Source organism: Clostridium sp. AF36-4, assembly GCF_003435975.1.
In the GTDB taxonomy this organism is placed as follows: Bacteria; Bacillota; Clostridia; order Lachnospirales; family Lachnospiraceae; genus Eubacterium_F.
The window spans coordinates 1-86,003 of the sequence record NZ_QTVH01000011.1 but is presented as its reverse complement, the minus strand read 5'-3'; the positions used below and the strand labels follow the sequence as shown (position 1 = coordinate 86,003).

78 protein-coding genes and 1 other RNA gene are annotated in these 86,003 nt (G+C 42.4%); 68 read left to right on the top strand and 11 right to left on the bottom strand.

Going from position 1 to position 86,003, the window contains the following annotated elements; genetic code table 11:
- The first annotated feature begins 529 nt into the window (after window positions 1–529).
- Window positions 530–1,165, top strand: a complete 636-nt coding sequence (locus tag DW005_RS07820) for an HD-GYP domain-containing protein (protein WP_117478828.1) — start codon at window positions 530–532, stop codon at window positions 1,163–1,165.
- On the opposite strand, the gene DW005_RS07815 is transcribed toward DW005_RS07820, so the two are convergent.
- Window positions 1,116–1,949, bottom strand: coding sequence for a MerR family transcriptional regulator (locus tag DW005_RS07815; protein WP_181974985.1), 834 nt, complete (start codon window positions 1,947–1,949; stop codon window positions 1,116–1,118). The genes DW005_RS07820 and DW005_RS07815 overlap by 50 nt on opposite strands.
- A gap of 230 nt (window positions 1,950–2,179) precedes the next feature.
- On the opposite strand from DW005_RS07815, the gene DW005_RS07810 reads away from it, so the two are divergent.
- The 34 genes from DW005_RS07810 (at window position 2,180) to malQ (ending at window position 38,266) form a co-directional block, all read left to right on the top strand.
- A complete protein-coding gene (locus DW005_RS07810) occupies window positions 2,180–2,500 on the top strand; it encodes a (2Fe-2S)-binding protein (protein ID WP_022377510.1) in 321 nt (106 codons plus the stop codon).
- Complete coding sequence (locus DW005_RS07805; protein WP_117478826.1) at window positions 2,501–4,072, top strand: FAD-dependent oxidoreductase; 1,572 nt, start codon at window positions 2,501–2,503, stop codon at window positions 4,070–4,072. It begins immediately after the preceding gene.
- Between the two features lie 48 nt (window positions 4,073–4,120).
- Window positions 4,121–4,450, top strand: a complete 330-nt coding sequence (locus DW005_RS07800; protein WP_022377512.1) for a (2Fe-2S)-binding protein — start codon at window positions 4,121–4,123, stop codon at window positions 4,448–4,450.
- Window positions 4,447–5,583 (top strand): FAD-binding oxidoreductase, encoded by a 1,137-nt coding sequence (locus tag DW005_RS07795; RefSeq protein ID WP_117478825.1) that lies wholly within the window; start codon window positions 4,447–4,449, stop codon window positions 5,581–5,583. The genes DW005_RS07800 and DW005_RS07795 overlap by 4 nt, the downstream gene beginning before the upstream one ends.
- A 30-nt stretch (window positions 5,584–5,613) precedes the next feature.
- Window positions 5,614–6,804 carry a tyramine oxidase subunit B gene (locus tag DW005_RS07790; RefSeq protein WP_242989388.1) on the top strand — a complete coding sequence of 397 codons (1,191 nt, stop codon included), beginning with the start codon at window positions 5,614–5,616 and terminating at the stop codon, window positions 6,802–6,804.
- A 30-nt stretch (window positions 6,805–6,834) separates the two neighbouring features.
- Window positions 6,835–8,355 (top strand): Na+/H+ antiporter NhaC family protein, encoded by a 1,521-nt coding sequence (locus DW005_RS07785; RefSeq protein WP_117478823.1) that lies wholly within the window; start codon window positions 6,835–6,837, stop codon window positions 8,353–8,355.
- Between the two features lie 23 nt (window positions 8,356–8,378).
- The gene (locus tag DW005_RS07780; protein ID WP_117478822.1) at window positions 8,379–9,545 is read left to right on the top strand and encodes an iron-containing alcohol dehydrogenase; all 1,167 of its coding nucleotides are present in this window, start codon (window positions 8,379–8,381) and stop codon (window positions 9,543–9,545) included.
- 168 nt (window positions 9,546–9,713) lie between these two features.
- Window positions 9,714–10,817, top strand: coding sequence for a spermidine/putrescine ABC transporter substrate-binding protein (locus DW005_RS07775; protein WP_181974984.1), 1,104 nt, complete (start codon window positions 9,714–9,716; stop codon window positions 10,815–10,817).
- Between the two features lie 12 nt (window positions 10,818–10,829).
- Window positions 10,830–11,171, top strand: coding sequence for a P-II family nitrogen regulator (locus DW005_RS07770; protein WP_022377518.1), 342 nt, complete (start codon window positions 10,830–10,832; stop codon window positions 11,169–11,171).
- A gap of 34 nt (window positions 11,172–11,205) precedes the next feature.
- Window positions 11,206–12,339 (top strand): ABC transporter ATP-binding protein, encoded by a 1,134-nt coding sequence (locus DW005_RS07765; RefSeq protein ID WP_117478820.1) that lies wholly within the window; start codon window positions 11,206–11,208, stop codon window positions 12,337–12,339.
- Window positions 12,326–13,228: an ABC transporter permease gene (locus DW005_RS07760; protein WP_181974983.1), complete on the top strand. Its 903-nt coding sequence runs from the start codon at window positions 12,326–12,328 to the stop codon at window positions 13,226–13,228. The genes DW005_RS07765 and DW005_RS07760 overlap by 14 nt, the downstream gene beginning before the upstream one ends.
- A 3-nt stretch (window positions 13,229–13,231) precedes the next feature.
- The gene (locus tag DW005_RS07755) at window positions 13,232–14,062 is read left to right on the top strand and encodes an ABC transporter permease (protein ID WP_022377521.1); all 831 of its coding nucleotides are present in this window, start codon (window positions 13,232–13,234) and stop codon (window positions 14,060–14,062) included.
- 26 nt (window positions 14,063–14,088) lie between these two features.
- A complete protein-coding gene (locus DW005_RS07750; RefSeq protein ID WP_117478818.1) occupies window positions 14,089–15,240 on the top strand; it encodes a tyramine oxidase subunit B in 1,152 nt (383 codons plus the stop codon).
- Between the two features lie 17 nt (window positions 15,241–15,257).
- Window positions 15,258–16,475 carry an MFS transporter gene (locus DW005_RS07745; RefSeq protein WP_181974982.1) on the top strand — a complete coding sequence of 406 codons (1,218 nt, stop codon included), beginning with the start codon at window positions 15,258–15,260 and terminating at the stop codon, window positions 16,473–16,475.
- A 101-nt stretch (window positions 16,476–16,576) separates the two neighbouring features.
- Window positions 16,577–18,463: a fructose-1,6-bisphosphatase gene (locus DW005_RS07740; protein ID WP_347461544.1), complete on the top strand. Its 1,887-nt coding sequence runs from the start codon at window positions 16,577–16,579 to the stop codon at window positions 18,461–18,463.
- A gap of 57 nt (window positions 18,464–18,520) precedes the next feature.
- A complete protein-coding gene (locus tag DW005_RS07735; protein ID WP_181974981.1) occupies window positions 18,521–18,910 on the top strand; it encodes an energy-coupled thiamine transporter ThiT in 390 nt (129 codons plus the stop codon).
- Window positions 18,911–18,936: 26 nt separating this feature from the next.
- Window positions 18,937–20,619, top strand: a complete 1,683-nt coding sequence (locus DW005_RS07730; protein WP_117478815.1) for an HD domain-containing phosphohydrolase — start codon at window positions 18,937–18,939, stop codon at window positions 20,617–20,619.
- 24 nt (window positions 20,620–20,643) lie between these two features.
- Window positions 20,644–21,621, top strand: a complete 978-nt coding sequence (locus tag DW005_RS07725; RefSeq protein WP_117478814.1) for a GGDEF domain-containing protein — start codon at window positions 20,644–20,646, stop codon at window positions 21,619–21,621.
- Window positions 21,622–21,635: 14 nt separating this feature from the next.
- Window positions 21,636–22,040, top strand: a complete 405-nt coding sequence (locus DW005_RS07720; RefSeq protein ID WP_117478813.1) for a DUF2752 domain-containing protein — start codon at window positions 21,636–21,638, stop codon at window positions 22,038–22,040.
- 12 nt (window positions 22,041–22,052) lie between these two features.
- On the top strand, window positions 22,053–22,658 hold the full coding sequence (locus DW005_RS07715; protein ID WP_117478812.1) for a DUF4234 domain-containing protein: 606 nt from the start codon (window positions 22,053–22,055) through the stop codon (window positions 22,656–22,658).
- A gap of 92 nt (window positions 22,659–22,750) precedes the next feature.
- Window positions 22,751–23,350 carry a hypothetical protein gene (locus DW005_RS07710; protein WP_117478811.1) on the top strand — a complete coding sequence of 200 codons (600 nt, stop codon included), beginning with the start codon at window positions 22,751–22,753 and terminating at the stop codon, window positions 23,348–23,350.
- A 72-nt stretch (window positions 23,351–23,422) separates the two neighbouring features.
- The gene (locus DW005_RS07705) at window positions 23,423–23,983 is read left to right on the top strand and encodes a flavin reductase (protein WP_117478810.1); all 561 of its coding nucleotides are present in this window, start codon (window positions 23,423–23,425) and stop codon (window positions 23,981–23,983) included.
- 258 nt (window positions 23,984–24,241) lie between these two features.
- On the top strand, window positions 24,242–26,872 hold the full coding sequence (locus tag DW005_RS07700) for a cation-translocating P-type ATPase (protein ID WP_117478809.1): 2,631 nt from the start codon (window positions 24,242–24,244) through the stop codon (window positions 26,870–26,872).
- Between the two features lie 50 nt (window positions 26,873–26,922).
- A complete protein-coding gene (locus tag DW005_RS07695; RefSeq protein ID WP_117478808.1) occupies window positions 26,923–27,804 on the top strand; it encodes a YitT family protein in 882 nt (293 codons plus the stop codon).
- Between the two features lie 146 nt (window positions 27,805–27,950).
- Entirely contained in the window at window positions 27,951–28,250 is a 300-nt protein-coding gene (locus tag DW005_RS07690; protein ID WP_117478807.1) for a PadR family transcriptional regulator, read from the top strand.
- Entirely contained in the window at window positions 28,247–28,900 is a 654-nt protein-coding gene (locus DW005_RS07685) for a DUF3887 domain-containing protein (protein WP_117478806.1), read from the top strand. Before DW005_RS07690 ends, DW005_RS07685 begins: the two co-directional genes overlap by 4 nt.
- A gap of 13 nt (window positions 28,901–28,913) precedes the next feature.
- Window positions 28,914–29,228 carry a hypothetical protein gene (locus DW005_RS07680; RefSeq protein WP_117478805.1) on the top strand — a complete coding sequence of 105 codons (315 nt, stop codon included), beginning with the start codon at window positions 28,914–28,916 and terminating at the stop codon, window positions 29,226–29,228.
- A gap of 77 nt (window positions 29,229–29,305) precedes the next feature.
- On the top strand, window positions 29,306–29,845 hold the full coding sequence (locus tag DW005_RS07675; RefSeq protein ID WP_181974980.1) for a sigma-70 family RNA polymerase sigma factor: 540 nt from the start codon (window positions 29,306–29,308) through the stop codon (window positions 29,843–29,845).
- Between the two features lie 2 nt (window positions 29,846–29,847).
- On the top strand, window positions 29,848–30,885 hold the full coding sequence (locus DW005_RS07670; RefSeq protein ID WP_117478803.1) for a hypothetical protein: 1,038 nt from the start codon (window positions 29,848–29,850) through the stop codon (window positions 30,883–30,885).
- Window positions 30,886–31,048: 163 nt separating this feature from the next.
- The gene (locus DW005_RS07665; protein WP_117478802.1) at window positions 31,049–31,537 is read left to right on the top strand and encodes a zinc-ribbon domain-containing protein; all 489 of its coding nucleotides are present in this window, start codon (window positions 31,049–31,051) and stop codon (window positions 31,535–31,537) included.
- A gap of 97 nt (window positions 31,538–31,634) precedes the next feature.
- Entirely contained in the window at window positions 31,635–32,210 is a 576-nt protein-coding gene (pth, locus tag DW005_RS07660) for an aminoacyl-tRNA hydrolase (protein ID WP_117478801.1), read from the top strand.
- A 3-nt stretch (window positions 32,211–32,213) separates the two neighbouring features.
- Window positions 32,214–35,729 (top strand): transcription-repair coupling factor, encoded by a 3,516-nt coding sequence (mfd, locus tag DW005_RS07655; RefSeq protein WP_347461537.1) that lies wholly within the window; start codon window positions 32,214–32,216, stop codon window positions 35,727–35,729.
- A gap of 11 nt (window positions 35,730–35,740) precedes the next feature.
- Window positions 35,741–36,718, top strand: coding sequence for a peptidylprolyl isomerase (locus DW005_RS07650; RefSeq protein ID WP_181974979.1), 978 nt, complete (start codon window positions 35,741–35,743; stop codon window positions 36,716–36,718).
- A gap of 30 nt (window positions 36,719–36,748) precedes the next feature.
- Entirely contained in the window at window positions 36,749–38,266 is a 1,518-nt protein-coding gene (gene malQ / locus DW005_RS07645; protein WP_117478799.1) for a 4-alpha-glucanotransferase, read from the top strand.
- Here malQ and DW005_RS07640 read toward each other — a convergent pair.
- The 5 genes from DW005_RS07640 to DW005_RS13690 all read right to left on the bottom strand — a co-directional run bounded on the left by DW005_RS07640 (window position 38,232) and on the right by DW005_RS13690 (window position 43,250).
- The gene (locus DW005_RS07640; protein WP_117478798.1) at window positions 38,232–39,368 is read right to left on the bottom strand and encodes a nucleotidyltransferase family protein; all 1,137 of its coding nucleotides are present in this window, start codon (window positions 39,366–39,368) and stop codon (window positions 38,232–38,234) included. The genes malQ and DW005_RS07640 overlap by 35 nt on opposite strands.
- Before the next feature lie 13 nt (window positions 39,369–39,381).
- The gene (locus DW005_RS07635) at window positions 39,382–39,999 is read right to left on the bottom strand and encodes a GDSL-type esterase/lipase family protein (protein WP_117478797.1); all 618 of its coding nucleotides are present in this window, start codon (window positions 39,997–39,999) and stop codon (window positions 39,382–39,384) included.
- A gap of 635 nt (window positions 40,000–40,634) precedes the next feature.
- Entirely contained in the window at window positions 40,635–41,597 is a 963-nt protein-coding gene (locus DW005_RS07630) for a hypothetical protein (protein WP_117478796.1), read from the bottom strand.
- 390 nt (window positions 41,598–41,987) lie between these two features.
- Complete coding sequence (locus DW005_RS07625; protein WP_117478795.1) at window positions 41,988–42,653, bottom strand: hypothetical protein; 666 nt, start codon at window positions 42,651–42,653, stop codon at window positions 41,988–41,990.
- 108 nt (window positions 42,654–42,761) lie between these two features.
- Window positions 42,762–43,250 carry a hypothetical protein gene (locus tag DW005_RS13690; protein ID WP_147324424.1) on the bottom strand — a complete coding sequence of 163 codons (489 nt, stop codon included), beginning with the start codon at window positions 43,248–43,250 and terminating at the stop codon, window positions 42,762–42,764.
- Window positions 43,251–44,303: 1,053 nt separating this feature from the next.
- Between DW005_RS13690 and DW005_RS07610 the strand changes: the two genes are divergently transcribed.
- The 7 genes from DW005_RS07610 (at window position 44,304) to DW005_RS07580 (ending at window position 49,320) form a co-directional block, all read left to right on the top strand.
- Window positions 44,304–45,329 carry a branched-chain amino acid aminotransferase gene (locus tag DW005_RS07610; protein ID WP_117478792.1) on the top strand — a complete coding sequence of 342 codons (1,026 nt, stop codon included), beginning with the start codon at window positions 44,304–44,306 and terminating at the stop codon, window positions 45,327–45,329.
- 155 nt (window positions 45,330–45,484) lie between these two features.
- Entirely contained in the window at window positions 45,485–46,147 is a 663-nt protein-coding gene (locus tag DW005_RS07605) for a metallophosphoesterase family protein (RefSeq protein ID WP_117478791.1), read from the top strand.
- A gap of 167 nt (window positions 46,148–46,314) precedes the next feature.
- On the top strand, window positions 46,315–47,850 hold the full coding sequence (locus DW005_RS07600) for a glycosyl hydrolase (RefSeq protein WP_117478790.1): 1,536 nt from the start codon (window positions 46,315–46,317) through the stop codon (window positions 47,848–47,850).
- A gap of 57 nt (window positions 47,851–47,907) precedes the next feature.
- Entirely contained in the window at window positions 47,908–48,189 is a 282-nt protein-coding gene (locus DW005_RS07595) for a DUF4190 domain-containing protein (protein WP_117478789.1), read from the top strand.
- A gap of 28 nt (window positions 48,190–48,217) precedes the next feature.
- On the top strand, window positions 48,218–48,571 hold the full coding sequence (locus DW005_RS07590; RefSeq protein WP_117478788.1) for a DUF4190 domain-containing protein: 354 nt from the start codon (window positions 48,218–48,220) through the stop codon (window positions 48,569–48,571).
- 199 nt (window positions 48,572–48,770) lie between these two features.
- A complete protein-coding gene (locus DW005_RS07585) occupies window positions 48,771–49,019 on the top strand; it encodes a type II toxin-antitoxin system Phd/YefM family antitoxin (protein ID WP_117478787.1) in 249 nt (82 codons plus the stop codon).
- A 4-nt stretch (window positions 49,020–49,023) separates the two neighbouring features.
- Window positions 49,024–49,320: a Txe/YoeB family addiction module toxin gene (locus DW005_RS07580; RefSeq protein ID WP_117478786.1), complete on the top strand. Its 297-nt coding sequence runs from the start codon at window positions 49,024–49,026 to the stop codon at window positions 49,318–49,320.
- Here the strand turns inward: DW005_RS07580 and DW005_RS07575 are convergent.
- Entirely contained in the window at window positions 49,302–49,790 is a 489-nt protein-coding gene (locus tag DW005_RS07575) for a DUF2752 domain-containing protein (RefSeq protein WP_242989387.1), read from the bottom strand. The genes DW005_RS07580 and DW005_RS07575 overlap by 19 nt on opposite strands.
- Before the next feature lie 177 nt (window positions 49,791–49,967).
- Here DW005_RS07575 and DW005_RS07570 point away from each other — a divergent pair, with 177 nt between their 5' ends.
- Together DW005_RS07570 and DW005_RS07565 are read left to right on the top strand one after the other, a co-directional pair.
- On the top strand, window positions 49,968–50,333 hold the full coding sequence (locus DW005_RS07570) for a BlaI/MecI/CopY family transcriptional regulator (protein ID WP_117478785.1): 366 nt from the start codon (window positions 49,968–49,970) through the stop codon (window positions 50,331–50,333).
- Between the two features lie 14 nt (window positions 50,334–50,347).
- A complete protein-coding gene (locus DW005_RS07565; protein WP_117478784.1) occupies window positions 50,348–51,895 on the top strand; it encodes a M56 family metallopeptidase in 1,548 nt (515 codons plus the stop codon).
- Between the two features lie 12 nt (window positions 51,896–51,907).
- On the opposite strand, the gene DW005_RS13805 is transcribed toward DW005_RS07565, so the two are convergent.
- Window positions 51,908–52,060 (bottom strand): hypothetical protein, encoded by a 153-nt coding sequence (locus DW005_RS13805; protein ID WP_181974978.1) that lies wholly within the window; start codon window positions 52,058–52,060, stop codon window positions 51,908–51,910.
- Between the two features lie 72 nt (window positions 52,061–52,132).
- Window positions 52,133–52,309 (bottom strand): hypothetical protein, encoded by a 177-nt coding sequence (locus DW005_RS13800; protein WP_022377556.1) that lies wholly within the window; start codon window positions 52,307–52,309, stop codon window positions 52,133–52,135.
- Window positions 52,310–52,521: 212 nt separating this feature from the next.
- Here DW005_RS13800 and DW005_RS07560 point away from each other — a divergent pair, with 212 nt between their 5' ends.
- From DW005_RS07560 to rnfB, 10 genes are all read left to right on the top strand, one after another.
- Window positions 52,522–53,484 carry an L-lactate dehydrogenase gene (locus DW005_RS07560; protein WP_117478783.1) on the top strand — a complete coding sequence of 321 codons (963 nt, stop codon included), beginning with the start codon at window positions 52,522–52,524 and terminating at the stop codon, window positions 53,482–53,484.
- 181 nt (window positions 53,485–53,665) lie between these two features.
- The gene (locus DW005_RS07555; RefSeq protein ID WP_117478782.1) at window positions 53,666–55,315 is read left to right on the top strand and encodes a Na/Pi cotransporter family protein; all 1,650 of its coding nucleotides are present in this window, start codon (window positions 53,666–53,668) and stop codon (window positions 55,313–55,315) included.
- Window positions 55,316–55,424: 109 nt separating this feature from the next.
- Window positions 55,425–58,079, top strand: coding sequence for an endo-1,4-beta-xylanase (locus tag DW005_RS07550; protein ID WP_117478781.1), 2,655 nt, complete (start codon window positions 55,425–55,427; stop codon window positions 58,077–58,079).
- Between the two features lie 79 nt (window positions 58,080–58,158).
- Window positions 58,159–58,464, top strand: a complete 306-nt coding sequence (spoIIID, locus tag DW005_RS07545; RefSeq protein WP_022377560.1) for a sporulation transcriptional regulator SpoIIID — start codon at window positions 58,159–58,161, stop codon at window positions 58,462–58,464.
- A gap of 174 nt (window positions 58,465–58,638) precedes the next feature.
- Window positions 58,639–59,961, top strand: a complete 1,323-nt coding sequence (gene rsxC, locus DW005_RS07540) for an electron transport complex subunit RsxC (RefSeq protein WP_022377561.1) — start codon at window positions 58,639–58,641, stop codon at window positions 59,959–59,961.
- A 51-nt stretch (window positions 59,962–60,012) separates the two neighbouring features.
- Window positions 60,013–61,002 (top strand): RnfABCDGE type electron transport complex subunit D, encoded by a 990-nt coding sequence (locus DW005_RS07535; RefSeq protein WP_117478780.1) that lies wholly within the window; start codon window positions 60,013–60,015, stop codon window positions 61,000–61,002.
- The gene (locus DW005_RS07530; protein ID WP_117478779.1) at window positions 60,995–61,648 is read left to right on the top strand and encodes an FMN-binding protein; all 654 of its coding nucleotides are present in this window, start codon (window positions 60,995–60,997) and stop codon (window positions 61,646–61,648) included. The genes DW005_RS07535 and DW005_RS07530 overlap by 8 nt, the downstream gene beginning before the upstream one ends.
- Window positions 61,641–62,288 carry an electron transport complex subunit E gene (locus tag DW005_RS07525; protein WP_117478778.1) on the top strand — a complete coding sequence of 216 codons (648 nt, stop codon included), beginning with the start codon at window positions 61,641–61,643 and terminating at the stop codon, window positions 62,286–62,288. Before DW005_RS07530 ends, DW005_RS07525 begins: the two co-directional genes overlap by 8 nt.
- Window positions 62,285–62,860: an RnfABCDGE type electron transport complex subunit A gene (locus tag DW005_RS07520; RefSeq protein WP_117478777.1), complete on the top strand. Its 576-nt coding sequence runs from the start codon at window positions 62,285–62,287 to the stop codon at window positions 62,858–62,860. Before DW005_RS07525 ends, DW005_RS07520 begins: the two co-directional genes overlap by 4 nt.
- A gap of 17 nt (window positions 62,861–62,877) precedes the next feature.
- Window positions 62,878–63,672 (top strand): RnfABCDGE type electron transport complex subunit B, encoded by a 795-nt coding sequence (gene rnfB, locus DW005_RS07515; RefSeq protein WP_117478776.1) that lies wholly within the window; start codon window positions 62,878–62,880, stop codon window positions 63,670–63,672.
- Window positions 63,673–63,693: 21 nt separating this feature from the next.
- Here the strand turns inward: rnfB and DW005_RS07510 are convergent, their stop codons facing one another.
- Window positions 63,694–64,374, bottom strand: a complete 681-nt coding sequence (locus tag DW005_RS07510; RefSeq protein ID WP_181974977.1) for an Ig-like domain-containing protein — start codon at window positions 64,372–64,374, stop codon at window positions 63,694–63,696.
- A 157-nt stretch (window positions 64,375–64,531) separates the two neighbouring features.
- Here DW005_RS07510 and DW005_RS07505 point away from each other — a divergent pair, with 157 nt between their 5' ends.
- From DW005_RS07505 to DW005_RS07490, 4 genes are all read left to right on the top strand, one after another.
- Entirely contained in the window at window positions 64,532–65,221 is a 690-nt protein-coding gene (locus tag DW005_RS07505; RefSeq protein WP_022377568.1) for a response regulator transcription factor, read from the top strand.
- 9 nt (window positions 65,222–65,230) lie between these two features.
- Window positions 65,231–66,688, top strand: coding sequence for a HAMP domain-containing sensor histidine kinase (locus tag DW005_RS07500; protein ID WP_117478774.1), 1,458 nt, complete (start codon window positions 65,231–65,233; stop codon window positions 66,686–66,688).
- A 44-nt stretch (window positions 66,689–66,732) separates the two neighbouring features.
- A non-coding RNA gene (gene ssrS / locus DW005_RS07495) (6S RNA) lies at window positions 66,733–66,937 on the top strand.
- A gap of 68 nt (window positions 66,938–67,005) precedes the next feature.
- Window positions 67,006–68,943, top strand: a complete 1,938-nt coding sequence (locus tag DW005_RS07490) for an NAD(+) synthase (protein ID WP_117478830.1) — start codon at window positions 67,006–67,008, stop codon at window positions 68,941–68,943.
- Here DW005_RS07490 and DW005_RS07485 read toward each other — a convergent pair.
- A complete protein-coding gene (locus DW005_RS07485; protein WP_022377571.1) occupies window positions 68,914–69,357 on the bottom strand; it encodes a hypothetical protein in 444 nt (147 codons plus the stop codon). The genes DW005_RS07490 and DW005_RS07485 overlap by 30 nt on opposite strands.
- A 101-nt stretch (window positions 69,358–69,458) precedes the next feature.
- Here DW005_RS07485 and DW005_RS07480 point away from each other — a divergent pair, with 101 nt between their 5' ends.
- From DW005_RS07480 to DW005_RS07435, 10 genes are all read left to right on the top strand, one after another.
- On the top strand, window positions 69,459–72,857 hold the full coding sequence (locus DW005_RS07480) for a PD-(D/E)XK nuclease family protein (protein ID WP_181974976.1): 3,399 nt from the start codon (window positions 69,459–69,461) through the stop codon (window positions 72,855–72,857).
- The gene (gene addA, locus DW005_RS07475; protein ID WP_181974975.1) at window positions 72,844–76,395 is read left to right on the top strand and encodes a helicase-exonuclease AddAB subunit AddA; all 3,552 of its coding nucleotides are present in this window, start codon (window positions 72,844–72,846) and stop codon (window positions 76,393–76,395) included. Before DW005_RS07480 ends, addA begins: the two co-directional genes overlap by 14 nt.
- 12 nt (window positions 76,396–76,407) lie before the next feature.
- The gene (locus tag DW005_RS07470) at window positions 76,408–77,151 is read left to right on the top strand and encodes a class I SAM-dependent methyltransferase (protein WP_117478771.1); all 744 of its coding nucleotides are present in this window, start codon (window positions 76,408–76,410) and stop codon (window positions 77,149–77,151) included.
- A 14-nt stretch (window positions 77,152–77,165) separates the two neighbouring features.
- Entirely contained in the window at window positions 77,166–79,055 is a 1,890-nt protein-coding gene (locus DW005_RS07465; RefSeq protein ID WP_181974974.1) for an SH3 domain-containing protein, read from the top strand.
- Between the two features lie 29 nt (window positions 79,056–79,084).
- Window positions 79,085–80,368, top strand: a complete 1,284-nt coding sequence (locus tag DW005_RS07460; RefSeq protein WP_117478769.1) for a cadherin-like beta sandwich domain-containing protein — start codon at window positions 79,085–79,087, stop codon at window positions 80,366–80,368.
- A gap of 46 nt (window positions 80,369–80,414) precedes the next feature.
- Window positions 80,415–80,807 carry a GntR family transcriptional regulator gene (locus tag DW005_RS07455; RefSeq protein WP_022377577.1) on the top strand — a complete coding sequence of 131 codons (393 nt, stop codon included), beginning with the start codon at window positions 80,415–80,417 and terminating at the stop codon, window positions 80,805–80,807.
- A complete protein-coding gene (locus DW005_RS07450) occupies window positions 80,804–83,284 on the top strand; it encodes an ATP-dependent Clp protease ATP-binding subunit (protein WP_117478768.1) in 2,481 nt (826 codons plus the stop codon). Before DW005_RS07455 ends, DW005_RS07450 begins: the two co-directional genes overlap by 4 nt.
- 115 nt (window positions 83,285–83,399) lie before the next feature.
- The gene (locus DW005_RS07445) at window positions 83,400–83,813 is read left to right on the top strand and encodes a hypothetical protein (RefSeq protein WP_022377579.1); all 414 of its coding nucleotides are present in this window, start codon (window positions 83,400–83,402) and stop codon (window positions 83,811–83,813) included.
- A gap of 97 nt (window positions 83,814–83,910) precedes the next feature.
- Entirely contained in the window at window positions 83,911–85,302 is a 1,392-nt protein-coding gene (radA, locus tag DW005_RS07440) for a DNA repair protein RadA (RefSeq protein ID WP_117478829.1), read from the top strand.
- A gap of 54 nt (window positions 85,303–85,356) precedes the next feature.
- Entirely contained in the window at window positions 85,357–85,836 is a 480-nt protein-coding gene (locus DW005_RS07435; protein ID WP_022377581.1) for a hypothetical protein, read from the top strand.
- The last annotated feature ends 167 nt before the right edge of the window (window positions 85,837–86,003 follow it).

Below are 86,003 nucleotides of genomic sequence, written 5' to 3'. Positions count from 1 at the left end.
ATATCGACCTCCAATCGTTAGATTTTTGGTCTAACATTTGGGGGTCGGTACAAATTGACATAAAGAGTTGTAATTTTTCCTCGTTTTCCGCTTTCAACAAGTCGTTTCGCGACAAATCACATTGAAAAAACAACGTTTAAGGCACAATTTGCCATAGAGCGTTGCATTGAAGCAAGAATGATTTCGTTATGTTGCAACTCTTTTGGGCGTTGGAGCAAAATAACGTTGCATTATGCAAGTTGCCATCCCTAAAATCCATTGTCCAGCATTTGCGATAAAAGTGGCGACACAACTTTTCAGCTTTCCAGCAGCTACAAGACTCCCTTAGTGGTGAGGGCACTACAAACCTCGCAGAGGTTTGTCAAGCGGCAGCGGTGCACGAACCACTAAGGGAGGCTTGTAACTGCGGAAACTAAAAACGGTGTCTCCCCTACTTGAAATAAATTCTCCATTCCCAATTCTTGTCCTCTCCCTCTATTCGTTGTATAATAAAAGTTAGCGAACAAAGGAAAGAAGATGTGTAATTTACATGATACAGGAACTTGACAGGTTAAATATTGATGCCTACCATGAAATTGTGGAGTGCATAACAAGTGCATTAGATGCCAGAGACCCTTACACGGCAGGACACTCGGAGCGGGTCAGTGACTTGGCTCAGATGATATGCGGCGAGATGGGGATTACCGGGGAATGCCAAAACGATATTCATGTGGCGGCGCATTTACATGATATAGGAAAAATTGGAATCCCGGATGCCGTGTTAAATAAACCGGAGCGGCTGACGGATGAAGAATGGGAGATTATGAAAGAGCATCCGGCGATTGGAGCCGAGATTTTGAGTAAATCCAGTATGCTTTCAGGGCTGATTGATATTGTGCTTCATCACCATGAGCGGTTTGATGGAAAAGGATACCCGGATGGATTGAAAGGGGCAGAAATTTCGGTGGGAGCACGAATTATTGCGATTTGTGATTCCATTGATGCGATGACTTCAACAAGACGTTACCGCAAGGCGCTTGGATTTGATATCTGTTATCAGGAAATAGAAAAGAATTTAGGAAAAATGTATGATCCGGTAATTGGCAGATTTGTACTGGACAATTGGGATAAAGTGATTACTGTTTTGCAAAAGGATGAGAACTCACCGGAAGTTCTAATTCAATGACATATTCGCTTTCGCGGTTCGTCTCATAACTGTCGATGTGGCAAAGTTCCATCGGGTGGCCGGTGACGGTTAAGTGATGTTCTTTCGCATAGGCATAGAGAGAAGGCATCAACTGTTTGGTCTGCTTCAAGGAGCCGTGGTAGTACAGACACAGATACTCGCCGGCAGGGAGAAACGTGTCCGTCTTCGTTTTTGTGCTGTCAGTCAAAAAGAAAACATTTTCCGTGCGGTAGTAATCGGAGTCTGGATTTGATTTTTCTAAATCCAGCGTGTAACAGTCGCAGAAACCGATGGTATCTAATTTAATCCGGTTCTTTTTCATATATTGAACCATTGTGTAGTCGACATAAGCGTCCGGCAGATTTTCCGTGGAAATCATGGCAATCGGGCGTTTTTTGAATGTCTTTAATTGAATGGAAGTGTCCGATGACTCATTCTGCACGGCTTGCAAAGACTGAATCCGGCTGACAATCTGCTCCTTTTTCTTTTGAAGAACTTCCATCTTTTCCTTTATAATAGAAAGCTCCGTATCTAACATTTCCATTGTGGTGGAAATATTTCTATTCTTTAAGAACTCGCTAATCTGCTCTTTGTGAAAATCAAGTCCCAGCAGTTCACGAATCATCACCAAGGTCTGGAAATCATCCAGAGAATATTCCCGGTATCCGTTATTTTCATTTCGTGTCGGGCAGATTAATCCCTTTTTTTCATAATAACGAATCGAATCGACACTGATATTAAATAAATTTGATAATTCTCCGATGTGAAATGTGCTGTTTGCCATGATCATTCCTCCTAAAAAAGGCACTATTTCCGAGGAAACAGCGCCATTGCTTACTCACATATTTTAGCAAAGATGAAAAAAAATGTCAAATTTTCAAAAAAAGCCCTTGACCCTAGTATGGTTCTAGGGTTTATACTTCCCGTAAAGAGTCAATGGTGACCGCGTTTGGTACCAGTGGCTCTTTTGTTGTTTCTAAATCAATTTGAATTTTGGAAAGTGAGGATTACGGTATGGAAAAGAGAATTGAAAATCATCCGATTTTAGGGGAATCTCCAAAAGGAAAATTAGTGAAATTCTCATATGACGGAACAACGTTGGAAGGGTATGAGGGAGAGCCGATTGCAGCAGCTCTTCGTGTAGCAGGTGTGATGGCACATCGTTATACAGCAAAACGCCATGAACCACGAGGTGTCTTTTGTGCGATTGGACGCTGCACCGACTGTGTTATGGTGGTCGATGGAAAGCCAAATGTGAGAACCTGCATCACCCCGTTGAAAGAGGGAATGGTAGTAGAAACCCAGTATGGAGCAAGTGCAAAGGAGGAAGCGTAAATGAAACGATATGATTTGATTGTAATTGGAGCAGGACCGGCCGGATTGTCCGCAGCAACCGAAGCAGCAAAACATGGATTGCATCCTCTGGTACTTGATGAAAATGAAAAACCGGGCGGACAGTTATTTAAGCAGATTCATAAGTTCTTTGGCTCAAAGGAGCACAAAGCAAAAATCCGCGGATTTAAAATAGGAGAGGAACTTCTCGCTGAGGCAGAAAAGTATGGCGTTGAAGTTATGTTAAATGCAACGGTAATCGGTTTGTATCCGGAGAAAGAAATCACGGTGCGAATCGGAGATGAAGTAAAACATATGAAAGGGGATGCCATCTTAGTGGCAACCGGAGCCAGTGAAAACATGGTAACGTTCCCCGGCTGGACACTTCCTGGTGTAATCGGAGCAGGTGCAGCGCAGACGATGATGAACCTTCATCACATCAAGGCCGGAGAAAAGATTCTGATGCTTGGAACCGGTAACGTAGGATTGGTTGTCAGCTTCCAGTTAATGCAGGCTGGATGCGAAGTGGTTGCCCTCGTTGATGCGGCACCGAGAGTTGGCGGATACGGGGTACACGCTGCGAAAGTAGCAAGACTCGGGGTGCCATTTTATCTGTCACATACCATCGTAAAAGCAGAAGGCGAAGACCGGGTAACGGGTGTTACGATTGCAGAGGTCGATAAAAACTTCCAGTTCATCGAAGGAACGGAAAAACATTTCGATGTAGACACCATTTGTATGGCAGTTGGTTTGTCACCGATGTCACAGTTACTCAAACAGGCAGGCTGCGAAATGAACGACACACCGGGTGGTTATGTACCGGTTTGTGACATCCTTGGTGCAACCAGTGTACCGGGTATTTACGCAGCAGGTGATGTATCCGGAATTGAGGAAGCAAGTTCAGCAATGATTGAAGGACGAATTTCCGGAGCTGTCATTTCTGAGTATCTGGGTTACATGACAAAAGAAGAAAGAGAAGCCCGCGTAAGCGAATTGGAATCCGCACTGGAAGCCCTTCGTCAGGGAATGTTTGCTCCGAAAAACCGAGGCAAAAAAATTGAGAAAACCGAAGAGGGCATAGACATTTCCGAAAACCTTCTTGCAAAAGGTTATGTGGCAGACGATGAGATTGAGCGGTATCCGGGCGTTACCCATGCAGTCGGTGTTCATCCGGTTATGGAGTGTACGCAGAACATTCCGTGTAACCCATGTCAGGATGCCTGTGCGAAAGGATGTATTTCCATCGGCGATAACATTACATCGCTGCCGGTTGTTGTGCCGGGTTCCAAATGTATCGGATGTGGTATGTGTGTAGCTTCCTGTTCCGGTCAGGCAATCTTCTTAGTCGATGAGGAAACGGAGCCCGGATTTGGTACCGTCACTCTTCCTTACGAATTTCTTCCGCTGCCGGAGGCAGGCGAGAAAGGAATTGCGCTCGGACGAGACGGACAGAAAGTGTGCGACTGCGAAGTGGTATCCTGCAAAACTGCCAAAGCATTTGACCACACCAATCTGTTGACGATTAAGGTGCCAAGTGATATGACAATGAAGGCACGCTTCTATAAGAGAGCATAGAAAACGCGAAAATAACGCGCGAGACAGCGCAGAAAAGAGGAAAACGATATGATGGATATTCAGGAAAAATTAAAAGAAATCGGTCCCTTTGTACCTGGCGCAGATGATGATATGCTGATATGCCGATGCGAGGAAGTGACCAAAGGCGAAATTCGAAAAGCCATTCACGAGGGCATTGTGACAATGGAGGAAATGAGACGATATCTGAGAAATGGCATGGGACTCTGTCAGGGACAGACCTGTGGAAAATTAGTAAAAGGAATTATGGCAAGAGAGCTTCATGTAAGACCGACGGATATTGAACCGGCGGTATCAAGAGCTCCGATGAGACCAATAGAGATGAAAGTTTTAGCAAGGGATGGAGGTGACTGCAAATGAAAAAAACAGCAGACGTAATTATTATCGGTGGCGGTATTAACGGTTGTGCAACCGCATATTACCTTACCAAAAGAGGAATCAAAGATGTTTTAGTATTAGAAGCAGATGACAGTATCGGACACGGTGGTTCATCAAGAAACGGTGGTGGTGTCCGTCAGTCCGGACGTGATGTCAGAGAACTTCCGTATGCGATGTATGCGGTCAACAATATGTGGCCGACACTTTCCGAAGAACTTGGTGTAGACGTTGAGTATTACCAGAGAGGAAACTTGCGTCTTGGTAAAACAGAAGCACATTTGAAAAAACTTGAAACCCTAGCTTCCAATGCCAGAAGCGTAGGACTGGATATGCATGTAATTGACGGCAAAGAAGTCAAAGAAATCTGTCCGCATCTTTCGGATGAAGTCATTGGTGCAAGCTGGTGTCCAACCGACGGTCACGCAAACCCAATGAAAACAACCCTTGCCTTTTATACCCGTTCACTGGAACTCGGTGCACGTTACATAACCGGAGCAAAGGTAAAAGCCATTGAAAAAGTAAAGGGAAAAGCAAGAAAAGTAATTCTTACAACCGGGGAAGTATTTGAGGGCGAAACCATTATTCTGGCTGCCGGCTACGAGAGCCGTTTTATCGCCCGCACGGTAGGAATTGATGTGCCGATGACAAAATTCTTTGAAGAATGTCTGGTAACGGAAATGCAGCCACATATGTTTGATATCATGTTAGGAACCGCAGATGCCGATTTCTATGGACATCAGTCACAGCATGGTTCATTTGTATTCGGTTCGGATTCCGGTTTGGAAGAATCGATTGATAAATCGTTTGATGATTTGCGCACAACATCAATTACTGCTTCGGCAGGATGCCGCGCAATTATGGGCTACATTCCGAAACTGGCAGATGCCAAAATTGTCCGCACATGGGGCGGCTGGTGTGATTTGTGCTTTGACGGCGTACCGGTTATCGACCGTGTAGATGAAGTCCCTGGACTGATTCTTGCCTGTGGATTTACCGGTCATGGGTTTGGCACCGCACCGGCAGTTGGACTGATGTTGTCCCAGATGGTAGCAGGAGAAGACACAATAGTTGATATTTCTTCCTTAAGCTATGACCGATTTAAGAGTTTGAAATAAACTGAGTGAAAGTCAAAGGAGATGAAAGGCATGAGTGAATTAGAGGCTGTAATTGCAGAAGAAAAAGCAAAATTAGTAGAATCGAAAAAACTCCGTATGCTTTATTTAGATGAAGAGGATATGATTGAGGCAGGAGTTATGGATGCTGCCAAATGTGTTGATGTGATGGAAGAGACAATGGGACTTTTGGAAGACGGCGACTTCATCATGGGTGGTCCGGAGCATAACTCTCACGGAATTATGCTGGAATTTCCGAAAAAATCCGATATTGACGGATTCCCAATTAATGACGGCGCGGACCGGCGGTTTATCGCCATGCCGGCGTACTTAGGGGGCAAATTCCATGTCGCAGGATGTAAATGGTACGGCTCAAACGGAAATAACCGCCCGATGGGAATTCCGCGCTCCAATTTGATGTTTGCCCTAAATGATGTGGAGACCGGAGCACCGCTTGCCTATATGTCAGCGAACTTGTTAAGTTCAATGCGTACCGGGGCAATGCCGGGACTGGCAACCAAACTTTTGGCAAGAGAAGATTCAAAAGTTCTTACGATGTTGGGTGCAGGACCGATTGCGAAAGCTTGCTTCCGTGCCATTATGACAAATGCAAAAAATATTGATACCGTTAAAATCAAGGCAGGTTCTTTAAAATCCAAAACGGCGGCTGCGCTTAAGGAGTTTATTGAAACCCATTATAAACAGGTGAAGGAAGTAATCATCTGTGAGACGTTAGAGGAAGCAGTCCGCGGCTCCGATATTATCAGCGAGTCGGTTTCTGTGAAACCGGGACAGTATCCGACCTACAAAAAAGAATGGTTAAAACCGGGTGTTACCCTGATTGCGACGAGCTTTTTCAACATGGATAAAAAAGAACTTGTTGGCATCCGCAAAGTTGTCGATAACTGGAAGATGTATGAGGAGTACGGCATCGAGGATGAAGAGGGTTACGATGAAAATGGAATGCGTAAGGCGACCGGCTGCATGGGTGAGGAGTTCTATTACATGGTAGAGGATGGGCTGATTACGAGAGATTCCATTGACCATTTGGGAGAAATTATTCGCGGCAAAAAACCGGGAAGAAAGTCCGACGATGAAATTATTTTTGTTGCCATTGAAGGAATGCCGATTGAGGACGTTGCATGGGGTTCTGAAATTTACCGTAACGCCGTCGACCATGGTATTGGTACGCAGTTAAAAATCTGGGATCATTCATCCAGGTAGTAAGTTTTTTGTGTGATTGGAGTGATTGATATGGACAGTAAAAACATTTTTAAACGAATTTTATATTACATGAATCCGAAGCATATCGAGCCGAAAATGGTAAAACTTTGGGCATTTTGGATTGTGTTCTGGGTTGTCTTGTTTTTGGTGCCAACAAAAATGGTGACAGGAAGTTTCTGGATTCTTGTTCCACTGGCAGGGCTGTTTGTATATGCTCTGGTCACAAAAGATGTTATGCAGTCGCTGGTTTTAGGTACATTTTCATGTTACATATTGTGGTATAAGGGTGCTTGTTTTGGCGGCTTTATCAATGATTTATATACCGTGCTTGGTGACCCGGAAAATATCGAGATGTATATGTCGTTTTTCCTTTGCGGCGGTTTGATTATAGCTATGAAGCGAACTGGAAGCACAAAGGCATTTACCGAGTTTGTGACAAGCAAGGAAAAGGGAAAAGCAGCTGCCGTTATGGTGACAGCGGGTGTGTACGCCGGTGCGACATCGGTGGATGACTATGTGTCGGCGTTGACTGCCGGTGCGGCGTTTTCTCCATTGATTGACGCGCTGAAGAAGCCGAGGTTGGCACTTGCCTATATCATTCGTACAATTAGTATCTGTGCGTCGGCGATGCTTCCGTTTGGTGCGTGGGGATATTTTATCATTTACCAGATTGTAGAAGCGGATAATGTCGCGGATAAAGCACAGGCAACCGATATTTTCATCCAGTCGATTCCGTTTATGTTTTATGCGATTGTTGCGATTGTTCTCGCTCTCTTATTTGCTGCCGGTAAAATTCCGATTATCGGACCGATGAAAAAAGCGTACCGGATGATGAAAGAAAAAGGAATCCAGATGGGAGACATCAAAGGGAGTGATGAAGAGGCTGATGCAGACGAAGAAGAGGATTTTGATGAAAATAATGAGAGGACAAAACACGTCAGTGTGTTAAACCTCATTTTGCCGCTTGTCTGTATTGTAATTGCTTTGTTAGCAACGGGGCTTAACTGCTTTACGGCGTTTGCCATTGCGGTTATTTTTACCGGATTTTTATATGTCATGCAGGGCTTACAGACGATTTCCGAGTATGTGCAGTGTATCGTGGATGGCTTTATCGACATGGTTGACATGGTAATTATTCTGATGCTTGGTTATGCGATGCAGGAATGTATGTATGCGATGGGAATGGAAGATTTTGTATCCGCTGTCTGCGGGGCAATTCCGGTTGCCAGTCTTCTGCCATTTATTTTCTTCGTATTCTTTAGCTGCTCGGAATACCTGTTCAGCTTAAATTATACGTTGTATCAGATTGCAATTCCGGTTATGATGGTAGTATTACCGGGCGTTGGTGCAAATGTTCCGTTGTGCCTTGGTGCGATTATTTCTGCCGGATTATTCGGAGCAAATGCGTGTGTTGTTTCTGACTTAGGCGTTGTTTCGGCGCGAGCATGCCGGGTAACGATATATGACCAGTATCGGACGAGCCAGCCGTATGTGCTGATTGCCGGTGCGATTTCTGCGGCACTTTATTTGGCGGCAGGATTCATTTTCTAACGTTTTGAAAAGGAGTGGATACGATGCAGAATTTTTATTATGATATTCCAACGAAAGTATTTTTTGGTGAGGGACAGATTCAAAATCTGCCGGAGCTTGTCAGTGAATTTGGACAACGTGCCCTTTTGGTGTACGGTGGCGGCAGTGTAAAGCGCAGTGGTTTGTATGATACGATTGTGTCGCTGCTAAAAAAGGCAGGAATTACAACGTGGGACCTTGCGGGCGTGGAGCCAAATCCACGGCTTAGTACCGTGTGCCGCGGTGTGCAAATCTGCCGTGAAAATCAAATTGATGTGGTGATTCCGATTGGCGGCGGCAGTACGATTGACTGTGCGAAGGCGGTTGCAGCGGGATTTTACCATGAGGGAAGTCCGTGGGATTTGGTGCTGGATAACAGTTTGATAACAAAAGCACTCCCGATTATTACGGTGCTTACGCTGGCGGCAACCGGTTCTGAAATGGACGGATTTGCGGTAATCAACAACGAAGAAACTTCGGATAAGCAGGAGATGTGCAGTATTTTACTGTATCCGAAATATTCTATCATGGACCCGGTTAATACATTTACTGTGCCAAAATACCAGACGGCAGCAGGTACGGCAGATATTATGAGCCATATTTTTGAATTGTATTTTGATGGAACACCGGGAAAATATATGCAGGATCGTGTGATGGAAGGTCTTTTGAAAACGTGTATTCATTTTGGACCGATTGCGTGTGAGAAGCCGGATGATTATGAGGCAAGAGCCAACTTGATGTGGACGTCAAGCTGGGCAATTAATGGATTTTTAGCGTGTGGTCTTACGTCTTTGTGGCCGGTGCATGCGATGGAACACCAGCTTTCGGCGGTGTATGATGTTACACATGGACACGGGCTTGCTGTGCTCACTCCGGTGTGGATGCGCTATATTTTAAATGACGATAATGTGGATCGTTTTGTGAATTACGGAGTGAATGTATTTGGTATTTCGTCGGACAAAAAGCCGTATGAAATTGCGGAACTTGCCATTCAAAAGACAGAAGAAGTTTTTGAAAAAATGGGGCTGAAACTGTCGATGCAGGACCTTGGAATTACGGACGAAAGCCACTTTGAGAGTATGGCAGAGCGTGCCGCGGATGGACTTGATGAGTGCCAGGTTCCGCTCGATAAAGACAAGATTGTAGAAATTTACCGTAAATGTATGAAATGATGAAAATGAAATCGTTACATTTTCACAAAAAATAAAAATTAGCATTGACAGAAAAATAATTTGGTGCTAGTATCGCTTTAAAGTCAACGGAGACTCGTGGAGTTTCCGCTGGCTTTCTTTTTTTTGTAACAAGTAAAACTTATCAATCAACGTAAGGAGGGCATGATTATGAAAAAGAAAATGAAACATTTAATAGCAGTTACGATGTGTCTTGTACTGAGCATAAGCGTTCTTTCGGGATGCGGCAGCAGTTCAGAGAGTACCGGTTCAAAAGAAAAAGCAGACAGCTTAAACATTATGGTCTGGGAAGGAACCTGGTCGGAGGAGATGTTTCAAGACTTCACCAAAGAGACCGGAATTAAAGTCAATATCAGTTACATCGACAATACGGATACTTTGTTAGCGAAGATGATTGAAGGAAGCGCCGATTACGATTTGATTGACTTAGAGGGTGCTTATGTAAAATCCTTTTTGGATGGTGAATTGTTAGCCCCAATTGATAAGAGTAAGGTCAAAAATGTGAAAAATATTCAGGAGAGTTTTTTGAAAGAGGGCCCAATTGGAGATACCGAAGAAAAATATACAATTCCAAATATGGGATGCAGTTATACAACGATTGTTTATAACAAAGAGACCTGTCCAATCAAAATTACCTCGTTTAAGGATTTGGCTAATCCAAAACTGAAAGGAAAAATTGCGATGGTCAATTCAACGATTTCCCTTTACGGTGAAGCGTTAGCAGCCTGTGGATTTAAGCCGGATTCGACAAACGAAGAAGAGATGAAAAAAGCCAATGAACTTTTGACACAGATTAAGGCAAATGTAAAAGCGTTTGTTGGTGAGAGTGCCGTATCGCAGCTTGAAAATGGTGAGTGTCCGGTAGCGTTCTGCTGGGATTATACAACACTTTGTGTAGACTCCAAAGATAACTGGGATAAATTCGATGCGGTTGCCTTGAAAGAAGGATGCGAGCGGTTCCAGCAGTATTGGGCGATTCCGGCAGCGTCAGAAAAACAGAGTGAAGCAACCGAATTAATTGATTTTTTACTTCGACCGGAAGAAAATGCAAAGAGCAATGCCGAGTATGGCGGTGTGCCAAACTTAAAACAGGACTTGTTAGCACCTCATCTTGACAAAGATTTTTATGAAAGTCCGGCATTGAAAAAAGAGGAAGAGTTATTCCCGATTTCCTGGAGCATTGCCGTAAGTGATGAACAGATTAACTTAATGGATACTTACTACACGGAATTGATGGGAAATGCAGCAGAATAGGAGGATGATACCATGAAAAAGATTGAAGTAATTACAAGACCGGAAAAATTGGTCGGTTTGAAAGAAATATTTGCCACTCACAATTGTCAGGGTATGACGTGTTTATCCGTTATGGGATGTGGACGTCAGAAAGGATATCTGCCGGAGATGAATTTCACCGGCGATGATATCAACCTGCTTCCGAAAATCATGGTTTTCGTCGTTGTGGAGGATGACCAGATTGAGGAAATTTTAGCGGATATTGCTACAGCGATTGGAACCGGTAAAAATGGTGATGGTAAAGTATTCGTTACGGAAGTTTTAGATGCGATGCGTATTCGTACCAATGAACGAGGCGATGACGCACTGATGTAGACCGTTCTTAGAAACAGTCGGAATGGAGGGAACTATGAGTAAACCTATTGTATCTCTTGTAAATGTAGAAAAATGGTATGGAACCAATCATGTGGTAAAGAACATGAATATCAATATTGCCGAAGGGGAATTTCTGACACTGTTAGGACCATCCGGATGTGGAAAGACAACGACACTGCGTATGATTTCCGGTTTTGAACTGCCGACTTCCGGTGTGATTAAAGTCCAGGGGGAGAGCGTAGAGAAAAAAGAGCCGTATCAGCGCGATGTCAACACGGTATTTCAGAATTATGCGTTATTTCCGAATATGAATGTTTTTGACAATGTAGCGTATGGACTTAAGGTGAAAAAAGTTCCGAAAGCTGAAATTAAAGAGAGGGTAACGGAAATGCTTAAGCTTGTCCAGCTTGAAGGTTTTGGCAAGCGGCGCATCACTCAGATGTCCGGTGGACAGAAGCAGCGTGTGGCAATTGCAAGGGCACTGATTAACCGCCCGAAAGTATTGCTTTTGGATGAGCCGCTTGGCGCACTTGATTTGAAATTGAGAAAGCAGATGCAGATTGAGTTAAAGCGTTTGCAGAGAAAGCTTGGTATTACCTTTGTTTATGTAACGCATGATCAGGAAGAGGCGCTTACGATGAGTGACCGCATTGCGATTATCAATCAGGGTGTTTTGGAACAGGTGGATACAGCATTTGATATTTATGAACATCCAAAGACAAGGTTTGTTGCCGGATTTATCGGCGAATCCAATATCTTTGATGCTGTTGTAATCAGTCAGGATGGCGATACCGTAACCGTAGGTACGGAAGTCGGAAAGGCGCAGGCATCCGGTTTTACCGGTGAACTGGCAGCAGGAACTGCCGTTTCGGTATCGGTTCGTCCGGAAAATATGCTGTATTCGAGAGAGCGGGTAGAAGGATTTCATATCAAAGGGGTGGTGAAAGAACATATTTATGTCGGAAACCTGATTAAAACCATTGTTTTACTTAATGATGGAACGGAAGTAAAAATTAATCGATTTTCGATGGATGACCTTCCAAAAGAGGGAGAGATGATTTATCTGTACTGGCATCTGGAAAAGGGAATTGTACTGCCGGAGAAAAATCTGGTAGATACGGATGCTTCCCGTGATATTGAAGGAGGCGATGAGGATGAAGAAGAATAAAGAAGGAACGCAGGTTGCAAAACACAAAGACAAAAAATCGTTTAAGGCGAGACTATCTTCTATTATAATGTGTGCGCCTGTTACAATTTGGTCGGTTCTGTTTGTGCTTGTGCCGGTCGGAATGCTTTTGTTCATGAGTTTTATGACGAAGGGACCGCTTGGAAAAATCGTGTATAAATTTACACTGGATAACTACGCAGAAATTTTTAAACCGGTTTATGTAACGGTTGTGAAACAGTCGCTTTTGATTGCCGTGTGGACGACCGTTCTTACGATTTTACTTGGGTATCCACTAGCTACCGTGATTGCCCACGTGAAGAAAAAGACTTCCGGTGTTCTGACGGTGCTTCTGATGCTTCCTTTGTGGGTCAGCGGTCTGGTTATTTTGTATAGTTTTGTTGTTATGTTAAATAATTCCGGTATCATCAATACGGTACTTATGTCACTTGGTATTATCAAAAAGCCGATTGACCTTTTGTATAACAATTTTGCGGTTATCGTCGGTATGATTTATATGTTTCTGCCATTTGCGGTACTGCCTATGTATTCCTCGATTGAAAAACTTGACCCGGGTCTGATTGAGGCATCAAAGGACTTGGGAGCGGGACCGATTAAGACCTTTTGCAAAGTGACTCTGCCGCTTACGGCACCGGGAATCTTTGCTGCAGTAATTCTTACATTTATCCCTTGTATCGGATATTATATGGTAACGGATATGCTCGGTGGCGGTACCTCGATGATGGTTGGTAACTTGATTTACCGTCAGTTTACCATTGCGAGAAACTGGCCGTTTGGTGCCGCATTATCGATAATTCTGGCAGCGATAATTTTGCTCATGGTATTAATCTACACGAAACTTGGTGGAGATTTGGATGATTTGGGGGCTTAGTCTATGGAAAAGAGAAAGAAGAAAAAACGAGTGATGTCAATCCTCGGAAAAGTATATGTCGTCCTATTGTTTTTGTTTATCTACGCACCGGTTTTTGTCATGATTGCTTTTTCGTTTAACGATAGTCATGCCAATGTGGTGTGGTCGGGATTTACAACAAAATATTATGTGAAACTGTTTAGTGATTCTGGGATTTGGGAAGTACTTGGTACGACACTTTTGATTGCCGTAATTTCCACTTTGATTGGTCTGGTTGTCGGAACAACCGGAGCGGTCGGATTGCGCAATGCAAAGTTTAAAGGAAAGAAATTGATTATGAATACCATTTATTTTCCGATTGTAATTCCGGAAATCGTGCTTGCGGTTGCACTGTTGCTTGTCTTTAACCTGTCAAATATCGGATTAAGTATCGGTACTATCATTATTGGTAATACAACGTTAGTTCTTCCGTATGTTTACATTACGGTAAAGGCAAGACTTGTCGGCATGGACCCAAGTATTGAAGAGGCGTCCATGGACCTTGGTGCAGACCGTGTGTACACCTTCCTTCATGTGACACTGCCGGCGATTATGCCGGGTGTTATGTCCGGCGCATTTATGGCATTTTCTCTGGTACTGGATGAACTGATTGTAACGAGTTTCCTCGCCAATGCCGAGACAACGACACTGCCGATGAAGGTGTACTCAATGATTAAGAAAGGTATTTCGCCGGAAATCAATGCACTGACAACGATTATTTTTGGCGTTTGCCTGCTTGGGCTTTTGGCTTATCTCATTCACTGGATGCTGCATGCACATAAGGTGAAAAAGGTTCGTGCTAATGCGATGATGTAACTGTTTTCTGGAAAAGGAGGGTGTTTATGTCAGATACAAGAATTGATTTTTTATATTTAAATGAAAAAGATATGATAGATGCCGGTGTTTTGGATGCCGGACATTGTGTGGAGACGATGGAAGAAGTACTTTGTCTTTTGGCAAAAGGCGACGTTTTGATGGGCGGAAAAAATCGGAGAGAGCATGGCATCCAATTGATTTTTCCAAAAGAATCAGAAATCCCAGGCTTCCCTCTAGAGGATTCGCGTGACCGAAGATTTATGTCGATGCCGGCGTATCTCGGTGGACGATTTCATTTAGCCGGTGAAAAATTTTATGGCTCAAATGGGCGGAATGTGAGGAAAGGACTGCCGCGTTCCATTTTGATGGCGACACTAAATGATGTGGAGACCGGACAGCCGCTTGCCTATATGTCAGCCAATTTGCTGTCTGCCATGCGCACCGGTGCGGTGCCGGGGGTGGTTGCCAAGCATTTGTCGGTAAAGAATCCAAAAGTGCTGACACTTTTGGGACCCGGCGTTGTGAACAAAACATGCCTGATGGCATATATGTCCCAGTTTGATTCCATTGATACCATTAAGATTAAAGGAAGTTCTGCGGCATCCGCAACGGCGAAAGAAATGGAGCGTTTTATTAAGGAAAAGTATCCGCAGGTTTCTCATATTGTTTTGTGCGGTACGGATGAAGAAGCGGTAAAGGATGCAGATATCATCAGCGAGGCAACTTCGGTCGAAAAACGCCGGTGGCCGGTGCTGAAGCCCGAATGGATTAAGCCCGGCTGTTTGATTATTTCCTCCGGCACAATGGATTTTAGCGATTATGATTTTATGGTGAAAGATATCCGCAAAATTGTGGATAACTACCCGATGTATGAGGAGTACATAGAAATTTATGAGGAGTGGGATGAAAATGGAAAGCGTCTCTCATCAGGAATCCCCGGCATGTATTATGTCAACATGGTGGACGATGGAAAAATTGAGCGTTCAGAAGTGACAGAGCTTGGTGAGATTTTGCTTGGTGAAAAAAAAGGACGCAAATCGGATGATGAAATTATTATGGTCAGTGTCGGCGGTATGCCGATTTTAGATGTCGGCTGGGGGTATGAGTGTTACTGCAAGGCGAAAGAAAAGGGCATTGGAACGACATTGAATTTATGGGAAAAACCGTATCTTTATTAACAAAGGGGGCGGTTGGTATGAATCGAAGAATTACGGTGAAATACTGTTTTTTGCAGGGAGGATACTGGACGCTCGCAGCTGTAGCGATGGCGTTTACAACACCGCTTTTAGAGGCAAAAGATTTTTCCGGAACAGAAATCGGAATTTTGAGTGCTGTCAAATATCTGGCAGTGCTCATTTTTCAAATGGTATTAGGAAGTTTTGCGGATAAACACGCCGAAAAAGTTCCCTTGCAGCGCATGTTGATTCTCATGACTTTTGTAAATATTATTTTTTCTTTTTTATTTTATTTAACCGGACATACGATGTGGATGGCAATGCTCACGCTAATTGTTTTTGGCATGACAATCCACTGCGCTTCGCCGCTTGTGGATTCGCTGTCCATCCAGTACATGAACCACGGCGTGAAAATGAACTACGCCATATCGCGTGCCTGCGGTTCTTTGTGCTGGGCCGTTTTCTGCGTTGTGGTCGGTTTGATTGCCGATGCGTTTGGGGCAAACCGGATTTTGATTTTCCAGATTGTCGTAAGTTTTTTGTTTGCTTTTTTTGCGTTTAATATGGATGCTGTCGATTTTTCAAAGGGAAGAAAAAAGGAAGAAAAAACGGAAGACTTAGCCTCCGAAAATTCAGACACGAAATGCGAAACAGGAGAAGTCCATTCGTGTTTTTATCTGCTGAAACATTTTCCTAAATATTCATTATTTTTGCTTGGACTTGTGTTTGTCTTTGCTGCTTATAATATGAACAGTACATTTCTTATTGACTGGATTGAGGGTATGGGAGGAAATCATGCGGACTATGGGATGGCTCAGTTCGTGCTTGCAATGGCGGAAATTCCGGTGGCACTTGTCTTTTATCGGATTCGCGGTCGAGTTTCGATTGATAAACTGATGGTAGTCTGTGCATTCTTTTGCTTCCTTCGCGCCACGGCAACGACATTTTCCGGCAGCGTAACACTTGTCATTTTGTCGCAGGCACTGGAACTGTTAGGGCTCAGTATTTATTATGTCGGCACGGTGTATTTTGTCATGGACTATCTGCCGCAGGCGGATGCCGTAAAAGGTGCTTCCCTCATTAACCTCGCCGGGATGGGGCTTGGGGAGATGGCAGGAAGTATCTCGTGTGGTTTGATTAAAGATGCGCTTGGCTTGAGAAATCTTATGCTTTTGAGTAGTGGTGTTGGGTTTGTGGGCGTTGTGGTTATGGTGTGGATGTGGCGGAGGTTGGAATGATGGGGTTGTGACAAACGTTCTTTTTCCTTGCATAAAAATAACATCTTCTGTTATGATATAATCAATTGGGGAATTTATTTGAAAGACGAGGAAATAGATTGATGGAGCATGTGTATAACGGAAAGGAAAACACAAAATATTTAAAACTATTAAAACAAAACTATTCATCAAGTCAGGCGGTAATCCGGGAAATCGTAAATTTAACGGCCATTACAAACCTGCCGAAAGGGACGGAGTTTTTCTTAAGTGATATTCATGGTGAATATGAAGCATTTTTGCATATTATGAATAACTGTTCCGGAGTAATCAAAGAAAAAGTGGACTTGATTTTTAAAGATACCTTATCGGAGTTTGACAGACAGGAACTGTGTACGCTGATTTATTATCCGAGAGAAAAAATGACGCTGCTCGGGGAAACGAACAGAATTGATGGCAACTGGTATGCCATGACATTGAATCATTTAATTATGGTTGCCAAGTTATTGTCGTCGAAGTATACAAGGTCAAAAGTGAGGAAGGCACTGCCGGAGGACTATGCTTATATTATTGACGAGCTGCTGCATGCGCAGGAAGATGAAGATGCAAACCAGATTCGGTATCATAAGCAGATATTACAGACGATTATTGAGCTGGAGGATGCAGATGAATTTATTATTGCACTGTCGCAGTTGATTAAGCGACTGGCTGTTGACCACCTTCACATTGTCGGAGATATTTTTGACCGAGGCGGGAGTGCGGACAAAATACTGGATTTATTGTATGATTATCATTCACTGGATATTGAGTGGGGAAATCATGATATCTTATGGATGGGTGCTGCCTGCGGAAATGATGCGTGCATATGCAGTGTGATTCGTAATAACCTCAAATATGATAATGTCGAAATTTTAGAAAATGCCTATGGGATCAGCTTAAGGCAGCTGATTCTTTTTGGTATGAAAACGTATGGAATTGAGGATGGCATAAAGGCAGCATTAGCAGCGGTTACCGTTATCCTTTTTAAGCTGGAAGGGCAGTTAATAAAGGCACATCCGGAATATGAGATGAGTGACAGGCTGTTATTGGGGCAAATGGATGATACAAAAAATAAGGTTATGATTGAGGGCGAATGGGTCACTATGAATACCAATGCGTTTCCAACCGTAGATTTAGAAAATCCTTATGAATTAACAGAGGAAGAAACGGAAATTTTGCGGAAGCTGCACCGGAATTTTGTGTCGAGCCAGCGTCTGCAAAAACATATTCGTTTTCTGTATGAAAAAGGAAGTATGTACAATGTATACAACGGAAATTTAATTTATCACGGGTGTGTTCCGGTTGATAAAAACGGAGCTTTTGATAAATTGTGCATTGATGGAAAATATTATCATGGAAAAGCGTTGTTGGATAAGTGCGAGGAAAAAGCAAGAGCCGCTTATTTGGACAACCCGGACAAAGATGATATTGATTTCATGTGGTTTTTGTGGGGCGGAGAAAAGTCGCCTTTGTGTGGAAGAAAACTTAAGACTTTTGAGCGTGAATACGTGGACAAAGAAAGTTTGTGGACGGAGGAGTCAAATCCTTATTACAGCAAGTATTATGATGAAAGTTTTTGCTGCCAGATTCTTCATGAATTTGGGCTTTATGATGACGATTCCCATATCATCAATGGACATACACCGGTCCATGCCATTGAAGGGGAAAATCCGGTCAGGGCAAAAGGAAGGCTGTTTGTAATTGATGGCGGTTTCTGCCGCTCCATGAATAAAGCGACAGGGATTGCCGGCTATACCTTGATTTTTAATTCGCATGGGTTAAGGCTGAAAGCGCATACCCCATTTACTTCAGTGGAAGACGCCTTGATGAATAATACGGATATTGAATCCTCTTCTGAGATTATCGAAAAAGATTTGCAGCGTATGTTTGTAAAGGATACGGATATCGGGAAACACTTATTGGAAGAAATCAGTGATTTGCGTAAACTTCTTGAAAATTACCGCAGACTATAGAAAAGGCAAAACTTGCCATTTTTTCTCATGCTTGTTAGAATAAAGTTATTAAGTTGCGTGTACGCGGAAAAGAGGAATTATTATGAATATAATGTAATGTACTGCGCTACGATTCCTGCGATGATTGGATGTGTACTGTTAGATTATCTTTTTGCCTTTACGGTACTTGGACTGGCAGGGCTTTTTCTTCCGCTATTTAAGAATAAGCTTATAGGTGCGGCAGTTGGAACGGCGATATGCGGAGCACTGCGCTTTCTGTGCAGCTTTTTATCCGGATGGCTTTTGTGGGGAAGTTATGCACCGGAGGGCTGGAGCGTTGCTTACTATAGTTTTATCTACAATGGTTCTTACATGCTGCCAAACATTATCATCGGAGTAATTGTTATTTTGATAATTGGAAAAACAGCACCGGGATTTCTATTTCAAAAGAGGGAAAACGATAGATAAAACTGGTGCAGGAAAGAGGGGGTTTTATGTATTGGATTTTACTGGTAATTCAGTATGTGGGAATGGCAGCACTGTTTTTTGAAATTTTATATGTAAGCAGACAGCACAGTTCGCGGATTCAGACGCTTCTTGTGATGCTTTTATATGCGACGGTATTTAATATTGCCGGGTATACGCTGGAAATGCAGGCGGCGACCAAAGAACTGGCAATGCAGTCTTTGAAATTTACATATTTAGGAAAACCGTTCATTATATTTATTATGTACCTCTTTGTAATGGAGTATTGCGGGGTAAAACTTAGTAAAAAAAAGGTAAATTTATTTTTTGGCATAAGCGTGTTTGTGGCGGCATTGGTATTTACCAATGAACATCATTCGCTTTTTTATTCATCCATTTCTTATACAAAAGAGGGACTTTTTCCGCATTTGGTACTGGGACATGGATTGTTTTACAACTTGTATATTATTCTTGTACTATATTTCGTTTTTTCTACCTTTTACGTGTGCGTTCAGAAATATCGGAAAGACAAATCAGAAATTATGCGCAAGCAGGTAACGGTACTGCTTGTTATGGTGCTGCTTACGTTCCTTTGTCTGGTATTGTTTTTGTTTAAACTGACAGACGGATATGATTCGACAACATTGGCGTATCTGGTGGCAGTGTTTTTGTTTCAGCGGCTCATTCGCAAGTATAAGTTATTTGACACGCTGCGTCTGGCACAACAGGAAGCGGTGGAGTATATGTCCAATGGCTTAATTGTTCTCAATATTTATGGCGGGTTGGTTTACACGAACCCGGAGGCAGAAAAGATATTGGAAAAGCTGCAGAAAGAGCGGAGTGAGGGGTTACAATATTTAGAAGATCTTGCTGCGAAGTCAGAAAATTTATTTTTAGATGAATGTTCACTTCTAGAACACAAAAATAGTGAAAAATGTGTATATGAAGTATCCAAGCATGGTATTTACCGCGATGATAAATATTATGGGCGAATGATTGTCATTACAGAAATTACGGACAGCTATTATTATACGGAGCGTTTGCAGCATGACTTGGATGTTAAGACCAAAGAGGTAGTCAAAATTCAGCGTGATATCATTGCTAGTTTTGCAGCGATGATTGAGGCGAGGGATGGAATTACCGGACTTCATATTAAAAATACTGGAAATTTAGTGACGGTACTTGTCAATGTGATGAAAAAAGATGCGAGATTTGCCGATAAAATTACGGATGAATATGCAGAGATGACGGCGGCAGCCGCACGTCTGCACGATATTGGAAAGATTGCGATTCCGGACCGTATTTTGCAGAAGGAAGGAAAACTTACGGATGAAGAATTTGCTATTATGAAGACGCATCCGGCGGAAGGAGCCAAAATATTAGAAAATACAATTCAGGGAATGGAATCCGATGCTTATTATCAGATTGCACATGATATGGCACTGTACCACCATGAGAAATATGATGGCAGCGGCTATCCGTGTGGAATTCGCGGTGAGGAGATACCGCTTTCTGCACGAATTATGGCGGTGGCAGATGTATATGATGCGCTGCGTTCCAAACGCCACTATAAAGATGGATTTTCCAAGGAAAAAGCGATGGCGATTATGAAGGAAAGCCGGGGAACACATTTTGATGCGGAAATTGATGATTTGTTCTTGGAGCATATTGATGAAATGGAGGCCGTTTTAGATACGGGAACTGATTTATAAATACAAAAGATAGGAAGTGCTGGAATGAAAAGGAATTACGAAAAATTTATCACAGATATGATACGATATGCATCATCGGCGGAGTCACCGGATTATATTATACAGCAGATTTTAAAGTATATTTGTGAAAATCTGGATTCTGACCGGGCATATATTTTTGAAGATAATTTAGATGGTACATTTCGAAATACCTACGAGTGGTGTAGAGAAGGTGTATCCGAGCAAATTGATAATTTACAGCGGGTGCCTTATGAGGGAATGCTGGATGCGTGGTTTTTAGAGTATGAAAAATCACACAACATTATGATACATGATATAGAGGAGTATCGGAAAGTGAGTGAGTCACTGTATCATATTTTGAAACCACAGGGAATTCGGACTTTGGTGACAGGGCCAATTGAAGTTAATGGTAAATACATTGGTTTTTATGGAGTGGATAATCCGCCGGTGGAATTGATGGACAATATTTCTACTATGATAAATATGATGGAGTTTGTCATTTCCATGATGATTCGTATCCGAAATTATGCCAGAGAAGTTGAGGAAAATGCGCTGCGTGACCAGCTTACCGGCTGCCGGAGCCGAAAAGCACTGTCGTTTGCCTATGATGGAGACTTTGCCAAAAATCAGTCGATTGCCCTCATTATGTGTGATTTGAATGGACTGAAAAAGAAAAATGACACGAAAGGGCACGAGGCAGGAGATAAATATTTGTGTGATGCGGCAGAAGTTTTGTTTGCCTGCTTTGGCAATGAGAATGTGTACCGCGTGGGCGGTGATGAGTTTGTGATTGTGCTGTTTGATGTGGATTTAAATGCAGTGAATGAAAAAATTGATAAAATGCTTGTATATCTTGAATTGAAGGAAGTTAGTATGGCGTATGGATTTGCTTACCGGAAGAATGCGAAAGAGCCATTTGAAAATCTGCTGCGAGAAGCGGATAAAAGGATGTATGAAGACAAACGCAGATATTATGACAAAATATCAGGAGGAAAGCATTAGGAAGGAGTTGCGAGTTGGAGAAGAAAGGAAACCGGTTTCAGATTATTTCAGCAATTGCGGCGGTTGTGTTGTTATACTTAGTTTTAGAGGGCTTTGGCATCACGTGCCCGATTAAATTTCTGACCGGGATTTCGTGTGCAGGGTGTGGCATGTCCAGAGCATGGATAGCAGTTTTTCATCTGGAGTTTGCACGGGCATTTTATTTTCATCCCTTATTTTTTACGCCACCGGTTATATTACTTGTCATTTTATTGAAAAAGCGCATAAAACCAGTGTTTTACAAAGGTTTTATATTTACAATGATAGCGTTATATGTTATTGTTTATTTGTATAGAATGATATGGGGGGACCATCAGGTGGTTGTGTTTGAACCGGCAAAGGGATGTATGGTTTTACTCATTCAAAAAATTTTAAGCTAAAGGAGGAGACATATGTTTTGTGCAAATTGCGGTGCACAAGTCCCGGATGGAACAAAATTCTGTCCGTCTTGTGGTAAACCGTGTTCAACAGGAGAAAAGGTAAAACAGGCAGCAGAGGATGTGTTTAACAAAAGTGAACAGGAATTAGGAAATGCTTTTGAAGATGTGAAGCAGAATTTCCAAGGGGGAACGGGAAGTACACCTCCACCATATTCCGGCGGCAGATTAAAAGAAGACCGCTCGCTTGTTACATACATTTTACTTTCACTGGTTACCTGTGGCATATACGGTTATTACTTCATTTACAAATTGGCTGAGGAAGTTAATATTGCCTGCGAGGGAGATGGTGAGCAGACTTCAGGACTTGTTGCATTTATTTTACTGTCATTCATTACCTGCGGTATTTATGCCTATTACTGGTACTACAAATTGGGAAATCGTTTAGCGGCAAACGCCGTTCGTTACAATTTAAATTTCCAGGAAAACGGTACGACCGTATTGATGTGGTGCATTTTTGGCGCTTTTCTGTGTGGTATCGGACAGTTTTTTGCAATGCACATTTTGATTAAAAACTCAAATATGATTTGTGCTGCATACAACCGTTCCAAAGGTTTATAAGAAATAAGATTGACACTTTCAAGGGGGAAAGACATTTGGTTTTTCTCCCTTTTTATGTGAGGTTATGAAAAAGTCTGGGAGGAGAAACTAAGATGAAAAAGAGAATTATTGCAATTGTGATACTTGTAATTGTGGTGGCTGCCGGTGCACTTTTGGCATGGCAGTATATGAAAAACAGAGGCGGTGTTGAGGTTCGCTGCGACAGTACCTATCCAGTGAATGAAAAATTGAAAGCATACCGTCAGGATGATGACCGGTGGAAAGACGATAAGTTAGGAGAGTCTAAGTTTGATATGGAATCGTCCGGCTGTATTATTACAAGTATTGCCACGGCGATATCAGCGAGCGACAATGCATTGACGCCCGGTGAATTGAATCAGTTATTATCAGATAATCAGGTATATGACGGCGAGGGAAATCTTCAATGGGGGCTGCTTGATGCCATCAATGGATTTCACACGAAGGTTTATTCGGATGTTTCGGCTGCTCATATAGATGAGTGCCTGAAGCAAAATCATTATCCGATTGTGAAGGTTCATAGGCAGACACTCACAAGCTATCACCATTTTATTTTAATTGTGGGGACAAAAGATGGAGAGTATATTTGTATGGACCCACTGGAGAATAAGCTTACAAAACTGTCAGATTATGGCAGTAAAGTATATGCTGTCCGCTGTGTGTGGTATGAATAAGAATGAGTTGTCATTCCATAAATTGCTATGGAATTTCAATCAATAAATATCTTAAGAAAGGAAGGAACTGTTATGAGAAAAAATTTTGGAGCAAAACCTTACACGTATCCACAGCCGGTATTTATTCTGGCAAGTTACGGAGAAGACGGTACACCGGATGCTATGAATGCTGCCTGGGGCGGTATTAGTGGTGGCTCTGAAGTAACCATGTGTATTAGTGCCCGTCACAAATCAACGGAAAATATTTTGAAAAAGAAGGCGTTTACCATCAGCATGGCAGATGCTGCACACGTGAAAGAATGTGATTATGTAGGACTTGCTTCTGCAAATGACACACTAGATAAACTGGCAAAGGCAGGCTTCACGGTAAGCAAGGCTGAGTTTGTTGATGCCCCTGTTATTAACGAACTGGCTGTTTGTGTAGAATGTAAGCTTGTCAGCTATGACGAGAAAAGCGGTCACATGGTAGGCGAGATTGTAAATGTCAGCGTGGATGAAAGTGCTCTTACACCGGACGGTGAGGTTGACGTTGCAAAAGTTGAGCCGATTTCATTTGACCCTTTTAATAATAAGTATGTGAAAGTTACAGAAATTGTAGGAAATGCTTTTGCGGATGGAAAAGAATTGATGTAGGGATTCATTGCAACTGTTTACAAGGAAAAGAATATGTGATAAGATAAGAACAACCCGCAAAGAGGGAGTAGTTCCGCGCCAAAAGGTGAGGTGTAGATTTCGTCAGTACGATTTGAAAGAATCCGGAATTTACGGAACAAATTAGATTTGTTGAACAAGACTTTTTGTGCATGTGTTTTGCATGCACAAAAAGTCTTTTTTTATTGAGGCGGGCTGCGAACTTTGAAATTGTTATTAATCAGAGAAAGGAAAGAAAAGATGAAAGAAATTTACCGGATGACCAGGGAAGAAATACTCCAAAACCAACATGTCTCGGAGAAAGGTCTGACAGAAAGCAGGGTGCAGGAGATAAGGCAGAAAATAGGGGAAAATCAGTTACAAGCAACAAAGAAAAAAAGTCCGGTGCGCATTTTTGCGGAGCAGTTTCAGGATTTGCTGGTTATTATTTTAATGATTGCCGCAGTTGTGTCGATGTTATCAGGAAATGTGGAGAGTACGGTTGTAATCTTTGTTGTTATTGTGATGAATGCTGTGCTTGGAACGGTTCAATATCTCAAGGCAGAAAAATCACTTGATTCTCTCAAGGCACTTTCATCACCACATGCAAAAGTACTTCGTGATGGTAAAAAAATGAAAATCTTTTCTAAAGAGATTGTACCAGGGGATATTCTTCTTTTGGAAGCAGGGGACATGATTGCAGCAGATGGACGCATTTTGGATAATTATTCGCTTCAGGTTAATGAAAGTTCTCTTACCGGGGAATCCACAAATGTGGATAAATCAGAAGATGCTATTGAGGAAGAGGCGGCATTGGCAGACCGAATCAACATGGTATATTCCGGTACATTGGTTGCGCAGGGACGTGCGGTGGTGTTAGTAACGGCGACAGGAATGAAGACGGAGATGGGAAAGATTGCGGAACTCATGAATGCCACGCAAGAGAGGAAAACACCTTTGCAGGAAAGTTTAGATGATTTTGGGAAAAAGCTTGCTATTGTAATCATGATTATTTCCACAATAGTGTTTGTGCTGAGAATTTGTCAGAAACAGCCAATACTGGATTCATTAATGTTTGCTGTGGCTCTTGCTGTGGCGGCAATTCCGGAGGCGCTTAGTTCTATTGTTACGATTGTGCAAGCCATGGGAACAAGGAAAATGGCAGAGGAGAATGCCATTATTAAGGAATTAAAAGCGGTGGAAAGCCTCGGGTGTGTGTCGGTAATCTGTTCGGATAAGACAGGAACGCTGACACAAAACAAAATGACGGTAACAGATATATATATTAATCATACTGTTGTTAAGCCAGAGAGCCTTAAGCTAACGGAACCGCTTCACAGAATTTTTTTGTACAACGCGATTTTGAATAATGACGCCTCCGTTCAAATGAAAAAGGAAATTGGAGATCCCACAGAGAGCTGTCTTTTGACAATGGCACAAAAAGCCGGATTGACAAAGGCTGGAATTTCGGAAGAGGTCATTCGTGAAATGATACCAAGAATGGAAGAACTTGCTTTTGACTCAGAACGTAAGCTTATGAGCACCAAATACCGCCTGCATGGTATAACGATGATACTAACGAAAGGTGCAGTGGATGTTTTACTGGAACGATGCGTAAAATGTGCCGAGATTGGTGGAAATCGTGATATGACTGACAAGATGAAAGAGAAAATTTTGCAACAGAATCAGAAGTTTTCTGAAAATGGTCTCCGAGTACTTGCTTTTGCATATAAAGAGGTTAATGAGGGCAAGAAACTGACGTTGGAGGAGGAAAATGGATTTATCTTTGTCGGTTTGGCAGCAATGATTGATCCACCGAGAGAGGAAGCAGTGGATGCTGTACAGACAGCCAGACAGGCTGGAATTCGCACAGTTATGATTACCGGAGATCATAAAGTAACAGCAGAGGCAATTGCAAAAAAGCTGGGCATTTTCCAAAAAGATGATTTGGCGGTGACGGGACAGGAATTAGATGCTATGAGTGACGAAGAATTAGATGGGCTTTTGGAAGAAATTTCTGTTTATGCAAGGGTTTCACCGGAAAACAAAATACGAATTGTGAGAAACTGGCAAAAGAAAGGCCGCATTGTAGCTATGACAGGAGATGGAGTAAATGATGCACCGGCACTAAAGAAAGCAGATATTGGCGTGGCAATGGGAATTACAGGAACAGAAGTGTCAAAAGATGCCTCCTCTATGATTTTAGCAGATGATAATTTTGCTACCATCATTAAAGCTGTGCTGAATGGAAGAAACGTGTATCGCAATATAAAAAATGCAATACAGTTTCTGCTTTCCGGAAACATGGCTGCAATTATTGCGGTACTTGTTTGCTCGGTAGCGGCACTCCCATCACCCTTCAAACCGGTTCATCTTCTTTTTATAAATTTGTTGACAGATTCGCTGCCGGCACTTGCCATTGGAATGGAGCCATCGGATCCCGAACTATTAAAGCAAAAGCCGAGAAACCCGGAGGAAGGTATTCTTACAGGAAAATTTGTGAGCCATCTCTTTGGCTATGGTGCGCTTATTGCAGCAGCAACAATGGCAGCTTTTTGTATAGGGGTGAATAGGAGCGATGCAATGGGGGCTACAATGGCATTTGCTACCCTAACGTTGGCACGGTTATTTCACGGCTTTACCTGTCGGAGCGAGCGTTTGCTGGTAGATTTGAAATTTTCTACAAATCTATGGAGCATCGGTGCTTTTGCAGCGGGAACATTACTACTTGCTGCAGTGCTTTTTCTGCCGGGATTGCAGACACTTTTTGAGGTGACTCCATTAAGTGGAATAGAGTATGCAACTATTCTGGGATTGGCAATTACACCCACCATATTTATTCAAGGTTATAAGTTCATAACTAGCAAAAAAAGAAAGAATTTGTTAAAATAAGAGAAAGAAATGCGGCGCAAAACATACATTTTGAGAAAAGAGGCGATGATATGAATACAAAGCGGGAATTTTGGCAGCGAAATGTGGTTGCAGTGGTTGGTATGTTAGTTTTTTCAGCGGGTATTAATCTTTTTATCGTACCGGCAAATCTTTATAATGGTGGTGTTTTGGGAATTAGTCAGGTGATTCGTACGGTATTGGTGCGTTATTTTCATTTGGCATCCGGGACAACGGATATTGCGGGTATTATTAACATGCTTTTGAATATTCCATTGTTTGTACTTGCCTATGTATTTGTCGGTAAGAAATTTTTCTTTCGGACATTGGTTTGTGTGGTGAGTCAAACATTGTTTCTTAGTTTGATTCCGATACCGGCGATACCAATTGTAAGGGATTCCCTTACTGCAAGCATAATTGGTGGAATTTTTGGAGGAACAGGAATTGGGATAGCATTGCAATCCGGTGGATCAAGCGGTGGTTTGGATATTGTTGGTATGATTTTTACCAAACGGTTTAAAGGATTTAGTGTTGGCAAAGTGTCACTGTCGGTAAATGCAGTTATTTATATTGTTTGTGCAGTATTGTTCGGACTTCCTACGGCAGTATATAGCATTATATATTCGGCAGTAAGTATGTTGATGACGGATCGGGCTCATACGCAGAATATTAACACGGAAGTGGTTATATTTACCAAAAAGAAGCCTTTGAAGATTATTGATTACATTGTCAATGAGTATCACCGTGATGCGACTTGGTGGGAAGCAAAAGGCGGTTATACCGAAGAAAATACATACATGGTTATTGTTGTTTTGTCCAAATATGAATGTGCTCATTTAAAGCGGGAATTAAAAGAAGTGGATGAGCATGCATTTGTAATTGTAAAAGATGGGATGTCTGTGGTTGGAAAATATGAAAAGCATTTACAAGGGTAAAAGTTGTTGCATTCATACTGGAAGCTTATTTTCAAAGTTGACAGAACTAAACCTAAGCGATACAATGTATTTAGTAATACTAAATAGTTAAGAGGTGAGGGCATACGGCGAGTTTTGAACAACAGTTAAAAAAGGGTGTATTAGAGATGCTGGTTCTTGAACTTTTGGCAAAAAAGAGTATGTATGGGTATGAGATGATACAAACCTTGAAAGCGGCGAGCGAGGATTTTTTCGCTTTAAAAGAAGGAACGCTGTATCCCATTTTGTACCGCTTGGAGGACAATGATTTTGCAAAAAGCAGCTGGTCTGAGCCGAAAGATGGCAAGGCACCCAAGAAATATTATGAAATAACAAAGAAGGGGAGAGAGAGACTTTTGTTTCAAAAGGAGCATTGGACTTTGTTTGAAAAGAAAGTGGATGAATTATTAAGGGGGAACGGCAAATGACAGAACAACAATTTTTACGACAGATAAAGCGGCTCCTGCATTGTAAAGCGGACAAAAAACGAGAGATACTGCGACAGCTTGAGTCAGACATTGCGAGTGCGAAAGAAGGCGGAAAGAGCTGGGAGGAGATAAGGCAGGAGTGGGGAACACCGGAGCAGTTTGTTAGTGAATTTAATGAAGATGGACGGAGCATACAAAAAGGGAAAAGAATCCTGATTGGCAGCGTGGCAGTGCTTGTTTTATTTGCTTGTGTGGCGGCAGGTGTTTGGTTTGCACACTCGCACGAAAAAAACAGCGGGCAGCAGTTGACAAAGAATGTTGAAACTCAGAAAATCGAGAAAATTCCTGATGTTGTACGAGAGGTAATTACCGATTTTTCGGATGGCGCATATGAAAAATTTATCGCTCGGTGTGATGCGAAAATGCAGGCGGCATTTTCTAAGGAAAATTGGGAAGATGCACAAAAAATAGCTTCATCACAGATGATTGAAAAAGCAGAAAATGAGAAGTTATTAAGTGTGACACAAACCACTCAGGCAGGACAGGATTTGAAGGTTTATCAAGTGGCTGTAGACTATGGCAAGCGTCAGATTGTGTATACGATTTCTCTGGATACAGAAAATTTAATTGCCGGATTTTATTTTAAATAACGGGGGTGTTTGTATGGAATGGCATGGAGCAATAGCAATTTATGTGATTGGTACACTGGCACTTATTATAAGTGCAGTTCATACGGCGGTAACAAGTCAGGAAAAAGGAACCTTAATGAATGGTTTTGAACTGGAAAAAAATCTGGATGAGAAAAAATACAGGCAGGTAAAAACACTGCTTCTTGCGCTGCAGTGTTTCCTGTTAATTTTATATGTTGTTTTATTTATTTTCTTCCGTCACTATCTGGTGGCACTAATCGGTTTGTTTTTCTGCGCAATTCTGCCATTTGCGCTTACGCTTCTGGCGGTTCCGAAAAATCAGAATTAGTTTAAGCATAAAAAATAAGAAAAAAACTCGACGCAAATCCATTGCCAATTGTATATTAAGTGAAAGGAGGGATGAAAGTGGAACATTCTTTATACGACGTCGATAAGGAAGCGAGATTTCAAAAGGTATACGATTCTTATATGCAGGATGTGTACCGGCTTTGCTTTTCGTATATGAAAAATAAGATGGATACGGAGGATGCCGTGCAGGAAACTTTTTGCCGCTTTTATCAGGCAATGGAGCGCGTGAAAGAGGAAGAACATGTAAAAGGGTGGCTTCTTGTCACAGCAGGAAATGTCTGCAAAAATATTTTGAAACATTGGTGGCGGAAAAATCGAAGCTGGCAGGAAAATGAGGAGACAAAAGGGCGTTATGATGAATATGAAATTGAAATGCTTGAACTTGTGTTAAATCTCCCGGTGAAATACAAAACCGTTGTGTATCTTTATTATTACGAGGGCTGCAATAGTGTGCAGATTGCAAAATTATTGAAAAAGCCGGAATCTACGATACGAACGTATTTGCAGAAAGCAAAGAAATTATTGAAACAGGAATTGAATGAAGGAAATGCTGTCGGAGTTAATCGAGGCAGTGTATATCAGACCAGGGAGGAATAGAAATGGAGATTAAAGATATTTATCAGAAAATGGAGTGCTCGAAAGAAGATAAAGAGAAGATTTATCGAGCAATTTTACAGAAACGCCGGAGAAATTTTGCCGGCAGTCATTTTATGAAAGCAGCGGTCATTGCGTTGTGCCTGCTTGTTGGTGGAACGACGGCCTATGCAGCGGTTCATTTGCTCACGGCAAATGAGGCAGCAGAGCAGATGGGAAATGATAAACTGGCAAAGGAATTTGCCGGATTATCGGAGCAGGTCGTAACGAAAAAATCAAGTGACTACAAAATTAGTTATCTCGGAAAAGTGAGCGGAAAGAAATTGCTTGACGAGGAGATTAATTCCGGTGTGTCGAAGGAAAAATCGTATTATGTTGTGGCAGTAGAAAATACAAAGGAAAAGGATGAACGGATGATTGCATCGCCTTTTGTAAAGGGAAAGGCACCGTGGCAGTATAATCTTTTTGTCATGGGCGGAAGTTCGGAGAGCCAGTTAATTGATGGTATCCGCTATTATATTTATGAGTGTGATAATCTCGATATTTTTGCAAATTATGGTATTTATTTAGGTGTGAGTGACCAGACACCGGGTGCTGAAAATTTCTGTTACGATAAAAAGACAGGAGAGATTTCGGCAAATCCGAAGTACAAAGGTGTCAGTGTTTTATTTGAAGTGTCATTGGATAAGACAAAGGCAAATGAAGATAAAGCACAGGAAGCATTCAAAATGGCGCAGGGGGAAACGCAGAGCGGGGACACGCGTGATACGCAGGTTACACAAATGCATAAAATCATGAAAAAATGGAATGAACTGCCGGAGCAAAAACGGATTCAATTTGCCAAAGAAAACGGAGTGAAGACAAAAGAAGAAACCGTTTATAATGAAAATTATGCAGAAAAGATAGGCAAAGAATTTATACCGGGCAATTCCTATACGGAGAAGTATCTGGATATAAAGGTTGCTGTTCTTGTAAAGAAGAAAAGCGCAAAGATTACACATTATCAGGTTTCACTGGATGAATTAAAGCATTGTCTAAAGTAATAATTTCTAAATCATCTGGATTCTCGTAATGAGACATGTTCAGAGCATTGTATAAACTCAATAATTCTTTTTCCCTCAATGTTCTTTTCCGTGTTTGCAAAACAAGCCGGATATGTTACAATAAAAACCACAAGTAAGATGAAGGAAATAAGGAGGATAAACCATGTTTTGTGGAAATTGTGGGAAACCATTAAATGAGGGGGCTTTATTTTGTCCGGAATGTGGCACGCCTGTAAAGAAAATTGAAACTGAGAATGTGAATGTGGAGGAAACGACAGCATCACAGTCGCAATCGGACCCGACGCCGCAACCGAACAATCAGTTTGGACAGGCATATCAGACGCCACCGCAGCCAAATAACATTCCAATCCGGAATTACGACCCGCGGTTTGATTACACACCGCTTGGCGCATGGAGTTATTTCTTATATACGTTACTGTTCAGCATTCCGATTATTGGATTTATTTTTGCAATTGTATTTGCCGTTGGTGGTACAAATCGTATTAATTTGAGAAACTACGCAAGGTCCTATTTTTGCTGGCTTTTAATTACGGTAGTTCTTGTGATAATCCTTTTAATTGTCGGATTTGCGATAGCAGGAAGCGTGTATAATATTTTTGGACATTCGGGATATTATCACTATTACATGTAAGAAAATACAACCAGAATCTAAGAAAATAAAAATGACCCGGGGGTATCTTAAGATGCCGCCGGGCGTTACATGTTGGAAACGGAAAGGATGAAGAAAAATGTTTTTAATTGTTGGACTTGGAAATCCGGGAACGGAATATGCAGCGACGAGGCATAATATTGGGTTTGATATGGTGACCTATCTGAGTGATAAATATGGAATTGCACTTCGCAGTAAAGAAGGAAAAGCAATTGTTGGAAAAGGTGTGATTGAAGGGCAGAGGGTTATGCTTGTGCAGCCGCAGACGTATATGAATCTGAGTGGAGAGAGTGTGCGTGCGCTCATGGATTATTACAAGCTGACAACGGATGAAATCGTGATTATTTACGATGATATCAGCATGCCGGTCGGACAGGTGAGGATTCGCCCAAAAGGAAGTGCGGGCGGGCACAATGGAATCAAAAGTATTATTGCACATCTGGGAACGCAGGAATTTCCGAGAATTAAAATTGGCGTGGGGGCAAAACCGGAAAATGGAGATTTGGTAAAACATGTGTTGGGACGTTTTAGCAAAGAAGATGATGCAAAAATCCGCGATGTGTTTGCATTGGCAGAAGAGGGACTTCTGGCCATTTTGCAGGAAGATGTAAAGACGGCAATGAATGCGGTAAATGGAAAGAAAGTAGGAGAGTAAACGGTGGAGACATTATTAGCACCCCTCCGTGAAATGGAGGAATATACCCAATTAAGGCTTGCGGTTGATAAGGGGGAGACTCCGGTTACCGTAGTGGGCGGTATGGAAGCACAGAAGTGTCATATGATTTACGGCATGGAAGATTTGGCTGACGTCCGCCTAATTGTCACGTACAACGAAATCCGTGCCAGAGAGCTTTTAGAGGATTATCGTTTGTATGATAAAAATGTGATGTATTATCCGGCGAAGGATTTGATTTTCTATAGCGCAGACGTCCACGGAAGTGCTATTGTAGCAGAGCGGTTAAAGGCAATTCAGGCGCTTGCCGGAGACAAACCTGTGACTATTATCACGACGATTGATGCGGGTATGGATGCCTGTGTACCTTATGAAAAATATGAAAGCCAGCGGATTCGGATTGAACCGGGTGATTTGCTTGATTTAGAAGAGATGCAGCATAAACTTTCCGCAATGGGATATGCAAATGTTTCCCAGGTGGAAAGTGAAGGCGAATTTTCGGTAAGGGGCGGGATTATAGATATTTATCCGTTGACTGAGGAGTGCCCGTGCCGAATTGATTTGTGGGATGATGAAGTTGATACGATTCGCCGGATTGATGTGGAGAGCCAGCGTTCCGTGGAAGACCTTTCGGAAATCGAAATTTACCCGGCGGCAGAAGTGTTTATGACCGAAGATACCGCGGTGAGAGGCCTTAGGGAAATACGGCTTGATATGGAAAAGACCGTAAAAGAGTTAAAAGAGCAGGGGAAAAATGAAGAAGCAGCAAGACTTCGCCAGAACATCGAAAGTTTTGAGGAAACATTTCATGCTTATCACGGCATGGTAAATCTGGAAAGTTATATTTTGTATTTTGAAAAGCAGGTTGTTTCCTTTTTTGATTATTTTGCGCATCGAAAAACGATTGTTTTTCTTGATGAGCCGGCGCGTTTAATAGAGCGTGCGGAGACGGTGGAATATGAGTTTCGAGAGAGCATGAGTACGAGATTGGAAAAGGGATATATTCTGCCCCGACAGATGGACATTTTGTATTCTTTACCGGAAGTGATGAAACGGCTGCAGGACAATCCGCTTGTTTTGCTGACGACTCTTGATACGCCGATTTCCGATTTGACCGTGAAGCACAAGTTTTTCATTTCTGTGCAGGCGGCACCTTCCTATAACAATAATTTTTCGATGCTGGCAAAGGATTTACAGCGGTTTAAGAAAAACGGATACCGTGTGCTTTTGCTGTCCGGGTCGGAGACAAGAGGGCGCAGACTGTGTGAGGACTTGCAGGATTTTGATTTGACGGCATCTTATGAAGGAAATTTTGAGCGTGAAATCATGCCGGGAGAAATCATGGTGGCAAGAGGAAATCTGCGAAGAGGATTTGAGTATCCCACGCTTCGTTTTGTCGTTGTCACAGAAGGTGATATTTTCGGCGCAAAGAAAAAGAAAAAACGAAAAGTAAAGCAGTATAATGGTGCTGCGATTCACAGTTTTAACGACTTAAAAATCGGTGATTATGTAGTTCATGAAAATCATGGCCTTGGCATTTATCAGGGAATTGAAAAAATTGAAAAAGACCATGTGACAAAAGATTATCTCAAGGTGGCGTATGCGGCAGGAAGTAATTTGTATGTGCCTGCGACGTCGCTTGAAGTGCTGCAAAAATATGCGGGAAGTGATGCCAAAGTTCCAAAGCTGAACCGATTGAATTCGCCGGAATGGAAAAAGACGAAAACGAGGGTGAAAGGTGCGGTTAAGGAGATTGCCGGGGAACTTGTCGAATTGTATGCCAAGAGGCAGGCAAAAAAAGGTCATTGTTTTGAAAAAGATACGGTCTGGCAGAAAGAATTTGAAGAACTTTTCCCGTATGAGGAAACGGAAGACCAGTTAAAGGCAATTGAGGCGACAAAGGCAGATATGGAAAGCAGCCGCATTATGGACCGTTTGATTTGCGGCGATGTTGGCTATGGCAAGACAGAGATTGCGATTCGTGCCGCGTTTAAGGCGGTGATGGATGGCTGCCAGGTTGCCTTTTTAGTGCCGACAACGATTCTCGCGGCACAGCATTACAATACTTTTTCACAGCGCATGAGAGATTACGGAATTAACGTGGAATTATTATGCCGTCTGCGAACACCGTCGGAGCAGAAAAAAACGATTGAGGGTTTGAAAAAGGGCAGTGTTGATATTGTCATTGGAACTCACAGGCTTCTAAGCAAAAGTGTTTCTTATAAGAATCTGGGACTTTTGATGATTGACGAGGAACAGCGGTTTGGTGTGACGCACAAAGAAAAATTAAAGCAGATGAAAAATGATATTGATGTGCTGACGCTGACGGCGACACCAATTCCGAGGACCCTTCATATGAGTTTGGTTGGAATCCGCGATATGAGTGTTTTGGAGGAGCCGCCGGTAGACCGTATGCCGATTCAGACATTTGTTATGGAAAAAAGTGAGCCGATTGTAAGAGAAGCCATTTTACGAGAAATCGGAAGAGGCGGTCAGGTGTACTATGTATACAATCGTGTTGGCAATATGGATATTGTGGCAAATGAAATTGCGAAACTTGTGCCGGAAGCGGTGGTTGCCTTTGCCCATGGACAGATGAATGAACGTGAACTGGAGCGGACGATGTTTCGGTTTGTTGAGGGTGAGATTGATGTTTTGGTAGCGACTACGATTGTGGAAACCGGGCTTGATATTCCGAATGTAAATACGATTATTATTGAGGATGCAGACAGGCTTGGACTGTCCCAGCTTTACCAGTTACGCGGACGTGTGGGAAGAAGTAACCGTACGGCTTATGCATTTCTCCTTTATAAACGGGACAAATTGCTAAAAGAAGTGGCAGAAAAACGTCTGGCGGCGATTAAGGAGTTTACGGAACTTGGTTCGGGATTCCGCATTTCCATGAGGGATTTGGAAATACGAGGGGCAGGTAATCTTTTGGGTGCAAGCCAGCATGGACACATGGAAGCAGTCGGGTATGATTTGTATTGTAAAATGCTCAATGAAGCGGTGAAAAAGTGCAAAGGAGAAGAAGTGCCGGAGGAAGAATATGAAACGAGTGTCGAAATAAAGGTTGACGCATTTATTCCGGTCAGTTATATTAAAAATGAATTCCAAAAACTGGACATTTATAAAAGAATTGCGGAACTTGAGACGGAAGACGAAAAAACGGACATGATTGATGAGTTGGTTGACCGTTTTGGTGAGCCGCCAAAGAGTGTAATGAATCTTTTGAATATTGCCATTTTGAAAGCGAAGGCGCATGAAGCGTTTATTATGGAGGTGGCAAGTAAAAAAGAGCAGCTTCAGTTTGCGATGTATCCACAGGCGAAAATTGATGTGGAAGGAATTCCTAAACTCATCGCATCGATGGGGAGAAAACTTCGTTTTGTGCCGGGGGCAAAACCATATTTTGTTTATCAATATACGGGTAATGTGCTTTCGGAGGCGGAGAAAATAGTAGATGAAATTCGTGCACTTAGCATATCAAATAAAGAATGAGGAGGAACGATATGAAACAATTTATTTTGGCAATACTAGTATGTGTCAGCATGTGTATTGGTGTTGTTGGATGCGGAAGCGAGGCGGTGGAGGAAACAAGCTCTTCCGAGCGTGCGGCATCGGTATCAAATAGTAACTTAAAAGAGGATTCTTCCGTTATTGCAGTAGGAAAGACGACAGTTTCTTATAAGGAATACAAGACCTACTATTATTTTATGAAGAATCAGTATGAGAGTATTTTAGGAACCGATATTTGGAAGTACAATAAAGCGGTAAAGGATAAGTCTGTCGGACAGGAAGCAATTGAGTCGGTGCTTCGCCAGATTATTCAGGTAAAGGTAATTGGCAAAGAGGCTGCTATCGAGAAGGTGCAGCTTGCAACGGATGAAAAGGAAGAGGCAGATTACCGGGCAAAGACGGTGTTTGATTCGATTCCGGCGAAGGACAAGCAGACGCAGGGAATTGAATTAAAGGTACTTTCTAAAATTTTCGAGGAAAACAAACTGGCGCAGAAAATGTACAATGTACAGATGGGAAAACTCAAAATTGATTATGCGGCCAATACACTTTCGGCGGCAAAGGTGGAATTGATTTATCAGGCAGCGAACGCGAAAAATAAGGAAACTGTGAAAAATACGATGTCGCGGATTTTGAGTGAAGTGACAAGCTCACAGAATAGTTTTTACACGGTGGCAAAAAACAAAACACAGGCAGATGCGATTGAGTATGTAATTGGAAATCAGGACAGCCGTACTAATCTTGCAAAAGCTGTTGTCAGCCTGAAAAAGAATCAGACATCTGCTCTTATTGAGGAAAAAGACGGTTTTTATATTGCGCATTGTATTCAGACCAATTCAGCGGCGTTGCAGCAGCAGTACCGGAATCAGCTTGTGTCTGAAAAACAGACGGAAAGTTTTCAAAAGACATACAAAACGTGGTCAGATAAATTTGATGTGAAAGTAAGTAAAGCGTTATTAGCAGCAAATTAAGTGCTGCCACAGACAGAAGGAGCATAGGTTATGAAAAGAAGCAGTGGTGTTTTGCTTCCGGTTGCCAGCCTCCCTTCCAAGTATGGGATTGGCTGTTTTGACCGGTGTGCTTATGATTTTGTAGACCAGTTGGTGAAGGCGGGTCAAAGTTACTGGCAGATTCTGCCGATGGGACCGACCGGCTATGGAGATTCGCCATATCAGGCATTTTCTACTTTCGCCGGAAATCCGTATTTTATTTCACCGGATGACCTTGTGAAAAAAGGATACTTAACCGAGAATGACTGCATTCGCGCCGCCGAAGGAACGAGTGGTAAAGAAGTACACTATGATGTGTTGTTTCAGAAGCGGCTTGGTCTGTTACGGAAGGCATATGCAAACAGTAGTATTGAAGCGGATGTTTCTTATCAGGCGTTTGTGCAGAAAAATTCTGAGTGGCTTGCTGATTATGCCTTGTTTATGGCAATTAAAGATAATAAGTCCGGAAAAAGTTATTTGGAGTGGGAGGACGCTATTAGGCTTCGTTCGCCGGAGGCAATGGTGTCTTATCGAAACCGTTTGCTGGAAGATGTTAATTTTTACCAATTTGTTCAGTATGAATTTTATACTCAATGGGCGGCGTTGAAAAAATATGCCAATGACAAAGGGATTTCAATTATTGGGGATATTCCGATTTATGTTGCCTTAGACAGTGCGGATACCTGGGCACATCCGGAATTGTTCCAATTTGATGAAAATGGACTGCCGACGGCAGTTGCGGGATGTCCGCCGGATGCATTTTCTGCAACCGGGCAGCTATGGGGAAATCCATTGTACCGCTGGGATGTTCACAAGAATCAGGGGTATTCGTGGTGGATTTCAAGAATTAAAACGTGTTACGAGTTGTATGATATGCTCCGCATTGACCATTTTCGAGGCTTTGATGAATATTATGCGATTCCGTATGGAGATGCAACCGCAGAATTTGGTGAGTGGGAAAAAGGTCCGGGCATTGAGTTGTTTGAGACTTTGGAGAATCAAATGGGAAAACTTCCGATTCTTGCTGAGGATTTGGGATTTTTGACTGATTCGGTCCGCAAACTTTTGGCGGATTCCGGTTTCCCTGGGATGAAAGTGTTACAGTTTGCATTTGATTCCAGAGAGGACAGCGATTATCTGCCGTATCATTATGACAGAAATTCGGTCGTTTATACCGGAACGCATGATAATGCGACAACGTATAGTTTTTTTGATGAGTTAAAAAAAGAGGATAAGGATGTGGCACTTCGCTATATGAACCGCAGCCGGTTTACCTCGAAGAAAAAATTGACATGGGATTTGATTGCGCTGGCGATGGGAAGTGTTTCGGATCTTTGCATTATTCCTGCACAGGATTATCTGTGTCTGCCAAATTCGGCAAGAATAAATACACCATCGACACTTGGCGGCAACTGGAAATGGCGAATGGCCGGTGGCGTGTTTGATGATAAACTTTGTGAAAAAATCAGAAAAATGACGAAATTATATGGCAGACTCAAAGGACAATCGGCGAGTGCTGATATTCATTAGGCAGTGTCTGATTGTATTTGTGACAAAAGACTTGCCGGTATAAATCGGAAGCGAGTAAGTCCTTTGCGAAGAGTTTTTTTGCAGTATCGTCCATTTTTGGCACATCAAAGGCAAGTTTTGTGAGAATCTGACAAGAAGCATTTTCTTTTTGTGAAAGCAGGGAAGATGCTTCTTTTTTCATGCCTAAAACACGCAGATACGGCATAACCGGTTCTTCTTTTTCGATGTCAAACAGGCACTGAAAGAAGCTGCGCTTGATTCGTCCGGTTGTGAGGGACGGATTTTTAATTGTCTTTACGAATTCATTTATCTCCCGGTATTTTGGCAATTCATTCCGGATGCGGTCAGACAAATCCGGCGTAATATCTTTTATCCGGCACAAATCTTTTGCGGTTAAAAGAGAGTAGCCAATCAGGGATGAAAAATCGCTTAGCGAAAGGTTTTCCTTTTCCCCGGCTTTGCGAATTTGTTTGCGCAGAAAAGTAGCAGAAGGAAAATCGGAGAGTGCCGGTGTGTCATTGTCATGGTATCCCTGCCCCTCGCGCCGTATGGTAAAAGGTTTAATTTTAGAATGAAGCTTTTGCAGGGCGACGCAGTATTCTAAGCCAAGAATGTTGTTTGGCGAGTCCCAGGTTTCTGTCGGCAGTCCGGATTCAGCAGCCAAGGCAAGTGAGCGGGCTTTTGGATAGAGAATACCTTGTTTTACGAAATGTTTCACGCGCGTGCGGTAGGAATCGGGTTCATCGCAAAGAAAGGAGGCGGCCTGCAAAAGAGGGGTGAGGTCACCGGTTTCCGTGCCAAAACATAAATGCGTGACAAATGGAAGAGCGTTCAGCGCAAGAATGCCGCCCATGGCAAAATCACCGGCGCTTGATAGACCGAACCGAACCGGCAGCTCAAAAATGAGGTCGGCACCGCCCCAAAGTGCTTCTTTTGTGCGGGTGTATTTGTCAAAAATGGCAGGTTCGCCACGCTGGACAAAATCACCGTTCATTACGACAACGGCGAATTCTGCACCACATTGTTCCTTTGCTTTTTGAATCTGATAGGCATGTCCCTTATGAAAGGGATTGTATTCTGCTATAATTCCTACTACATTCATATGATTGCCTCGCTTATTCTAAGATTTCTTTTACTTTTTTGGCAAGTGCTTCGGCAAGTGCCAAATGTCCTTCTTTTGTTAAGTGAAGGCTGTCTTCTTTCGATGGCAGGGTGACTTTTGCGGCATCTAAAAATGGAATGTCCAGTTGTCTTGCAACTTCTTCAAGTGCACCGCCAAGTTCATGCGAAATCGCGATGGAAGATGGCGGAAAACTTGCTGCAAAGTCGGAATCTGCCATGTTATCGCCCAGATAAATCGGGCTTACTAACAGAACCGGTGCCTCGCTTACCATTAGGATTGTCTGGCATACTTTGGCGAGACTTCCTGCAATTTTTTCGACGGAAGGTGAGAAATAAACTTTCATGTCGTTGCTTCCTAACATAAGAATTGTTAAATCCAATGGCTTATGCGAGTCTAAGCAGGGAACCAGACAGTCCATTCCGTTTTTGTATGGCTCAAAAGGGTCATCAAAGGAGGAAGTTCTGCTGTTTAGTCCTTCCTCGATAATCCGGTAGTCGCTGCCGAGTAATTTGGCGAGAATACCGGTATAGCGTGTATCGTCATCATAGCGTCCGCCACCGGGAATGTATCCGTGTGTGTTTGAATCGCCATAGCATAAAATGTGTTTCATAACGGTCTCCTTTTTGTGTGGTTGAGTTTATTTTACAATGAAAGGGGGGATGGTTTCAAGCGGAGATTTTATATCTTTTTGGTATTCCTGCGCCGCTCCCGCTGATAAACGCGCAGGGGTATCGGCATGCAAGCATGCTAGATACCCGCGTGTTTATACGCAGGATACCAAAAAGATATAAAATCTCTGCTGTGTGAGGGAAGATGGGGTGGTTTAGCCGGGGGATTTTGGCTGGGGTGTCTAAAACAACGCTTTGGTCTTGATATGAGGTAAAGGGTTGCATATTTTTCTTGTTTTGCGACGTTTTTAGGCGTATTGCGACACAAAAGCAACTCTTTTTGGTTGGCTTGAGAGATAGCGTTGCATTGGGAATGGAAGTTTTTTGTGTGCATGCAACGTTTTTGGACTTTGGAGACAATTTGCGTTGCATGAAGCAAGTTGCCAGCTCGCTGGTGCGCCAAGGGATCTTCTAATCTGTCGCGTTATACTACACAAGCCATGCAACCTCGCAGGCAGAGCCTGCGAGGTCACGGGCTGTCGCCCTAAAAAAAACAATCTCCCACTGCTTCTTACGTGAGCGAGCTCTCGACGAAGCAGCGTGAGTTTGTTTTTTTGCATGGCTTCAATTATCGAAATTACTTGTTTACTATGTTAATATATTTCTTGCCTACCTGGACTTTTACTGCAAACTTATTTTTTAAGATAAGTTTTTTACCCTTTTTTTTAACAATACACTTTTTCTTCCCTTTAGGAGATAAGGTGTATACTTTACCTTTTTTAGTCAAAAAGACAAGGTTGCCACTTTTCTTTATGAATGCAGCTGACTTAATTCCAGAATATTTCTTACTCTTGCTGCTTCCTTTCCAAGTAAGTTTACCCTTTGCAAGTTTGTACTTGCTAGTTACTTTATTTCCAATAGAAAGACAGGAATAACCAGCTTTCTTTTTAACAACTTTCTTTGTTGTAACTGTTTTTGGTGTAACAACAGGATCAGTTGTGTTTTTTGGAGGAGTAGTAGGGGTAACTTTTGGAGTTGCAGAAGGAGTAGATACTGGTGCGGTCGGAGTAGGCGTTGGTGTAGGATCGTCAGGAATTTCCAGAAAAGCTTTCATTTCAGACATTGTTAATGTTGGATAAGTTTCTCCAGTGATAGTTTTGTAGCCGATGACAAATTCATTATTTTCATCAAATAGTAATTTTTCTATATCACCTATAGGATCTTTTGGATTACTCATGTTTTTAAAAACTGAATTTAAAGTAGGAGAATTAGTTAAATCATAATTCCACCAACCCAACAAATTTTCGGACGTTAATACATAAACTGTTCCATACATTTTGTCAAATCCAAAATTCATAACATCTAAGAATGCAAATTTTGGAGAACTTGTTTCGGTTGCTTGAAAGTATAAATCTCCATTTTTGAGTAAAGTTAAGGTCCGTTCTGACCCATTAACAGTACATTTTGAAACTTTTACTACATCTGAAGGCTCCCAAGAATTTTCAGTATCTGCTTTGGCTGTGTTTGTATAAAATAATGTGCAAACAATCACGGCTAATGTTGTTAATAAAGCTACATATTTTTTGTGTGTTTTCTTCATAGAAAACCCTCCTTTTTAAAATTGTTTTTTGAGACTGTTTGTTTTGTCGCCGATAAAATAAAACATTTATTCAATAAAGGGTGGCTATAATCATAAAGTTCGTATTGTATTCGGCAACAATACTCTTTCTTGTAAATTTTATCATGTAATATACCGTTTTGTTTTCCTATTTTTCAATGGAGCGTATAGATAGAATGACTGTGTAAAAGAAATATGAACTAAACTACGCATATACAGTTCTATAACCCAAATAGCTGTCGCCCTAAAAAAGCAAAGCCACGTTGCTTCCTATTGCGGGCAGTGCCCGACGAAGCAGTGTGGCTTTGCTAAAATATAAATATTTAATTTGCAAGAATTGTTTGCTGTCTGAAATCCAGCCGACAAAACTTGTTATGCTCTTGTTGCTTTCAGATATGCAAGATGAGGTATCCATGATTTTCTGGCATCCGGCAAATCTCCTGTGTACCCAATCTCTAAGGAATCCCCTTTCTGCAATGCTGTTTTATCGACAGTTTTTCCGTTTAACGTGATGGCAACATTTGCACCAATTGACTGATACGAAATGGAGTAGGTTACACCGGATGAATCTTTTGTGTTTACCAAAATCCATGTGTCGGTATTGTTTTGCAGTACATTTTTAATATACAGATTAGTCAGACTTTTGACCGCACTGTCATTTGTGTTGGTGTTTGTATTTGCTGAAGTGTCCGGTGTTGACTTGTTGCCGGAATTTGATTTATCTGTTTGCTTTTTTTTGACTTTTACTGTTACTTTGCAAATATATTTTTTCTTCTTGATTTTTGCAATTACTTTAGCCTTTCCTTTTTTCTTTGCTTTTACGATTCCCTTTTGGGAAACTGAGATTATCTGTGGTTTATTTACGGACCATTTACATTTTTTCTTAGTCCCTTTTAGTTTTAATTTTACTTTTGTTCCTGTGTACATGGTAATACTGGTTTTGTTCAACTTGCTCTTTGATTTTGCACTTGTTTTCCAAGGGGTAAGCATGGAAAATAACATGAGTAAACTTAAACAAGACAAAATAATACGCTTCATATTTTCAATTCTCCTTTCAGTCAAAATAGCCATTTTGGTTAAGCCAAGTCGTAATACCATTATCAAGTTGGACAGAAAACATAGACCGGTCGTTTGCATTTCCAGAAGTTATGCCAATGGCATATCCACCTGGGAGATATAATGGTGAGCCACTCTGTCCCGGCATGCAGTAGTTGTTGGAGTCAATAACACAGTCATCGATAGAGTTAATTGTGCTTGTTGATTTATACAAGTACCATTATTGTATCCAAACTCGGCTTTAATAGAGTTAAAGTATTTTCCGTTTGAGTTTAGCAAACAGTGACCTGCTGTTGCGCATAGTTTATTCCATAGTTCATAGCCTGTTCCTAAAGTGACATATCCGGGTGAATCTGGAAATGTCATTGTTAATTTACAGATTGAATAATATGGGAAAGAATTAATTTGTGATGAACTTACTTTAATTCTATTATCTGGTAAATAGGAATATAAACTTGTACCTGTAGTATTGACATCACTCGTGAAATTAGTATTTAGTAGTTTGGTCGGTGTATTAACGCTTTTTACCTTATAACGTTGTATCAGCTTTTCGTCTGGCTTTTGCGGTTTATAATTCATTTTTTTTGGAACTTTTTCGTAGGAATCTCATTCTTATCGTAATATGTAGTTTCCTTCTTCTGGAAGTCATAGTAAGCAATAAATTCACCCTTTAAACCAGCCGGTTTTTCATGCTCCTTAACTTTGTAGATTTTAGCGCTGCATACGGTGGACTGTGTAATGAACTGTGCGCATAAAAAATACGATAGAGCAAAACACATTAACGCCCTTAATAAAATACCTTTACTATTTTTCGTAATAAACCCTTACATGATAATGAGGCAATGAATTATCATGCTTTCCTTTTTTTGTATCAATGGTTAAATACGGTTCGCGAACCATTGCGTTTATTTGCATCTATACAAAATTTATTCGAAACACCCCCCTTTTTTATGACTGTTTTGAAAAATAAACATAGTGAAAAAAACACGTACAAGATTAACATAACTTAATATTACATCATTAGAGATTATATTGCAATGGGAAAATGTCAAGTTTTGTAAAAAATGTTGCGTTGTTACGCCATGCAATCTTTTTTATGTTTTTTTGGGGAAAGGGTTGCAATTTTTTCTTGTTTTGCGATGTTTTTAGGCGAATCACGACACAAAAACAACTCTTTTTTGCTGATTTGAGAGATTGCGTTGCATTGGGAATGGAAGTTTTTTGTGTGCATGCAACGTTTTTGGACTTTGGAGACAATTTGCGTTGCATGAAGCAAGTTGCCGGGCTCGCTGGTGCGCCAAGGAATCTTCCAATCTGTCGCGTTATACTATACAAGCCATGCAACCTCGCAGGCAGAGCCTGCTCGGTCACGGGCTGTCGCCTCGCAAGCTGCGCCATGCAACCTCGCAGGCAAAGCCTGCTCGGTCACGGGCTGTCGCCCTATAAAAAGACAATCTCCCACTGCTTCTTACGTGAGCGAGCTCCCGACGAAGCAGCGTGAGTTTGTTTTTTTGCATGGCTTGTAGCTTTCGTGAAAATTTAGCATTGCTGTCTTGACAGTGCCAGGTGGATGGAGTAAGATAGAACAAGGACAAAAGTCAGTGAAATGACAGAAGAAAGAAGGAATTCTAGATGGAAAAGAAAGATATCGATTGGTCCAATATTGGCTTTGGTTATTATCAGACCGATGAGCGTTATGTGTCAAATTTTAAGAATGGCGCTTGGGATGATGGCGTGATGACAAAGGACGCCAATGTCGTTATGAATGAATGTGCCGGTGTATTGCAGTATGCACAGACTTGTTTTGAAGGTTTGAAAGCATATACTACGGAGCATGGCAAGATTGTTACGTTCCGCCCGGATTTGAATGCTTCCCGTATGGCAAATACGGCAAAGCGTTTGGAAATGCCACCATTTCCGGAAGATAGATTTGTAGAAGCAGTTGAGAAAGTAGTAGCAGCCAATGCGGCTTATGTACCGCCTTATGGTTCTGGTGCTACCTTATATATTCGTCCGTACATGTTTGCGAGCAGTTCGGTAATTGGTGTAAAACCGGCAGAGGAATATCAGTTCCGTATGTTCTGTACACCGGTAGGTCCTTACTTTAAGGGCGGTGCAAAACCGATTACGATTCGTGTTAGTGATTTTGACCGTGCAGCACCTCATGGTACCGGTCATGTAAAAGCCGGTTTGAACTATGCGATGAGTCTTCATGCAATCGTAGATGCTCATAATCAGGGCTATGATGAGAATATGTATTTGGACGCTGCTACCCGTACAAAGGTAGAAGAGACCGGTGGTGCAAACTTCATCTTTGTTACCAAAGATAACAAGGTGGTAACACCGAAGTCGGATAGTATTCTTCCATCCATCACCAGACGTTCTTTGATGTATGTAGCGAAAGAGTATTTGGGATTAGAGGCAGAGGAGAGAGAAGTTAAATTCGATGAAGTAAAAGACTTCGCTGAGTGTGGTCTTTGCGGAACAGCTGCTGTTATTTCGCCGGTTGGTAAAATCGTTGACCATGGTAAAGAAATCTGTTTCCCAAGTGGTATGGATGAGATGGGACCGATTACAAAGAAACTTTATGATACATTGACAGGAATCCAGATGGGCCGTATCGAAGCTCCAAAAGGCTGGATTCATGAAATCTTGTAATTTTAAATTGCTTACAAGTGCTTGCTTTTCAATAAATCCCTTTTTATGTGAGAAAGTTTATCCGGATATCTGGGTAAACTTTTTCGTTATTTGCGGATTGATGAGAACGGTTTTGAAAACTTACAAATTACACTTTTTTAGGAAGGAAGGTGCTGATGCGCTACTATATTTCGGATTTACATTTTTACCATGAAAGCCTGCTTACGAAAATGGATTGCCGCGGGTTTGAAAACTGTGATAAAATGCATGAATATATGATTGAGCGTTGGAACAAAAAAGTCCGGGAAAATGACGAGGTCGTTATTCTTGGGGATGTTTCTATGGAACGTGGGAAAAAGACGAATGATATTTTGCAGCAGTTAAATGGCAGGCTGTTTCTTGTGAAAGGAAATCACGACAATTATCTCGAGGACCGCCGGTTTGATGCAACCCGTTTTGAGTGGATTAAGCCGTATGCGGAGCTGAACGATAATAAAAGAAAGATTATTTTATCGCACTATCCAATCTTTTGCTACAATGGGCAGTACCGCCGTAATAAGGAGGGAAATCCGAAAACGGTGATGATGTACGGACATGTACATGATACACACGATGAAGTTCTGGTAAATGAGTTCATCCGTATGACACGAAACACGAAGCACCAGAATCCGGGGCAGAATGAACCGATGCCGATTCCATGCCGGATGATTAATACATTCTGCATGTTTTCTGATTATACGCCGTTGTCTCTGGAAGAATGGCTTGTTTTAGATGAAAAGAGAAGGCAGGCAATATGGGAAAAGGATGGACTAAATTATTGTAAAAATGCAATAGAATGATTGGATAATCCATTTTCTAGGTGTGGGGCATATGATACAATGACGATGAAAAAGGTTTAGCAGGCACTTTTTTGAATGTGGGAATAGGCTGACGGTGTTCGTTTGTTATTTACAAATAAATGCTGCCAGCTTGTTTCATTATTTATGATTGTTTGAGGGAGGATACTATGGAAAAATATGAAGTTTATGAAAATGAACCGGTCATGTTTCACAACCGCGCATTTTCCTGTATCGGAACAGGACGCATGGATTTGGCACTTCACAAAGAATATTTAGACCAGTTAGCACTGGTCCAGAAAAAGATTGGATTTGACTATATCCGTGGTCATGGACTTTTCTGTAAGGACATGGCAATTTATCAGGAATTTATTACGCCGGATGGTTCCGTGAAAGAAGAATACAATTTTACTTATTTGGATATGGTGATGGATGCTTATCAGGATTTGAAAATCCGTCCATTTATTGAGCTTGGTTTTATGCCGGAACAAATGGCAAGCGGCGAAGAGACGGTATTTTACTGGAAGGGTAATATTACGCCCCCGGCGGATTATAATAAGTGGGCGCGCCTTGTGCAGAACACGCTTCGTCATCTTATGCAGCGTTATGGGGAAAATGAGGTTTTGCTGTGGCCGATTGAAGTCTGGAATGAGCCGAATCTGCCGGGGTTTTGGAAAGATGCTGACAGACAGGAATATTTTCATTTATATGAAGTTACGGCAAAGGCAGTGAAAGAAGTGGATGAAAGACTTCTGGTTGGCGGACCGGCGATTTGCGGTGTTGATGATGTATCGTGGCTGCAGGATTTTCTTGATTATGTAAAGGAGAAAAAACTGCCGCTTGACTTTGTGTCGCGGCATCATTATACAAGTTATGTGCCGGATCGGGTAGGACATTATGGCTATATTGATTTACATGATCCGGACGATGCATTTTCTGGATTGGAAAAATCGCGTGAAATTGTGGACAGTTATGAGGAGTTTGCCGGCAAAGATATTCATATCACAGAATATAACACGTCGTATATTCCGAATGCACCGGTACACGATACCTGTTATAACGCTGCGTATGTGGCGCATATGCTGTCGAGACTTGGGGATTGCCACACGTCGTATTCGTATTGGACATTTGGCGATGTGTTTGAGGAACTGGGGGTTCCGTTTACTCCGTTTCATGGTGGATTTGGACTGGTAGCAAATGGCTGTATTCCAAAGCCGACGTTTTGGACATTTGCTTTTTATAAAAGATTAACCGGTACCTGCATTCACCGCTCTGAGGATTCGCTTATTACAAAGCAGAAAGATGGCAGTTATTATGGTGTTATCTGGAATCCGGACAATGATGGAAAAGGCGAGAAGAAGGAAGTCACTTATACCATTCATCTGCCGGAAAATTATGAACGACAAGAATACTGCAATCTTGTAAAAATTGTAGATGAAGAGCATGGCAATCCACTGAAAGTCTGGCACGACCTTGGGGAGCCGGCAAATCCATCGAAAGATGAGGTGAGTTTGCTGCGTGAAGTGGCGAAGCCATGGATTACAACCCAGACGGTAAAAGCGGAGAATGACTGCTTGGAAATTTCATTCTGTTTGGAGAAAAATGCGGTTGCAGCATTTGAATTGAAACCGGTCGAGAGGCAGCAGGACACAGGGTATGATTATGAACGTGTGATTTCGCAGAAGGTTAAGAAAGATACTCCTTGACAAGGAAACGGAAATTCGGTTACACTTGAAATAAATAAACGATAAGGAGGAGAAAAAATGGATGAACAGATGAATAATAATGGCTACCAGAGTCAGCCGAATCCGATGCCAAATCAGAATAAGGACAATTATGCAGTTGCTATTTTGGTTCTTGGTATAGTATCAATTTGCTGTTGTGCTCCTTGTGGTATCGTGGCATTGGCACTGCGCGCATCAAGCATAAATGATATTTCACCGGAGAAGCAGGGCATGGTAACAGCTGGTTTTGTAACTAGTATTATCGGCATTTGCTTGTGGGGAATTGGACTGATTGCAAGAATTATTATGATAGTTCTTTAAGTACATCACAGTTTATAAGGAGGAAAAAATGGACGAACAGATGAATAATAATGGCTACCAGTATCAGCCGAATCCTAGTCCGATGCCAAATCCGAATAAAGATGGTATCGCTATTGCGGTTTTGGTGCTTGGTATTGTTTCGATTTGTTTTTGCTGCGTCGCTTGGGGAGTAATCAGTCTTGCGTGCGCCATTGTATCATTGGTATTGTATTCACGTAATAAGACGATGTTTTCGCCTCAGAAAAAGGGCATGGCAACAGCAGGATTTATTACATCGATTATTGGCTGTGTGCTTGGTGCGATTGTACTTGCAGTTTGTGTGGTTGCATTTTGTACAGCAGCATCCGCGTACTCTTACTCTACATATAAGATGTTTTTGTAGAATTGATAATATGTAGTAATTGAAACATCCCTTTTTGAGAAAAGAGGGGTGTTTCTTTGTTATAAGTTAAATCCATACTTGACGTACGCGAAAGCGTACGCTATAATATAAATGACATAAAAAATATAATGAATAATAAAAGTACAAATCGTTAAATATGATAACGTAGAACAAATGGATAATAACAAGGAGAATTATTATGTCAGCAATTAATATTACAAATGCAAGAAAGGAACTCTACAATCTGGTAGAAAATGTGAACCTTTATAGTGAACCAACTTTAATTGTGAGTAAAAAAGGAAATGCGGTTCTTGTTTCTGAGAGTGATTGGAATGCAATACAGGAAACAGTATATCTTAACTCAATTCCGGGGATGGTTGAATCCATAAGAACAGGGTTGGAAACATCGATAGAGGATTGTGTGCCAGAGGAAGATGTAGAATGGTAAACGCATGTACAAAATTGTATACACAAAACAGGCAGTAAAAGATATTAAAAATTTAAAAAGTGTACACCTTGATGAAAAGGCGAAAATTCTTATTGATGTTATAAGAGAAAACCCGTTTCAGAATCCGCCACCATTTGAGGCTCTTATGGGAAATTTACAGGGAGCTTATTCGAGACGGATTAATATTCAGCATAGACTAGTGTATGAAGTGTGTAAAAATCCAGTTTTGATTGATGAGGTTGAGTATGAGGGAACCATCAAGATTATCAGAATGTGGACGCATTATGATAAAATCAGATAAGCCTTAACCCACAATTCATAACCAAATCGCAGTACACCAAAACCAAGGAAAATCCAAACAAGTACATAAAGGATATTCGCGCTTAGGTGCATACCGCGAAAATGAGAAAAATGATGAAGAAAACATCCCTTTTTGAAAAGAGAGGGGTGTTTCTTTTTTATGCCATTTATGAGTAATGCCAGTGTATGAGAAAGGACAAAGGCGGTATAGATAAGGGCACAGTAAAAGATTGCCGGTTGAAGTTTTAAACTGGTGAGTAAGTCACCACGAAGCAGAGCGGAAACCGCACGTGTACTGCCACAGCCGGGACAGGAAAAACCGGTCAAAGCATGGAACATACAAGGTGGAAAAATCTTAGTAGGAATAAAAATCCCTGCCTGATACAAAAGGGAAAGACCAAGCATAATAGGAAGAAGTGCCAGACTAATGCGGTAGCATATTTGGGTTGATGATAATTTCCTTTTTGCCATGTCTGCTTCCTCCTTTTGTATTGTGTGGGGCTTTTGCTGCTCTGATAACACATTATTTTAGCACGTGAAAAAGAGAGTTGCAACAAATTCTATTGTTAAAAAAGAGTGTTGACAAAACAGGTCTATTGTTATAGACTAAACACAAGGTTTATAGTTGTAGACCAAAAGGAGGCTGTAATGGAACAATTAAAATTATGCGACAGTGATTACCGTTTTATGTCAATTGTATGGGACTATGCACCCATTCCCTCTGGCAAACTTGTGAAATTATGCAATGAAATACTTGGTTGGAAAAAGTCTACGACATATACAACGATTAAAAAAATGTCAGAAAAAGGTTACATTAAAAATGAAAATGCATTTGTGACGGTATTGATTTCTAAAGAGCGGGTGCAGAGAGATGAATCCGATTATTTTGTCGAGCGGACATTTGGAGGTTCTCTTCCAAATTTTCTTACTGCTTTTCTGGGTGGAAAGAAAATTTCTGCGGAGGAGGCACAAAAAATTAAAGATATTATTGACCGTTATAGTGATGAAAAATAGCAGAAAGGGAGGAAATGATGATAAGGGATATTTTTGAGAAAATTCTTTTCATGGGAAGTCAGGCAGTTCCTGTCATTGTGATTGTTTTTGCTTTGCGGATTTTACTATACCGCTTTCATAAAAAATATTTGTATTTTTTATGGCTTTTAGTGGCGGTACGTCTAGTGGTGCCGGTATCCATTACTTCGCCGATGAGTATGTTCCGTTTGTTTGAGTCGATTCCGATGCCGGGGCAGTCAACAGTTGTTACGGAGAAAGAGCAATTGTCGGAAGTACCAGCAGGCAGGACGACCATAAAAGAAAAGCCGACATCGGGAAATGAAAAACAAACGGAGCGGATAAAGTCAGATGCCACAGGTGACTTTTTTGTAACGAATGCCGGAAACAATTCTGACTGGGAAAATATTTGGCAGATTTTCTTATATGTATGGTTTGCGGGAATGGCAGTTTTTCTGGTGTGGAATTTTTTCTCGTTCATACAAATGCAAAGACGAACGAAAAAGGCGGTGCGGTTAGAAGATAACATATGGGAGTGTGAAAATATTTCTTCCCCTTTTGTTGTGGGGGTATTTCGACCGAAAATTTATCTTCCTTTCCGATTGCCGGAGGAAGAAAAAGATTTTATTTTGTGTCATGAAAAACATCACATTGCAAGAAAAGACAATTGGATTCAATTATTTGCCTTTTTCCTTGTGTGCATCTATTGGTTTCATCCGCTTGTCTGGCTTTCGTATTTTGCCATGATTCGAGATATGGAAATGAGCTGTGACGAGTATGTGATGAGTAAAAGTGGCAAAGATATTCGTGCCGTTTATGGAAGAGCACTTTTGGGATTTGCCATGAATAAAAGAATTTTAGCGGCAGGGTCACTTTGCTTTGGCGAGTCGGGTGTAAGAAGGAGGGTAAAGAATATTATGACATATCGAAAAAATAAAAAATGGATGGGCACAGTAGCAGTGGTTGTTTTTCTGCTGGCAGGCTGTTCGTGTCTGACCGATGCTGTGGGACAGCAGGATACAAAAGATGCAGCCCAAACGGAAAGTGTTAGTGAAAAGGAAAAATACACAAAGTCATTAGCAAAGGCAGAAATAAAGGGTGTAACGGTAGAGGTAATGTATGCTTCTCAGAAAAAAATCGAAAACAATCCGAAATCAATGTATTATGAGGATGGCGAGTTTTATATACAAACGAAAAAAGAAAATGATATTCTGGATACGATGAAATTAACGAAAGAACGGTTTGGGGTGGAAAATAAAATAGCATTCACACCGGAATTTTCATTGCAGATAAGTGATTATGATAAGGATGGAGAGAACAACGACTTTTCACTGGGACAGGGGCAGACACCGGTTACTGAACTTGGAAACTGGATGAATTATGCATTTTTTGGCATAGGGGAAAATGGCAGCATAAAACAGTATTTGCTGGGGAAAAATAAAACACCGTATATCGCTACCATTCCCGGTGGATATTCAAAGGTATTTGATAGGAAGAAAAAGAACATTTTATATTATTCCTTGGAAAAGGCTGAAGTCGCATCAACATATATTGCACTGTCCTAAATATAATAAGAATCATTCCTTCCTTTTGGGCACATCTCTTGGTGGCTCAAAATCAGAAATGTCGTCATAATCCGATTCGGTCTCGGCTATGTCGTCCTCGAAGAAATCGTCATAGTCGTCACAGGAATAATCCGTATTTTTTGATTTCATTTTATCTTTTTTCATAAGAATCCCTCCATGAGAAATACTATTTCCTATGGAGGGTATTATTATACTCATAATCTAAAATTTTGCTTTTTATAAGGTCAAATCTTCAACATTAATACCCATGGAAGATAATTTTGCCGTGGTTGTTTTGATTTGATAATCAAGCTCTTCGTTTGGGGTGTCATTGTTTGCTTTTTTAATGCGTTGTAAATCTGTGTACTTGTCAATGAGTATGGTAATTAATTCCTTATCTGTCATTTCATCCATCCTTTCACCGCCTTTCCTAATAAAAATAGTATAGCGGATTTGGTTTATATTTACAAGTCATAAGTATAACAGAATAACATAGATAAAATAAGTGTCGTCTGTCCGATAAAACCACATCGAAACGAATAAAAAAACAATTTATGGGCATAACACAGAATAGAAAATCAGTGGCAGATGGCTTATGGATTTATTATGTAAAAATGGAGGGTGTTATGTCAGAGAAGTGTGAATGTGTCAATGTCAGAAAAGTAGTAATTGTCGGCTGCGGTTTTGTTGGCTCGGCGTCAGCGTTTGCGCTTATGCAAAGCGGACTTTTTTCGGAAATGGTATTGATTGATGTGGATAAAGACCGTGCGGAAGGTGAGGCAATGGATATCAGCCATGGTGCCTCTTTTGCCGGTCCAATGAAAATATATGCGGGCGGATATGAAGATGTAGGTGATGCGGCAATTATCGTAATTACGGCGGGTGCCAATCAGAAGCCAAATGAAACAAGGCTTGATTTGGTTCAGAAAAATGCCAAAATAATGACAGATGTTGTGACACAGATAAAAGAACAGGAGTACAAGGGAATTTTACTCATTGTCTCAAACCCGGTTGACATTATGACGCAGGTTGCGATGGAAGTGAGCGGATTCCCGGAATACCGTGTGTTCGGTTCAGGAACCGTGTTAGATTCTGCGAGACTTCGGTATCATCTGGGGCAGCATTTAGGAGTTGACAGCCGGAGCGTGCATGCCTTTGTAATCGGCGAGCATGGTGACAGTGAAATTGCGGCGTGGAGCAGTGCCAATGTGTCGGGCGTTCCGTTAAATTCTTTTTGTGAAATGCGGGGGCATTATAATCACGAAGGAAATACCGAGAGCATTGAGGAACAGGTGAAAAACAGCGCCTATGAGATTATAGCCAAAAAAGACGCCACATATTATGGAATTGCGATGGTGGTAAAGCGGATTTGTCAGGCAATTGTGCGGGATGAAAAATCGATTTTCCCAATTTCACTCCGTATGCATGGCGAGTATGCCCTGGAGGATGTTGTACTGAGTATGCCGGCAATTGTCGGAGCAAGAGGAATTGAGACAACGATTCCGATTTCGCTGGATGAAAAAGAGGTTTCAAAACTTCATGAATCTGCAGAAATGCTGCGGGGAACAAGGAAAGAAATTCGGCGATGAATTCCTTTTGTTTGCAGGTACAAGAGATTTTGCTCCTTGAGTGCCCCGCCCGTGCAAGTATAAAAAAACAATAAAGTTATTGAGTTAAGCCTCTAACAATGATATATTAGTTGTTAGGGGCTTTACATGGATACACATAAATTTTACATGACTTTACAAATTGTAGAGAGAGGATAATGAAATGTCTATATGGAATGTGATTAATTTGGCGGGTGGCCTTGCAATGTTCATCTTTGGTATGAACCTGATGAGCGATGGTTTGAAGTTGGTAGCAGGCTCTTATTTAAAGAAAATTTTGGAAAAACTGACGCAGAATCGCATCATTGCTATGGTTGTAGGTGCTGGTTTGACTGCCTTGATTCAGAGTTCCAACGCCATGTGTGTCATGGTGGTTGGTTTTGTGAATGCCGGTATGATGCAGTTAGAGCGTTCGGTTGGAATATTGATGGGTGCAAAGATTGGTACAACGATTACCGGTCAGTTGATTGCCTTTAATATTTCTGAAATAGCACCGGTCATTGCTTTTATCGGTGTGGCGATTACGATGTTTTCTAAAAAACCAAAAGTGAAAAATGTAGGGCAGATTATCGCGAGTCTTGGTGTATTGTTCATTGGACTTGGTACAATGAGCGCAGCAATGAAGCCATTAGCAGGCGAGATTTGGTTCCAGAGTTTGCTGCAAAAGTTTTCTAATCCGATTTTGTGCGTTATTATCGGTGTTATTTTCACCGTTATTATTCAGAGTGCATCGGCATCGGTCGGTGTTTTGCAGATGTTGGCACTCAGTGGTGTTATGGCATTCCCGGGTGCCTTTCCACAGGCATTTTACATTATGCTCGGTATGAATATTGGTGCGAGTGTTGCACCGGCACTTGCTTCCCTTGGTGGACGCAAAGATGCTAAACGTGTGGCATTTATTGTTGTTTTGTTTGAAAGTATCGGTATGGTACTGTTTATGGTGCTTACGCAGATTTTCCCGGTTATCTTCGACTGGATTTTGAATACGGCACCGGGAAATCCGACCAGACAGATTGCCAATGCCAATACGATTTTCAACCTTGTGACAGTAGCAATTCTTTTGCCATGTGCGAAATATCTGGTTAAAATTTCTGAATTTGTCATTCGCGGTGAGGATGACAAAGAAGAAGCAGCACTTCATTATATTGATGAATCCGGTTATCAGTCCGGTACGGTTTTGATTGGACAGATTGACCAGGAAGTCGGAAGAATGCATTCTTTGGTTCGTGAAAATATGGAAGCTTCGACAAAAGTCTATTTTGGAAGTATGACGATTTCCAAAGAGCAGTTCGAGAGAAATGAGGAAGCAGTGGACTTTTTGAATAAAGAAATCGTGGCAGCGCTGATTCGTACAAACCAGCTTGGAGTTTCTGAGAAAGAAGCGACCCATGCCGGTAATCTGTATCATATTGTGACGGATTTGGAGCGTATCGGCGACCATGCGGAAAATGTTCTCGGATATGCACTGCAGATGAAAGAGGACAAGCGTAAGTTCTCTGATAAGGCGTTGAAGAACTTGAAGGAATTGTCACAAGCAGTTTATAAGATTTATGATTTGGCATGTGAGCATTTCTCAAATCCAAGCGAAGAATTGTACCGCGTTATTTATGATTTGGAAGCGGATATTGATAAGATGGTTGACAAGATGCGTGCATCCAACAGTAAGCGCTTGAGCAAAATGAAATGTGAAGCGGTTCAGGGCTTGTACTTTAATGAGATTTTAGTGGACTTGGAGCGTGTGGCGGATCACTCATTAAATATCGCGCAGGCAGCGAAAAAATATGAAATTTATGATGAAGATGAAGATTTATAAAGATGTCTAAAAATGTAGTCTTTTGCTAGGATAATACATTGCGTTATTGCCTCCTTGTTTCGTATAATATCCATAATGATGGATGTTATGAAACAAGGAGGTTTTTGTTATGAAGCAGATAACAAAAAGAGTTGTGGCGTTTTTTGCGGCGATGGGGCTGATGGTTTCCGGACTTTCACTGAATGAGCCTGCGTCAGCCGATGCAAAGGCAAAAGCAAAAGTAAAATCAGTAACAATTAAAAATGTAAAAAAGAAGCTGACATTGAAAAAAGGAGATTCTTTCAAACTGAAAGTATCCGTTAAAGTTAAGCCCAATAAGGCGAAGTATAAAAAGGTGACATACAAATCGTCAAAGAAAAAGGTAGTAAAAGTTTCGTCAAAGGGAAAACTTACTGCCTGTCAGGCGGGTACGGCCAAAATTACCGTGCGGTCAAAGACGAATAAAAAGAAAAAGGCTGTTCTCACGATTGTGGTAAAGAAAGCTCAGCCAGAGAAGAAAACACAGAATGTAACGGTGGCACCGACAGCAAATTCGACGGCGGGCGCGACAACAAAACCGACAAATGGCACAGAAGAAACGCCATCGCCGACCGACAAGGCGACAGCGGCTCCGACGGCAAAACCGACGGAAACTCCCGTACCGGATGGCACCAGCACATTGATGCGAAAGCCATTTGCGGCTCAGGCTGAAGTGGGACAGAAGCTTTCAGAGGTTGCGATTTCTAGTGGAGAGATTGCGGACAGCAATGGAGAAAAAATCTCTGGCTCCTACGAGTGGGAACAGCCGGATGCCGTATTAAAGCAAATGGGGAAAAGCCATGCGACAGCAAAGTTTGTTCCAAAAGACAGTTCTTTTGAGGAGATTAAAGGAATTTCACTTCCGGTTTATACGGTAAAGAAGGCGGTAGTTGTTAAGACAAAGCCAAAATATACGGGAGCCGTGACCGGGAAAAAATTGAGTGCGGTTACACTTTCCGGTGGAAAAGTAACCGATGCAGACGGTGTGACGGTGGCAGGAAAATTCTCATTTGCCAATCCGGAACTTATGCTTACAAGTCCGGGCAAAAAAGACTATATGGTAGTATTTACACCAAGTGATAAGGAAACATATAGAGAAGCATCTATTTATCTAAATATTTCCGTGACAGGGACAGCGGTTGCGAGCACAACAGCGGATAAAAAATTAGATTTGTCCGGTGGTATCTGGAAAAATGAAAATGCGTACAATGGTCTGTGGTCCGGCAGTATTTATAATTTGACATCCTATTTGTCGGGAATTGATATGACAAAGTATTCTACCGTTACGGTTACGGCAGAGGTATATGATAAAAATGGTGTCGAGATTTCGGATACTTCCGGAAATTTGGTTGGATTTAAGCTGGCCAATAAAGATGGTGACTGGGCCGGATTTTCGGATGCTTATGTAAATCGTACAGCGGAACTTTCACTTGCAGGATACGCAGGCGGTGATTTATATCTTGTGGTACAGAATGCGCAGGCATCAGTTGGTTATATTGAGATTTTGTCTGTAACTCTGGGAAATGGTGAAATTACAAACATTGTGGACGGAAGTTCTTTGAAACGAGCTTATGGTGATATGTTTGGCAAAGTGGGAAATGCGATTGGCAGTTATGAAATGAATAATTCCGGAAATATGAGTTTTGTTGCATCCCAGCACAATTCCATTACTATGGGAAATGAGATGAAACCGGATTACTTGCTTGGCAGTACAAAGGCTACGTTGTCGAACACAAATCCGGATGGATATGTAGACACCGCTAAATTTACCTACAAGTATAAGGATACAACCTATCCGATTATTAATATGGATTCCATTGATAACTGTTTAAACACCGCTTATAAAAACGGACTTAAAATGCGCTACCATGTGTTTGTGTGGCATAAGCAGACACCGCAGTGGTTCTTTAAGGAAAATTTCAGTAAGTCGGGTGCATACGTTTCGAAAGATGTTATGGATGGACGCTTGGAGTATTTAGTGCGTAATGTTATGACTCATATTTACACATATCAAAACGCGGATGGTGTTTATGTGGGACGAGAGGTAATTGATAACTGGGATATTGCCAATGAGTATTTGCACAATAACGATGGCGGCACAAAGAGTTACTGGGATGAAGTTTATTATCCGGAATATACGTATAATAAAAATAAGCATAGCGGCATTCTCACCCCTGTGTATATCAAGGAAGCATTTGCAATTGGACATTCGATTCTTGAAGATTTTGGACTTACGGATGATGTGAGTCTGCTTTGCAATGAGTATAATACCTATCAGGTGAGTGACAAAATGGTCAAGATGATTCAGTATTTTAATACGAAAGATGAGGTAAATAAAACCGGCGAAATCATCTGTGACGGTGTTGGCATGCAGACACATTTGGACATGGGATATCCGGCAATTGAGGATATTGGTACCAATGCGATTGATGTCTTTAAAGCGGCAGGTATTGAAATTCAGTTGACTGAGATGGACTTGACGGACAAGGTGCAGAGTGAAACCTCACAGATTAATCAAATTGCTAAATGGTATAATCTTATGATGCTTTTGATGACGGAAAAGGACAGTGGTGCGAAAATTACCGGCATTGTCTGGTGGGGAATGAGTGATAAGTATTCCTGGCGAAGTGAGGGAGTTCCTCTTTTGTTTAGTGATTACTGGAAAGCAAAAGAGCATTATTTTCAGGTGATTGAGGCCATTTCTTCCTATAATCAGGGAGATTCTGAATGGCAGATTTATGTATAGGAACGCCTTGCTCTAAATAGACGAATAATCCCCCTCTTTGGTGCATAGATTATACAAACACCAAATCAGGGGGATTTTTTTGAAAGGATATCATATTCAAAAAACACCGATTGAAGAGCGTGCGGTGGCGATTGCTGAATATATTGTAAAGAATAAGGCAACCGTACGGCAGGCGGCAGGCCAGTTTGGCGTGAGCAAGAGTACGGTACATAAAGATGTAACGGAGCGGTTACTTAGGATTAATCCTTCCCTTGCTGCAAAAGCAAGGAAAATACTTGATGTAAATAAATCCGAACGGCATATCCGCGGGGGGATGGCGACAAAGGAAAAATACAGCCATCTTCATGCAGAAAGACAGATGTTTCCGGGAAATCGAATGAGTTAATAAAACGGCGTTGGTCCGGTCTATCCGGGGTGGCGCTGTTTTTACATATTCAAACGGTAAAAAAAGGAAAAAATGTGTACAAACTTTGAAAATTGAGACGATAACTTGTCATTTTTGTCGAATGTGCTATAATGATAAATATGTATCAAAAACTCGGTAAAGGAGGAAGTTTCATTGGGACAGTCAACCTTTAAAGGGGGAGCACATCCTTATGAGGGCAAGGAACTCAGCATGGATTCTCCGATTCGTGAAATGGATGCGAAGGAGGAACTTGTATTTCCTATGAGCCAGCATATTGGAGCCCCGGCAACACCTGTCGTAGCTGTTGGTGATACAGTGAAGATGGGACAGATTATTGGCGAAGCAAGTGGTTTTATTTCCGCCAACATTGTAAGTTCTGTATCCGGTGAGGTCAAAGCCGTAGAGCCAAGACTTTTGTCATCGGGAGCAAAAGCAACCTGCGTTGTAATTGCAAATGATGGGGAATATCAGCCGGTTGAAGGACTTGGCGCAGACAGGGATTACACCCAGTTGACAAAGGAGGAAATCCGTCAGATTATCAAAGATGCCGGCATTGTCGGTATGGGAGGAGCCGGATTCCCGACAAACGTTAAAGTTACGCCGAAAAATGAAGAAGAAATTGATTATGTCATTGTAAACGGAGCAGAGTGTGAGCCGTATCTGACTTCGGATTACCGCTTGATGTTAGAGCGTCCGGAGGATTTGATTCAGGGACTTCACGTTGTATTATCTTTGTTTGACAATGCAAAAGGTGTCATTGCCATCGAGGATAACAAACCGGAGGCAATTGCAAAACTTCAGTATCTCACGGATTCCGATCCGGATATTGAGGTAAAGGTATTAAAAACAAAATATCCACAGGGAGCAGAGCGTCAGGTGATTTATGTAACGACCGGACGTAAGATTAACTCCAAAATGCTGCCGGCTGATGCAGGCTGTATCGTGGATAATGTACAGACGGTACTTGCTATTTATGATGCCGTATGTAAGACAACACCGTCGATGAGCCGCGTGGTAACACTGACCGGTGATGCGATGGCAGAACCACAGAACTATAAAGTCAAATTTGGTATGAGCCATGCCGAGCTGTTAGAAGAAGCAGGCGGACTCAAAGAAAATGCGAAGAAACTGATTTCCGGCGGCCCGATGATGGGTATGGCAATGTATGATTTGAACACGCCGATTACGAAAACAAGTTCTTCCATTTTGGCAATGAGCGAGGATGAAGTTGAAAAATTTGAGCCGACGAATTGTATTCGATGCGGCCGTTGCGCGACGGTATGTCCGAGCCACTTGGTGCCACAGATGATGGCACAGGCTGCTGAGCGCAATGATTTGGATTACTTCCAGAAGCTTAATGGTATGGAATGTTATGAATGTGGTACTTGTACATTTGTTTGTCCGGCGAAGAGACGCCTGACACAGATTTTCAAACAGGCAAGACGTGCGGTTATGGACCAGAACAGAAAAAAATAAGCATGTTTAGCCATGAAAATATGCTGCAAAAGCAGCAGAATGGAGGAAACAATGGAAGAGAAATTATGGAACGTTTCTTCATCTCCTCATGTACGTGACCATTCTTCTACGCAGTCCATCATGAGAGATGTCGTAATTGCCTTATTGCCGGCTACCATCATTGGTATTTATAATTTCCGGTTAAGTGCAGTATTAGTAATTTTAACCTGCTGTGTATCCTGTATGTTGGCAGAATACATCTGGCAGAGATTGATGAAACAGAAGGTAACAACAAATGACTTTAGTGCCCTTTTGACCGGCTTATTGTTAGCATTGAATCTGCCGGCTACGATGGGAAATCCAAAGTATCTGTGGATGTGTGTTCTTGGCAGTGTATTTGCCATTATCGTTGTGAAACAGTTATTCGGAGGACTGGGTCAGAACTTCATGAACCCGGCACTTGGCGGCCGCTGCTTTTTGATGTTGTCATTCAGTAGCGTCATGACAAGTTTTACGGTAAAAGAAGGAAGTAACTGGTTATACGGTATTTCCGTTGACGCAGCAAGTTCTGCCACACCGCTTATGGATGTTAAAGAAGGCGGTTACCCAAGTCTTTTGAAGATGTTTTTGGGAACAACGACAGGAACCATTGGTGAGACATCGACAGCAGCACTTTTGCTTGGTGCCATTTACCTTTTGCTCCGTCGTGTTATCGACTGGAAAATCCCGGTTATTTACATCGCAACATTTGCCGTATTTGACATTTTGTATATGGTTATTGCCGGTGCGGCTGCTTATCCGCTTTTGTATGAACTCTGCGGTGGCGGCTTGATGCTTGGTGCATTCTTTATGGCAACCGATTACGTGACGAGTCCGATTACTTCAAAGGGTAAAGTGATTTATGCAATTTTACTTGGTCTTTTGACCGGCTTGTTCCGATTCTTCGGTGAGTCCGCAGAAGGTGTATCCTTTGCCATCATTATCGGCAACTTGTTTGTACCATTGATTGAACGCTATACCGTTCCAAAGGCATTTGGAAAGGAGGGCAAAGCAAATGGATAAGAAAAGCAGTATGATGAAGGACGCCATTATCTTATGTGCGATTACCCTGATTCTCGGTGCCGTGTTGGCAGGTGTTTATATGCTGACAAAGGACCCGATTGACAATGCTCAGAAAAAAACAAATAACGAAGCCTGCGCTGTTGTTGTCGCACAGGGAGATTCCGTAAAGGATAACGATGCAGAAGCGGTATCCGGCGCGGCTGCTTATTTAAGTAAGCATGACCTTTCAAATGCAGAAGTAAAAGAAGGCGATTTGCTTTCTGAATATGTAGAGATTACCGAAGTACATCCAACGGCAAATGGCGGAAAAGTATATCTTGCCAACGCACTCAAAGGATATGGTGGTAAAATCAGTTTTGCTCTTGGTGTAGATGCACAGAGTGCGATTACCGGTATTCAGATTACCAGTGAGAGCGAGACCGCAGGTCTTGGTGCGAACTGTGAAAACGATGAGTTTAAGGCACGTTTCAAAGGAATCAAAGCACCGGAGAGCACATCGGAAGAAATGTATAATAAAAATGAGACAACAGATACCCAGGTACAGGCATTATCGGGCGCTACGGTTACTTCCCGTGCGATTACGAGAGCGGTAAAGGGAATCTTGTTCTATGATGCATCCGGAAAGGAGGCTGGTCAGTATGAGTAAAAATGTTTGTGGCGAGCGCCTTATTAACGGTATCGTTAAAGAAAACCCTACGTTTGTCATGATGCTTGGTATGTGTCCGACTTTGGCGGTTACATCCTCGGCCATGAATGGTCTGGGCATGGGATTATCGACAACGGTTGTATTGATTTTATCCAATATGCTGATTTCAGCATTGCGTAAGATTATACCGGATAAAGTTCGTATTCCGGCATTTATCGTAATTGTAGCATCGTTTGTAACGATTGTTCAGCTGCTTTTGCAGGCGTACATTCCATTTTTGTACTCGGCACTTGGTGTTTACATTCCGTTGATTGTAGTAAACTGTATCATCTTAGGACGTGCCGAAGCCTATGCTTCCAAAAATCCGGTTATTGCATCAGCATTTGACGGAATTGGTATGGGTCTTGGATTTACGATGGGATTAACGCTGATTGGTATTTTCAGAGAAATCCTTGGAAGTGGTTCCATTTTTGGATTCACAATCCTTCCAAGCGCAGTAAATATCTCAATTTTTGTTATGGCTCCCGGCGCATTCTTTGTTCTGGCAGGACTTACTGCCCTTCAGAATAAACTGAAAATGCCGAGCGCAACAAACAAAGAAGAAGAGGACGAGGAAGAAAAGGAGGTTGAAAACGCATGAGTATTTTTACCATTCTTTTTACGGCGGCACTTGTGAATAACTTCGTATTGAGTCAGTTCCTTGGCATTTGTCCGTTCCTTGGTGTATCCAAGAAAGTGGAAACCGCTGCCGGTATGGGCGGTGCAGTTGTATTCGTAATTACGATTGCCTCCTTTATTACCAGTTTATTGTATAACTTCCTGCTTTTGCCAAATGATTTGGTATATTTAAATACTATCGTATTTATTTTGGTAATTGCAGCTTTGGTTCAGTTCGTTGAGATGGTATTGAAAAAAATGATGCCGGCTCTGTATCGGTCACTTGGTGTATACCTTCCGCTGATTACGACAAACTGTGCGGTACTTGGTGTGGCACTGCTCAGCGTACAGAACAACTATGGCGTACTGGCTAGTACCGTAAATGGTATTGGTGCATCACTTGGTTTCCTCCTTGCGATTGTACTGATGGCTGGTATTCGCGAGAAACTTGAAAATTGTAACATTCCGAGCGTACTGAAAGGAACACCGATTGTGCTGGTAACGGCAGGTTTGATGGCGATTGCTTTCTGTGGTTTCGGCGGCGTTAGCTTTTAGGAAAGGAGGAACTTGAAATGACAGTATTTATTTTCTCAGTAGTTCTCCTTGCGGTGCTTGGTATCCTGATTGGTATTCTTCTTGGGGTAGCAGGTAAGGTATTTGCCGTAGAGACCGATGAAAGAGTTGAAAAAGTACGTGAGTGTCTGCCGGGAAATAACTGTGGTGGCTGTGGTTATCCGGGTTGTGATGGTTTGGCAGAGGCGATTGTAGCCGGGGATGCACCGGTAAATGGCTGTCCGGTCGGTGGAGCACCGGTAGCCGGCAAGATTGCAGAAATTCTTGGTGTGGAAGCCGGAAGTTCGGAAAAACAGGTAGCATTTGTAAAATGTGCCGGAACTTGTGATGTGGCAGCAAATAAATATCACTATGTTGGTGAGATGGACTGCCGCCGTGCGGCGATGGTACCGGGACGTGGTGAAAAGGCATGTTCATATGGCTGCCTTGGCCTTGGTTCTTGTGTGGAAGTCTGTCAGTTTGATGCATTATCCATTCAGAATGGAGTTGCTAAAGTAGACCGTGACAAATGCGTTGCCTGCGGTCAGTGTGTAGCAACTTGTCCAAATCATGTGATAGATTTGATTCCATATTCTTCTGCTTATGCGGTACAGTGTAGTTCGAAGGATAAAGGTAAAGCAGTTATGGAAGTCTGTCAGTCCGGCTGTATCGGTTGTGGACTTTGCGTAAGACAGTGTGAATTTGGCGCCGTAACATTGGAAGACAATATTGCCGTAATTGATGGCACAAAGTGTCAGGGCTGTGGAAAATGTGCGGAAAAATGTCCAAAGAAAATTATTCGTCCACAGAAATAAAAAGAAAAGATAGAAAAGAAGCTACAGAGCGTCAGCCGATTGATAGGCGGTGCTCTGCAGCTTCTTTTTTTCGTAGTACTTTTTTGGCTTTGTACTTGAAGTTGTGCTGTCCGGAAGTACGGTTACGATGCATGATGCCGTTAAATTACGTGAAAGTAAGGTGGTAGTGATTGTTACTGTACCGGGAGAAACTCCCATTACTACACCGCGGGAATTTACAATGGCAATACTTTCATCGGAACTTTCAAACACCGGTCTTTCGGCAGAAGTATTTGGTTTAATAATGGTTTCAAGTCTCGTTCTCTGGGAGAGAAGAACAGAAACCTGATTTTTCATAAATTTAATACTTACTGCATTTGGTGAAACACGAACCCGGCATTTGAGTGTGCGGACTACTTTTTTCCTTTTTTTGACAGTAACGGTAATGACCGAAGAACCAACGGCAAGGGCAGATACACTGGCATATCTGGCATTTTGCGTTTCGGTATTTACTGTTGCAATCGAAGGTTTTGAGGAAGTGAAAGTAATCTTATGCTTCTTTTTTGCGTTATAAACGCGAAGCGAAAAGGTGTTTCCAACAGTCATATTTAATTTTTTCATGTTCAGCTTTGGCTTTTTTCCTGCGGCGAAAGAAGTGCCAGCCGGTAAAACCATACTGACTAGAAGTACAAATACCAAAAGAGAGGTAAACTTTTTCTTCATGAAAAGGCTCCTTTCCATTGCATATTTACTTTGTACTGTAACTATATTATGTGCCTGTGGCACAAACTTGTCACTTTGTGAAGGGGTCTTGAAATTGGTTTTTGAAACTGTTATGATGGAAAAAAACAATAGGAAGAGATGGGAAAGGAGAAAGACCATGCAGAGAATTTTAATTGTAGATGATAATGAAGATATTCGAGAGGTTTTAGGTACTTATGTAGCAAAAGAAGGTTTTGAGCCGGTTGTGGCAAAGGACGGATTTGAGGCGCTTGACCTGTTTAAGAAAGCCAATCCGGCAGTCGTACTGCTTGACGTTATGATGCCGGGCATGGATGGTTACAAAGTTTGTGAAAAAATTCGAGAACAGTCGGATGTGCCGATTATCCTTGTTACAGCAAAAGGAGACGATTACGACCGTGTGATGGGACTGGATATCGGAGCCGATGATTATATCGTCAAACCATTTAATGGAGATGAGGTTATGGCACGTGTCCGTGCAGTGTTACGGCGTATGGGACGTTCGGAGTCCACAGAGGAAAAGAAAATCTTAAACATCAGTGATTTGACGGTAAATATTGAGACTTACACCGTTTATGTAGGAGCGGAAAAACTTCCGATGACGAAAAAAGAAGTGGAGACCATGTGGATTCTTGCCGGAAATCCAAGCAAGGTATTTACCAGGGATAACCTGTTGGACAGTTTGTGGGGGCAGGATTATTTTGGTGACAGCCGTACCGTGGATTCCCATATCAAGAGACTGCGTGCGAAATTAGATAAAGTACCACATCCAAATTGGGAGATTAAGACGATTTGGGGCTTAGGATATAAGTTTGAACTGACTGTATAAGGAGCCGCTATGAAGAAAATATTTTGGCGTGTGTTCGTTGCCTTTGGCGTTGTACTTTTGGTGTTTACAATTCTGATTGGACTTATGTTTACACGGTTTAACCGCACGAATATTGTCGGGGCGTACAAACAGCAGTTAGGGGATTTGGCAGATGGCGTTGTCACTCGGACAAGTCAGGCAGTAAAAGACCATGAAGCGGATGAATTTATGGATTATCTGCGCGCAATGGAAGATTTTGGAAAGATGCAGAATGTTGACATCTGGATTGTGGCAGACGAATCAAGTAAACATAAATTATCTGACGCATATACCAATGTGCAGATGGATGGATTGGATATTCCGAAGGAAACAGAGAATATTATCAAAACGGCATTTCGGGGGAAAAAGAAAAGTTACAGCGATTACGATGAAATTTACCAGACGGTTATGCTTCATGTGGCAGTGCCGGTCCGTGATAAGAGTGGTGACGTGTCGGGAGCAGTTGTCGTATCGGGACCGATGGAAATGCAGGAAAATACCGTGATTCAGTACGAAAAATACATGCTGATTTGCGTTATGGTAGGAGCATTTTTGGCACTCTTATTATCCTTTTTCTTCTCTAGGCAGCTTGTCCGTCCGATTATCCGGATTAAAGAGGCAGCACTTGTGCTGGCTGCCGGAAATTATGCTCATAAAACCGGAATCCGTCGAAAAGATGAACTGGGGGCGCTGGCAGAGAGTATGGATACTCTTTCGGATAAGTTGGTGGAAGCGGAAGAATTTCGCGAGGACTTAGAGCAGAGCCGCCGGGATTTCTTCTCGAATGTATCACATGAACTCCGTACACCGATTGCCGTCATGAAAGGGTATGCTGACACGTTGGTGGCTGGTTATGTAGCGGATGAAACCAAGCAGAAAGAATATTTGCAGAGGATTCAGAGCGAGTGTAACGGTATGGAACATCTGGTGTCTGATCTTTTGATTTTGTCGCGGATGCAAAATCCGGATTATGAATTAAATGTCGAAGTGTTAAATGTGATTGCCGTGGCACAGGATGCGATGCGCGGAATGCGTATTCTTATGCAGGAGAAAAAATTGACGGGCAGTGTTACCTATGACGACGAATGTTCCCTAATGAAGGGAGATTACGACAGAGTCCGCCAGTTGTTTACCGTTCTTTTGCAAAACGCCGTAAAATATTCGGACGAGGGAACAGAGATTACCATGCATGTTGCAAAAGAAGAAGGACTGATTGTGACAACGGTGCGCGATTTTGGGATTGTTATCCCTGAGAGTGAATGGGAAAATGTTTTTGAAAAATTTTACCGGGCAAGCAGCCACGGTGAAAAAGAAGGCTCCGGACTTGGACTTGTTGTGGCAAAGAATATTGTGAGCCGTCACGGCGGGCATATTTTTGTTCGAAGCGATGAAAAAAATGGAACTATTTTTACGATAGAATTTCCAGAAACTTCTGAAAATATTTCTTGATATATTTCGCTGTTTTCAGTATACTAATAGTATCAAGAAACGAACATCTCCTGGAGTGTTCGATACCTTCTGAATTTTTGAACCTACAATACTTTAAACGGGATTCTTATATCTGTAGTTGGATGTCGGGCCGTCACTGCCGCAAGGTACTATGGTGACATAGCAACGGAAGACAGAAGGCTGCATGCGGTTGCCCACCTAGCCGATAGCTAGGAGTCAAAAATCAGAAGCCGGCATTTCGGGTATTTACGAAAGAGTTGGGCAGCGATTGGTCGCTGCCCTTTTCTATATGTGGAAAAAGAAATGAGGAAAAAACGATGAAAAACGGATTTTTAAAAGTAGCGGTTACGACACCGGATTTGCGTGTGGCAGACTGCGAATATAATAAAAATCAAATGGTTGAAAAAGTGAAAAAAATGGCAGGCGAAAAAGTCTCTCTCGTTTGTTTTCCGGAATTTTCACTGACCGGATACACGTGCGGTGACTTATTTTTGCATGACACCTTAGTGGAGGGCGCAAAAGATGCTTTGGCTGCATACTGCGAGGAGACGAAATCATACGAAATCGTCAGTGTAGTCGGACTTCCGCTTGACCATAACGGAAAACTTTATAATGTGGCAGCGGTTATTTATGGCGGTAAAATTCTTGGGTTTGTGCCAAAAAGCTATCTGCCAAACTATAGTGAATTTTATGAAGCGCGTCAGTTTGTAGAAGCACCGGCAGAAAACGGAGAGCATCTCTGGAAAGAGGGTGAGAGCGTTCCGTTTGGTGCCAATCTGATATTCACGCACAAAAAATACCATCGTTTTTCCTTTGGGATTGAATTATGTGAGGATTTGTGGACACCAATACCGCCATCCGGTGAACTTGCTATGGCGGGAGCGCATATTATTTTGAATTTGTCGGCGAGCGATGAGTTGACCGGCAAGGCGGGATACCGCAGAGAACTTGTGAAAAACCAGTCAGCACGTACACTTTCGGCGTATTTATATGCGGATGCCGGTGAGGGAGAATCCACGATGGATATGGTGTTTGCCGGTCATAATCTGATTGTGGAAAATGGTGTTGTTTTGAAAGAGAGCAAACCATTTGCCGGGGAAAAGGATTTAATTACGGAAATTGATTTGGGCCGTCTTCACAATGAAAGACGGCGTATGACGACCTTTACGAAAGGGCAGAAAAAAGACAATTTTACGACAATCTGGTTTGATTCAAATGTGCCGGAAGAAACAAAACTTACAAGAAGTTTTGAAAAGACACCATTTGTTCCTTCGACTCGTATTCACAGAGAAGAACGATGCGAAGAAATTTTGGCAATTCAGTCGTATGGGCTTGCCAAACGTCTACGCCACACCGGCTGCAAACATGCCGTAATTGGGTTGTCCGGCGGTTTGGATTCGACCCTTGCGCTGCTTGTGACAGTCCGTGCTTTTGATACGTTAAATTTAGAAAGAGAAGGAATTGTCTGTGTCACAATGCCATGTTTTGGAACAACAAACCGAACTTATGACAATGCGGTTCAGTTAGCAAAGCAGTTAGGCACGTCATTACGTGAAATTCGGATTCAGGATGCGGTTATGCAGCACTTTAAGGATATTTCACATGATCCGGCGGTGCAGGATGTAACATATGAAAACGGACAGGCAAGAGAGCGCACGCAGATTTTGATGGATATTGCCAATCAGGTCTGCGGTATGGTAATTGGAACCGGCGATATGTCAGAACTTGCACTTGGCTGGGCGACATATAATGGAGATCATATGTCGATGTATGGCGTGAACTGTTCCGTGCCAAAGACGCTTGTCCGCTATCTGGTACAGTTTTTTGCCGACACCTGTGAAAATGACATTTTGAAAAAAGTTCTCTACGATGTGTTGGATACGCCGGTCAGTCCGGAACTGCTTCCTCCAAAAGAGGGCGAAATCGCACAGAAAACAGAGGATCTTGTGGGACCTTATGAACTTCACGACTTTTTCTTGTATTATACATTAAGGTTAGGTTACGGACCGGAAAAAATCTTCCGTCTGGCCTGCGTGACGTTTGAAGGAGCATATGACAAAAAAACGATTGCCAAATGGCTAAATACCTTCTTTCGCCGTTTCTTTGCACAGCAGTTCAAACGGTCGTGTCTGCCGGATGGTCCAAAAGTTGGTACGGTATCGGTATCGCCGCGCGGTGATCTGCGTATGCCAAGCGATGCCAGCAGGGCACTGTGGCAGACGGAGTTAGACCGGATTTGTGACCGCCTTGTTTAAGGCGGTGCGGATGCCTTCAATTAAGAGTGATTCGGTGTATTTACTTTTGTCCGAGAGAGGAACATCCTCCAATTTAGTGCCGGCAATCAACTCTTTTTCGATGGATTCCAGTGACGGCTTCACAAGTGGGTACATGGTTGTCACGGATTCTTCCAAGTTGACCAAAGCAACACTTTTTACCTGGTCGGCATCCACGGCAACTTCGAGGTTTAATGTGGTATCTCCAAGTTTAATCTGTGAAGTATAAACACCGGGCGTATAAATCTGCTTTGTGGAACCGGTCTTTTCTTTGTTTGATTTGTCCGGAAGAAACATAATAATAAGCAAAACGATGAGAAGTATACCAAGGCCGGCAAAAATTGCCGTATAAATTAATTCTTTCATTTGAATGACTACAATTTTAGTTTTTGCCATGGAAAAACCTCCTTATGGATTTTGTGCTTGCGTGTGCTTACTGTTAATATATGAGCGGCATGCTGCCGCTATGCATTCTATTTTTGAGAGGAGGAGTTTGTTTGTCATTGCACTTTATTTTAGGCGGGAGCGGCAGTGGAAAAAGCACCTGGCTGTTCAAAAAAATTCAAAAAGATGCGTCAGAAAATCCGAGTATCAATTATCTTGTCTTAGTACCGGATCAATTTACATTAGAAACCCAGAAAACATTAGTTTCCCTCAATGGAAATAAGGGGATTTTAAATATTGATGTGCTCAGTTTCCACCGTTTGGCATACCGTGCCTTTGAAGAGGTTCCGGCGCTGCGTCGAACGGTTTTGGAAGATATGGGAAAAATCATGATTTTGTATCAGGTATTTTCCAAAAAGAAAAAAGAAATGCTGTATTTTAAACGTGGGTTAAATGCAGCGGGATTTTTGGATGAATGTAAATCCCTTTTATGTGAATTGGCGCAGTATGATGTGTCGGAAGAAGCTTTGGAAGAACTTATGGAGAAAGTCGGAGAGGACTCACTGCTTGGCTTGAAACTGCATGATATCCGTCTGGTGTATCAGGCGTTTACAGAACGGATGGGCGATACGTATATGATGGCAGAGGAACTGGTGCCACAGCTTACACGGGTAGTTTCCTCACTTGAGATGATGAAACACTGTGTGGTCTGTTTAGATGGTTTTACCGGCTTTACACCGACACAGTATGAACTTTTGCGCGAAATGTTAGGGGTATGTGAGGATATGTACATAACGGTAACAACAGACCGCACCGGATACAGAGACCGTGTGTTTTCCATGAGTGCTGATACGATACGCCGTCTGACGCAGATGGCAGGAGAACGAGGTGTCCTTGTAGAGGAGCCGGTTATTACAGGGGCTGGCAGGGAAAAAATTCCTTACCGGGTAGCGAAAAATGAGGAACTTGCCTTTATGGAAGAGCGGTTATTTACCCATGGACTTAAACCGTGGGAAAAAGTGCCGGAGTCCATTCACATTACGATGTGCCACAGGGAGCGTGATGAGGTTTCCTATGTGGCGAGACGCATTTACTGGCTGATGAAAGAAGAGGGGTATGAGCCGGAAGACATTGCGGTTGTGACGGCAGATGAAGCGGCTTATGAGCCGCTTTTAGTGCAGGAGTTTGAAAAACTTGGAATCCGATACTTTTTGGATAGCACGAAAAGCATCGGGGCAAATGCGATGGCTGAATACCTCTTAGCCTTTATTCATATGGCGCAGCAGAGACTTGATTATGAGAGCACGTTCCGTTTTTTACGCTGTGCCCTGTCACCGCTTACAAGAGAGCAGACAGACTGCCTGGAAAACTATGTGATAGCCAGAGGATGCCGGGGGATGGCAGCCTATCAGAGTGAATGGGAGTATGCTGTTTCCGGACTGGATTTACTGGAAGTCAATGAATACCGGAGAATTTTTGTGAATTCTATTGCGGAGCCGCTGCAGGCATTAAAAGGCGGTAAAAAGAGTGTTCGTGAATTTACGGAAATTTTCTATAGATTCGTTGAGAAGAACGGAATTTATGAGCGCCTTCTTGCCATGAGCGAGAATTTTGAAAATGATGGAAAGCTTATTTTAGCGAGAGAATATAAGAGCATTTACCGTTTGATGATTCATCTGTGGGATGAGTTTGTGGAACTTCTCGGAGATGAAATTGTCACATTTAAAGAGTATACACAAATGTTAGAGGCCGGAATTTCAGAAGGAATTGTCGGGTTTATTCCGCCAACGGCTAAGCAGGTTATGATTGGCGATGTGACAAGAAGCCGTTTGAAAAATATTAAGGTTCTTTTCTTCCTTGGTGTCAATGATAACTGTATTCCGAAGGCGAAAGGGGCACCGGGACTTTTGACTGAGCGTGAGAGGGAGCGCATGGAAAAAGAGGGCGTAACATTAGCACCGGATGCGGAAAAAGAATCGTATAACGAGCAGTTTTATTTGTATTTAGCACTTACGAAAGCGTCTGAGCAAGTGATTCTTACCTATTCGGTTATGACGTCAAAGGGAGAGAGTAAAAGACCTTCCTATCTGATTAACCGCGTCAAACAGGTATTTCCAAAGCTTGTTGTGGAAAAAGAGGAAATGGATACTTCTTATGAAAAAATCATGGGAAGTGACCAGGGAAAGAGTTATTTGATTTCACATCTGGCGGACGGCACTTATGCAAAGGATGTTATCTGGTGGGAAATTGCATCCCATTATGAAAAGAAAACGCCCGGTATTTTAAAAGATTTGCTGCGGATTCGAGAAAAACGCGCAGGAAATAATTCGCTCAAAAAAGAAGCGGCAAAGCGGTTGTTTGGCGATGTTTTGTATGGAAGCGTGACAAGATTTGAGCAGTATGTGCAGTGTCCGTTTGCGTTCTTTGCGCACTATGGACTTTTACTGAACGAACGGCAGCAGTACGAAATCAGCAGTCTTGATCATGGAAATTTATTCCATCAGGCGATGGAACATTTGTCACATGAACTGGAACAAAGGAACAAAAACTGGCAGGATTTAAGCGAAGAAGAGGCGGTTTTACTGGCGGCTGAGTGTGTCGATGCCGTGGCAGAGCGCTACCAGGGCAGAAAATATTTTCAATCGAACCGAGTGTCCTTTATGTTAAAGCGGTTGAAAAATGAGGTGGTTCATTCAGTCTGGGCGATGTGGCACCAGATGCAGGAGGGCGACTTTGTGCAGACCTACACGGAAAAAGGATTCCGGGGCAATGACAAAGAGTGGGAATCGATGTGTATTCCGTTTGATGAAGATGCAAAAATCTGTCTCAATGGTGTGATTGACCGCGTGGATTTATGTTCTCTTCCGGGAGAGGAATTGATTAAGATTATTGACTATAAGAGTAGTGACTCACAGGATTTGTTGTTAGCAAAGGTATACTATGGATTGCAGATGCAGCTTTTGACCTATCTGGAGGCGGCAAAAGAAATGGTTGAAAAGGAGCATAAGGGCAAAGAGGCGGTTCCTGCGGCGATGCTTTACTATGCCATTAAAGAGAAAAATTTGGATTGGAAGCCGGAGAGCGAAGAAGAATACGAAAAACGTGTTCTCGACAGCATGAAGTGCAAAGGGTATGTGAATGAGGAGCCGGAAATTATCGGGCATCTTGACAAGTCGGTAGTAAATGGCGGTGAGCTCATACCCGGACAAAAATCCGGTGTGGTTCCGGTGGCTGTTGACAAAAAAGGACTTTTGAAAAAAAATTCCGGAACACTTTCCACAAAGGACTTTGAAACATTGATTGCTCACACAAAGGAAAAAATGAAAGAATGTGGAAAAGCTATTCTAGACGGTAAAATCGAAGCTATACCATATGTGTATGAAGATAACGATGGATGCACCTATTGCCCGTATGGAAGTGTGTGCGGGCATGAGTCGAAAAAAGATGGTGTGCGTGAAATGAAAAAAATGAGTGATGACGAAGTATGGGAGGCATTGTATGGGGACGATTAATTGGACAAAAGACCAGCAACAGATTATTGATATGAGAGGCTGCAATATTTTGGTTTCGGCGGCCGCCGGTTCCGGTAAGACAGCCGTGTTAGTGGAGCGCATTTTTAAGCGGATTACGGACAAAAAAGACCCGGTAAATGTGGATCAGTTTGTTGTCGTGACATTTACGAAACTCGCGGCAGCCCAGATGAAAGACCGCCTGCGCGAACGTATTGAAGAAGCACTGGCAGAAGACCCGTCAAATGAACATTTGCTGCGGCAGGAGGGGCGTCTTTCGCTTGCACACATTTCTACCGTACATAGTTTTTGCAGTGAAATCGTAAAGCGGTATTTTCACCGGATTGGTCTTGACCCGGCTTTCCGCATGGGAACCGAGGCAGAGACAAGACTTCTTATGCAGGATGTTTTGGATGAATTGTTAGAGGAGGAGTATGGAAAGGGTGAAGAAGATTTTCTGGAACTGGCGGGGATGAGTGAGTTTAACCGCCGTGATGATGAACTGGGAAATCTGGTTGGAAGAATTTATAATCAAATGATGGGGCAGCCGTTTCCGCTCCGATTTCTGGATGAGATGGAGGCATTTTATGATGTCAAGACGGTGGACGAATGGGAAAATTCAAGATTTATAAAAAATTTACTGGCTTCCACGAAAACATTTCTTCAGGGAATACTTAAGGAATACAAGGCACTGAAAGATATTTGCCATGGACCAAACCAGCCGCTTTTTTATGAGCCTTATCTGGATGAGATGCTGGCATTTTTGTCGGATTTGCCGGAGAACTCAGGATATGAAAAGTATCGTGCTTATTTTGGCAGACTTCCAAAACTTACAATCCGTGCACCAAGAGGCCTGACGGAAGAGGAAAAGGCAAATAAAGAAGCCGTTCGTTTAAGCTGCAAGGATGCTGAAAAACGCATGGTGGAATGGAAAGAACAGTATTTTGATAAAGAGGCAGAGGAACATCTTAATGATTTAAAGAATACGAGCCGGAAGATGAAGGCGTTATTCCGCCTGACCAGAAGGCTGCATGAACTGTTTGTGGCAGAAAAAAGGGAGCGGGGGATTCTCGACTTTAATGACTTAGAGCAGTTGACGATTTCGATTCTTTTACAAAAGGATGAGGAGAGCGGCGCATATGTCCGAACGGATGCAGCGAAGGAACTGGCGAATGAATTTGTTGAAATTATGATTGATGAGTATCAGGATAGTAACTATGTGCAGGATACGATTCTTCATGCGGTTTCGAGAGATGGGCTTGCCGGTGAAATGCCGAATATTTTTATGGTAGGTGATGCCAAACAGAGCATTTACCGATTCCGTGGTGCACGTCCTGAATTGTTTGCCGAAAAACTTTTGTCCTACAATAAAAAAGAGGGAACGTTATACCGCAGAATTGATTTACAGAAGAACTTCCGAAGTAGAGAAATTGTGTTAGAGAGTACGAATGAAGTATTTTCACGTATGATGCATACCGATATCGGCGGCGTGGAATACGACGACGAAGCCAAACTGCATTTAGGAAGTGATTTTGAAAATACAGACAAAAAAATTGCGAAAAATGTGGACGTCTATGCAATTTTGGGAAAGCAGAATGTGGAGGCGGAGGGCACGCTTGCAGCACTGAAAATTCAGGAAATGGTATCGGGGGAAACTCCGCTTTATGTGAAGGACAAAGAAGGGTATCGAAAGGCTGAGTATGGGGATGTTGTCATCATAGTCCAGACAAATTCACAGGGACAGGCGTATTTCGATGCACTGAAGGATTATGAAATTCCGGCAGTGATGGAGAAAAAGAGAGGATTTTTTGATACGAGAGAAATCGGTCTTATGGTTTCCATGCTTCAGGTGATTGACAATCCGCATCAGGATATTCCTTTGGCGGCGGTTTTGCTTGGACCGATGTTTTCTCTGACCGAAGATGAACTTGCCGTTATCCGCATGGAAAATCGTTCGGCCGATTTGTATGATACCATTTTAACCTATGACAAAAGTGATGCTTTGTATGAAAAATTGCAGCACTTTCTAGAGGCACTTTCACATTTTAGGAGGAAGGCGTCTTATGCGGCCGTCGGAGAAATTGTACAGGATATTTATGACCATACAGGAATTTATGAGGCGGTCCGTCTGATGCCAAATGGTGTGCAGCGAAATGCGAATATGGACAGTTTGATGGCGATTGCCTGGGAATTTGATGGGACGACCTATCATGGATTGTATTCGTTTGTTCGTTATCTGGAAAAAATTTCACAGCAGACCGAGGAGATGGGCGAAGTAAATCTCTCAGGAGAAGAAGAAAATGTTGTGCGGATTATGACAATTCATAAAAGTAAGGGACTTGAATTTCCAATCTGCATAATCGGCGGCATGGGGCATGCAATCCATGTTTCGGATAAAAGCATCCTTACGATTCATCCGGATATTGCGATGGTAATGCCGGTTGTGGATAATGAAAAAAGGACAAAGAAGAAAACGATTTATACCCATTATCTCAAATACGTAAACGCCCAGGATGAACTTGGCGAAGCGATGCGTAAACTTTATGTTGCGATGACGCGTGCAAAGGAAAAATTGATTTTATTGGGATGTGCAAAGAATACGGATTCAGCGGCGGTAACCGGGGAAAACAGGCAGAAAATAAAGACCTTTTTCAATATGGTCTTGCCGGCGGTACATATCCGGACGGATTTATTTCATCTGGTAGAAGTCGAGACGGATGATTTGATTTTACAGGTGGAACATGGTATGGTACAAGAGACGGTAAAGGAGCAGGCTCTTTATAATTTTGACACAACCATCTGCTATGATAAACCTTTACAGGAGATGTATGAATGGATGGATGCGGCGGATGAGCCGGAGCCGGAACCACTGCCGGTAAAAGTGTCGGTATCCGATTTGAAAATTCAGTCGATGGAAGAACTGGACATGGAAGACTTTACCATTCTCACACATGAGGAGAAGGAGGAAGAAAAGCCGGTTCCTGCGTTTATGCAGACAGAGACAAAAGAAAAATCGGCAAACCGAGGTGCTTTATACGGAACAATCTGGCATCAGGTGATGGCGGTAATTGATTTTGTAAATACGGAAGATGAGGCGCAGATTCGTAAAGAAGTAAAACGGTTAGTTGAGACCGGCAGACTTTGCGAAAGTGATACCGAGGTGTTAAATTATAGACGGCTGTCAGCTTTTTTTGACTCGACGTTAGGAAGAAAAATGCGACAAGCACAGAAGGAAGGGCGTCTTTACAGAGAGCAGCCGTTTGTTATGGGGTATCCGGCACGTGATTTGTTTGATGAACGCGGGGAAGATGAGACAGTTTTGGTTCAGGGAATCATTGATGGATATTATGAGACCGATGACGGAATTGTGCTCATGGATTACAAAACCGATTCGCTTAAGCAAGGGGATGAAAAAGTGCTTATATCGCGTTATCGGAGACAGATGGAGTTATACCGGGATGCACTGGAAAAAATGACAGGAAAAAAGGTGGTAAAATGCCTGTTGTATTCTTTCTCACTGAGTGAGACAATTGAATGTTAGGAGGATATTGAGATGATGTATGAAGGATTTGCCAATGTATATGACCATATGATGAATCATATTCCCTATGAGGCATGGTTTGAAAATCTTTTACAGTATTTGCACGAGAAGGGTGTTTTGAGCGGAAGAATCTGTGAACTGGGATGCGGTACCGGCGTAATGACGGAGAAATTTGCGGCTGCCGGATATGACATGATTGGTCTGGATAAATCGGAGGATATGCTTGCGATTGCGAAGCAGAAGCAGGAAGAGAGCGGTTCCGATATTTTGTATCTGCATCAGAACATGGAAGAAATGGAATTGGACGGCCCGGTAGATGCGATGCTCAGTGTGTGCGATTCCGTGAATTATCTGCTTCATGAGGAGGAACTGAATAAACTTTTTAGCCGGGTGAAAACGTATGTTAAACCGGGCGGTTATTTCATTTTCGATTTGAAGACGGCATACTGTTACCGAAACATCATCGGCAACCAGACATGGGTTGAGCAGGATGAGGAAGTCAGTTATATCTGGGAAAATTATTTTTATGAAGATCAGGATATTAACGAATATATGCTCACAATTTTTAGAAAACAGGCAGATTCCGAACTGTATGAGCGCACGGAGGAAGCGCATTACCAGCGTGCCTATGATATGGACACATTAAAACGACTGATTGAGAAAAATGGGCTTGCGTTGGTTTCTTTTCTGGATGAAGACATGAAACAGATGCCAAATGAAACCAGCGAGCGCATTTATGTAATTGTACAAGCATGAGAAGGAGAGATTCGATGAACCGGAAAGTCTTTTATACCATTTTAGGAATGACAATTTTATGTGGACTGGTGTTTTTTCACAGCGGTAAATCACTGGCGGCAAACCAGACGGGAATTGTGACGGCATCGTCATTGAATGTACGCACGGGGGCAGGTACTTCCTATGATATTTTACAGTATAACAATGCCAATGTTTTGTTGGCGAAAGAAGATAAAGTGACTATTTTGGAGAAATTGTCAGGTTGGTATCAGGTTAGTTTTGTAAAGGATAACACGACTTTGACAGGCTTTGTCAGTTCCAATTATATTGCGATTGAACAGGCGTCGACTGCGGTACCTGCACCGACAGTAACACCGGCATCTACATCAGAACCAACGATTACCTATCGCTATGAGACATCTTACCAGCCGGTTTCAGTGGGTGCAAAGGTGCTGAAAAAATCCAAGCTTTACAAAGCAAATGGAAAGAGTGTTTATAAGGTTGGCAGGAAAAAAATGTCGCTTGCAAAGGGAAAGAAAATAAAAGTAATTGGTGAAAAGACGCTGAAAGGGAAAAAATGGTTCCATGTTTCTTTTACATATAAAAAGAAAAAAAGAAAGGCATATCTGCAGAATAAATATGTGAAACTGACAGCGGGAAAAGGTATATATGCACAGATTTTCAATGTGAAAAAGGCGGCGAATATCCGTAAAAAGAAAGGAACCGGTTCAGCATATAAAAAGGTAGGCGGGAAAAAAGTATCCATTGCCAAAAAAGCGGCAGTTACGATTGTAAGTGATGTGGCAGTAAAGAGTACCAGATGGTATAAACTTCGTTTTAACTACAAGGGAAAGACTTATACCGGATATTCCAATGCGAAATATGTAAAACTTGCAAAGAAACCGGTGACGAAAAAAGTTGCGGTAGTTGCCATGAGCGATGCGCAGTTTGAGCAGGCAATGAAAAATGAAGGATTTCCGGAATCGTATAAACAGAGTTTACGTGCACTTCATTCGGCATATCCGTATTGGCAGTTTAAAGCCTATAAAACCGGTCTTGACTGGAATACGGCTGTAACGGAGGAATCGAAAACGGGTGTGAACCTGATTTCCAATGCGAGAGCAAAGGCATGGAAGTCAACCGAAAAAGATGCATACGATGCATCTACCGGCAAGTGGAAGGTATTTGACGGAAGCTCATGGGTTGCTGCATCGAAAGCTGCGGTGGCATATTTTATGGATCCCAGAAACTATTTAAATGATCGAAGTATTTACATGTTTGAGTTACTGGAATATCAGTCGCAGTACCAGACAAAATCCGGTGTCAATACAATTTTGTCCAACACACCATTTTACAACAAGAAGTTTTCCTATACGGATGTCAACACCGGTGCGGCGAAAACGATGTATTATGTGACTGCATTCATGGAGGCAGCGAAGATTAGCAAGGCAAGTCCTTATCATCTGGCTAGCCGTGTCAAACAGGAAGTCGTGACAAGTGCGACAACAACGAGTACGGCAGTTACCGGTACGGTATCTTCCTATCCGGGAATTTATAATTTTTATAATATTGGTGCGACTAGCAGCAGTACACCGGTGTTAAACGGACTGAAGTGGGCGAGTGATAAAAAGGCGGGTACCTATTTAAGACCTTGGACCGACCCATACCGTTCGATTGTCGGCGGCGCGCAGTACATAAGTTCCGGCTATATTGCCAAGGGGCAAAATACGTGTTATCTTGAAAAATTTAACGTGACAAGTTATAAACGCTATTCCCATCAGTACATGACAAATGTGGAAGCGGCGTATGAAGAATCGATTAAGACGAAAAAGGCATATGCCGGTATGATGGACAAATCTCCATTGGTATTTTCAATTCCGGTTTATGAAAATATGCCGGCGGCAAACAGCCCAATGCCAAAATAAAAAGGACAAGAAAGGGAAGGGACGATACGATGAAAAAAAGAATGACAGCAGGAATTATTTTGATACTTATGATGGCATTTTGCCTGCCGGTTACGGCAAAGGCGGCGAGCGGTTCGCTGCAGTTATCGGCACTGTCAGAGACGGTAAGCAAGGGAAGTCAGGTGACGGTAGTATGTCAGGTGGCATCTACCGAGTCCTTTGCGGATGTTTCATTCCGTCTTTCCTATGATGATTCGATTTTAACTTTTCTTTCCGGTGGCAAAAAGGTAAGCGGCGGAAATGGCATGCTGGAAATTGCCTCCACGGGAAATACGGTCGAAGTGCCGAAAAAGACCTTTTCCCTGCAATTCAAGGCAAAGAAAAAAGGAACCACGATAATCCGGGCAGACGGAGATATATCGGTGACAAATGCAAGCGGCGAAAAATTTTCCATGTGGAGTAACCAGGTGGCGGTTTCGGTTGTGAAAAAGAAGAAAAAGACGGGAAATACTGAGGTACAAACTACACCGAAGGCAACAAATGTTCCGGTAGTGACGGCACCGCCGGTAAAATCCAAAGAAAATCGTCTGAAAACGCTGAAACTTGACGCTGTTTCGATGACGCCGGAGTTTTCGCCGGAAGTTACGGCTTATGAGGCGATGGTAGATGCGAATTCGGATTCTTTGTATTATTCGTATGCGCTTCAGGATGAGAAAGCGAGGGTTTCGGTGCGTGGCGGCGAGAATCTTTCTGAGGGAAATAATGATGTATCGTTTGTTGTGACGGCGGAAGATGGCAGTGTGAGAGAATATAAAGTGATGGTTACGAAAGAAACAAAGGAAGAGACCGAGAGCCGGGAAGATGAGGCAGATACAACGCAGTCCGTTGGATTTGTGGTCGAGCAGAAAGGGGATAAAAAGATTATCAAAAATTCTTATGAATTTGAGGTTGCAAATCCCGATGATTTAGAGCGGGTGCCGGAAGGATATATTCAATCGTCCGTTGTGCTTTCCGGTGTTACTTTGCCGGCTTTTACGATGGAACATGATTTGGATAACAATTATCTGCTTTTGTATCTGAAGCCAAAAGGCGGGGATGCGGTACTTTACCAGTATGACCGTACGGAGCAGACGATTCAGAAATATACCGGAACGATGGTAGAACGTGTGAATAAGGGCGAAACGGCAGATGACAGTGGTTCATTTCCGATTTCCACGACAGTCCTTATGGCAGTGATTATTGTTTTGATTGTTACGGTATTGAGCCTTTTGATTGCCATGCTTAAGATGGCGATGAAGCGCCGGGATAAAAAAGGGAAGGAACTTGATTTTTAAGAGGCTATCTGTTATACTGCGGATAGAACAAAGGAGGAAATAAAAAATGTATATATCCATTGATTTTAACAGTGATGAAGCATTGTATCTCCAGCTTAGAAATCAGATTGTTTATGCGATTGTTAAGGCAGAGTTAAGAGAAGGGGAAAATCTTCCCTCCGTCCGTGATATGGCAGAGACGGTTGGGATTAATATGCACACGGTAAATAAGGCATATGCGATGCTCAGACAAGAAGGATATCTGCAGCTTGACAGGCGTCACGGTGCAATTGTGGCGGTTGATGTGGATGAAATTAAAGCACGCATGGAACTGGCGCAGACAATGGATTTGATTTTAGCACAGGCGATTTGTAAAAATGTATCGCGTGAAGATGTACACAAGTTAGTGGACGAAATTTATAACCAATATGAAGGATATCGAAATGGAGAATCATTATGAGTAGACAGTTTACTACGGAAGCAGAAAAAGCGTTGAATAAAGCTGCTAAATTTGCCATTCGTATGGGACAGAGGATTGTTGGAAGCGAACACCTTTTGTTTGGGCTTAGTGCGGCACCCGGTGTGGCAGCAAAAGTTTTAAAAGAAAATGGCATGGATAAAGAGCGGTTAGACATAGAAGTTCGTGAATACTGCGGTATGTCGGATGTTGTCGAAATGGAGCCTTTGCGGGGTGAGACTTCGCCGAAACTGGAGGCACTTTTACTGGCGGCGGCAGAGGAAGCCGGGAAAATGCAGTTAAAAGAGACTGGAACGGAGCATATGCTGTTAGCAATTTTAAAAGACACGTCATGTGTGGCGTATAAGATTTTGCTGGCGTCAGGTGCGCCGATTCAGAAGCTTTATACAGACATTATTCTCACGACCGGCGGTGATATGGTACAGGCAAAAAATGAACTGATTGCCAGCCGTTCCCGCAACAAGAAAAATTCGGGTACTCCGACATTAGACCAGTATGCCAGAGATTTGACGCAGTATGCAAAGGACGGAAAACTGGATCCGGTATTAAATCGTGACGATGAGATTGAGAGTGTGATTGGAATTCTCAGCCGGCGCATGAAAAATAATCCGTGTTTGATTGGTGAGCCGGGTGTTGGTAAGACGGCAATTGTGGAAGGACTGGCATCCCGTATTGTGGATGGTGCGGTGCCGGATACATTGGAACAAAAAAGAATTCTTACATTGGATTTGTCCGGCATGGTTGCCGGTTCGAAATACCGTGGCGAATTTGAGGAGCGGATTAAACGTGCCCTTCGCGAGACGAAAGCGGCAGGAAATATTTTACTTTTTATCGACGAACTGCATACCGTTATTGGTGCCGGCGGCGCAGAAGGAGCAATTGACGCATCAAATATTCTGAAACCGGCGATGGCGCGTGGTGAGATTCAGGTGATAGGTGCGACAACGAGAGAAGAGTACCGTAAGCATATTGAAAAGGATGCAGCCTTAGAACGCCGTTTCCAGCCGGTTGTCATTGAAGAACCATCTGCTGTTCAGACGATTAGCATGTTAAAGGGGCTTAGAAGCCGCTATGAGGAATTTCACAAAGTGGAAATTACAGATGCAGCCATTGAGGCAGCAGTCCAGTTGTCGGAGCGCTATCTGAATGACCGTTATCTGCCGGATAAGGCGATTGATTTGATTGATGAGGCATCTGCCAAATTCCATTTGCAGACTGTTTATGCACAGTCTGACCGCACACAGGAATATGAAAAAGAGCGGGAAGATTTGTATGAGCAGAAAGAGCAGGCCTTGATTGCCGGTGACTTGGAGCACGTGAGAGAGTTGCTTGCTGCGGAAAAGAAGTTAGAAAAGAAAATAGAAAAAGAAGAAGAATTAAAACAGGAACAGCGACAGAAAAAAGATAAAATTCTGCCATCTCACATTGCCCAGGTGGTTGCCAAGTGGACACACATTCCGGTAGAGCAGATGGAGGAAGCGGAAAAAGAGAGACTCAAAAAACTGGATGCCATTTTGCATGAGCGTGTCGTTGGACAAAATGATGCTGTTAAGGCTGTGGCTCGTGCAATTCGCAGGGGGCGCGTGGGCTTAAAAGACCCGAAACGTCCGATTGGTTCATTTTTATTCTTAGGACCTACAGGTGTCGGAAAAACAGAACTTAGCAAGGCTTTGGCAGAAGCTGTGTTTGGTTCGGAAAAAGATATGATTCGCGTTGACATGTCGGAGTACATGGAGAAACAGAGCGTGTCGAAAATGATTGGTTCACCTCCGGGATATGTTGGTTATGAAGAGGGTGGACAGCTCAGTGAAAAGGTTCGCAGAAAGCCGTATTCAGTTCTTTTGTTTGACGAAATTGAAAAGGCACATCCGGATGTCTTTAATATGCTTTTACAGGTGCTAGAAGATGGTCATATCACGGATGCCCACGGCAAAAAGGTGGATTTTAAAAATACGATTATCATTATGACATCAAATGCCGGCGCAAACCGGATTATTTCTCCAAAAACACTTGGCTTTGGACAGGCGAAGACGAGCGAGGAGGAATACCAGAAAATGAAGGAAGGCGTGATGGAAGAAGTGAAACATATTTTCAAGCCGGAGTTCATTAACCGTGTGGACGAAATGATTGTTTTCCATGCCCTTAATAAGGAAAATATAAAAGATATTACAAAGATTATGTTAAAGCAGTTTGCAAAACGAGTGAAAAACCAGATGGATATGGAACTTTGCATAGCAGACGATGTGGTTGATTTTATTTCCGATAAAGGCTTTGATAAAGATTACGGCGCAAGACCAATCCGCCGTGCTTTGCAGACCGAACTTGAGGACGTTTTGGCAGAGGCTGTGCTTATGGGAGATATTTCTATCGGAGATACGGTGGATGTTTCGCTTTCTTGTGAAGGAACGAAGAAGAAAATTGTAGTAAAAAAGAAGACTTTTGCGGATGAGAAAAAGTGAAGAAAAAATCACAAAAAAGTAATGGCAAAATAAGTCGAAATATTGTATACTTGAAGTATAAAAAAGATGCTGCAATGAAAAGGCGTCAACGAGTGAACGAAGGAGGAATCACAAGATGGGCGTAGTAGAAGAATTGATTCGCAAAGATGCGGATGGGACGTTAAGTTTTGGCAATTATTTGCTGGATACGAAGACGAAAAAATCGGATTTTGCATTCGAGGGTGCAACCTACAAAATCAAGACTTTTAAGGAAATTACCAAATTGGAGAAGAATGGTACGTTAGTGTATGAATCGGTACCGGGTTCTACTGTAACAAAGTTTAAGGGTAATCCGGATGTGGTTGAGTTTGAAGTGGAAGCACCAAGCGATATCAGTTTCACGCTTGAGATGGAGCCATCGACCGAGTATAAATTGGTTGTTGATGGTGTGTCGGCTGGAAGAATCCCGACGAATGTCGGAGGTAAACTTAATGCGAGTTTATCTTTGAACGAAGGCGCGAAATCCAGTGTTAAGATTGTAAAGTGCTGATAAGTATGGATACCCTGGAAAAGGAAATGAAGTGATTTTTGGGCACCGGCAAGAATTTGCCGGTGCTTCTGCACATTATATCGTGGGAAAGGTGACTATGGCGAAAGAAAAGACAGTATTTTTTTGTAAGGAATGTGGTTGTGAGTCCTCAAAGTGGGTTGGGCAGTGCCCGGCATGCCATGAGTGGAATACGATGGTGGAAGCACCTGCTAATGGCAAGCGGGGAAGAACTTCTTTAAGTGGCGGACGCCGCTCTGTGCCGATGGCAGCAAAGCCTGCTAAAATGAATGAGATTGAGACGCAGAAAGAGTGCAGACGACCGACCGGTATGAAAGAATTGGACCGGGTTTTAGGCGGTGGTATCGTACCCGGCTCTTTGATTTTGGTAGGTGGTGATCCGGGAATCGGAAAATCCACTCTGCTTTTGCAGATGTGCCGTCTGGTGTCTGCTGAAGGTACGAAAGTGCTTTATGTCTCCGGTGAGGAATCGGCAAGACAGATTAAACTACGTGCCGAGCGGATTGGCAAATTTACGGATGATTTGTATTTGTTTTCAGAGACATGTATCGGTACCATTTTACAGGCGGTGGATGAGGTGAAGCCGGAGGTGTTGATTGTAGATTCGATTCAAACCGTTTTTGAGGAAAGTGTGGATGCGGCACCCGGCAGTGTAAGCCAGGTGCGCGAAATTACTTCGATACTTTTGCAGCTGGCAAAAAGTCAAAATATTACGATTTTTATTGTCGGTCATGTGACGAAAGAAGGAAATGTGGCTGGTCCGAGAATGTTAGAGCATATGGTGGATACGGTGCTTTATTTCGAGGGTGATAAAACGGCGATGTACCGGATGCTCCGGGGTGTCAAAAACCGTTTTGGTTCGACAAACGAAGTCGGTGTTTTTGAAATGCAGAATCAGGGCTTAGTGGAGGTGCCAAATCCTTCGGAATATCTGATGCAGGGACGTCTCCCAAATGAAGCCGGTTCTGTGGTTGCCTGTACGATGGAAGGCAGCCGGCCATTTCTTCTGGAGGTTCAGGCTCTCGTCTGCCAGACCAGCTTCCCGATGCCAAGGCGTACGGCGGTAGGGACAGATTATAACCGTGTGAATCTGTTGATGGCGGTACTGGAAAAGCGAATGGGGGTGCGGATGGCAGACTGCGATGCCTATGTAAATGTAGCCGGCGGCATGAGAGTTGTTGAACCGGCGTTAGACCTTGCACTTGTGGCGGCACTTTTGTCGAGTTATCATAACCGGAGTCTACCAGGCGGCATGCTTTTGTTTGGTGAGGTCGGACTGGTTGGTGAGGTGCGTGCGGTATCACAGGCGGAGCGTCGTGTAACAGAGGCAATCAAAACGGGCTACACGGTGTGTGTGCTGCCGGAGAGTAACCGTGTCTCTATTGAAAAAGCGGGCAATCTTGATACCCAAAAAATTAAACTTATTGGCGTTAGGCACGTGAGAGAACTGTTAGACTGCGCAGGTTTATAGAATTGTGTGTGCAGCTTGTGTAAAATATGATTAGACAAAGGAAGGATAAAAGAAATGAAACAACTTAAAGAATTATGGACACTTGTAAACAACTGGCTTGGCAATGGGAAAAAATGCATCATTGGTTTGGCGTTTCTCCTCGTTGGTTTTGTCATGAACTGGTTTTCTCATCCGGTAGAGGGGCTTTCTCAGATTCCGTTTACCTTGATGACCGCCGGAGGTTTGTGCCTTGTCAATGCGCTGTTTTCGAAGTGGACAGATAAAAATATCAATTTGTTGTTCTTTGTCCTTGCTTTTATTTGCGTAATGGACCTTGGAATTGTTCTTCTCGATGGTGATTTCTCACAGTTTACCACGATGGTTACTGTTACCTGTGCCTGCACAGGTTTTTCGTGGGCATTAAACTTTGCCCTTTTGCAGTCGGTAGAAGTAGACGGTGCTGCCAAGAAGATTGTAATGTCGTTTTTGGCAACGGTTTGCAGTGCCGTGATTATGGCAGCAGTGTTTGTTGGTTCGGTTTGGCTGGCATCGTAAAATCTGTGGATTCTTTCAGTGAGACAACGTTATTTGTCTTAAAAGTCAAAAAGAGTTGCAGAAAATAAAATAGTAATGGAAACAAACGCAAATAAAACAACGCTTTTCCTTCAATTGTACCGACCCCCAAATGTTAGACCAAAAATCTAACGATTGGAGGTCGATAT

Coding starts and splice junctions, on each gene's coding strand:
- DW005_RS07820 (WP_117478828.1), top strand. CDS start 530: ATGATACAGGAACTTGACAGGTTAAATATTGATGCCTACCATGAAATT.
- DW005_RS07815 (WP_181974985.1), bottom strand. CDS start 1,949: ATGGCAAACAGCACATTTCACATCGGAGAATTATCAAATTTATTTAAT.
- DW005_RS07810 (WP_022377510.1), top strand. CDS start 2,180: ATGGAAAAGAGAATTGAAAATCATCCGATTTTAGGGGAATCTCCAAAA.
- DW005_RS07805 (WP_117478826.1), top strand. CDS start 2,501: ATGAAACGATATGATTTGATTGTAATTGGAGCAGGACCGGCCGGATTG.
- DW005_RS07800 (WP_022377512.1), top strand. CDS start 4,121: ATGATGGATATTCAGGAAAAATTAAAAGAAATCGGTCCCTTTGTACCT.
- DW005_RS07795 (WP_117478825.1), top strand. CDS start 4,447: ATGAAAAAAACAGCAGACGTAATTATTATCGGTGGCGGTATTAACGGT.
- DW005_RS07790 (WP_242989388.1), top strand. CDS start 5,614: ATGAGTGAATTAGAGGCTGTAATTGCAGAAGAAAAAGCAAAATTAGTA.
- DW005_RS07785 (WP_117478823.1), top strand. CDS start 6,835: ATGGACAGTAAAAACATTTTTAAACGAATTTTATATTACATGAATCCG.
- DW005_RS07780 (WP_117478822.1), top strand. CDS start 8,379: ATGCAGAATTTTTATTATGATATTCCAACGAAAGTATTTTTTGGTGAG.
- DW005_RS07775 (WP_181974984.1), top strand. CDS start 9,714: ATGAAAAAGAAAATGAAACATTTAATAGCAGTTACGATGTGTCTTGTA.
- DW005_RS07770 (WP_022377518.1), top strand. CDS start 10,830: ATGAAAAAGATTGAAGTAATTACAAGACCGGAAAAATTGGTCGGTTTG.
- DW005_RS07765 (WP_117478820.1), top strand. CDS start 11,206: ATGAGTAAACCTATTGTATCTCTTGTAAATGTAGAAAAATGGTATGGA.
- DW005_RS07760 (WP_181974983.1), top strand. CDS start 12,326: ATGAAGAAGAATAAAGAAGGAACGCAGGTTGCAAAACACAAAGACAAA.
- DW005_RS07755 (WP_022377521.1), top strand. CDS start 13,232: ATGGAAAAGAGAAAGAAGAAAAAACGAGTGATGTCAATCCTCGGAAAA.
- DW005_RS07750 (WP_117478818.1), top strand. CDS start 14,089: ATGTCAGATACAAGAATTGATTTTTTATATTTAAATGAAAAAGATATG.
- DW005_RS07745 (WP_181974982.1), top strand. CDS start 15,258: ATGAATCGAAGAATTACGGTGAAATACTGTTTTTTGCAGGGAGGATAC.
- DW005_RS07740 (WP_347461544.1), top strand. CDS start 16,577: ATGGAGCATGTGTATAACGGAAAGGAAAACACAAAATATTTAAAACTA.
- DW005_RS07730 (WP_117478815.1), top strand. CDS start 18,937: ATGTATTGGATTTTACTGGTAATTCAGTATGTGGGAATGGCAGCACTG.
- DW005_RS07725 (WP_117478814.1), top strand. CDS start 20,644: ATGAAAAGGAATTACGAAAAATTTATCACAGATATGATACGATATGCA.
- DW005_RS07715 (WP_117478812.1), top strand. CDS start 22,053: ATGTTTTGTGCAAATTGCGGTGCACAAGTCCCGGATGGAACAAAATTC.
- DW005_RS07710 (WP_117478811.1), top strand. CDS start 22,751: ATGAAAAAGAGAATTATTGCAATTGTGATACTTGTAATTGTGGTGGCT.
- DW005_RS07705 (WP_117478810.1), top strand. CDS start 23,423: ATGAGAAAAAATTTTGGAGCAAAACCTTACACGTATCCACAGCCGGTA.
- DW005_RS07700 (WP_117478809.1), top strand. CDS start 24,242: ATGAAAGAAATTTACCGGATGACCAGGGAAGAAATACTCCAAAACCAA.
- DW005_RS07695 (WP_117478808.1), top strand. CDS start 26,923: ATGAATACAAAGCGGGAATTTTGGCAGCGAAATGTGGTTGCAGTGGTT.
- DW005_RS07690 (WP_117478807.1), top strand. CDS start 27,951: ATGCTGGTTCTTGAACTTTTGGCAAAAAAGAGTATGTATGGGTATGAG.
- DW005_RS07685 (WP_117478806.1), top strand. CDS start 28,247: ATGACAGAACAACAATTTTTACGACAGATAAAGCGGCTCCTGCATTGT.
- DW005_RS07680 (WP_117478805.1), top strand. CDS start 28,914: ATGGAATGGCATGGAGCAATAGCAATTTATGTGATTGGTACACTGGCA.
- DW005_RS07670 (WP_117478803.1), top strand. CDS start 29,848: ATGGAGATTAAAGATATTTATCAGAAAATGGAGTGCTCGAAAGAAGAT.
- DW005_RS07665 (WP_117478802.1), top strand. CDS start 31,049: ATGTTTTGTGGAAATTGTGGGAAACCATTAAATGAGGGGGCTTTATTT.
- pth (WP_117478801.1), top strand. CDS start 31,635: ATGTTTTTAATTGTTGGACTTGGAAATCCGGGAACGGAATATGCAGCG.
- DW005_RS07650 (WP_181974979.1), top strand. CDS start 35,741: ATGAAACAATTTATTTTGGCAATACTAGTATGTGTCAGCATGTGTATT.
- malQ (WP_117478799.1), top strand. CDS start 36,749: ATGAAAAGAAGCAGTGGTGTTTTGCTTCCGGTTGCCAGCCTCCCTTCC.
- DW005_RS07640 (WP_117478798.1), bottom strand. CDS start 39,368: ATGAATGTAGTAGGAATTATAGCAGAATACAATCCCTTTCATAAGGGA.
- DW005_RS07635 (WP_117478797.1), bottom strand. CDS start 39,999: ATGAAACACATTTTATGCTATGGCGATTCAAACACACACGGATACATT.
- DW005_RS07630 (WP_117478796.1), bottom strand. CDS start 41,597: ATGAAGAAAACACACAAAAAATATGTAGCTTTATTAACAACATTAGCC.
- DW005_RS07625 (WP_117478795.1), bottom strand. CDS start 42,653: ATGAAGCGTATTATTTTGTCTTGTTTAAGTTTACTCATGTTATTTTCC.
- DW005_RS13690 (WP_147324424.1), bottom strand. CDS start 43,250: ATGAATTATAAACCGCAAAAGCCAGACGAAAAGCTGATACAACGTTAT.
- DW005_RS07610 (WP_117478792.1), top strand. CDS start 44,304: ATGGAAAAGAAAGATATCGATTGGTCCAATATTGGCTTTGGTTATTAT.
- DW005_RS07605 (WP_117478791.1), top strand. CDS start 45,485: ATGCGCTACTATATTTCGGATTTACATTTTTACCATGAAAGCCTGCTT.
- DW005_RS07600 (WP_117478790.1), top strand. CDS start 46,315: ATGGAAAAATATGAAGTTTATGAAAATGAACCGGTCATGTTTCACAAC.
- DW005_RS07595 (WP_117478789.1), top strand. CDS start 47,908: ATGGATGAACAGATGAATAATAATGGCTACCAGAGTCAGCCGAATCCG.
- DW005_RS07590 (WP_117478788.1), top strand. CDS start 48,218: ATGGACGAACAGATGAATAATAATGGCTACCAGTATCAGCCGAATCCT.
- DW005_RS07585 (WP_117478787.1), top strand. CDS start 48,771: ATGTCAGCAATTAATATTACAAATGCAAGAAAGGAACTCTACAATCTG.
- DW005_RS07580 (WP_117478786.1), top strand. CDS start 49,024: ATGTACAAAATTGTATACACAAAACAGGCAGTAAAAGATATTAAAAAT.
- DW005_RS07575 (WP_242989387.1), bottom strand. CDS start 49,790: ATGGCAAAAAGGAAATTATCATCAACCCAAATATGCTACCGCATTAGT.
- DW005_RS07570 (WP_117478785.1), top strand. CDS start 49,968: ATGGAACAATTAAAATTATGCGACAGTGATTACCGTTTTATGTCAATT.
- DW005_RS07565 (WP_117478784.1), top strand. CDS start 50,348: ATGATGATAAGGGATATTTTTGAGAAAATTCTTTTCATGGGAAGTCAG.
- DW005_RS13805 (WP_181974978.1), bottom strand. CDS start 52,060: ATGAAAAAAGATAAAATGAAATCAAAAAATACGGATTATTCCTGTGAC.
- DW005_RS13800 (WP_022377556.1), bottom strand. CDS start 52,309: ATGGATGAAATGACAGATAAGGAATTAATTACCATACTCATTGACAAG.
- DW005_RS07560 (WP_117478783.1), top strand. CDS start 52,522: ATGTCAGAGAAGTGTGAATGTGTCAATGTCAGAAAAGTAGTAATTGTC.
- DW005_RS07555 (WP_117478782.1), top strand. CDS start 53,666: ATGTCTATATGGAATGTGATTAATTTGGCGGGTGGCCTTGCAATGTTC.
- DW005_RS07550 (WP_117478781.1), top strand. CDS start 55,425: ATGAAGCAGATAACAAAAAGAGTTGTGGCGTTTTTTGCGGCGATGGGG.
- DW005_RS07535 (WP_117478780.1), top strand. CDS start 60,013: ATGGAAGAGAAATTATGGAACGTTTCTTCATCTCCTCATGTACGTGAC.
- DW005_RS07530 (WP_117478779.1), top strand. CDS start 60,995: ATGGATAAGAAAAGCAGTATGATGAAGGACGCCATTATCTTATGTGCG.
- DW005_RS07525 (WP_117478778.1), top strand. CDS start 61,641: ATGAGTAAAAATGTTTGTGGCGAGCGCCTTATTAACGGTATCGTTAAA.
- DW005_RS07520 (WP_117478777.1), top strand. CDS start 62,285: ATGAGTATTTTTACCATTCTTTTTACGGCGGCACTTGTGAATAACTTC.
- rnfB (WP_117478776.1), top strand. CDS start 62,878: ATGACAGTATTTATTTTCTCAGTAGTTCTCCTTGCGGTGCTTGGTATC.
- DW005_RS07510 (WP_181974977.1), bottom strand. CDS start 64,374: ATGAAGAAAAAGTTTACCTCTCTTTTGGTATTTGTACTTCTAGTCAGT.
- DW005_RS07505 (WP_022377568.1), top strand. CDS start 64,532: ATGCAGAGAATTTTAATTGTAGATGATAATGAAGATATTCGAGAGGTT.
- DW005_RS07500 (WP_117478774.1), top strand. CDS start 65,231: ATGAAGAAAATATTTTGGCGTGTGTTCGTTGCCTTTGGCGTTGTACTT.
- DW005_RS07490 (WP_117478830.1), top strand. CDS start 67,006: ATGAAAAACGGATTTTTAAAAGTAGCGGTTACGACACCGGATTTGCGT.
- DW005_RS07485 (WP_022377571.1), bottom strand. CDS start 69,357: ATGGCAAAAACTAAAATTGTAGTCATTCAAATGAAAGAATTAATTTAT.
- addA (WP_181974975.1), top strand. CDS start 72,844: ATGGGGACGATTAATTGGACAAAAGACCAGCAACAGATTATTGATATG.
- DW005_RS07470 (WP_117478771.1), top strand. CDS start 76,408: ATGATGTATGAAGGATTTGCCAATGTATATGACCATATGATGAATCAT.
- DW005_RS07465 (WP_181974974.1), top strand. CDS start 77,166: ATGAACCGGAAAGTCTTTTATACCATTTTAGGAATGACAATTTTATGT.
- DW005_RS07460 (WP_117478769.1), top strand. CDS start 79,085: ATGAAAAAAAGAATGACAGCAGGAATTATTTTGATACTTATGATGGCA.
- DW005_RS07455 (WP_022377577.1), top strand. CDS start 80,415: ATGTATATATCCATTGATTTTAACAGTGATGAAGCATTGTATCTCCAG.
- DW005_RS07450 (WP_117478768.1), top strand. CDS start 80,804: ATGAGTAGACAGTTTACTACGGAAGCAGAAAAAGCGTTGAATAAAGCT.
- DW005_RS07445 (WP_022377579.1), top strand. CDS start 83,400: ATGGGCGTAGTAGAAGAATTGATTCGCAAAGATGCGGATGGGACGTTA.
- radA (WP_117478829.1), top strand. CDS start 83,911: ATGGCGAAAGAAAAGACAGTATTTTTTTGTAAGGAATGTGGTTGTGAG.
- DW005_RS07435 (WP_022377581.1), top strand. CDS start 85,357: ATGAAACAACTTAAAGAATTATGGACACTTGTAAACAACTGGCTTGGC.